Source organism: Pseudactinotalea terrae (assembly GCF_009733845.1).
Classification (GTDB): domain Bacteria; phylum Actinomycetota; class Actinomycetes; order Actinomycetales; family Beutenbergiaceae; genus Pseudactinotalea; species Pseudactinotalea terrae.
Genome location: NZ_WNXZ01000008.1, coordinates 113,358 through 205,970, shown reverse-complemented (window position 1 = coordinate 205,970; position 92,613 = coordinate 113,358). Strand labels below are relative to the sequence as shown.

The window sequence follows — 92,613 nt, the reverse complement described above, 5'->3', positions numbered from 1 at the left end:
GGGACACCTCTACCAGGCCCACCCCGAACGATTCCGAGCCCGACCCGTCATCCACACCCCGATGGCACAAGTCGCCATCAACCACCCCACCACCGACGACCGACTCCAGACAGGTTGACAGGTTCCGGGAACGCCGAGTTCGCCTGGCACACCCACCGAACTCGACGTTCCGGAGCGAACTCGGCGGGCGGGAGGCGGGCGCAGGGCGTTCAACGCCGATGCCGGGACCCGGCCACGCAATCCCCGACGGCACACCCCGGCCACCCCGCCGTCTAACCACCCACTCCGCCGACCCTGGGCTCCTTCGACCACGCGCTCGCACCACAAGACCGCCGAGTTCGCTGCAGAACGCCCAGTTCGCCTGGTGCACCCACCGAGCTCGACGGTCAGGAACGAACTCGGCGAGCGGAAGGCGGGCGCGAGGGCGCTCGGGGGCGCAGGGGTACGACTCCAGGTGGACACGGCTGCCCGACCAGGGGCTTTCCCGACCGCGTGAGAAGAGGCCTGCCGACGGACGCGGGAGGGGCGCCGTCACCGGCAACCTTCTGGGTATGACGACACGCTCTCCGCTCACAGCCCACGGGCTGACCAAGATCTACGGCGCACCGAACGCGCGCCCCGGCACCGGCCCCACCCCCCGGGTGGCGATGCCCCCGGGGGGCAGCCTGCAACCCACCCCCGGCTCGGCGATCCCGGCCGCCGGCGCGGTGGCGCTGGCCGGCGTCGACCTCACGATCGCCGCCGGTGAGTCGGTCGCGATCATGGGCCCCTCGGGCTCGGGCAAGACCACGCTGCTGCACTGCCTCGCCGGCATCCTGCCGCCCACCAGCGGACAGGTGATGTGGAACGGCCGCGACCTCGGCAGCATGTCGGAGCGCGAGCGCACCGCCCTGCGCCGCCAGGACTTCGGCTTCGTGTTCCAGTCCGGTCAGCTCCTCCCCGAGCTTCCCGCCGACGAGAACGCTGCCCTCCCGCTGCTGCTCGGCGGCGTGCCACGGCACCAGGCGGTCGCCGCCGCCCGTGAGTGGCTCGGCTACCTGGGCCTGGGCGGCATGGAGGACCGCCGCCCCGGCGAGCTGTCCGGCGGGCAGGCGCAGCGCGTCGCCATCGCCCGCGCGCTCACCTGCTCCCCCGGCGTGATCTTCGCCGACGAGCCCACCGGTGCCCTCGACCAGCAGACCGGCCAGGAGGTCCTGCGCGTGCTGCGCGAGGCGACCACCCAGACCGGGGCGAGCCTCGTCGTCGTCACCCACGACGAGCAGGTCGCCGCCTGGTGCTCCCGCACCATCCGGATGCGGGACGGGCTCATCGTCCAGCCCGACGGCGGTGCCCACCCGGCTGCTTCTCCCACCTCCGCGATGGGTCAGGTCCCGAACCTCCAGGTCGGTGCGTGATGGTCACCTCCCTTCGTATGTGGTTGCTGCTGCGCAAGCGTGACGCCGGCCGCACCGACCCGCAGCGCCTGTCCGGCGTGCTCGCGGTGGTGGCGTTCGCGGTCACCACGGCGGTCGCGCTGCTCGTCCTCGGTGGCTTCCAGGCCTTCGCCGAGCGGGCGGCGAACGCCGCGGTCGACGACTACGACGCCTCGATGTACGTGATGCTCGCGGGCACCGCCGCGGGCCTGCTGCTCATCCCGCTGGTCACCCTCGGCGGCGCTGCCTCCCGGCTCGCGGTCGCCCGGCGCGACGAGCGCCTCGCGGCGATGCGGCTCGCCGGTGCGACGACCTCCCAGGTCTCCACGCTCGCCCTGCTCGACTCGACCCTGCAGGCCGCGACCGGTGCCGTGATCGGTGCCGCCGCGTACTTCGGGCTGATCCCGCTGGTGCTGCCGGTGACGTTCCAGCAGCGACCCTTCAGCTACGCCGAGCTCGTGCTGCCGTGGTGGGTGCTGCCGCTCGCGGTGATCACGGTGGTGCTGGTGGCGCTGGTGTCAGCTGCCGCGAGCCTGCGCCGCGTCGCGATCACCCCGCTCGGGGTGGCCGCACGGCAGGCACCGCCAGGGCTGCACTGGACGCGCGTGGTCCCGATCGTGGCTGTCGGCATCGGGTTCGTGGTGCTGTGGAACACGGGTCAGGCGCCCCTGATCGTGCTGATCCTGTTCCTGTTCGGCGGTCTCGCGGTCGTCAACATCATCGGCCCGTGGCTGATGGGCGTGATCGGCAAGCGGGCCGCGAAGCGAGCCAAGACCGCGGCCTCGCTGGTGGCGGCGCGCCGCATCATCGACGCCCCCAAGACCGCGTGGCGCAGCGTCGGCGGGGTCGCCCTGGCCACCTTCATCGCCAGCATGGCGGCCGCCGCCGCGATGTTCGGGGCCAGCGGCACCGACACGATCATGATCGACATCGGCACCGGCGGCCAGCTCACGCTGGTGATCGCCGCCGTCGTGGCAGCCACCTCGACGGGCGTCATGCAGGCCGGCCGCATCATCGACCAGCGCACCGAGTACCGGGCGCTGCACCTCGCCGGCACCGACATCCGCGTGATGGACAAGGCACGCCTCCTCGAGGTCGGCATCCCGCTGATCGCCGCGGTGCTGCTCGCGACCGCAGCCGCCTCGCTCTTCCTGGTTCCGGCACTCGGGGTCGGGCTCGTCACCCAGCCCGTGGTCGTCATCCAGTACCTGCTCAGCGTGGTCGGCGCGTGCGCACTCGTGCTCGCCGGCTCCTGGGCGAGCAAGGGGGTGGTGCGCACCGTGCTGGCATGAGCCGGCCGCATCACGCACGGAGGGTGAACGGCCCGGGTCCGGAGGGGGCCCGGGCCGTCCGGCATCCTCTCAGGCCCCCTCGCCCGACGGCGGTGGGTCGCCGAGTGCGCGGACCATCCGTTCCAGGATCTCCCGGAGCTCGGACCGGTGTGGCTCGGCCAGATCGGTCTGGTAGCCGACGCCGGGCGGCACCCAGGACATCGCGTACATCATCTCGCGGACGTCGTTGCCCCCGGCAGGCCACCGTGTGCGGCCATCGGCGTCCTCGGAAGCACCGCGCGACCAGTTCCCGAACCACTGCGTCATCTCGTGCAACGACATCTCGATGACGATGTCGGCCTGCACCTTCGTGCGCACGCCGCTGGTCGAGACGAAGATGAGCTCGTCGGCCTCTTCCGGCGTGATCGGGCGCGGCTCGAACCGCATGTGCGTGTGCGCCACCTCGCTCAGCCGGTCGACGCGGAAGGTGCGCCAGTCGTCCCGGTCGAGGTCCCAGGCCAGCAGGTACCAGTGGCGGTCCGCAGGTGCCAGCACGTGCGGCTCGACCCGGCGCTCGGTCTGCTCGCCGGCGGCGGACACGTACGTGAAGCGCAGCCGCTCCCGGTCGCGGCACGCCAGCGCGAGCTCGCCCAGCACCGGGCCCGAGACCACGGAGCCGCGGTCCACAGCCGTGGGCCGGATCGCTGCCGCCAGCGCGTTGACCCGCGCGCGCAGCTGTGGCGGCAGCACCTGCTCGATCTTGGCCAGGGCCGAGAGGGTGGTGTGGGGGCCGTCCACGAGTCGTTGGGTCGCGGCCAGTCGCAGCCCGATCCCGATCGTGACCGCCTCGTCGTCGTTGAGGAGCAGCGGCGGCAGCGCGTTGCCCGGCGCCAGCCGGTACCCGCCCTCCACGCCCGGCGCGGACGTCACGCGGTAGCCGAGGCCCCGAAGGCGGTCGATGTCGCGGCGCACGGTGCGCTCGGTGACCGCGAGCCGGGCCGCGAGCTCGCGCCCGGCCCAGTGCCGGTGGGTCTGCAGGAGGTTGAGCAGCGCGAGGATCCGCTCGGTGGTGTCGGCCATGCATCCATCTTCCTCGAATTGAGGACTATAGCTGTCCGCATCGGGTTCTACCGTCGATGGCATGCCTTCCGACACCGTCATCTCCACCCAGAGCCTCACCAAGCGATTCACCGTCAAGAAGACCGAGGTCACCGCCGTCACCGACCTCAGCATCGACGTCCGCCGTGGCGAGCTCGTCGCGTTCCTCGGTCCCAACGGCGCGGGCAAGTCGACGAGCCTGCGCATGCTCACCACGCTCATCCCACCGACCTCGGGCGGCGCCAGCGTGGCCGGCTACGACATCGAGCGCGACCCTTCCGGTGTGCGCTCGCGCATCGGCTACGTGGGCCAGGGCAGCTCGGGCAGCTTCTCCCAGCGCGTCCGTGACGAGCTCCTCAGCCAAGGAGCGTTCTACGGCATGGGTCGCCGGGAACGCACCCAACGGACCGACGAGCTGATCTCCTCGCTCGAGCTGGAGTCCTTCGCCTCGCGCACCGTCCAGCAGCTCTCGGGCGGCCAGAAGCGTCGCCTCGATATCGCGCTCGGGCTCGTCCACGCACCCGCGGTGCTGTTCCTCGATGAACCATCCACCGGGCTCGACCCGCAGAGCCGCGCCAACCTGTGGGAGCACATCGTCGCGCTGCGCGCCCGCTACGGCACCACGGTCTTCCTCACCACCCACTACCTCGAGGAGGCCGATCGGTACGCCGAGCGCGTGATGGTGATGGACAGCGGCCGGGTCATCGCCGACGACACCGCCGCCACCCTCAAGGCCAACCTGGCCGGCGACGCCATCACGCTCACTCTCGACGAGGCGACGCACCTCGCCCGCGCGAGCTCCGCCGTCGAGCGCCTCGCGGGCGCCGGCGCGGAACGACGCGACGACCGCACCCTCGCCTTCACGGCACCTCAGGGCTCGGCGCTGCTGCCGCGCCTGCTGCGCGAGCTCGACCACGAGGGCATCAGGGTCACGACGGCGACGGCGGTGCCGCCCACGCTCGACGACGTCTTCCTGGCGCTCACCGGCCGCACCCTGCGCGACGCGGACAAGACCGAGCCCGACTCACCAGAGACATCCAACGACGAGACCCGCACGCTCGAAGGGAGCACCCGATGACCGCCGCACTCGAGGCGAGGACCGTCCGCCCGCAGCTCGCCCGGGACACCTGGAACGTGCTGCTCCGTGAGCTGAAGCCGATGGTCCGAGACCCGTTCTCGCTGATCTTCAGCCTGCTGCAGCCGTTGGTTTTCCTCGGGCTGTTCGGGCCGCTGCTGGTGGCCCAGTCCGGTCAGGACCTGGCAACCACGCTCGCCTGGTTCGTGCCGGGCGTGCTCGTGATGATCGTGCTGTTCGGCACCGGCGCGACCGGCTCGAACCTGCAGTACGAGATGATGACCGGCTCCCACGAGCGCACGCTCGTGGCGCCGCTGTCACGGCCCGCACTGCTGATCGGCCGGGCGCTGAAGGAGGTCGCGCCGATCGTGGTGCAGGCGCTGGTGATCGTGGGGATCGCGATGATCTTCGGGTTCCGCGCGCACCCGCTGGGGCTGCTCGCCGGGCTCGGCCTGCTCGCGGTCTTCGGGATCGGACTGGGCGCGCTGAGCTACTCGCTCGCGCTCGCCACCAAGGAGCACGAGTGGCTGTTCTGGGGTGTGCAGCAGAGCCTGATCTTCCCGCTGCTCATCCTCTCGGGCGTGCTGCTGCCGCTCGACGGCGGCCCGGGGTGGATGCGTGCCGTGGCCTCGTTCAACCCGGTCAGCCACGTGGTCGAGGCACAGCGGGCACTGCTGGGTGGCTCGTTCGGCTCGAGCGAGGTGCTGTGGGGGTGGCTGGCCGCGCTGCTGGTCGCGCTGGTCGGGCTCGCCGTCGGGGTCAGGGCGATCCGCAAGAGCAGCTAGGAAGCCGCTCGGCGAAGACCGAGCAGGATCCACCGATCGGCGGATGTCCACGCCCCGGTCGCCGCCTGAAGACTGTCCCGGGCGGCGCGGGGTGCGCCGCCGACGGGGGGAGGCCTCGCTCATGTGGATCGCCTACCTGGCGCTGGCCGGGTCGCTCGCGGCCCTGTACCTGGCGGCCGGGCTGACCAAGCTGGCCCGACCCAGAGCTGCGCTCGCCGCCGCCGGGCTGCACTACGTCGAGGACTTCACATCCGCACAGATCAAGCTGATCGGCGCTGCGGAGGTGGTCGGCGCCGTCGGCCTGATCCTCCCGGTGCTGCTCGGGATCGCGCCGCTGCTCAGCCCCGTCGCGGCGTGCGCGCTGGCGGCGCTGATGATCGGTGGCGTCGTCACGCACGCTCGCCGCGAGGAGTCCTATGCGTTCCCGCTGGTCCTGGCCGTGCTGTCGGCGGCCGCAGCCGCGCTCGGGCTGATGCTGCCGGCGGTGTGAGCAGCCGCCGCGCTGCTGAGCGGTCATCGCGAGCGCGCCCGGTGCCGCCGCACCGCGGCCCGGTTCGCGCACCTGACCGAGCAGTATCGCTGCGTGCCGTTGCGTGTGATGTCCACCACGACGGCGGTGCACGGGTCCCCGGGCTCCTCACCTGCCGCGCACCTGCCCAGGCGGTGCATGCCCCGCGTGGTCAGGTGCAGCGCCGTGCCGACGCTGATGACGGCGGCGAGCGCCGCCGGCAGCGCGCGGTTCTGGTCGCGGTAGTGCAGGTGCCAGCCCTCGCCGTCGTGATCGGTCAACCGCGGGTAGGCGGCGACTGCGGCCATCTGGTCGTTGAGGATGGCGGCCCGCTCGGCTGGATCGCTCGCATCCACCACGGTGAGCCAGTGGTCGATCACCTCACGCATCCCGGCGTGCGCGCCGGGGCCGACCGAGAAGGACATCGTCATGCCGAACTCCCGGGTCCGCTCCACGATGTCCGCGGCATCCGCGGGCCAGTCGTTCGCCAGTGATTGAGCGAGGAGCACCGCGTACTCGCCGTAAGGGTTGAGATGCATAGGACCATTACAGCATGGTGGAGGGTATGACGCTCCTCGAACCGACCGAGACCAGACCGACCGAGACTGCGACCGCGACGCACGAGCACGCCTGGCAGACCCGCTCCAGTCACCGGACCTCGACCGGCGTGGTGCGCTACGTCAGCTGCGTGAGCTGCGGCGGCAACCGCATCGACGTGCAGCAGCACGCCGACGAACCGCCTGCGGCGGTGAGCCGGGTGGTCGGCGGCGAGGACAGCGGGCCGGCCGCTACTTGACCGCGCCAGCCGTGAGTCCGGCGATCACCTGCCGCTGCAGGATCAGGAACAGGCCGATGGGCACGAGCATCACCATCGTCGCGCCGGCCAGCGCTCCGGTGATGTTGAATCCGAACTGGCTCTTGAAGCCGGCGAGTGCGAGCTGCACGTTGTGGTTGTCCGCGGAGACGGTCAAGAGGTTGGCGAAGAAGAACTCGTTCCAGATCTTGACGAAGGCGACCACGCACACGGTGGCGATCGCGGGTCTCGCCAACGGCACGACGATGCGTCGGATGATCGCGAGGTAGCCGGCGCCGTCCATGATCGCCGCCTCCTCGATCTCGCCGGGCAGCGACAGCAGGAACGACCGGAGCACGATGAACGTGAACGGGAACTCCAGGGCCGAGTAGAAGATCACCAGCCCGAGGCGGGAGTCGAACATCTCGAGCGAGCGGACGACGAAGAACAGGGGCGTGGCCAGGCCGACGAGCGGGATGGCCAGAGCCAGCGAGAAGGTCGCGACCAGCGCATTGCGGCCACGGAAGGAGTAGCGGGCCAGCGGGTAGGCCGCGAGGAACGCCGTGATGAGGGCACCGGTCGTGCCACCGACGGCGTAGAGCACCGTGTTGCCGATGTAGGCGTGCAGGTGGATCTGCGTGAAGGCGTCGACGAAGCCCTGCAGGGTCCACGGGGAGGGCAACAGCCCGGACCCGGAGTTGATCTGCGAGGCGGTCTTGAAGGCGGACGACATCACCCACACGGTGGGGAGCAGCGATGCGAGGGTCACGGCCGCCAGGAAGGCATACACCACCACGGTTGCCCAGATCGGCCGGGTGCGCCGCACCGACCGGCCCGGTGTGACCGTGCTGGTCGACCGGGTAGCCGGACGCAGTGTGGTCGCAGTCATCGGTCTCGCTCTCCGATCCGGAACACGCGCCGCACCGTGACGATGAGCGCGCCCCCGAGCAGCAGGATGACCAGGCCGACAGCGTTCGCGTGGCCCCACTCACCGTGCAGGTAGGCACGGTAGGCGTACAGGGCCAGCGTCGCGGTCGCGTCGTCGGGACCGCCCGCCGTGAGGATGAACACGAGGTCGAACATCCCGATGTCGGCGAGCAGTCGAATGAGCACACAGGTCCCGATGGCGTTGCGGAGCAGCGGCAAGGTGATCCGCGTCTGCTGCTGCCACCCGGTCGCACCGTCGACCTCGGCGGCCTCGTAGAGCTCGGCGGGGATCGAGGTGATCTCAGCCATCGTGACCACGATGACGAAGCCGAGGATGAACACAAAGGTGCCGGCGATCGCCCAGCGTGCCGTGCCGGTCTCGTACAGCCAGTCGCGCTGCGGCAGCCCGAGAGGTGCGATCAGGTTGTTCAGCAGGCCGAACCGTGGGTTGTAGAACATCGAGAAGATCAGCGCGTAGGCGGCGCCGGAGATGACGAACGGGATGAACAGCACCGTGCGCAGCGCCCGCCAGCCGGGCACCTTCATCGCGAGCACGATGCCGACGGCGACGCCGAGCGGCACCTGCACGAGGACCGACGCCGCCAGATAGAAGACCGTGTTGGTGGCGACCTTGGCGAACACCGGGTCGGCCCCCAGCCGGGCGAAGTTGTCGACCCCCACGAAGGCCATCTGTGTCCCTGACCAGTCGGTGAACGCCGTGCCGACGAGGACGACCAACGGGACGGCGAAGAAGACGCTGAACAGGACCGCGGCAGGCAGCAGCGAGATCAGGACAGGACCCCGCATGCCACGCGGAATCCGCGGCGCGGTCGTGGGCACGGCTCTCGCCCGGTTCGGGCGCGCGGCAGGCCGTGCCATCATCAGGCTCCTGCGGTGGCATCGGCCGACAGTCGCGACAGGAACGTGCTGGTGTCCATCTCGCCGTTGACGTAGGCGGGCCACAGGTTCTTCCAGGCGGGCCCGAAACCTGCAGGACCGAACACCCGCACGTGCGGGTAGGTGAACTCGGCCTCGGCGGCCGCGATCACGAGGCCCGCTGACAGCGGCTCCAGGTCGGCGGACGCCAGCTCCGCCCCCGGCACGACGACCGCGGGATTGGCACCCGTCTCGGCTGCCTGCGTCAGCGCCTCTTCGGCGGTGGTCACGAAGCGCATGAACGCGCCGACGGCCTCGAGGCTCGCCTCGTCGGTGGCGCCGGACACCCAGCCGGCACCCGAGACGACGATGACACCCTGGCCGGCGTCCCAGCCCGGTGAGAGCGCGTATCCCGTGCTGTCGTACAGGCCTGGGGCCGCGGCGTCGGTCTGGAGATTGGTCGCCACGAACCACGGACCGTTCGGCACCGCTGCTGCGTCGGTCGACAGGTACGCGGCGGCAGCGTTGGAGAACTCTCCGCTGAAAGCGTCGGAGTTGACGTAGCCGGCGGTGTGCCATCCGCGCAGCCGCTCGGTGGCGGCGACGACCGCAGGGTTGCCGCTCCAGTCGCCGCCCTCACCGATCTCGCCCTTGAGGAAGTCCACGCCGCCGGGCTGCGTCCCGATCAGGTTGGTCCAGGTCAGCATCGTGGCCCAGTCGCCGTCGAGCGCGAGCGCGAGCTTGCCTTGCTGCGCGAGCGCCTCGGCTCCCACCTCGAAGTCGTCCCACGTCGTGGGGAACGTCTCGAACCCGACCGACCCCCACGCCTCGGTGTTCCAGTAGGTACCGATCGGGTCGCGTTGCTGCGGGATGGCCCACACCTGCCCCTCGGCGCCCGTGAGGGCGTCGAACGCACCGGTCTGGAAGCTGTCGGCCCAGTCGGGTTCCGCATCGAGCTCCGTGGTGAAGTCGTGGAGCGTGCCGGTCTCCGACAGTGCCGCGATCTCGGCCGAGTTGAGCTGGAACAGGTCCGGCAGGTCGTCGGCGAGCGCGAGGCGCTGGTAATACTGCAACCGGTCCTCGCTCGAGCCGGCGTTGGCGTTGTTGAGCATCTCGATGCGGTACTGGCCGGCGTACTCCTCGTTGAACCGGGTCGCAGCCTCGAAGTTGTACTGCAGGAACGGATCGGTGGGCGACTCCTGGCATGTGGCGCACGTGATCACCGTCTCGCCGCCAGGGTCGCCCTCCGGCTCGCCACCAGCGCAGGCGGCCAGCGTGAGCGTGGCGGCCGTCAGTGCCGCGGTTGCCACAGTCGTGCGTATGCGTGCGGACATGTTCGTCTCCTTCGACGGGGGTGTGTCTGTCATTGATGCGTTGGTCAGTAGCCGGCCACTCGCGGCCAAGCGAGCTCGACCCCCGCCGCGCTCAGCTCGGCCTGGAAGTCGGTGAGCAGGTCGTCCCTGGACCGGACCTGCGAGGGTGTGCAGCCGCGCTGCTCGCAGAACGCGATCAGATGCCCGTCGACCTCCCCGACGTTCCACTCCACCAACGGCATGCGGTACGCGCCGTTGGTGATGTGCGTGGTGCCGATGTTCTTGGCGGCCGGGAGCAGGTTGCGTACCCGCACGGGTAGCAGCGCGCCGAGCGGCACCTGGAAGGGCAGGCACGGGATGTCGATGTACGGATCTGCGCCGGTCGAGGGGTGCAGGTCGATCCGGTACATGCCCACACCGACAGAGTCGCGGTGGGCGAGCGCACCGCGGTCGCCACGCACCTCCAGCGCGATCTCCTGCTCGGTGACGGTGTGCTCGGCCAGGATGCGCCGCGACTCGCGGATGTACGGCGCCAACGCCAGTCCGTCGGGGCTGTCACCGATGAGGTCGCCGCGCAGCCGCAGGCCTGGCCACCCCGTGCCGCCATCCGGGCGCGGCGCCTCGTTCTGCAGCCAGTACAGGAAGGACAACGACAGCTGCCGCGCCTGTTCGACGTGCCGATCGGCATCCGGGACATCGATGACCGGCCCCTCCCAGTAGTCGATCTGGGGCCAGTTCACCAACGTGATGTCCGAGGGGTAGGCACCCGGCTGGAAGTTGCCGCGGGCCGCGATCCGGCGGAACGTCCAGAGGTTCCTGTCCATGGTCCCGACGCGCTCGTCGGCGTAGTCGGGGCGAATCTCGCTCGGGTCGCCCGCGGGGTTCGGCTCGAAGAAGTGCTGCACCGGCGTGAGCAGCTTCGGGTGCGGCGCCACGAACGAGAGCTGGCTGCCCGGCCAGTGCTCGATACGCGCCTCCTGCACGTGCTGGTACCGCGCCGGCTTGTCGATCCGGTGGTCCTCGCCCGGCCGATGGTCGATCGCGAAGCACACGCTGACGGGCTGCATGTTCGACGGCGCTGCCGTGGCGGGCGCGTGCGGCTCACCCGTGTCGTGCGCCGACTCGGCGCCGGTGACGTGCTCGACCTGAGCCAGCGGCAGCAGGTCGCCGGTCTCGGTCGCATCGATCACCCAGTCGGCGGTGACGGTCAGGAGATCACCGCTCGGCAGGTGCTCCAGCGTCACGGCCTGGACGGCGTCCCGGTCGGCGTCGGCGGCGACCGGCGCATGCTCCAGCAGTAGCTCGACGCGGCCGGCTGCACGATGCGGCGCCAGGAGCGCCTCGAGGACCGCCAGCGTCACCCGCGGTTCGTGGCAGAGGTCGGACACCTTGGCCGCCCCGGGGTTCAGGCGGCGATCCGCGCGCGCGGTCTCCGTCAGCGGGTAGTGCTGCCGGTAGTAGTCCCGGATGGCGGTGCGCAGCTGCCGATAGGTGGCGGTGCAACCGAACTGCTCGATCCACCGATGCTCGTCCGGAGGCACGGCCTGCGACGTCAGCACACCACCGATCCAGCGGGTCGGCTCGGACATGACGACGTGGAGGCCGCGTCGGGCTGCGGTCAACGCAGCAGCGACGCCACCGAGCCCTCCGCCGACGACCAGCACCTTTGCGTGGGTGTTCCTCATGCGGACCATCGTGGCCGCTCGTGGTTACATGCCGGTATGGCCACACCGCACCGCCCTGTGTCCAGGATTGACATCGCGAGACGCGGCTTACGCCTGGTCGACTGCGTCGCGCGCACCGTGGAGCACGAACCGGGCACCACTGTCGGACCGCGCGCCCAGACCGAGATCCAGATGCTCCTCATCCACGCGGGGGCGATGAGCGTGACGATCGATCGGCGCGACCCGTATCCCGTCCCGGCCGGTCAGATGTGTCTCCTGCTACCTGGGCACGACGAGGTGATCAGCTTCGGCGAGGCGGACACGACCCGGCAGACGCTGGTGCGTGGTACCCCGGTGGACCTGAGCGACGACATGCGCACGTGGCTGGAGTCGCTGCGCCCGACACGTCGGCTCTCGGCGGCCCTGACCTACATCTCCCGTGAGGCCGTGGTCAGCGAGCAGACCCGGCTCACGGCTCATGGCGCGCTGGTCGACGCGCTGGCCACCGCGCTTCTCTGGCGATTCGTGGCGGAGTTCGAGAACTATCCGGCCGCGCTCCCTCAGCCCATCGAGGCTGCACGGCTTTACATCCACGACAACCTCGGCAGCGACATCGACCTCGCCGACATCGCGGGGTCGGCTCACGTCACGGGTCCCTACCTCATCCGGCTGTTCCGCGAGCACATGGGCACCACACCTATCAAGTACCTGTGGGACCGAAGGATCACGCTCGGCGTCGAGCTGCTGACGAGCAGCGGGCTGTCCGTCACCCGGGTCGCGGAGCGAGCAGGTTTCGCCTCGAGCTTCCACTTCGCCCGCAAGATCAAGCAGGCCACGGGTCAGACACCCACCCAGCTCCGTTCGAGCGCCTGGTCGGGCACGCGCTGAGGCACCTGCTGGTTACGCCTGTCGGCGCGAGAGCCGGCGTGCGAGCACGCTGCTCGCGATCAGCTGGAGCTGGTGGAACACGATCACCGGCACGGCGATCGGGCCGGCCAGCACCGCGGGGAACAGCGCCGCGAGCATCGGCAGCCCGGTGGCGAGCGACTTCTGCGACCCGCACATGAGCAGCACGATGCGGTCCTCGATCTGCAGGCCGAGCGCGCGCCCGCCCCACCAGGTCGCGGCGAGCACGATCGCGAGGATGACGGCGCTGATCACCACCACTGCGGCCAGCGTTCCGGGTGAGACGGTCGACCAGACGCCGGACGCCGTCGCCGTCGAGACCGCCACGAGGACCACCAGCAGCACGGTGCCGCGGTCCCAGAACGTGGTGAGCACGTTCTTCGAGCGCAGGTAGCCGCCGATCAACGGCTGCGCGAGCTGGCCGACCACGAACGGCAGCAGCAGGAGCAGCAGCACCGAGCGGATCCCGCCACCGCCGGCGCTCCCGCTGGTGTGCATCAGCGCGAGCACGAGCACCGGCGTCAGCAGCATGCCGAGGAGGTTCGAGATCGTCGCGGAGGTGATCGCGCCCGCGACGTTCCCTCGCGCCACCCCCACCAGCGCCACCGACGACTGCACGGTGGAGGGCAGCAGGCTCAGGTACAGCACGCCGCGCGCGAGGTTCTCCCCCAGCAGCGGCTCCGCGAGGGTGGCGGCGGCCAGCCCGAGCAGCGGGAACAGCACGAACGTGGCGACCAGCGCGGAGCCCTGCAGCTTCACGTGCCGCAGCCCCGCGAGCACGTCCCTGGTGGCCAGCCGCGCGCCGTACAGCAGGAACAGCACGAAGATCGCGATGTCGCTGCAGAGGTCCAACGCGGCCCGGATCTCCGCCGGGATCGGGACCAGCAGCCCGATCGCGAGCATCGCGAGCAGGCCGACGATGAAGGGATCCACGAACCGGCGCACGCGCTGACGCTACCCGCCGCCCGCACTCACCCGTCGGAGCAGCTACCAGTCGCGGGCACTGCCGTCGAGTGCGCGCAGCCGCGGGTGGCCGCCCCGTGGTGGCAGCGGCCCTGGCAGCGCGCCCTCGTCGACCGTGACGCCCAGACCCGGGCCTGCCGGGGGCAGGGCGTGACCATCCAGCACCGTGGGCCACGGATGGATGTCACCCTCGACAACCTCCCGACCCGCATACAGCGCAGCCTCCATCACCGTCAGGTTCGGGATCGCCATCGAGGCGTGCAAGGTCGCGGCACTGCCCAAGGGCCCCTGGATGTTGTGCGGCACCATGTTGATCAGATATGTCTCGGCGAACGAGGCGATCTTCATCATCTCGGTGATCCCGCCGGCCCAGCAGACGTCCGGCCGGAGGTAGTCGACGAGCCGGTTCTCGATCAGCTCGCGGAGCTCCCACTTGCTGTGACCACGCTCACCGGTTGCCAGCGGCACCGACGAGGCAGCGCGCAGCTGCCTGTAGCCGTCCGGGTGCTCGTGACGGATCGGGTCCTCGACGAACAACGGCTCGAAGCGCTCCACCGCCTTGATCAGCTTCACCGCCCAGGCCGGGTCGTAGCGGCCGTGACACTCCAGGATCAGATCGACGTCGGGACCGACCGCATCCCGGATCGCCTCCGTGAACTCGATCTGCTGCCGCACCCCGGCCGCATGATCATGCACACCCTGCTTGTCGGTGTCGATGAAGCCGCGGTATCGGATCACCTGGATGCCACGCTCGGCCATCACCCGCGCCTTCGCCGCGATCTCCTCCGCGGTGTCGGCGTGCACGTGGCCGTACACCCGCACGCGATCCCGTGCCGCACCGCCGAGCAGCTGGTAGACCGGTGCATCCAGCGCGCGACCCTTGAGGTCCCACAACGCCAGGTCGATCGCCGCCACCGCAGACCCCGTGATCGGGCCGCCACGCACGAAGGGGCGCCGGAACACCTCCTGCCAGAGGAAGTTGATCCGGCTGGCGTCCTCGCCGAGCAGGTAGGGGCGCAGCTCCTCGACGAGGCCGAGCACGGCGTGGGGCAGGAACCCTGACCCCTCCCCCCACCCGACCAGACCGTCGTCGGTCCCGATCTTGACGAGCACCCGATGCCCTGACAGCACCGGCGTGACCTCGTTGATGATCACCGATCGCCTCTCCCCCAGCTGATCGCCGGGTCGTGATGCACGACGACGTAGGGCTGGTTCGCGAGGTCCTCGTCCAGTCCCGGCCACGCCCACGCCGCATCGTCGCCGTGCACCCGGAAGTGGTACTGAAGCGGATACGGGTCACCCGGCACCTGGGCCGGGATCTGACCCACCCAGGCGTCGCCCTCCCGCGTCAGATCGATGCTCGAGTAGGCCAGGGCTTGGTTGACGGGACGCCAACGCAAGGTCACGCCGGTGACCCTCGGGTCGTCGCTGCGCCACTCGATGCGCGTGGCCTCGCCCTCGATCAGGCGCTCGGGTGCGAGGTGCTCGCCGCGCGGTGCCGAGACGGGCGTCCACTGACGTACCAGTTCCTCCGGGTCCGCGCCGCCGGCGGGACCACCGCCGCTCGCCTCACCGAGCGCCTGCTCGAGCGAAGCAAGGTCGGCCGCCAGGAACGGCCGACGCCAGGACCATGACCCGCGCGAGTACTCGGTCTGGCCGAACGGTAGGTCGTCGACGTAACCGACCTCGTCAGCGGCTGCGCAGATCTCCTCCCAGGCAGTGATCGCGGTGCGCTGCTGCTCGATCGCCCACTCGAGCATCGCAGCACCGTGGTCCCGCAGCTCGTAGCCGACCGCGGTCCGCTGGGCTGCGGCGTAGTACCGGGCCAGGTTCGCGAGGATCCGCGAGTCCGCGAGCGCAACGACCAGCTCGGGTGTCCAGTCGTCACCGGCAAGCGCAACGGCCTCGTCGACCGCCGCGAAAATGGCGTCGGCCATCCGGTCCATCCGCGCCGCGACTGCGAGTGGGTTCTCGCGCCCACTGGGACTCCCGGCTCGGATCTCCTCCGCCAGCTCGACGGCGTTGGAGAACAGCTCCGGATCGAGCGCGCTGACATTGCCGAACGAGTAGGGCGGGATCATGTCGAAATCGGAGCTGGTGGGCCAGCCCTGACCCGCGAACGGGTTCTCTGGCTGGCTCACCCGACCGGCCACCGGCACCGGTGTGACGATCTCCGGCCAGTAGACGTTGCACGCGGTCGAGGGTGCATGCGTGGCCACGGTCAGCGGCAGCACCCTGGAACCGAGCGCGAGCGCGCGCAGTGCGGGCTCCGCGGCCGGGCCGAGCGCGGCCCGCTGAGTGCGGGTCAGCACCTCGACGGCGGTGTCCGGGTCGTAGCCCGCGCGGCCCAGCAGCCGGTAGGTGTAGCGGAACTTTCGCCAGTCGCCGACCGCCGCCTGCAGCTGCGGGTCCGTGTAGATGTCGCGGTTGCGGCGCGGCCCGTTCGGGGCACCTGCGACAGCACTGTTCTTCTTGCCGAGGAAGGAGAGCGGCTCGAACCACTCGACGCCGTCGGCGCCCGCGAAGCTGGCATGCCGCCCGTACGCCGCAGCCATCGTCGGGTCTCCCCACAGGAGAACCCGCTGCGTACCCGGCCACACCCGGTGCACCAGCGGCCACTCGCGACCGTCGTAGCCGTAGTCGCCGTAGGAGTACCTCGTGAAGCTGCGCTTGGAGGTCTCTTCGGTACCGCTCGTGCCCTTGTTCGGGTGACCGGTGCCAGGCAGCCACCGCTGCGTCGTCGGTTTGGGCGGCAGGCTTGCGCGCTCGATGCCGCTCGCCTTCTGATCCAGCTCCCGCGCGCGGCGGCCACCGAGCCGTTCGTTGTCACGGATCGAGGACTGGTGATAGGGCAGCGACTGGTGCTCGGCCCAGTACTTCGACGACAGCCGGACCGGTACCTCGAGCTCGGTGACGATCTCGCGCAGCGGTTCACCGACTCCCTTCAGATGCAGGTCGAGCTCGACGCTCCGATCGATGTCGGGGAGGCAGCTGAGCACGACTCGCCAGAACTCGTGCGTCGGCTCGGGGACGCCGCCCTCGAAGTGACTGCGCAGAGTGAGCCGCACGATGTCCGGGCACTGGCGCAGCAGCTCGCGCAGGGCGTCGCGGCAGTACTCGGCGTGGTTGTCGCCGTCGAGACCCCGCACCGGCCACCGTTCGGTGTCGGCATCGGGGTCGAAGCGGTAGGAGTGGTTCCAGAGGCCCAGCCCGAACGCGATGCCGCGACGCGTCGCTACGCGCCCGATGTGCTGCAGGGTCGCCAGGTTCATCTGGCGTTCCTGCTCGGCGAGTCCGTCGACGCTGACGTCGTAGCCGCCGACCGCGAGCAGGAAGGGGTACGGGAAGTACAGGTAGTTGTCCTCGACGCGACGATCGATGAGGTAGTCGTTGCCAGCGCCGAGCGCCAGGCTGAACTGGTTGATCCGCGACGACGCCAGCTCGGTCAGGTACTCGTCCCAGAAGTCGCGGTCGTGGAACCAGTCGCGATCGACGGTCTCGGTCGTGAACGCCCGCGTGATCGCGCGTACGGGGTTCCGCGGCCGCTCCAGCTGTTCAGCGATCGTGCGGAGCGCGACGAGCGGTTCGTCAGCGTGCTCGACGATCTCGCACAGCTCGAGGAGAGCGTAGGTGTACCCCTGCTCGTCACCCGCCGCGATCTGCACAGCGCCGTCGCCGGCGGCACCCATCGCATAGGCGCCCTCGACGCCGTCGAGGTCTCGGCCGTGCCTCTCCCGCCAGCGCCCAGCGAGGCCAGCCGCACCGGCATCGGCGGGAGGAACGATCCGGACCAGGGCGTCGGTGCCGGTGCCGCTACCACCGCCGCGTGCTCGCAACCGCTCAGTGAGGAGGTCAGCGGCCCACAACGGCGCGGGCAGGTCTGGGTGACTGGAGGTGATGCACGGTGACGACATCGGATCTCTCTGGTTGAGGTTTCAGGCAGGTGGGCGGGGCGAGCGCTCCACGAGTGCGGAGCGCTCGCCCACGGGCGATCAGCTGTTGGCCACGGCGTACGACTCGCCGAGCTCGGTCTTGATCGTGTCGCCGCCGCCGGTGGCCCACCGACTGCGTAGATCGTCGAGCTCGCTGATGTCCCGCCTGCCGGTGATGATGCCGACCTGGTAGTCGTCGATGAGCTGGGCGAGCGAGGCGGCCTTGGACACCTTCTCGTCGGAGTACAGGCCTCGGGACGGATCGGTGACCGCATAGGTGTACTTGTGCTCGAGCTGCTTCTGAGCCTCCGCTGCCCGGTCGGGGTGACCCGGTACGTAGAGCGCCTGCTCGAACTGCTGCACCATCCAGTAGAGGTTGCGCTCCGTCTGGGCATCCGGGTCGTCGATGGCGATCGGCTCCCCGTCCTCGAAGTTGAACTGCCGCCCCTCGAGGCCGTATGCGATGTGGAGGTACTCCTCGCTGCCGAACGGCGCCGCCCACCAGTTCAGGACGCCGAGCAGCTCCTTGAGCCGCTCCTCGTCGGTCACCTGGCTGGAGATCGCAGTAAACGCGAAGATCGACGGCGCCTGCCAGATCGTCGGATCACCGCCATCGAAGGCGACCGGGTCGAAAGGCTTGGTGCCCTCGACGTAGAACAGGTTGTAGATGTTGGCCACATTGAGGGTGAAGCAACCGCCTCGACCACCGAGCCAGATGTCCTCGTACTCCTCGCCTGTGTGGGTGGGAGCATCCGGATGCCAGACGCCGGCCTCCCAGAGCTCGCGCCCGTAGACGAGCGCCTGCTCGTACTCCTCGGTCTCGACCTTGTGCGTGAACTGTCCGTCATCGCTCACAGCCCAGTTGTTGGGTACGTGGAACAGCTGCTGGCAGTAGTCGACGCCCTGATCGAAGGAGCTGAACCCGTAACCCTTCACACCATCCTGTCCGGGTGGTGAGTTCTCGCTGAAGGCGACCAGCAGCTCCTTGACCTCGTCGGCATCGGTCGGCGGGTCGGGGAACCCGATCGCCTCGGCCCAGTCCTGTCGGTACATCGTGACGCCGTCTGCGATCGGCATCGGCACGCCGTAGATCCGGTTCTCCACTGCCGCGTCCTTCCACGCGCGGGTGGGGATCGCGGCGAGGTTCGGGTACTCCTTGATCGCGTCGCCACCGATGACGTCGGTGAGATCGAGGAAGGCGCCCTGCTTGACCAGCTTGATCGCGCCCGGAGCCATGTTCTCGGAGACCACCGTCAGGTCGGGGATGTCACCGCCCGCGATGGTGGTCGAGAGCTTGTCGGCGTAGCTGTCGCTGGGAGCGAGCAACGCGTTGATCGTGACGCCGAGCCGCTCGTTGAGCTGCTGCCACCACGGGTTCTCGTCGAGCGGCGGTGGCGGCGGCCGGAACAGCGGCTGGAAGGTCGTGACCTCCCCACCGGAGCCAGGCGGCTCGGTGACGGACCTGTACGGGCTGCCGAACGTGGAGTACGCGACCGGCACCCCCTCCACCGAGGAGACGGTGGCTCCTTCGACCTCGGGCGGTGCCACGAAGGTCGGCAGCGTGAGCGTCGCGGGTGGCTCGCCGCCGCCACCGCCACCCCCGGCATCGCCCGGGGTAGCGCTGCGGCACGCAGCGAGGGCTCCGGCGCTGACGACTCCGACCCCGACCGTGAGCAGCGTGCGGCGGCTCAGGGTTGCGGACAGCCGCCGCCCTCCTGGCCTTTCACTGCGCGAAGGTTGCACAGACATCTGATCTCCTTGTGTAGAAGGGTGCGAGCTCGATCAGCCCTTGATCGCGCCCGTGAGCACACCCTTGGTGAAGTACTTCTGGAGGAATGGATAGACGACGAGGATCGGAAGGGTTGCCACGATCACGATCGCCATCTGGATCGTCCGGGGCGCCGTCTGGGAGTCCATCCGGCTGCCGAACGAGATCTGCTCGAGCGGGGATGCCTGCACCACGTACTGGTTCAGGACAAGTTGCACCGGCCACTTCTGCGGTGTCTGCAGATACAGCAGCGCGTTGAAGAACTCGTTCCAGTAGGACACTCCGTAGAAGAGTGCGATCACGGCAATGATCGACTTGGACAGCGGCACCACGATCTGGGACAAGATGCGCCACTCCCCTGCGCCGTCCACCCGTGCGGAGTCGAGCAGCTCGCCGGGAAGCTCCATGAAGAAGTTCCGCACGACCACGAGGTTGAAGGCGCTGATGGCCCCGGGCAGGATCAGCGCACCCAGGCTGTCGAGCAGCCCGACGCCCTTGATCAGCAGGTAGTTCGGGATGATGCCAGCGGTGAACAGCATCGTGAAGAGGATCAGGTACAGCAGCGCCCGCGACCCGGGCACATCACGCGTGCGCGTCAGCCCATAGGCCGTGAGCACCGTGAGCACGACGGCGAGCAACGTGCCGACCACGGTCACGAAGACGCTGACCAGCAGCGACTGTGTGACGATGTCTCCGGAGAGCACGGCACGGTAGGCATCGAGCGTGAACTCGGCAGGTGCGAGCAGGAATCCCGTGTGCTGGCGCAATCCTTGTGCCGTCGACAGGCTTGCCACGATGACGTACCAGAACGGGTACAGCATCACGAGAACGATGAGCCCGATGACGACACCCTTGAGCAGCGTGACAGCCGGCTTCGGCTTCTCCATCCAGGCTGGGCGCGCAGTGGCCATCAGAATGCTCCGTGTCCGGCGAACCGCTTGCAGAACTTGTTGGCGGCGATGACGAGCGCGGTGCCGATGGCGCCCTTGACGAGTCCGGCTGCTGTGGCCAGCCCCCAGTCGCCACCGACGATGCCGCGGAAGTAGGAGAAGGTGTCCAGCACCTGTGCGGCGTCAGCGCCGACGGCGGGTTGTTGAAGGAGCAGCTGCTCGAAGCCGACCGTCAGCACGGTCCCGAGTCGCAGGATGAGCAGCAGCACGATCACCGGCACGATGCCGGGGAGCGTGATGTGCCACATGCGACGCCACGGCCCGGCTCCATCGACGACTGCCGACTCGTACTGCTCGGTGGGGATCATGCTGATCGCGGCGAAGAAGATGATGGTGCCCCAGCCGATCTCCTTCCAGATCACCTGGGCCGTCACCATGGCCGGGAACAGCTGGGGGTCGGACATCAGGTTGATCGGGTCACCACCGAGCGACTCGACCACACCGGTGAACATCCCGGCACCCCCGAAGACCTGCTGCCACACGGAGATGACCACGACCCAGCTGATGAAGTGCGGCAGGTAGACGATGGCCTGCACGCTGCGCTTCACGCCCTCGGAGAGGAGGCTGTTGAGCAGGAGAGAGAGCGCGATCGGAGCAGGGAAGGCGAAGACCAGCTGCAGCAGGCTCAGGACCAGCGTGTTGCGTGTCGCGGTCGCGACCTCAGGATCCGACAACAGGGCAACGAAGTTGTCCCAGGCGACGAACGGGCTGCCCGTGATCCCCAGGAACGGCGAGTAGTCCTGCCAGGCGATGATCGTCCCGAGCAGGGGTACGTACCGGAACACGACGAAGAACACGAACCCCGGTAGCAGGAACACGTACATCCACCTGGCGCTCAGGATCCGGGCGCTCAGCCTCCGCTGCGGCCGCTGGTGCACCCTGTCCGATCTCACCTGCCTCGGTGGGTTCGCCGATGTCGCCTGTGACATGTTTCCCTGCCTCGTTGCTCAGAAACTTGCGATACTTGCTCGAAAGTATGCGGTAATCGGGAGGCTAGACCCGATGCCACGCTGTGTCAACGCTCAATCTCAGACCTTGGCAATGTCGGCAATTTCTCACCGATTGCGATGACATCTCGCTATCATTGCCGCCTGCCAGGTGATACTTCCGCCCTACGAAATTTCGAGACTGCCGTCGGCCGTGAGCGCGAATATTCGAGACCAGGGTCACGAACGTTCGACCACGAGCGCCTCGAACAGCTCGAGCGTGGGCACCGTGACCCGGGACCACCCATCAACCATCTCCATCGCCAGAGCCTCCCCGGTCGTCAGCGAGTGCACCGCGGTCGCGTCATCGGGGACTGACACGGTGATGTCGTGGATCGGGAGATGATCGGTGAACGCCTTCCCCGACAGCCGGCCCGAGTAGTTGATCAGGTGCATCAGTCGGCGCCCGGTAGCTGCCTGATCGGCGATCACGATCTCGACGTGCGGCGTCGCGTCCGTCACGACCTGCGCCGGCGACAGCGCGCGCACCGCACCCACGATGGCCTCAGCATGACCGGGGAGATTCATGTCGTAGGACAGCCATCCGATCGGCCACGGGAAGTACGCCGTCGTTCCGGCACCGTGCTGGTACCACACCAAGCCACTGATGGCGGTCTCGTGCTCAGCGGACCAGTAGATCTTCTCGGGCGGCCCGAACGGTGCGGGCGGGATGAAGCTCAACCCGCTGACCGCTCCCGGCCTGAGCTCGGTCTGCAGGAACCGTCGGTAGAGCAGGAGGAGGTCCCGAGGCGCGATCGCCTCTCGGCCCTCGACGTCGAGCACCCGCAGGTAGGCGCCTCGCAGCTCCTCCTCGGTCTCCCGCCTGCGCGACACGCGGTGCGCGCCAAGGCTGACAAGACGGAACTCGTCGACCTCCGTGCCATCGGGCGTGCGAAGCCCGGTGTCACCGGTCGCCACGAGGTTGCCGCCCTCGGCGACGAAGGCGTCGATGATGGCCGCCTCCTCGTCGCTGAGGATGGCGGCGTTGGGCAGCACGAGCAGGTCATAGCGTCGCCGCAGGCCCTCGGTCCCCAGGCGAGCGATGTTCGGCTGCGGCAGCACCACGAACGGGATGTGAGCGCGTCGCAGGGCTGCCGTGACTCCACGGGTCTCGTCGCGCACGCGGCCCAGCCCCGCGCCCTTCGTCAGCCAGTCGCCACCGAGGAACGTCTGCGTGGCGCTGGCGTGCGCCACGGCGACCCGACCGGCCGGGTGGATCCCCGCGTAGTGCTCCTCGTGCGCGGCGTGGAACCTCATCACCTGCGCCATCCCTTCGAACGACCCCTCGGGGATCGTCGTCGGGATGCCGTTCTGGTAGGTGCAGAGGTTGCCGCCATGAGCGATGGCCTGAACCGACGAGGGACCGCTGAGCCCCTGCTGGTCGATCTCGAATCGCCACCTCATGTCAACGAAGATGCCCTTGTGGTGCCAGATCTCCCGATCGTCACTGGTCTGGAACTCCAGGACGTCGTCGCCGGACTGGTGCATCCAGACCGAGTCCGTGGAGAACACGCTGTTGCCGCCCGACTCGCTCCACGCGATGTCGGAGTCCTGCCTGGCCACCAGAGCGATCGGCCAGTCTCGTCTGGAGATGGTGCGGCGGATCGCCGATGAGATCTGGTCCATCGTCTCGGCGTTGAACGCCTTGTACTCCCGGTACAGCGGATCGTTGAAGTCGCGCTCGGTCGGCAGGTCCTTGCCACCGGAGTACTCGGCGAACCGCCGCTTGCAGTTGTCGCAGTGACACACGCCGTAGGGGTGCATCGCGTAGTCCCACTCGGTGAAGTGGAACCAGTTCAGGAAGATCCCGTCGAGGCGGTATCGGTCGAGCAGCTCATCGAGCACGACGTGCAGCTGCTCCTGCTGGTACGGCGAGCTTGGGCACATCGTTCGTAGCCCGTTGAAGAGCGGGGTGTTGCCCTCTCTGTCGCGGTACTGCCAGTCGGGGTGCTGGTCGGCCAGCTCCGCCATCATCTTCGACATGTCCAGCCGGGCCACGACGTTGATCCCCGCCGCGTGGGCAGCGGTCACGGCGTCACCGATCAGGTCGCCGCTGGGTCGCTGCGCCAGCCAGGGGCTCCGGTACTGGTGCTCGAGATCGGATGGGTAGAAGGCGGCGATACCGGCTGCGTTGAGCAACCAGGTGTTCGCGCCGATGGACGTGATGAACTCGATCGTCGCGGGTACGTCGAGGACAGCATCGACCTCACGGATGTTGGACTGGTAGACGCGGAACGGTCGGTGCCACCATGGCTCCATCGGACTCTCCTGAATGATGGGATGAACGCGCCCGGTCGAGCGCGTCGCTGATCGCTCGTGCCCTCCTAGGGGCCGAGCGAGATCACGACGGCGTCGCTCGCCGGCACCGTGCATGTCAGCTCGGAGCGGGTCACCTCGAGCGCGGCACCCTCGGCTCCCCGAAGCACGCCGACCGCGCTGCTCGACGGGCCATGACGACCTCCGACGACGACCCGGCGTGGCTGGTCGGTGGCGTTCGTCAGCCACAGGAACCGAGCCGAACCGGTCGTGTGCAGGCGCGCAGTCACGAGGGCATCGCTGCAGATCGTTGCCGGGGCGACGCCGAGGCGACCCAACAAGCCTGCCAGCGGTGCGGCGGCGGACCGGCCAGCCTGACGCTCGCCGAGGGGCAGGCTGGATCCGATCAGCACGGCCCGACCCGCTCCGACAGCACGCTCCGTGAGAGCAGCTGAGCCTTCCGTGTACCGCGCCAGCACGTCGGCGTCGACCGGCTGGTAGGCCTGCCGCATCGCCGCACCTGTGCCGCCGACCGCCCCGCGCATGGTGATCTCGGCCCACAGATCGGGCATGAACTCGGTCGTCAGCTCGGTCACGCCGAACAGCGGCAGCAACGCCCCTCCGAGGGCGTCGTGCCGTACTCGGCCCTGCGCGTCGAAGTAGCCGGGCGCAGACTCGCTGATGAGGGTGCCGCCGTGCCTGACCCACCGATCCAACCGAGCGATCGAGTCGGCGCTGAGGGCGACGGGATAGGGCAGGTATGCGACCGCATGCTGATCGAGCGTGTCGAGGGTGATCCAGTCGGGTTGGAAGCCCGCCTCGAACAGGCCTTGGTACGCCGCGTCGGCAGCAGCCTCGTAGTGGCCGTCGGTGCCGAGCTGTGCGTGGTCGAACCGCTGCGCCTCAGCGAGGAACACCAGCGCGACGTCACCGCGCACGGGTGCCGCACGCCTCAGCTCAGCCTGCTCGGGTGCTGTGAACCAGCGCATCACGGCGCTCGCAGCAGTGGACCTATCGGTGCCCGTGCCATCTGGGCGGTATGGCGAGAACGCACCGAACAGGGGCCCGGAGAGCAGTGACCGCCATCGCGGGTAGAACACGCCGCGCGCCCCGGCGGCCAGGCTCTGCAGCAACCACAGCCTGACCTGACCGGCGCTGGGCGTCCGGCCGTCCGAGGCCGGCCGGCCCAGCACCTGGGGCTGCAACCAGAGCGGTCCGCCTTGAGCCTCGCTGTGCCAGAACGGCTTGCCGGCAGCCGCGGATCGGGTGAGATCGGCTGCCTGGTAGTGCCGCCACGAGCTGGAGTCGTGTCGAGCAGCGACCCAGGTGAAGCCGAACGAGTCGACCTGTGCCGCGCTACGCCAGTCGTCAGCGGCCTGCATCGCGGCGACCGACGTCATCCGACCGAGACCGTGGGCCGTGATCCGAGCATCGGGGTCCGCGGCCCTGATCGTCTCGATGCGCCAACGCAAGAGCTCCTGATGATGGTCGACGCGAAACTCGAACCAGTCGATCACCTCGGGGTAGGCACCTCGGACCCGTGGCGCGCGGACATCGCTGAAGTCGCGCAACCCGAACCTCGACCAGGACTCTTCGAGCGCCTCGACCGCGCCGTACCGACGCCGCAGCCACTCCTGGAAGCGCGCTGTGGTCGCCGGGCAGTAGCAGTGCTCGTCGGTGTAGGTCGCGCACTCGTTCCAGACGTCGTAGCCGCCGAGCCCCGGATGCCCCCGGTAGCGCGTCGCCATCCGGGTGAGGAACGCCTCGCCCAGCTCGCGCCCGGTTGGATGGTCCAGGCACAGGCCCGGCCATCCCGCGGTGCTGGTGCCACCGCTCTGGCTGCTGTCGAGCCGACGGCCGTCCCGCGTCTGCATCCGCGCCTCGGGGTGCTCGAGGTAGGCCCAGTCCGGAGCCGATGACAGCATCTCCGCGAGGATCGTCGCCATCCCGTTGCGCGCTGCCAGGTCCAGCTGGGCATCGTAGGCGTCCCAGGTGTCGGCCCCGGGGCGGCGCTCGACGGCAGACCACAGCACCCAGTGCCGGAATGCGGTGGCACCATCGGCACCCGCGTCGCGGTAGTCCCGCTCCCAGTCCGCGCGCGGGGGGGCCGATACCCGGTAGTAGACACCGCCGTAGGGAATCTCGGTAACAACCACCACAGACCTCCAGCTTCAGCGCACCGCGGATCCTCACCGTGTCCAGGCCCCGCTGGACGTCGTGGCAGATCGATCTGTCATCGTCGATGATCGAATATGCGGAACTAGTTCGGGTACGTGCGGCGCGAACGGCCGGGGTGTGGGTCGCGCTGCATCTGCCTTGAGCGGCTTAATGATCCGGTTCTTGAACACTATCGCCTGACCGACAGTTGCGGTAGCGTTTCGAATCTCGACCAGGCGACAGACCGATCGTGGTCCAGTTCTCGAGCTCGGCGACACTGCTGTCGGACGGCGCCAGATGTCGCAAGGACCAGCCGGGGCGGGCGGCGGGAGTCAGGCGACGCTACGATCACCGGCACGAACATCGAAGGGTTCCATGAGCGACACCCAGACCACGCTCGCAGCGATCGCGGCCGAGGCGGGCGTCTCGCAACCCACCGTGTCCAAGGTACTCAACGGCCGCCCCGACGTCGCCCCGGCGACCCGAGAGCGCGTCGAGCAGCTGCTGCTGAGAGCGGGCTACGTACGCCGCCGGCGACCATCGACCGGAGCCGAGACACCGCGAATCCTGGGGATCGACCTCGCCCTGCCGCTGATCGTCGGGCCCTGGGCCACGGAGATCGTCCGAGGCGTCGAGACCGCCGCGCGCGGACACGGGGCGGTGGTGTCGCTGTTCGAGCTCGGCGAGCACAACGAGCATGCCGATTCCTGGCTCGAGTCGGCGATCACGCGCAGCCCTGCCGCTGCTCTGCTGGTCTTCACGACCCTGTCTCCCCAGCGTCAGCGGCGGCTGCGCGCCCGCGGGATCCCGTGCGTCCTGATCGACCCCGCTGCGGACGAGATCGAGGAGCTGCCATCGGTGGGGTCCTCGAACTTCCAGGGTGGCCGCACGGCCGCGCGACACCTGATCGACCTCGGCCATGAGCGGATCGGTGTCATCGGCGGGCCCACCGAGCAGCTGGCCTGCCGGGCCCGGGTGGCCGGCTTCAAAGATGTGATGGGGACGAGCGGCGTTCCCATCGACCCGACGCTGTTCGGTTCCGCACCCATGAGCGTCGAAGGCGGCTACGAGCAAGCGCTCAGACTGCTGAGCCTGGAGCCCCGCCCCTCGGCGATCTTTGCCAGCAGCGACCTTCAGGCTCTCGGTGTCTACCGCGCAGCGGTCAGCCTCGGACTTGCGATCCCCGGCGATCTCTCGGTGGTCGGCTATGACGGGTTGCCCGTGTGCGACTGGGTCAGTCCTGAGCTCACCAGCGTCGCCCAGCCTCTTGCGGAGATGACCGCGCAGGCCGTGGACCTCGCGCTCGACCTGGCGTCGGGCAAGCGCTCGAACCACACGCACGTCGACCTGACGGTGCGGCTGCAGGTCCGTCGATCGACCAGCCCACCGGGACCCTCCTCCTGATAGGTATCGCTCACATCGGTGATCGGACGTGATCGATGGAGAAGGGCCTGCCGACCACCAGCCGCCCACGGGGCGCCAGAGGGCGAGCGTCTTGCCGTCGTCGCTCCGCTGTCCGTAGATTCGAGAACCACAGGCCCGGTGCGCCGTCGCTGGGTCGCTCTGCGCCAACGACCCTTCGACGATCGGACACCTGTGCCCTCCTCCCTCGACCAGCAGGCTCGGCTCGTGGACGCAGCACCGTTCCCGCTCGGTGCTGCGATCGACCAGCGTGAGACCACCGGCGCCGCCGGGCAGGCACTGGCTCACCACTTCACGCAGCTCACGGCCGAGAACCACATGAAGCCCGAGGCCTGGTACGACGACGACGGCACCTTCGCCCCGGATCCGCAGATCGACGCGCTCATGAGCTACGCGCAGGCCAAGGGCCTGCGGGTGTACGGGCATGTGCTCGTGTGGCACAACCAGACGCCGGCGTGGTTCTTCACCCACGAGGACGGCACGCCGCTGACGGACGGTGCCGCCGACCAGCAGATCCTTCGCGATCGGCTCCGCAACCACATCCACGCCGTCGCCGAGTACCTGGCGGATGGGTGGGGCGAGTTCGGGAACGGCAACCCGTTGGTGGCATGGGACGTCGTCAACGAGGTGATCGACAAGGGAACCGGCTTCGCCGACGGCATGCGGCGCAGCGAGTGGTACCGCGTGCTGGGGGAAGAGTTCATCGACCTCGCCTTCACCTACGCGGACGAGGCCTTCAACGACCGTCACGCCGGTCCCGCCGCCACCGGCAGGCCGGTAGCGCTGTTCATCAACGAGTTCGACACCGAGACCGCCGACAAGCAGGACCGGTACCACGCGCTGGTCTCCCGGCTGCTCGAGCGCGGCGTCCCGGTCGACGGCGTCGGGCACCAGATGCACGTCTCGCTCGACGTCCCGGTCGAGTCGTTGGCTGCCGCGCTCGACCGTTTCGCCGCGATGCCCGTGCAGCAGGCCGTGACGGAGATGGACGTCCCCACAGGGATGCCGGTCACCCCGTCCGCGCTCGCCGAGCAGGGCCACTACTACGAGGCCGCCTTCCGGGCCTTCCGTGAGCGTGCCGACGTTCTCTTCTCGGTGAGCCTGTGGGGCTTCCACGACGGCCGGTCGTGGCGTGACGCCTACGGTGCACCGTTGCTGCTCGACGAGCAGCTCGAGGCGAAGCCTGCCCTCGCTGGCGCGCTCGCCGGTCTCCGGGCGGCGTCGCCGTCCTGACCTGTCACCTGCCACGGCCGTCGAGCATCTCAGCGAGCAGGTCGGCGACGTGGTGCTCGGTGCCGACGGCGCCCCGAGTGCGCTGCCGCCACCACCGCTTTGCCCCCATACTGTGAAGGTCGGGACTGCTCAGCGAGGAGCGCACCATGGCGATTGACGGTTTTCTCAAGATCGACGACGTGCCCGGCGAGAGCCAGCGCGACGGCCACGAGGACGAGATCGAGATCCACGAGGTTGAGTTCGGCATGGCTGCGGCAGCCACCACCGGGCGGCGGGGCATGCCCGGAGCCGCGGCCGGGCGGGTCGAGCTCGAGCCGTTCCGCGTCGCCAAGCACTACGACAGGGCGTCGCCCCTGCTCAAGCAGGCGTTGGCACGGACGCAGCGCTTCAGCGAGGCCGTGATCTCGGTACGCCGGACCGTCGAGGGCGAGACCAGCGACTACCTCGTGGTGACGCTGAGCGAGGCGAGCGTCGTCGGCTACGACCTGCATCCCGCGTTCGAGCAGGATCTCCTCGAGGAGGATGTCTTCCTCGACTACGCCACCGCGACCTTCCGCTACCTGCCCGAGGATCTCGAGGTGGCGCTCGAGAAGCGGCTCAACCGCTGATCTCCGGTCACCAGCAGAACGGCGCCTAGAGCCGCAGGGTGTCCTGGGGCAGCACCCGGCCGAGGATGTCGGCGATCGAGACGACGCCGACCATCCGGGGACCACTGGTGACCACGGCGAGCTGCTGGCGGTCGGCGCGCATGCGAGCGAGCGCCTCGTGCACCGGGACCGCGGCGTCGAGCACGAATGCCTCACGGGTGTACGGGGCGACCGGGGTGCCGGGTTCCATGAGCAGGGTGTCCCGCACGTGGGCGATCGCCGGCGCACCGTCGGCCCGGTCCACCAGGACCCGCAGGTGACCGGTCGCACAGGCCTTCTCCTGCAGCTCACCGACGGTCGCCGTCTCCGGGACCCGCGTGATCGGCTCGTCGGTACGGACCAGCTCGCCCACCTGCAGCGTCTGCAGCTCCAGCGCGGAGTCGAGCTGGGAATGGACCTCCTGCTCGAGCACACCGACCTGGGCGGAATGCTCCACGAGCTGTCGGATCGAGGTGGCGTCGTGCCCGCCGACGGCCGCGCGGTCCACGGGCTCGAACCCGCTGCGGCGCACGAGCGCACCGGCGATGTCGTTCATCCACGTCAGCAGCGGCCGGAAGACCGTGACGAACGCTCGCGCCGGGATCCCGATCACCGTGGCCGCCAGCTCGGGGTGCGCGATCGCCCAGGATTTGGGTGCCATCTCACCGATGACCAGGTGAAGGAACGTGACCACCAGCAGCGCGAGACCGAAGGCCACCGTGTCGGCCGTCCAGTCCGGCATGCCCCACGCCTCGAAGATGTCGGACAGTGCGTAGTCGAGCGCAGGTTTGGTGATCGCCCCGAGCGCGAACGTGCAGGCGGTGATGCCGAGCTGTGCACCTGCCAGCATCACCGTGAGCTCGTTGACGCCCCGCAGCGCGGCCCGCGCAGATCGGCTGGTCTGCGCCTTCTCCTCCAGCCGGTGCGGGCGGGCGCCGAGCAGCGCGAACTCGATGACGACGAAGAACGCGCTCAGCGCGATCAGCGCGACGGTCACGGCGATGACGAGGACGGGGTTCACGAGCGCTCCCCTTCGGCCTCATCCGGCGCCGGGGCCGGCTCATCCGTCGCGAGCTCCCGCAGGGTGATCCGGATCCGGGCGGGCACGTGTCGCTCGACGGCGAGGATCTCGATGTCCGCGTAGCGGGTGGCCGGCTCGTCGCCGACGACGTCGCCGGGCACGGGCGGCAGCTCGACCGTGACGATCTCGCCCTCGGCCGGCAGCTCGCCCCGGTGGCCGATGACCAGCCCTGCGATCGTCTCGTAGTCGCCGCTGGGCAGCTCACGCCCGATGGCACGACGCACCTCGTCGACGTGCACGTCGCCGTCGATCGTCCAGGTCGCGTCGGTGTCGTGGATCAGCACCTCGCGATCGGCGTCGTCGTGCTCGTCGGCTATCGGTCCGACGATCTCCTCGGCGAGGTCCTCCAGGGTGAGCACGCCCGCGAACCCGCCGTACTCGTCGATGACGCAGGCGAGCTCGTTCTTGGTCTTGATCAGCTCGCTGAGAGCATCGGGCAGCGCCATCAGCGTGGGGAGCACGAGCGGTTCGCGCATCAGTGCCGAGATGGGTGCAGTCGCCGGCAGCGTGGTGCCGAGCACGTCGACGAGCTGAACGACGCCGAGGGCTTCCTCGTGCTCGTCGACGACCGGGTACCGGGTATGTCCCCCAGCCATCAGGGTGCGGACCTCCTCGACGGTGGCATCGGGACCGACGACATCAACGCGGGAGTGGGGGATCATGGCGTGCTCGACGTCCTGACGCGGGAAGTCCAGGATCCGGTCGAGGACCGCTGACAGCTCCGGTGGCAGGTTGCCGGCCTCGCGGGAGTCCGCGACGATCCGTTCGAGGTCGCGCGCCGTGGCGCTGGAGTCGACATCGTGCACGGGCTCGACGCGCACCAGCCTCAGCACGAGGTTCGCCGCGTGGTCGAAGACCACGATCAACCAGCCGAACATCGTCAGGTAGATCGCTGTCGGGCGTGCCAGCACCCTGGCCATCTTCTCCGGTATCGCGATCGCGAGGTTCTTGGGGTAGAGCTCGGCGAAGACCATCTGGACGATCGTCGAGACCGCCAGAGCGAGCACGGTTGCGACGCCGACGCTGACCCCGGTGGGCACGCCCACCCCGCCGAGGATCTCACCGAGTGCCTCGCCCACGAGGGGCTCGGCCACGAACCCCAGCAGCAGACCGGTCACCGTGATACCCAGCTGGGCGCCGGACAGCATGAAGGAGGTCCGGCCGGTAATCGTCAGCGCCCGCTCGGCGCTCTTGTCACCCTCGGCTGCGGCGGCCCGCAGCCGGCTGCGGTCGACCGACATGTACGCGAACTCCTGGGCGACGAAGAGCCCGTTCGCGGTGATGATGACCGCGATGACGATGATGCCCAGCGCGAGCGTCAGCCACGCCACCGGCGTATCCACTTCCTCGTGCCCGGGCACATGGCGCACCGGGCGTCGGGTCTATGGTGCGGGCCGTCTTGCGGCCCGCCTCCTTCGCGATTCGCAGGCATCGAACTCTGTCTTCCGGACACAGGGGGGCGGATGAGTCCCTCATCTTACTGGGTCACCTCATCGCCGTCGGCGAGCAGAGGCTGCCCCTCGCAGCGACACGGCCCCATGACCTCGGTGTCTGCTCGACAAGCGGCTCAGCCGCTGATCTCCAGCCACCAGCGCAGCGTGCCGTTCGGGCCGAGGTGCGCGACATCGTCCGCGCTGGCGCCCTCGAGCGTGGTGGTCGCCCCGATCATGGGCTCGATGCCGATCGACCGGTAGGGGTCACGCGCGGGCCAGCCGCGGAGGTTGCGCCAGAGGATGAACGACGTCGGGGTGCCCGGCTCGGCGCCCCAGCTGAGCCTGAGCGTGTGGTCGCCGTCATGGACCTCGACGGCGTCGCTCGCCACGACCGCGCCGGTCGCCGTCCCGTCGTCGGGACCGAGGCGGTCGAGCCGCACGCCCGCGGCATCCGGCCAGCTGCTGCGCGTCACCGCGCCCGGCTCCGGGTGGTCCTGCCGCGTGACCGCCGGTGACCCGGCGACCTCGAGGGTCGCATCCGGCGAGACATCGAGCAGGAGATGCACCGCGTGCAGGAGCCGCCCGCCCGGCCGGCCGCTGATCTCGTAGTCGGCGCGGACCACGCCGCGCTCGTGGGTCAGCCGGCGGCGCAGCGTGAGGCCGGCGTCGGTCCGCACGGCGGCGTCGCCGGGCTCGCCCACCCACGCCCGGCACCACACGTCGCCGTGGTCGTGGCCCCGCGCCGGGTCACCGTTCACCGAGGGCAGGCACTCCTCGCCACCGCCCGCGTCCACGAAGGCCGCACCGTGCCGTGCGGCCGCGCGCTCCGCCAACGACACCGCCGGGTTGCGCCAGAGCCACTCCCGCTCCCCTGCGCGCAACGAGGTCCAGCGGCCCCCGAGCGCGAGATCGGTCTGCGCCCGGAGGTCGGTCACAGACGCACCAGCTCGGCGATGTCGCAGTCGTCCCAGCTCCACGGCACCGGGAGCCCGGCCAGCAGCTCGTCCCCGGTGCGCTCCTCGACCTCCCCCGACCCCCACAGGACCCGATAGCGGCCGGCCGGGTCCGCACCGGCGACCGGCACGGCGAGCGCGCCGCCGCTGCGGCGCCATGCCAGCACGACCACCCGCTCACCGAGCGCGTACTGCAGGGCGTAGGCGGCGCCGTCGGGCGATCCGTGGCGGCGCAGCCGGCCGCCGTGCACCACATCCCGGATGCGGCGATACCGCGCCACGTGGTCGGCCGCGCAGGCGCGGGTGCGCTCGTCCCAGGCGAGGAGGTCCGAGCCGATGCCGAGCACCCCCGCGGCCGCGACCACGAATCTGAAGTCCAGGCTCGCCGGCTCGCCATCGAGGATGTCCGGCTCGTCGGTGACCCAGGAGCTCATCGTCCAGGCGGGGTAGATCCCGAGGAACCCGTGCTGGATCGCGAGCCGGTCGCGAGGCCCGGTCTCGTCGCTGGGCCACACCACGTCGGAGCGCTCGAGCACGGCGAGGTCGATCCGGCCGCCACCGCCCGCGCAGGCCTCGACCGTGACCTGCGGGAACTCCGCGCGGAGCATCTCCATCACGCGGTAGTAGGCATGCGTGTGCCGCCAGGCCCAGTCGTCGCCGCCCGGCTCGGTCTGCCCGCCGTCGGCGATCGCGCGGTTCATGTCCCACTTCAGGTACGTGATGTCGGCACTGCCGAGAACGCGGCACAGCATGCCGATGACCCAGGCCTCGACGTCGGGCCGGCCGAGGTCGAGCACGTACTGGTGACGCAGGGTGCGCAGCGGCCGGCCATCCACGTGGTGCACCCAGTCCGGGTGCTCGCGGTACAGGTCGCTGTCCGGGTTGACCGCCTCGGGCTCCACCCAGAGCCCGAACCGCATGCCGCGCTCGGCGACCGCCCCGGCGAGCGGCGCGAGCCCCTCGGGGAGCTTCGCCGGGTCGGGCTCCCAGTCGCCGAGCCCGGAGCGGTCGCTGGTGCGGCCGCGGAACCAGCCGTCGTCGACCACGAAAACCTCGACGCCCAGCCCAGCGGCGACCTCCGCGAGCTCACGCTGGTGCTCGAGCGTGACGTCGAAGGTGGTGGCGTACCACGAGTTGTAGACGACCGGGCGGTGCTCGGGCCCGCTCGAGCGGGCGAGCGTGCGCTGGTACGTGTGCCAGGCGTTCGCGACGGCGTCCCCGTCGCCGTGCGCCCACAGCCCCGCCAGCACCGGCGTGGTGAGCGAGGTCCCCGGCGCGAGGGTGAGGATGCCGGACTCGTCGTCCGGGCCACCCGCGATCCGCACCGAACCCACGAACGGCACCACGTCCACGGCGAGCCGCCACGAGCCCGACCACGCGAGCGCGACGGACCAGGCGTCGCCGTCGGGCACGCCGCGGGGCCGGGCGGTCACGGCCGGCGCGGCCGTGTGCGAGGTGATGCCCTGGCGGCTGCCGACGCTCAGCGTGCCCGCGGTCAGGTCCACCAGCGAGGGCGTGGTCTCGCGCGACCAGGCGCCGGTGCGCACCTCGATCTCGGCTCCCGCCCCGGTCGGCGCCTCGAAGGCGCCACCCCAGCCCCGGAGGAGCTCGACGGCGTGCGGCGAGCGGTTCCGGATCGTCGCCCACTTGGTGATGACGTCGTGGGACGGGTGGCTGCGCAGGTGCAGGTCGACCTCGATCTGCGCGACCGGGTCGGCGAGCGGGCACACGAGCCGGGTCCCGCCGTCGTCCTCGACGCCGTGCTCGATCTCGCCGGCGAGCGAGAGCCGCAGCCCGCGCACACCGTCGGCACGGCGGGCCACGATCTCGGCGGCGTGCACATCACGGGTGCCGAGCGCCGTCGCCTCCATCGGGAGCAGGTCGAGGTCACGCACGAACGAGGCCGCCCGCCGCGGCAGCGACGGCGCGGGCGGCTCCGCCTGCACCGGCCCGCCCCAGTGGTGCAGCACGAGGCCCTGATCGCCGGGGGCCAGACCCACCACGTAGCTGCCGGAGGCGGTCGGCAGCGTCCAGGTGCTCACTTGTTGGACCCGACCAGCAGACCGGAGACGAACTGCTTCTGGAACGCGAAGAACACGATCGCCGTCGGGATCGCGGCCACGAGCGATCCGGCGGCGATGACGTTCCAGGCGCTCGAGTAGCCGCCCATGAGGTTGAGCAGGGCGGCCGTGATCGGGAACCTCGCCTCGGTGCGCAGCACGGTCATCGCCCAGATCAGGTCGTTGAAGATCCAGGTGGTGGCCAGGGCTGCGAGCGCCGCGAGCGAGGGGCGCGAGAGCGGCAGCACGATCTTCCAGAAGATCCTTCCCGCGCCCGCGCCATCGATGCGCGCGGCCTCGAACACCTCGTTGGGCAGGCCTCGCATGAAGCCGTGCAGCACGAAGGTGTAGAAGCCGATGCCGAAGCCCACCTGCACCACGATCAGCGCGGTGAGGGTGTCGTAGATCCCCACCGACTCGGTGATAGCCGAGACCGGGACCAGCAGGATCTGCGGAGGCAGCAGGTTGCCGGCGAGCATCGCCAGCAGGATGGTCTTGCGGCCAGGGATCGCGAACCGTGACAGCGCGTACGCGGCGCACGCGCTCAGGGCCAGTGACAGCACCACGCCGACGGCTGTCACGATGATGCTGTTGCCCAGGGCGCGCATCAGCCCGCCGCCCTCGAACGCCGTCGAGAATCCCTCCCACGAGAAGGAGATCGGGAGCGCGCCGAGCCCGCGCGCGGCGAGATCGTCGAAGGGGCGGATCGCCACGAACACCACGAACACGATCGGGCTGAGCCACAGCAGCGTCAGCGGGATCATGCCCACGTGCAGCCACGGCGACCGGGCGGGCTTGGGCTTGCGCATCAGCGGGCGGGTGCCGGTAGCTGAAGCCGTCATCTCAGTCCTCCTCCGCGCGGGCCTGGCGGGCCAGGTAGGTGATGATGAAGCCGATCGCGAGCACGAAGATGACGACCGCGATCGCCGAGGCGTAGCCGAGGTTCCCCAAGGTGAAGGCCTGCTGGAACATGTAGGTGCTCAGCAGCTGCGTCATGTTGTACGGGCCGCCCCGGGTCATCGCCCAGACGATGTCGAAGGTGCGCAGCGAGTCGATCACCGTGACGGCGAAGACCACCATGTTGACGCCCTTCAGCTGCGGCATCACGATCTTCCAGAACCGCTGCCAGGCGCTCGCGCCGTCCACGGCTGCCGCTTCCTCGAGTGAGGCGTCGCAGCTCTTCAGACCGGCCAGGTACAGCACCATGATGTAGCCGCACTGGCGCCAGACGGCGGCGATCAGCACCGCGTACAGCGCGAGGTCGGGATCCGCGAGCCACTGGTTCCGCAGCGCGTCCAGTCCCACCACGCCGAGGGCCGCGTTGATCGGGCCCTCGGGGGCGTACATCACCCGCCAGAACAGACCGGTCACCGCGAGCGAGACCACCATCGGCAGGTAGATCGCGCTGCGGTACAGGCCCACCAGCGGGCCGGGCTTGTTGAGCGCGACCGCCAGGCCCAGGCCGCCGGCGACCGAGAGGCCGCCGAATCCGATCGCCCAGATCACGTTGTTCTGGAGCGCCCTGGTGAAGATCGGGTCGTCCCAGAGGTCGGCGAAGTTGCCGAGCCCCACCGGTTCGGCGGGCGTGATGCCGTCCCACCTCGTCAGCGACAACGAGAACGAGTTCGCGGCGGGCCAGAACACCCAGAAGAGCTCGACCACCAGCGGGATCAGCAGGAAGATCCACACCAGCAGCGGCACCCGCCGCAGCGCGCGCACAGCCTGCCCGGCACGGCTGGGCCGGGCAGGTGCTGCGGCGGGCGCGGTCACGAGCCCCAGACGCCCTCAGCCGCTCGCTGCCACTCGTCGAGGATCGAGGTCATCGAGTCGGGGTCGGCGAGGAACTGGGTGAGCGCGGTGTCCGCAGTGGCCTGCAGCGCGTCGGAGGAGTCGCGGTTGAAGAACTGGGTGATCTCCTCGGTGCTGTTGAGGAGCTCGACGCCCTTCTGCACCAGCGGGCTGAACTGCGAGGTGTCCACGTCGGGCGAGGTCGGCAGGTTCGCCGACTTCGACAGCTCGATGTACTCCTGCTGCTGCTCGGGCGAGGCCAGGTAGTCCAGCAGCGCGAGCGCGCCCTCGGGGTTGTCGGAGTTGGCCGCGGCGAAGTAGCCGTCGGTGGGTGCCTCCTCCGCGGTGGGGATCGCCTCGTCGATGACCGGGACCGAGAAGAAGTCGAGGTCGTCGCGCTGGTCCTCGGGCAGGTACTGGGAGACGAACGCACCGATGAGGTACATGCCGGCCTGGTCCTGCGCGAACGGCGTGGCGCCCTCCTGCGCCGAGTACGAGGCCATGTTCGGGTCGAAGTACGGGATCAGGCGCTTGTACTCCTCCATCACGGTGACGACCTCGGGGTCGTTGAAGGCGTGCTCACCGGCCAGCAGCTCACGGTGGTACTGCGCGCCGTTGATCCGCAGGTTGAGGTAGTCGAACCAGCCCGAGGACATCCACGGGGTGGAACCGATCCCGTTGGCGAGCGGGGCGACGCCCTGGCCGAGCAGGTTCTCGCAGAGCGCGTGGAACTCGTCCCAGGTGGTGGGCGGCTCCACGCCCCAGGACTCGAACGCGGACTTCTTGTAGAAGACCGACCACCAGTAGTAGCTGGTGGGCACGAAGATCTGCTTGCCCTCGGCGTCGCTCGAGAGGCTGCGCAGCGCGTCGGAGAACCCGGCGCACGCGCCGTCGCCCTCCCACAGGCTCGAGACGTCGAGCAGCAGGCCCTCGCTCGCATAGGAGCGGGCCACCGAGCCCGCGTACCAGGTGAGCACCTCGGGCGGGTCGTTGGAGCGCAGGTAGTTGGTGAGCTGGGCGCGGAACTGCTCGGTGGCCACCGAGTTCAGCGTCACGTCGGCGTCCTCGTAGGCGCCGACCACCGCCTCCAGCGCCGCCTTGGGGTCGGTGTCCTGGACCGAGGACTGCAGCACCACGGCGCCGCCGCCTGCTCCCCCGCCGTCGCCGCCGGTGTCGTCACCACCGCCGCCACCGCCTCCGGAGCCGACGCAGCTGGTGAGCAGGCCCGCAGCGCCCAGGGATGCGCCGCCGAGCAGCAGCGCCCGGCGGGTGATCGTCGTGCTGGTCATGATCGTCCTTCCTTTGCGCCGTCGTTGGCGCGGTCGGTGGGTGCCGGCAGCCCGGTGAGCCGTCGGCGGTTCAGTCCTTCGTACGGGTACGCAGGGCATGCCGCAGGTCGGCGGCATGCCGCTCAGCCAGCAGCTCGGGTCGTTCGAGCAGCTGCTGGGCGGTGTCCTTCGCGCCGGCCAGCAGCGCGAGCTGGGCGTCGAAGACCGCGACCCGTCGGTCCCGCGCCGCCACCGGATCACCGCTGAACAGCAGCAGGTCCGGCAACGAGGTGGCGAAGTAGTCGACGCTCGGCGCCGTCGCGGCGTACCGGTCCCGGAAGGACCGCAGCTCGGCGGCGAGGGCGTCGGCCGCGGCGTCGGAGCCCAGCCGGCGCAGCGCCAGCACCGACCAGAACGTCGTCTCGCTGTGCTCAGCCGTGCTCATGCCGAGGAAGTCGCCGCGCTGGCCGGCGGCGTCAGCCCAGGCCCCGTGGGCGTCCTCGGGTCGGCCGGCTGCCGCGAGCGCGTCACCGAGCTGCAGCTGCAGCGCCGCGGTGCTCGCGAGCGGGTGTCGCGCCTCGCCGAGGTTCGCCGGCGGAGCGAGCGCCGCCTGCACGTGCGCCACGCCGGCCCCGGCGTCACCGGCCGCCAGCGCGTCCGCGCCGAGCTGGGTGTGCGTGCGTTCCCAGGCTGACAGGACCTGCCCCTCGCCGCCCTCCCAGGCCTGGAACCAGCGGCCCTGGAGGATCGGCAGCGCATCGGCCGCGCGGCCCTCGCTGACGAGCAGGTGCAGGTACTCGACCGTGAGGTCGACCCGATCGGCGACCAGGTGCGGCCGTGCCTCGAGCCGGGCCAGCCGCTGCGCGGGCGACTCCCCGAGCAGAGCCGCGAGCTGGTCGCGCTCGTACAGGAGCCGGGCGTCGTCGGGTCGGTTCGCGATCGCAGCCTCGTAGTGCGCGACGGCGGCCGCCGGGTCACCGGCGTCGTTCGCGGTGAACAGTCCCAGGTTGCGCTGCACGACGGCGTCGCTCGCGTCGATCTTCGCGCTCGCCTCCCACAGCCGGGCGGCATCCGCATGCCGCCCGACGGCGTAGTGCCAGTGGCCCAGCAGCGCCCGGGCCCGGTGGTCGGCCGGTTCGGCGTCGATCGCCTCGCGGAGCGCCGTGGCGTCGGCGAGGCGCGCCGGGTAGCAGTCGGTCGGGTCGAGGGTGGCGGCGCGCGTGCGCTCGGCCCGGGCCTCGACCGCCAGCCCGGCTCGCTCGAGCGTGCGGGCGCGGTGGTAGGCGATCAGGGGTGCCGCAGCGGTCTGCCCGAGCGGGCGCTCGCGGTCCCGGGCCTCGGCGTGGTCGAGGGAGCTCAGCGCGAGGTCGGGCTCGCCCAGCTCCGCGAGCTCGATCGCGGCGTCGAGGCAGGTCTGCGCGTCGTCGCTCGGCGGCTCGCCCGCCAGCACGGCCAGCGTGGCGTCGAGCGGGTCGAGCGCGCGGGCTGCGGCCAGCCCGGCGGCGGCTTGCGCGGGGTGCCCGAGCCGGCGATGTGCGATCACCGCGAGCGCGCGCGCCTGCAGGTGCTCAGGCTCGACGCGGAGCACGTCCTCGAGCCGGTGCAGCGCATCGGCGTGACGGCCGTGGCGGGCGTCGATGCGGGCCATCCGGTAGCCGGCGGGCGCCCGCCACAGGCGCATCCACGAGGCCCGCCCGAACAAGTCGTAGGCGCCGGCATCGTCGCCGAGCGCCTCTCGGACCAGGCCGTGCAGGTACAGCCCGCGGGTGTCGCGCGGGTTGGCGTGCCGCCGGGTCAGCCGGGCGGTCGCGCGCACCAGCAGCTGGTCGGCGGACGCGGCGTCACCTGCGACGAACGCGCGGCGAGCGAGGCCGAGCAGGCTGTCGACGTGCTCGGGGTCGCGCGCCAGCGCCTCGTGCCAGTACGGCTCGGGTGAGCGGGTGGCGTGCCGGTACAGCTCGAGGTGCGTGGCGATCATCGCGAGCTCCTCGACCGCCTCGACCTCGTGCGGCAGCGGGGGCTCCTCGGCGGGTGCCGGGTCGGGTACCGGCCCGCGGGGTGCGGGCTCGGTCCAGCTGACCAGCGTGCGGCCCTCGTGCGCCACGCGCACCGTGAGCGGCCCGGCCACCGCGGGCACGGCGTGGTCGGCCTGATAGGGCTGGGCGGGATCGAGGCGAGCGGACTCCGCGACGAGGATCTCGCCGTCGGCGCTCACCTCGATGCGCACGTCCGCGAGCGGTCGGGTGACGATCACGCCCACGTGGGCGACGCCGTCGAGCCGGCGCAACGAGACCGCGGCGTCGGGGGTGGCGCGGTCGACGGGGCCGAGCGCCCGGATCGGGTACCAGCGCTGCGTGAAGACCTTCGTCTCGCCGGGGGCGAGGTAGGCGAAGTCGGGCTGGTTGTCGGTGAAGACACCGGCCATGAGCTCGATGTAGTGGGCACCGTCGTCGGAGAGGTTGGCATCCCAGGCGTGCCCGAAGGGCGCGTTGCCCCAGGTCCACTGCTTCTTGCCGACGGCGATCTGGTGATCGGCCACGTGCACGAAGCCGACGCCGGTGGCGTGGTCGTAGCCGCCGAAGAAGTCCTCGCCGGAGCCGAGCGCCATGTAGGAGGTGGGCACGGGGATGTTGCGGTACCAGTCGAGGCGGTCGCCGGCGACCTCGGTGCCGTCGGAGGCGTGCCGGATGTCGCCCGCGCGGGCGGGGTAGTCGATGCCGTAGTAGGGGCGGTCGGCTGCGGGGAACGCGGTGACCGCGCGGCGGGCGTGGTCGGCGACGTGGGTGACGTCGTGCGGGAAGAAGGACTGGTAGTCCTCGTCCACCCGCGCGGCCACGTTCGCCCACCACAGGAACGACTGGGTGAGCTCGGTGCGGTTGTACAGCCGCACGGACAGCTCGATCGCGCTGGAGTCCGGGCGCAGCCGGAAGCCGTGCATGCCCTTCATGCGAGCGAACGGGTCGTGGTCGGAGCACCAGACGACCGCTGAGCCGTCGGGCTCGGTCTCGAGGTGGTGGTCGGAGGGCAGATAGGTGGCGGGCCGGTGGTGCTGCGGCCAGTTGAGCTCGATGCCGCCTGCGACCCACGGGCCCGCGAGGCCCACGAGGGCGGGCTTGATCACCGGATTGCAGTAGACGAGGTCGACGCCGGAGGTCAGGTCGCGCGCGGCGTGCAGCCGCCCGCCGAGCTCGGGCAGCACGACGAGGCGGAGCCAGGCGTTCTCGAGGTGGACCGCGCGCCAGGTGCGCGGCGTCGGCTCGGTGGCGATCCGGTGATGGAACGGCAGCGGGTAGATGCGTCCTGAGGAGCCCTGGTAGACGCGGCGGTCGAGGTAGGAGGGGTAGTGCTCGGGAGCGAGCGGCTCGTAGGTGGGCAGCGTCATCGGCTCCTCCCAGATCGCGACCGGCAGGTCGGCGAGGTGGGCGGGCCGGGGTGGGAGCGAGAGCTCCGCCGCTGGCGTTTCCATGGCCTCCACATCGAGCATGCGCCCCACCGTACGGAGCGCGGACGCGGGTCGAGAATGCAGAGAACAACGGTCCTGCCTAGACGATTCGATGATCCGACTCCGGCTGGAAACCGCTACTGTCGCGCCCATGCGGATTCGTGAGGGCTTCCCCGGGCAGCGGTTGCGGGTGCTGCCGCCCGATGTGGTCCGCGCCGCGCTGGCCGCCGGGATGACCCGTCGGCTGCTCGTGACCGACGCCGGCCACTATCCGCATGCCCTGCATCACGGAGCCACGAGGCCGCACGGGGCCCACGGCACCATCATCATCGTGGTCTCCTCCGGCCGCGGCGCCTGCCGCACGGGTGAGCGTGTGGTCGAGGTGGGGCCGGGACAGGCGCTGGTGGTCCCGGCCCGCACACCGCACCGCTACTGGAGCGACGACAACGACCCATGGACGATCTCGTGGATGCACATCCAAGGGGCGGACGTCGTGGAGCTCGAGCGGGTCGTGACGCCGGAGGGTCACGCCGCGGTGGTGGACATGCACGAGCCGTTGCACGTGGTGGGCGAGCTGGAGCGGGCCCTGACGGCGATGGAGGTGGACGAGACGACGCCGCAGCTGCTGCGCGCCGCCGGCGCCGCATGGTCGGTGCTGGCTCAGCTCGTGGCGGACCAGGCGGCCGGGAGCCAGAACCGGACGGAACCGGTGCGCGCCGCCCAGAACTACCTGCGCGAGCACCTCGATGCACCGGTACGGGTGGGCGAGCTGGCAGCCCAGGTCGGGCTGAGCACCTCCCACTTCGCCGCGCTGTTCCGCAAGGCCACCGGTGGCGGGGTGATCGAGTACGTCAAGCGCCTGCGGATCGCACGGGCCAGCGAGCTGCTGGTGACGACCGCGATGCCGGTCGCCGAGGTCGCCCGCACGGTCGGCTACGACGACCCGTTCTACTTCTCGCGCCAGTTCCGCGGCGTCCACGACTGCAGCCCGAGCGAGTTTCGCGAGCGCGCCAACACCTGACCCACACCCCGCGTATCCCCGCCCGCCCCCGCCGAACAGGGGGTTCTCCCCGCCCGCCCCCGCCGAACAGGCGGTTCTGCGCGGTATGGGCGGTCTTTCCGGGCAGAAGGTCCTGTTCGGCAAGGTGGAGCGGGCAGAAGGACCTGTTCGGCCGGGGAGTGGCAGCCAACCACGGTTTCGTCCATGTGTTGCGGCGGAATCACCTATCCCCTTGCTGGCCGATCGGGCCATAACGTCGGATCGACCAGCATGTCGATCTGAGGAAGTGTCCCCATGACTGTCACCGACCGCACCGACGCCGTCACCGACCACTGGGAGCTCGACCTCGCGGGCACCTGGGCGTGCCGCCTGGACCCGCAGGGCGTGGGCGAGCTCGAGCAGTGGTTCCGCAGCCCGCTCGCCGCCGAGCACGCCGTCAGCCTTCCCGGCTCGATCCAGGAGCAGGGCATCGGCGACGAGATCACGCTCGACACCCCGTGGACGGGCAGCGTCGCCGACCGCTCGCTGGTCGAGGACGACCGCTACGCCCCGTACCGGGAGCCGGGCAACATCTCGATCCCGTTCTGGCTGCAGCCCCGGGTCTACTACCGGGGTGCGGCGTGGTACCAACGGGAGATCGACGTCCCGGCGGACTGGTCGGACCGTTCGGTGGTGCTCCACCTCGAGCGCGTCCACTGGGAGTCGACCGTCTGGGTGGACGAGCGGCGGGTGGGCCAGGGGCAAAGCCTCACGACACCGCACACCCACGACCTCGGTCGTCTCACCCCGGGCCGCCACCTGATCACGCTCCGGGTGGACAACCGGATGGTCGTCGACGTCGGCCCCAACGCCCACAGCGTCACCGACCACACGCAGGGGAACTGGAACGGCGTCGTCGGGAGCCTCACGCTGGCAGCGGTGCCGGCGGTCCGGATCAGCCGGGTCCGGGTCTTCCCGGACCACGCGCGGCGCCTCGTCACGGCGAAGATCGACCTGGCGGCGGGGCCCGCCGGGGCGGGCGTCGGCAGCGTGCGGGTGCACGCCCGCGGCCTCGGCGACGACGGCGCGGGCACCGACCCGGTCGTCGTCGCCTTCGACGAGGACTACGGCGAGCACCTCGACGCCCGCGGGCTGACGGCGGCCGGCGGGCACGTCGACGTCGAGGTGCCCCTCGGACCCGCCGCCCGCACCTGGGACGAGTTCTCGCCCCACCTGTACGAGCTCGAGGTCGAGATCGTCACCACCGTGGACGGTCGCGAGCACCGCGACCGCACCACCACCGTCTTCGGGCTGCGCGACATCGGCACCGACGGCCGGCACCTGCTGATCAACGGCCGCAAGAGCTTCATCCGCGGCACCCTGGAGTCGTGCGTCTTCCCGCTCACGGGATACCCGCCCACCGACGTCGCCTCCTGGCGCCGGATCATCGATGTCTGCCGCGAGCACGGGCTCAACCTGCTGCGCTTCCACTCCTGGTGCCCGCCGGAGGCGGCCTTCCGCGCCGCGGACGAGGCCGGCTTCTACTTCCAGATCGAGGGGCCGGTGTGGGCCAACCAGGGCGCCGGGCTGGGCGAGGCCCGGCCGGTCGACGACTTCGTGCACACCGAGACCGGCAGGATCCTCGACACCTTCGGCAACCACCCCTCGTTCATCATGATGGCGCACGGCAACGAGCCGGGCGGGCGTGACGCCGAGTTCCTCACCGCGTGGCTGCAGCGCTGGCGCGCGTACGACGGGCGCCGGCTCTACACCTCGGGCGCCGGCTGGCCGGTGCTCGAGGTGAACGACTTCGACAACGACTTCGAGCCGCGCGCGCACCGCTGGGGCGAGGGCCTGTCCTCGCGCCTCAACGGCACCGCCCCCGAGACCTGCACCGACTACGCAGACCGGGTGGTCCGGTCGGACCGGCCCGTGATCAGCCACGAGATCGGCCAGTGGTGCGTGTACCCCGACTTCGGCGAGGTCGACAGCTACACGGGGCTGATGCAGCCCCGCAACTTCGGCATCTTCGCGGACTTCCTGGCGCAGAACGGGATGGCGGACCAGGCCGAGGACTTTCTGCGCGCCTCCGGGCGGCTGCAGGTGCTCTGCTACAAGGAGGAGATCGAGTCCGCGCTGCGGACCGAGGGCTTCGGCGGGTTCCACCTGCTGGGGCTCAGCGACTTCCCCGGCCAGGGGACCGCGCTCGTGGGGGTGGTCGACCCGTTCTGGCGGTCGAAGGCCTACTGCTCACCCGCGGAGTTCGCTCGCTTCTGCGGGCCGACCGTGCCGCTGGCGCGGCTGCCGCGCCGGGTCCTGGCAGCGACCGGCGGCATCGAGCTCGAGGCCCAGGTCGCGCACTTCGGCGCCGAGCCCATCCGCGCCGACATCGCATGGTCGCTCAGGGACCCCTCGGGTGCCGAGGTCAGCAGCGGTGTCCTCGTGACCGACGCCGCCATCGAGATCGGCAACCACAACCGCTGGGGCACCACGACGCTGCCGGTGCCGGCAGGCGAAGGCGAAGACACCGCCCCCGCCCAGTACTCGCTCGCGCTCGCGGTGCAGACCCCCGAGGGGCAGCGCTTCGAGAACGACTGGGACATCTGGGTGATGCCCGAGGAGACCGACCCGAGCACCGCCGTCGAGCACTCGATCCACGTCACCGACGACCCACGTGAGGCGATCGAGCGAGCCGAGGCCGGTGCCGACGTGCTGCTCCAGGTCCGGCCTGCGGACATCGGCAACGATGTCGCCCTCGGCTTCACCACGGTGTTCTGGAACACGGCGTGGACGCACGGGCAGGCGCCGCACACGCTCGGGCTGCTGCATGACCCGGGTCACCCGGTCTTCGCCGGCTTCCCGACCGACGGCACCACGAACTGGCAGTGGTGGGAGCTCGTGCAGGGGGCGAAGGCGATGCTGACCGACGGCCTGCCCGAGGGCCTGCGGCCGCTGGTGCAGCCGATCGATACCTGGTTCGAGGCGCGCCCGTTGGGCGCTCTCCTCGAGGCCCGGCTCGGCAACGGCCGGATCGTGGTCTCCTCGCTCAACCTCGAGCCCGGGGCCGAGCGGCCCGCGGCGAGCCAGTTCCGCCGGTCCCTGCTCAGCTACATGAGCAGTGCCGCGTTCGCGCCGGAGCACACCCTGGAGTCGTCCCAGGTACTGAGCCTGCTCCGCTGACGCGGCAGCAGGAAGCGCTCAGATCCCGCCGGCGCGCAGCGACCCGGCCAGCGGGCACGCCCACACGTCGATGTTCCCGCGGCCCACGCGGTTGATGTACCGCGCGACCTCCACGTACGACCGGCCGAGCGACGTCTCGTGATAGTTGATCCCGAGCTTCTCGCAGTGCTCCCGGACCATGGGGGCGACCTTGCGGAGGTTGGGGCGCGACATCGAGGGGAACAGGTGGTGCTCGATCTGGTAGTTGAGGCCACCCAGCAGGGTGTCGACGAACCGGCCACCGCTGATGTTTCGGCTCATGAGCACCTGGCGGCGGAGGAAGTCGATGCGGACCTCCTTGGGCACCATCGGCATCCCGATGTGGTTGGGGGCGAAGGACATCCCCAGGTAGAACCCGAACACCAGCACCTCGACGGCGATGAACGCGAGGGCGATCGGCCAGGACATCACGAGGAATGCGAAGCCGATCAGCGTCGCCTGGCGGATGACGATGAACGCGATCTCGGTCCAGCGGCGGTCCACGGGCTCGCGGCTCAGCAGCCGCTGGAACCCGGCCACGTGCAGCTGCAGCCCGGCCAGGGTCATGATCGGGAAGAACCACACGCCCTGGTAGCTGGAGAGCCAGCGCTGGAACGCCGTCGGGCGGTCGCGGGCGTCTTCCGGCGTGTAGGCGACGGTGCCACGGCGCACGTCGGGGTCGCGGCCGGCCTGGTTCGGCGTGGCGTGGTGCTTGCTGTGCTTGACCTGCCACCAACCGAGGCCCATGCCGACGAACAGGTTGATCACGACGAGCGCGGTCCACTCGTTCAGCTTTCCGGAGGCGAAGATCTGACGGTGCGCGGCGTCGTGGCCGAGGAAGGCGATCTGCGTCATCAGCACCGCGAGCAGGAAGGCCATGCCCAGCTGCCACCAGCTGTCGCCGATCAGGATCGAGCCCACTGTCAGGCCGGCCAGCATGAGCGGGTAGGCGACCATCCGCGAGATGTACCAGGCGTGCGAGCGAGCCATCAGCCCCTCGGCCTTGACCCGCTTCGTCAGATCGGTGAAGTCGCTGAGGTGCCGCGTGTTCCGCTCCTTGCGCACGCGCGGCGCCGGTGCCGGCGCCGGTGCCGCGCTCGTGCGCTCTTCCGGCGCTTCCAAGACCATCGTCATAAAACCATGGTCGTCTGCCGATGGCGCCCTGTCGTCACCCGCACGGTTCGACCTCGAGTAGTACGCGAGAGTGATGCGGACCCTCAGGAGCCGACGGTGATCAGTCCGCTCTCGTAGGCAGCCACGACGATCTGAGTCCGGTCCCGCAGCCCGAGCTTCATCAGCACGCGGCTGACGTGCGTCTTCACCGTCTGCTCGGCGAGCACCAGCTCGGCCGCGATCTCGGCGTTCGACAGCCCCCGCGCCACCAGCTTCGCGACCGCCAGCTCACGGTCCGTCAGGTCGCTGAAGCGGGCGGCGTCCGCATGCGCGCGCGCCGGCTGCGACACGAATTCCGATATGACCGAGCGCGTGATCGAGGGGCTGAGCAGCGCGTCCCCGCCGGCCACCACGCGAACCGCGTGGATGAGGTCCGCGGCGGGCGCGTCCTTGAGGAGGAAGCCGCTCGCACCCGCCCGCAGGGCCTCGAACACGTAGGAGTCGAGATCGAACGTGGTGAGGATGATGATGCGCGGCTCGAGGTCGGGCAGCGCCGCGATCCGCCTGGTCGCCTCGATGCCGTCGACCTCGGGCATGCGGATGTCCATCAGCACCACGTCGGGTCTGGTGCGGATGACGAGATCCACGGCCTCGGCGCCGTCGGAGGCGTCCCCCACCACGGTGATGCCCTCCTGGGCGTTGAGCAGCGCACCGAACCCGGCTCGCACCATCGCCTGGTCGTCGACGATCGCTACCCGGGTCTCGTCCACGTGCGTTCCGTTCTGATGGAGGTCTCGGAGCGAGGATCTCACCTTTCGACCCCTGGACCGAACTCAGCCCTCGCTGCCCGACGGCGGAGCCAGGCTCTCGTCGTCGGGCTCGGGCTGGGGGGTCCTTCCCTCTTCCGCCTGCCGGCACGGCAGCACCGCATGCACGAGGAAGCCGCCGTCTGGGGTGGGCTCGGCGGTCAGGGTGCCCCGCACGAACCCGGCGCGTTCGTGCATGCCGCGCAGACCGAAGCCGTGGCCCTCGGTCACGCGTATCGGTGCGGTCGGCGCCGAGTTCACGACCTCCACGATCACGTGCTGCAGGGTGATCGTGATGCTGACCTCGATGTCGCTCCCGGGCGCGTGTCGCAGGGCGTTGCTCAGCGCCTCCTGCACGATCCGGTAGGCGCTGAGCGAGGTGGCCTCGGAGACGTGCGGGTCGTCGAGCTCGCCAGCGACGTGCAGCCGCACCGACTCCGCGCCTCGGCGCGTGCTCTCGATGAGGGTGGGGAGAAAGCTCAACGTCGGTTGCGGCGCGAGCAGGTTCTCGCTGTCCTCCTGCCTCAGCACGGCCAGCAGACCGCGCATCTCGACCAGTGCGCTGCGCGCGGAGTCGGTGATGTCGTCGAGCTCGGCGATCACCTCGGCGGGGACGTCCTCGATCCGGTACTGCAGCGTGGAGGCCTGGATGGAGATGACGGACAACCCGTGCGCCACCACGTCGTGGAGCTCCCGGGCGATCCGGTTGCGCTCCTCCATCAGCAGCCGCCGCTCCTGGGCGGTGGCCGCGATCTCCTGCTGCTCGAGCAGCTCGGCGCGGCTCTGCTGCCACTGGTGGATGAGGATCCCGAAGATCACCACGAGCGCGCAGACCGAGAACGCGGTGATCACGTTGGTCGCGAACCGGCCCCAGCCACCGTTGTGCCACGGCAGCCCGACCAGCGTGCCCGCCAGCACCGGGAGCACCGCCCCCGCGACCGGCAGCAGCCACTTCTCCCGCACAGCCAGGATGAACACCATCAGAGCGCACGTCACGATCGTGATCACCGGCATCGGCCAGGGCAGCTCGCCGTGCCCCACCGCTGTGAGGAGAGTGGTGGCCGCCACCGCCACCGTGGCCGCCACGACCGCGAACCACGGTCTGCCCAACGCCCACACGAGCGTTGCGGCGTGCAGCACGGCGACCACGATCGCGATCGCGACCACCGCGTCGTACAGCGACGGCATGGTCGAGGCGTTGATGATCAGCACGGCGATCATCGAGAGCCACACGAGCACACGGATCCAGCTCTGCGACAGCAACCGGACGCCGATGCGGTGCAGCAGCCGGTCGATGCGCTCGAGCACGTTCGCGGGGAACGCCGCCCGTTCCGGTGCGCTCACCGCCATCCGCCCACGCGCTCTCATGGTCGTACCGTCTCGCACATCGGGCGTGCTCGTCACCTTGGCGGCCCCACCATCGGCGCACCGGCAACCCCGACCTCGGCGCTCGCGACTCCTCGAGGGGCACCTCGACGCCGGCGCCACGCACGCCGAGGTGCCCCTGCGTCACGGCACGGGAACGGCCGCGAGCACCCGCCGCAGCGTCGTCCTCAGGGTGGTGCGGCCGGTGAGTCGCTGCGCGCTGCGGTACTGCAGCAGCCCACGCCGATCGGCGTCGTACAGGCCCGCGAGCTCGTGGGCGAGCTGATCGGGCAGCCCGGCCTCGACCATCGAGCCGACCCACCCCTCGCGGGGGATCGTGACCACCGGCACCGAGCGCCCGAGCAGCTCGGCGAGCAGGTTCGCGACGTCCTGCTCGCTGTGGTGCGGTCCCTCGAGGTCGATCACCTCGTTGCTCGACGGCGGGGCGAGCAGCCGCTCGGCTGCGATCTCACCGATGTCGTGGGTGGCGATCATCGGCGCCGGCTCGGCCGCGGTGTCGCCGAAGACCGGGTAGATCCCGGCACCGAGGACGGCGTCCAGCACGGTCTCGACCTTCTCCTGGAAGTGGCAGGCGCGCAGCGCGGTGACCACCGCGCCGGAGTCGCGGAGCTGGTTCTCGAGGTGGTGCAGCCAGCGGATCGGCCCGGTGCCCTCGGCGAGATCGGCACCCAGCGACGAGAGCGCGACGACGTGCGGGGCACCGCTGGCCGCGACCGCAGCGGCGATCGACTCGGCCATGCGGCGGTGCTCGGCGTCCGACGCGCTGGGGAGGGTGGGCAGCAGGACGAAGACGCCGTCGCTGCCGCGGAACGCATCGGCCAGCGCCAGCGGTTCGAGCAGGTCGGCGACCGCGGTGTCCGCCCCGCGCGCCGCCCAGGGCTTGCCCTTCTCGGCCGACCTCACGACGGCCCGCACGGGCGCGCCTCGCTCGAGCAGCCTCGAGGCGGTCGCTCCCCCGACGTGACCGGTGACTCCAGTGATCGTGTACATCGTTCGTCCTCTCGTTCATCAGCGTTCGTGTGCTCCAGTACAGGCGCTCCCGATGAGCCGATCCATGTCTGAACGGTGCGATCTCATGTCTGTGCGTCTACGCTTCCGGGGTGGACCCGCTCGCCGATCTCCTCGACGGCGTCCGCGCGCGCACCGCGGCGTTCTGCCAGGCGGTGCTGGACCCGCCATGGGGGCTGCGTATCGCCGACGGCGCGGCGCTCGCGTTCGCGACCGTGCTCCAGGGCGAGGCATGGGTGGTCCCGGACGACGGCGAGCCGGTCCACATGGACCGCGGCGACGTGGCGATCGTCAAGGGGCCCGCGCCGTACACGGTGGCGCATGAACCAGGCGCGGTCCCCGACCTCGTGGTGCACGCCGACAACAGGCTGACCACCACGGACGGAGCCGACGTCACGGACATGCTCAGGCTCGGCCCGCGCACGGCCGGGCGGAGCATGGACGGCTCCGCGATCGTTGCCAGCGGGACGTATCAGGTCACCAGCGAGGTGACGGGCAAGCTCCTGGACGCGCTGCCGACCGTGCTGCTCGTGCCGGCAGCCGAGGCACAGGGTCCGGTGATGGAGCTGCTGGCCGCGGAGGTCGGGCGCGACGGCCCCGGTCAGCAGGTGGTGCTGGATCGACTGCTCGACATCGCGCTGGTCGCCACGCTGCGGGCGTGGTTCGAACGCTCCGAGGCACGGACCCCGGGGTGGTACGGCGCGCACAGCGACCCCGTGGCCGGCCCCGCCCTCCGGCTGCTGCACGACGACCCCGCCCACCCCTGGACCGTCGCGACGCTGGCAGCCAAGGTCGGCTGCTCGCGGGCCGCCCTCGCGAGGCGATTCGCCGGCTCGGTCGGCGAACCCCCGATGAGCTACCTCACCGGCTGGCGGATCGCGCTGGCCGCCGACCTCCTGCGCAGCTCCGACCGGACCCTGGAGTCGATCGCCCACCAGGTCGGCTACGCCAACGCCTTCGCGCTCAGCGTCGCCTTCAAACGGGTCCGCGGGCTCTCGCCCACGCACTTCCGCACCCGGGCGCTCGACTAGGGAACGCGAACTGTCCGGCTCGGTCGCTTCGGGGTGCATCGAGGCCACGAGGTGGACCGAGATCGCCCCGACATCGTCACCCGACGCTCCTGGCCACAGGCGACCTCTCGGCACCGGACTAAACGGGCGTGTAGGATCCTATACATGCGTGTAGGCCGGGCTGATCTCAACACGCGCAGTCGCGTGCGCGAGGCTGCGATCGCGGTCTTCGGTCAGCAGGGCCTCGATGCACCGCTGCGTGCCGTGGCCGCCGAGGCGGGGCTGACCGCGGGCCGCATCGTGCAGCTGTTCGGGTCGAAAGACGGGCTGCGCCGCGCCTGCGATGACCACGTGTTCGGGGTGATCCGCACGGCCAAGCGGGACACGATGGTGAGCAGCGCGGGTGCCACGATGATCAGCCGGTTCGCCATGCTGGACGAGTTCGTGCCCTACCTGGCCTACGTCGCTCGCAGCGTGCAGGCCGGGGGCGAGCACGCGCGGGAGTTCATCGACCACATGGTCGAGGACGCCCTGGATTACATGGCTGACGCGGTCGCCGCCGGAACGGTGCTGCCGAGCCGAGACGAGCGCGCCCGGGTCCGCTACCTCACCGAGATCTCCCTCGGCCACCTCGCGCTGCGGCTCTCGCTCGACGCGCCTCAGGACGCCGAGGAGCTCGCCTCGTGCCTGCGCACGCACCTCGACGCCATGGCGCTGCCGGCGCTGGAGCTCTACACGCAAGGCTTCCTGAGCGATCGCAGGATGCTCGATTCCTACCTGCTGTACGTGGGCGACCCGCCGGGTCAGGAGCAGGCCGCCTCGGCCTGATCCGGATCCGACCACTCCCCACTCTCGAAGGAATCACATGTCCGCACCTGTGCGGCGCACTGACGTGCCCGCCATCGATATTCATGACCTCCGCAAGTCCTACGGCTCGGTCACCGCGCTCGACGGCCTCGACCTCCAGGTCGGCGCAGGCGAGGTGCACGGCTTCCTCGGCCCCAACGGCGCCGGGAAGTCCACGACGATCCGGATCCTGCTCGGGCTGCTGCGCTCCGACGGCGGGACCGTGCGCCTGCTGGGCGCCGACCCCTGGGCCGATGCGGTCGAGCTGCACCGCCGGCTCGCCTACGTACCGGGCGACGTCGAGCTCTGGCCGAATCTCTCCGGAGGGGAGGCCATCGACCTGCTCAGCCGGCTGCGCGGCGGCAGCGACTCCGCCCGCCGGGACGAGCTGTGCGAGCGCTTCGACCTGGACCCGACGAAGAAGGGCCGGACCTACTCCAAGGGCAATCGGCAGAAGGTGGCTCTCGTGGCCGCCCTGGCTAGCGACGTCGACGTGCTGCTGCTCGACGAGCCGACAGCCGGCCTCGACCCGCTCATGGAGGCAGCGTTCCAGGCCTGCATCCGCGAGGCCAAGGACGCCGGCCGCACCGTGCTGCTCTCCAGCCACATCCTCGCGCAGGTCGAGGTGCTCGCCGACCGCATCTCGATCATCCGCCAGGGGCGGATCGTGGAGAGCGGGTCGCTCACCGAGCTGCGCCACCTGACGCGCACGTCGATCACGATTCTCACCGATCGCCCGACCGATCGACTCGGCGGGCTCGCGGGCGTGCACAACGTGCAGGTCGATGGCGCTCAGGTCACTTTCGAGGTCGACGGCGCTCACGTTCGCGAGGTCGTCAAGGCGCTGGCCGAGCTCGACGTCCAGGGCCTGACCGCCCACCCGCCGACCCTCGAGCAGCTGCTGCTGCGGCACTACGGCGACGAGCTCGCCCACAGCGCGCAGGGGGCGCGATGACCGCCGCCGTCGCCACGCCCACCCGGCGGACCAGCGCGGGTACGGGCCCGCTGACCGGCACGGGCACGTTGCTGCGGTTCATGCTCCGCCGCGACCGCGTCCGCTTCCCGGCGTGGACGCTGGGCCTCGCGGCGTTCATGTCCTACTTCGTGACCGCGCTGCCACAGATCTACGCCACCCCGGCGGATATCCGGGCGGTGGCACCACTGCTGCAGGGCCCGATGGGTGCTCTCTTCGGCGGACCCGGGTACGGCATGGACGACCCGCGCCTGGAGCACCTGCTCGCCGGCCTCTACGGGGTGTACGTGCTGCTCGGAGCCGGGCTGATGAGCCTGCTCACCGTGGTGCGGCACACCCGCACGGAGGAGCACGCCGGCCGATCCGAGCTCGTTCGCTCCAACGTGGTCGGTCGGCACGCCCAGCTGACCGCCGCTCTGGTGATGACCGCAGCCATGAACGTCGTCGTGGTCGTGCTGGTCGGCGCCTTGATGACCGGGCAGGGTTTCGCGACCACCGGCTCGTGGCTGTTCGCCGTCAGCGCCGGCGCTATGGGCATGTCCTTCGCCGGCGTCGCGGCGACCACGGTCCAGCTCTCGGAGTACCCCCGAGCCGCCGCCGGCGCGGCGGGGGGTGCGCTCGGTGGGGCGTTCGCGCTGCGGGCGCTCGGCGACATGACCTCCGAGCACGGCAACGCCCTGTCCTGGTTGTCTCCGATCGGCTGGGCTCAGCAGACCGCTCCCTACGTCCTGGACCGGTGGTGGCCGCTCGGGATCTCCGTCGCGTTCGCCGTCGCGACGGCGACACTTGGTTACGCGCTGTCGTCTCGCCGTGATCTCGCGGCGGGGCTGGTGCCGCCACGCCCCGGGCCCGCTCGAGCGGCGCCGTGGCTGCGCAGCCCGCTCGCGCTCGCGTGGCGGTTGCACCGCGCCCAGATCGTGGGCTGGGCGCTGGCGCTCGTCGTCGCAGGCGGTGCGTACGGGGCCTTCACCGGTCCGGCACTGGACGTCTTCGAGGACGCCCCCGAGGAGCTGCTGGTGGTCATGGGCGGCACCGAGGACATCGGCAACGGCTTCCTCACGGTCCTGGCCCTCACCTTCGGGATCACCGTGGCCGTGTACGCGGTGCTGGCCGCGCAGACGATCCGCACCGAGGAGACCAGCGGGCGTGCCGAGCCGGTGCTCGGCACCGCCGTCAGCCGGGCGGGGTGGCTCGGCAGCCACCTGCTCGTGACGGCGATCGGCAGCCTGGTGCTGCTGCTCGCCTCCGGACTGGCCACCGGCGTCGGAGCCGCGATCAGCGTCGGCGAGGCCGGGCTGGTCGCCGACATGGTCCTGGCCACGGTCAGCTTCGCGCCTGCCGTGTGGGTGGTGCTGGCGCTGGCGGCGCTGCTGTACGGCGCGGCGCCACGGGCGCTCGCCGCCGTGTGGGCGCTCGTCGTGTACGGGATGATCGTGGGCTTCTTCGCGCCGCTCCTCGATCTGCCTGACGCCGCACTGTGGCCGTCACCGTTCGAGCACGTCGGCGGGTACCCGCTCGAACCGGTCTCGGTCGTCGGCCTCGTCGTGCTGACGCTGGTCGCTGCGGGCCTTGCAGCCGCCGGGATCACCGCGTTCAGGCGCCGCGACGTCCTCGGCACGGGGTAGGCACCACTGGGCTCGCGCGTGTCCACCTGGCTCCTCGATCCGACCTAGACTGGTCGAGGAGAGCCGGGAAGCCTGGTCGGCAGCACCCTTCGGCGACCCCGCCGAGCGGGTACGCCAGCCAGGGAGTCCCCGATGCCTGATCACGTCCGCTCCGACCTGCCCGCGCGTCTCGCACGCTGGGCCTCACGGGAGACCACCGCCGGTGCGTTGCTGCTCGCGGCCGCGGCGATCGCGCTGCTGTGGTCGAACTCGCCGTGGCGCGGCGGCTACGCCGCTCTCTCCGAGATCACCGTGGGGCCCGCGGCGTGGCATCTGGACCTGTCCCTGTCGGGATGGGCTGCCGACGGTCTGCTGGCGATCTTCTTCTTCGTGGTCGGCGTCGAGCTGAAGCAGGAGTTCGTCACGGGCAGCCTGCGCCGCCCCAAGGAGGCGGCCGTGCCGGTGCTCGCGGCCGTGGGCGGCATGGCGCTCCCGGCCGGGATCTTCGTCGCCGTGGTGCTGCTGCTCGGCGACCCGAGCGCACTGGGCGGCTGGGCGATCCCGACGGCGACCGACATCGCCTTCGCCCTCGGGGTGCTGGCGATCTTCGGGCGCGGACTCCCGGTCGCGTTGCGTGTCTTCTTGCTGACACTGGCGGTGGTAGACGATCTGCTCGCCATCACCGTGATCGCGGTCTTCTACACCGATTCCATCTCGTGGGGACCGTTGCTGGCGGCGCTCGCCGTGATCGGTGCTTTCGCCCTGGTGGCGCGTGCCCGCTGGGCTCGCTGGTGGCTGCTGCTTCCGCTGGCACTGATCGCGTGGGCGCTCATGCACGCCTCCGGGGTGCACGCGACCATCGCCGGGGTGCTGCTCGGCATGTGTGTCGCCGCCCGGCCGCTGCACGGCGAGGACACCTCCCGGGCGCTGCAGTACGAGCACACCGTCCGGCCGATCTCGTCGGTGATCGCGCTGCCGGTCTTCGCCCTGTTCTCGGCCGGCGTCAACCTCGTGGACGGCGAGGGCATCGCCGCGCTCCTGTCCGAGCCCGTGCTGCCCGCGATCGCGATCGCCTTGGTGCTGGGCAAGATCGTCGGGGTGCTGGGGGTCACTGCGGCGGTCACGAAGCTCACGCCGCTGCGCTTGGCGGACGCCCTGGGGATCCGCGATCTGCTCCCGGTGGCGCTCCTCACCGGAATCGGGTTCACGGTCTCGCTGCTGATCGCCGAGCTCTCGTTCCCTGACTCGGGGCACACCGATGCAGCGACGCTGGGCGTGCTGGCGGGCACCGCCGTGGCGGCGACGCTGGCGGCCGTGAGCCTGCGTTGGGACGCGCACAAGGTGCGCAAGGCCGACATGAACGAGGACGGCCTGCCCGACGCGGACGACCGGACGATCGGCACCGACGGCGAATGGCCGGAGACGAGCGATGACCGTTGACCACACCCCCGTGCTCACCCTGGCGGGCGTGCTGCAGCGGTACCGCAACGGCGCGGGTGTGGGTCCGATCGATCTCTCGGTCCAGCCCGGGCAGGTGCACGCGATCGTCGGGCTGAACGGGGCCGGCAAGTCCACCCTCATGCGGCTGGTCCTGCGGATGATCGACGCTCAGGCAGGTCAGGTCCGGGTGCTCGGGACGCCCGTGCAGGACGCGGGGCCGGCCGAGTGGGCGAGGGTGGGCCACGCCGTCGAGGGTGCGGAGAGCTACCCCGAGCTCACCGTGGCGCAGAACCTGCTCATCGCGGGTCGGCTGCACGGCCTGGCGCCGCACCGCGCGCGTATGGCCGCTCGCGAGCTGATGGCGGAGATGGACATCACCGACCTGGCCCGCCGACGCGTGCGCGCGCTGTCATCGGGCAACCGCCAACGGACCCGGATCGCTGCCGCACTGCTGCACGACCCGGAGCTCGTCGTGCTCGACGAGCCGACAGCCTTTCTCGACCCGGCCGGGGTGCTGCTGCTGCGCCGAGCGATCCGCGAGCGCGCGGCGCGCGGGGTGGGGTTCCTGGTCTCCAGCCACCATCTCGACGAGATCGCTCGCACGGGCGACACCATCACGGTGCTCAACCAGGGCCGAGTGATCGGTTCGATCGATCCCGAAGGTGCAGACATCGAGCGAGCGTTCTTCGCCCTCGTGCACGCCGACACCACCCGAGCGTCATGACTCCCGCACTGTGGGTCGAGGCCGTGAAGGCCATGCGTGGCACCGCCACGTGGGTCATCACCGCCGCCGTGGCGATCGGACCTGCGTCCATCAGCGTCGCGTTGCTCCTCGCGGCCCGGAACGAGAGCGCCGTGGCCGCGGCGCAGCTGGAGCCGTTCACACGTGGGGACCCCTGGGCCGACCTCGCGACCCTGATGGGCGTGATCGGCGCGGCGGGCGGGCTGCTCGCCTTCGGCACCTACCTGGGCTGGTCGTTCGGCCGCGAGTTCACCGACCGCACCATCGGGTCCATGTTCGCGATCCCGACCTCGCTCAGGCAGATCGCGACGGCGAAGCTGGCCGTGTACGCAGCGGTGGTGTCGGTGACGACCGCGATCTGCGTCGCGGCCTACCTGGTCGCCGGGCTGGCCATGCACTACCCCAGCGCCGACTGGGCGGCCGCGCTCAAGCTCGCCGCCGTGCTGGCGCTCACGGGTCTGCTCGCCACCCCGTGCGCGTGGGCAGCGACTGCCAGCAAGGGCGTGCTGGGCGCCGTCGGGCTCGCCGTCGCACTCCTGGCCCTCTCGCAGATCGCCATCTTCACGGTCGGAGCATGGTTCCCGTTCGCCGTCGCTGGCGCCTGGGCCGGTCTGGCTGGCACGGGTCCCCTCACCCCGAACGCCGCCCAGGTGCTGCTCGCGGTGGTGACCGGGGCGGGCTTCGCTGTCCTCACCGTCCACCGCTGGGGACAGCTACGCCTCCGTTGACGGCAAGGGTGGCCGGGAACACCAGGTCGTCGTAGGTCCCGCCACGTCGGGTCATCAGCACGTCGGCGAGCCAAGGCGTAGTGTCACCCCCCGTGAGTAGCCGTCGGCGACCGTCGTTGGTCCGCTCGCGTACCCGGATCCTGCAGCGCCCGGGTCAGGTGCTGGTGGCCGGCTTCGCCGCCGCGATCGCCATCGGCACGCTGCTGCTGATGCTGCCGATCGCGGTCGTCGACGCCCCGCCGGCCGGGGCCTTGCCGGCCCCGCTCAACGCCGCCGGCGGTGCACCGGCGGTGGTGGCACTGTTCACGGCCACCTCAGCCGTGTGCGTCACCGGCCTGGTCGTCGTCGACACCCCGACGTACTGGAGCGCGTTCGGCGAGGTCGTCATCCTCGTGCTGATCCAGTTCGGGGGCCTCGGCATCATGACCTTCGCGTCCCTGCTGTCGATCCTGCTGGCGCGGCGCCTCGGACTGCGGTCGCGGCTCGTCGCGAGCGCGTCCGTGCGCACGCTCGGCGTCGCCGACATGAAGAGCGTGCTGCTCGGGGTCGCCAAGGTGAGCTTCGGGGTGGAGGCGGCCGTCGCGCTCATCCTGACCGCCCGGCGCATCGTCGGCGACGACGCCGGCATGGGCGAGGCCGCCTGGTTCGGGGTCTTCCACGCCGTGTCAGCCTTCAACAACGCCGGCTTCGCGCTGTTCTCGGACAGCCTGATGGGCTTCGTGAGCGACCCGTGGGTGTGCGTGCCGATCATGACCGCGATCGTCATCGGCGGACTCGGCTTCCCCGTGCTGTTCGAGCTCCGGCGGCAGGTCCGGTTCCCGCGGCGTTGGTCGATGCACACCAAGCTGGTCGTGATCGGGACCGTGGTGCTTCTCGTCGTCGGCACCGTGACGATCACCGCGCAGGAGTGGACCAATCCCGACACGCTCGGCCCGCTCTCGGTGGGCCAGAAGCTGCTCGCCGGCGGGTTCGCCGCGGTCTCGGCACGGACTGCGGGCTTCAACACGCTCGACATCGCCGCGATGCACACGCAGACGTGGTTCACGCACGACGTGCTGATGTTCATCGGGGGTGGGCCCGCGGGAACCGCAGGAGGACTCAAGATCACGACGTTCGCCGTCCTGCTCTTCATCATCGTCACCGAGGTGCGCGGCGGCACCGCCGTCAACATCCTCGGCCGCAGGATCGGGCGGTCGGTGCACCGGGAGGCGACCACGGTGGCGCTGCTCGCCGTGGCCGCAGTGCTGGCCTGCACGTGGCTCCTGCTCGTGGGGACCCCGTTCAGCCTGGACCAGATCCTGTTCGAGTCGATCTCCGCGTTCGCGACGGTCGGCCTGTCCACCGGCATCACCCACCTGCTGCCGCCCACCGCGCAGCTGCTGCTCGTCGTCATGATGTTCATCGGACGACTCGGGCCGTTGGCGCTGGCCTCCGCGCTGGCGCTGCGCGCCCGAGCTGCGATGATCGAGCTCCCGAAGGAGAGGCCTCTCATTGGCTAGCATCCCCCGCCCCAAGCATGGATCGATCGCACTCAGCGACGGCGACTCGGTCGTCGTCGTCGGGCTCGGGAGGTTCGGCAGCGCACTCGCGAACGAGCTCGCCCAGGCCGGCGTCGAGGTGCTGGGGATCGACACCGACCCCGAGATCGTGCAGACGATGAGCGAGACCCTCACGCAGGTGGTGCGTGCCGACGCGACCAAGCGCGAGGTGCTGGAACAGCTCTCGGTGCCCGACTTCACGCACGCCGTCGTGGCCATCGGCTCCGACATCGAGGCCTCGATCCTGGTGACGTCGTGGCTGCTGCGCTTCGAGATCGAGCACCTCTGGGCGAAGGCCATCAGCGAGGCTCACGGCCAGATCCTCACGCAGCTCGGTGTGCGCAACGTGGTGTATCCCGAGGCGGACATGGGTCGCCGGGTCGCGCACCTGCTGCGCGGCTCGATCGCCGACTACCAGGACCTGGGCGGCGGGTTCGCCGCCGTGACGGCGAAGGCTCCGCCGTCGGTGGTCGGCCGGCCGCTGGAGGAGGTCGGGATGCGCAAGAAGCACGACCTCAACATCGCGGCCGTGCTCCGCGCGGACGGCACCTGGGCGCACGCGACCGGACAGACCATCCTCAACTGGGACGACACGGTCATCGTCATCGGTCCCTCCGAGCTCGCGGAGCGCTTCATCGACATGGCGTGACGTCGGAGCGCCGCCCGCGCCGGATGGGCGTGCGATCGGGGACGACCCCGGCGGGATGTCGCGGGACGTTGGTCACTTGTGCCTGCCCGCCTGCGGAGGAGAGTGGGAGCAACCGAAGGAATCCAGGTGACCGCCTCCCGCACGCCCCTGCTCATAGAGCCACCGGGCTACCGACACCACATGACGCTCGACCTCAAGGAGGACCGGCGCGCCGCGGGGCGGGTGCAGGTCATCTTCGCGTCGATCGCCGCTGGCTTCGTCGCCGCGGCCGTCCTGCTCGATCTGCCGCTGGAGAGCGGGTGGAGCACCGTGACGATTCTCGCCGTCACGCTCGTCGCATGCGTGACGTACATGTGGCTGCACGAGGCGACGCACGGCCTGCTCATCACCGCGCTCTCGGGCGCACGCTCCCACTACGCGGTGCGGCTGCCCTACCTGACCACCGGCAACCAGGCGTTCGTCAGCCGCCGCGCCTTCGTGGTCGCCGCGCTAGGACCGCTCGCCCTCTGGGGCATGGTACTCCTCGCAGCGTTCACGGTGGCGCCCAGCGACGCATTCCTCACCCTGTACGTCCTCAGTGCCCTGAACGTGGCCGGCTCCGCCGGAGATCTCTACCAGGCCGCGCAGGTGAGGCGGCTACCGGGGACCGCGCTGATCAGGGATGACGGCAGCACCACCACGGTGCTGGTACCCATGCACGAGAGGAGCACACCGACCATGGATGTCACCATCGTCTACGAGTCCGCCTGGGGGAACACCAAGGCCGTCGCTGAAGCGGTCGCCGCAGGCGCGGCGACGCGTGCCGGCGTCGATGTCACGGTCCTCGACGTCGACGCGGCACCCCAGGCCGACACCCTGGACACGCAGCTGCTCGTCGTCGGCGCCCCGACGCACGCATTCGGGCTGAGCCGGCCGCAGACGCGCGAGGACGCCGCCCGGCGCGGCGGTCACGCCAGCGACTCAGGGTTGCGGGAGTGGATCGAGGCGGCGGCTGAGATCCAGTCGCCGGTGGCGGCCTTCGACACCCACGTACGCCACCCGAACCTGCCAGGCGCCGCCAGCAAGAAGGCCGCCAAGTTGCTCCGCAGACACGGCGCCACGCTCCTCGTCGAGCCCGAGAGCTTCTACGTCGAGGGTACGAGGGCCCGTTGCTCCCCGATGAGCTCGACCGTGCACGGTCGTGGGGCGCCGACCTCGCCGACCGGCTGCCGAAGGAGACATCGCAGGTGCACTGACCTCAGCTTCTACCTCTCCTGCCGAAGCCGTGGGCCCACGCCCTCGGGGATCTCGCCGTGGAGGTGCGGAGCGTAGACCAGCTTCACGGTGCGCCCGTCGAGCACGGTGCACTCGACGAGGTCGAGATCGAGCTCCGCGCCGCCGTGGAGCAGCGGCGCCTGCCCGGCGCGTCCTGTCACGGCCGGGAACATCATGATCTCGAGCCGGTCGACGAGGCCTGCGGCGAGCAGGGCGCGGTTCAGCGAGATGCTGCCGTGGGCTCGCATCGGGACGTCGGTCGTGCGCTTGAGCCGGTCGATCGCGGCGACGGCGTCCTCGTTGAGGACGGTGGTGTTCTGCCACCCGGGGTTCTCCGGGTCGAGCGTGCTGGAGAACACGAGCTTCGGCAGCTCGTTGAGCCGGTCGTAGTACGGCTCGTCGTACATCGTGACGAACTGGGAGAACTCGCGGAACGTCGTCGCGCCGAAGACCAGCACCTGGTCCTGCTGGAAGGTGTGGACTCGGTCCTCGACGATCTCCGGGCCCTCCTTGCCCCAGTAGCCCGGCCACCCCTCGGCCGAGCCGTAGCCGTCCACGCTGCTGAAGAAGTCGACCGTCAGGGTCGTGCTCATGGTGATCCCGCCTCTCGTGCTCGCACCCTCTGCTGGGCGCGGCTTCACACCTTCCACGAACGCGGCCGGCTCGATACGACACCGCGGCCGAGATAATTCCTGGGAGCCTCGAGGGAACGTCGGTGGCGTACCTGTCCAGCACGATGCCGGTCCATGGGCTGGCTAGGGTGGCGGTCATGGCAGCCTTGCGAGTCCTCTTCATCGGTGGCAATGGCACGATCAGCGCGGCGTCGAGCCGCCTGGCGATCGAACGGGGGCACGACCTCACGCTCCTGAACCGGGGCATCTCGGCGTCCTCCGACAGCCCGGACGCCCGGCCTCCGATCGAGGGCGCCCGGTCGCTGATCGGCGATGCCGGGGACCCGGACTCCATCCGCGCCGCCGTCGCTGGCCACGAGTGGGACGTCGTGGTGAACTTCCGGTCGTTCTCGCCCGAGCAGGCGGCAGCCGATGTCGAGATCTTCGACGGCGCGGTCGGCCAGTACGTCTACATCTCCTCGGCGTCGGCGTACGCCAAGCCGGTGGAGCACCTGCCGATCACCGAGTCCACGCCGCTGAAGAACCCGTTCTGGCAGTACTCGCGCAACAAGATCGCCAGCGAAGAGGTGCTGGTGCGGGCGTGGCGCGAGCGCGACTTCCCGGTGACGATCGTGCGGCCCAGCCACACCTACGACGAGCGCAGCATCCCGATCCCGGGAGGCTGGACGGCGATCGACCGGATGCGTCGCGGCGTCCCCGTGCCGGTGATCGGTGACGGCACCTCGCTGTGGACGCTGACCCACGCGCGCGACTTCGCCGTCGCGTTCGTCGGCCTCCTCGGCGACCGCCGCGCGGTGGGAGACAGCTTCCACATCACCTCCGACGAGGTGCTCACCTGGGCTCAGATCACCCGGATCCTGGCCCGCGCCGCCGGCGCCGGCGAGCCGGAGCTCATCCCGGTGACGGGGCGGGCCATCGGCGCAGAGCTGCCGGGCGAGCTCGACGGGCTGGTCGGGGACAAGGTGCACTCGGTGGTCTTCGACAACAGCAAGGTCAAGGCGCTGGTGCCCGAGTACACCGCCGGCACCCGGTACTGGCAGGGCGCCGCCGAGGTCCTTGCCTGGTACGACGCCGACGAGCGCCGCCGCGTGGTCGATCCCGACGTCGACACCGCGCTGGACCGACTCGTGAGCCGCTTCGGTTCCTAGCGGTGGGGGCGTCTCAGTCCTCGGGGACGTTCGGCCAGCCGTCATCCCACTGCAGCTCGCAGATCTGCATGCGGATCTGCAGCGGATCCCACTCGTAGTAGTGGTTGACCATGTAGTAGCGCCCGCGGTCCTCGAGGATGTCCTGGCCGCCGGCCCCACCGTCGGGCTCGAGCACGGCGGTTCCGCCGCCGTCGAGCAGCGGCACGCCGTCGCGATCGAGGTACGGGCCGGTGAGGTCGCGGGAGCGGCCGACCTGGACGTGGTAGCTGTCGCTGACGATGAAGCCGCGTGAGGTGAACAGGTAGTAGTGGCCCTGGCGGTAGATGATGGTGGGCGCCTCCAGCGACGGGGCTCCGGTCACCTCCGCCAGCTGCACCGGCTCACCGGAGACCGACGTCATGTCCTCCAGCTCGACGAGGTGGATGCCCTCCCACCACGATCCGAAGGCGAGGTACCAGGTGCCCCGATCCTTGAACACGTACGGGTCGATCGCGTTGTAGGGGTCGCCGGGCTGCGACATGAGCACCGGCCCGTGGTCCTGCCAGCTGCCGAGGTCGCCGGGCGTCGTCGTCGACATCGCACCGATCGCCGAGTTCTGCGTCCCGAGCTGGGAGACCCCGTAGTACAGCCAGAACGTGTCGCCGACGCGGACGACGTCCGGCGCCCAGAGGTGGTTGGGCCCGTACGCGAGCGTCCACTCAGGCACCGGCAACGCGCCCAACGACTCCCAGGGTCCCTCGAGGGAACCTGTAGAACGTCGCAGGAAGATGCCGCCGGGGTCGTCAGCGGTCTGCTGGACCCCTGTCGAGGCGACGTAGTAGGTCTGCTCGGAGGGGTCCGTGAAGATGGCGGGGTCGTGCACAGGGTCGTCCACCGGCGTCGTGGAGCCGGTGTCGCCCGTCAGGTCCAGACATCCCGACGGCGGTGGCCCCTGCCCGGTGGCGGTGGCACTCGTGACGATCATGCTGGCGAGGAGAGAGATCACCAGCAGGAGCGCTCGGCTCACCGTCCAGCGGTGCACCTGCTTCGCCGTCGACATCCTGACCCCTTCGTCCGCAGATCGGGGGTCCGTCCGGATCGGTCAGCCCCTTCGCTGTGCGTCGCCCACCCATCCTGAATCGGTCCATAGGAGGTGTCAAGAGCAGTGGATGAGTCGCTCTGGGACATTCGGTGGGATCACGGGTCGCGCAGGCCTAGCGGCCGCCCTGCCTAAGCTCGGCACGCTGCTTGTGCTCGCTCAGGCCCTGCCGGACGCTCCGGCTGAGCTCGGCAAGCTGCTGCTTCTCGGCCTCGTCGAAGTCTTGGTCGGCGACGGTCTCGTCGAGTCGTCGGATGTGGTCGAGGACGGGCCCGCGCTGATCGTCGTGGACGTGCCAGGTGAGGTCGGCCAGGAGCTGGTAGAGCCGTCCGAGCACCTGGGGATCGGACTTGCCGTAGGCGCGGGGCTGCGCGATGGCGAGCTCAAGAAGCTCTGGGAACCCAGGGCGGTGGAGGAGTACCCGCGGGTCGCCGTCGGGGTCGTCGACAACCAGCGGCCCAAGGTGGTAGGCCGTCAGCTTGGCCAGCAGGGACGCGGTTTGTCCGAGACCGTGGATGGCGGTGGTGGGGTCGTTGATGCCGGGCGAGAGTGCTCTGTTGACGATGTCGGTGATCTGTCGCAGGCCGTACGCGACGTCTTGGGCGGCTGTACGTTCCGGGCCGAGGTGGACCGCAGCCGTCACGCGGTCGCGGAGCCGATCGATGTCCTCCGGATCCAGCGGTCTGTTGTCTCGAGGCCAGATGTGGCCGAGCGGGGTGCCCTGGACGACGAAGCTGCCGGGGTCGCGATCGATGGACACGATGGTGTCGGTATCGGTGGCGGTCTTGACCAGCTTCTCCTGGTCGAGGCTGGTCAAGAATCCGGACCCGGACGCCAGCAGCACGGTGGCGGTGGTCGGCTGCTCGGGCACCGGTCGCGCCGCGTCGGGGTCATGGCGGCGGATCAAGTTGGTCTTCATGGTTCCGACGGCATCGTCGTGGACCTGCAGCAGCATCGTCTCGACCCGGATCTGTCGGGCGAGATGGGCCAGGAAAAGGACCAGGGAGACCACGCTGGTGAGCGCGAGCAAGAACGCCATCGTCACGGCGAGGCGGGGAACGAACGCGGTACCGCCCTCCTCGGCGGAGCGAACCGATCTGAGCACGGTCAGCGAGAAGGTGAAGGTGGCCAGGAAGATGGAGAGGGTGGCCTGGACGAAGAGGTCCTGGGTGAAGGTGCGTAGCAGTCGCGGGGAGAACTGACTGCTCGCCAGCTGCAGCGTCACCACGGTCAGGGAGAAGGTCAGCGAGGTGACCGTGATCAGTGAGCTCGCCACCGCGCTCAGGACCGTTCGCGCGGCTCCCGGGTCGCCGTTGAAGATGAGGGCGTCGAGCGCCGCCGGCAGCTGGTCGTCGGCGGTCACGTCCAGCAACGGCACCAGGATGCCCAGGGCGACAGCCAGGGCGACGCCGAGGATGGGCAGGGGCCAGAGCTGGCTGCGGACGGCGTCCTGCACCGTCTGGACGGCGCGGCGGGCGGGGGACGTCACGACGTCTCAGCTCTGGTGGGTCCGGGCGGCGATCTCGTCGGCGAACTCGATCTCGGAGTCGTCCTGAGGTTCGTAGCCGATGACCCGACGCGCGTTGGCGATCGACCAGAAGGTGCGGGCGTTGCCCGAGACGCCGTAGAAGATCTGGAACGGGACCCCGTGCTCGTCGTCGATCGAGGACGCCTCGATCGAGCGGACGTAGAGCTGCTGAAGGTCGCGCTCGGAGACCCAGCCGGTGATGTCGCGCAGGTAGTCCACGGTCGGACGATCGGCGAAGTCCTCCGCACGGATCGGGCGGGGGCAGACGATTCGCACGTGGACGTTCTCCACCACCGGACCGGCGCCGCCGCTGGCGTAGAGGAACCCGAGCGACTCGTAGGCGGCCTTGGCCCAGCCGTACAACGTGTCGGGCCGCGGGTAGTCGTAGGGGTCGACCCGGTCGATCCGGCCGGCCTTCCATGGCTGCTCGTACCACTTGGAGGCCTGGTTGGTGCTGGTGACCACGACCCGCCCCACCCCGGCCTGCTGGGCAGCCTCGAACACGCGGGCCGTCATGTCGAGATTGCGTCGCTCGGCGGCGTAGCTCGGAGCGCCTTCCGGAGGTGCGTACCCGGCGTGCACGATCACGTCGACGCCCTCGCACAGCCGGCGTAGCACGGCGTCGTCCTCGGCCAGCAGGTCGACCAGCTGCACTCCCTCGACCGGCCGCCCGTCCCGGTCGGTGTCGCGGACGTCGATCATCGTCAGGTCATATCGCTCGCGCAGCACCGGCAGCAGCTGGCCGGCGATGTAGCCGGTGGCGCCGGTCAGGAGGACACGTGTGCGGCTCATCGGCCCAGTGTGGCAGCCGCAGTTGGTGACACCCTATTGATGGTCGTCCTGGCGTGTGTTTCACTTGCCGCACGAAGGGGAGTAATCCTCGCATCACATCGTCAGTACGGTGCCGTGGCGGCACCCGGTGTGGTGGGCGACAACGCTGATGAGACCTTCACGAGGCCGTGGAGGTTCGTGATGTCTGTCCCGTTGTGGGTGTGGTTCGCCGTGCTCGCGGTGATCCTGCTGATGCTCGCCGTCGACCTCTTCGCGCATCGCAGGGCGCACGTGATCGGTGTGCGTGAAGCGGCTGCGTGGTCGGCGGTATGGGTGGTGCTGGGGGTCGGGTTCGGTGTGCTCGTGTGGAGGGTCTGGGGAGCCGAGTACGGCCAGCAGTACTTCGCCGGTTACCTCATCGAGAAATCCCTCGCCGTCGACAACGTGTTCGTGTGGGCGATCATCTTCGCCGCCTTCGCCGTGCCTCGCGAGCTGCAGCACCGGGTGCTGTTCCTCGGAGTCCTCGGCGCCCTGGTCTTCCGTGGCCTGTTCATCGCCGCTGGCGCCGCCCTGATCGAGAACTTCTCGTGGATCCTGTACGTGTTCGCCGCGTTCCTCATCCTCACCGGCATCCGCATGTTCGTCTCCCGCAACGAGCACGTCCACCCGGAACGCTCACGGGTCCTGTCGCTGTTCCGCCGGCTGGTTCCGATGACCAACGCCTACCACGGCCAGCGTCTCCTCATCCGGAAGGCCGGCGTCGTGGTGGCCACCCCGCTGCTGGCGGTGCTGGTCCTGGTCGAGGTCACCGACATCATCTTCGCGGTCGACTCGATCCCGGCGATCTTCGCCGTCACCAGCGAGCCGTTCCTGGTCTTCACGGCCAACGCGTTCGCGATCCTGGGGCTGCGGGCGATGTACTTCCTGCTCGCCGACCTCATGCACCGCTTCGTCTATCTGAAGATCGGACTCGCGGCGGTCCTCGTGTGGGTCGGTATCAAGATGATGCTCCTGGAGATCTACTACATCCCGACCCCGGTGAGCCTGGCCGTCGTCGCGACCATCATCGCCGTCTCGATCATCGCGAGCCTGGTCGCCACGCAGGGACAAGGGCGCCGCGACATCAGCACCGACGTAGCAGGCTCCTTCCGCAGCGCCACGCCGGCGGAGATCGCCGAGGTGGGGCCGCTGTGGCGACGGCGCGCCCGTGCGGGGTCTCCACGCTGAGGCGTGGCTGCGCGCACCGCTCAGCACTCGCTCGGCCGCGTCGGAGAGTCCGCGCGGCGCCTGTCGGCGACGAAGGTCCCGTCCGCGTCGCGTGCCTGGATAAAGTGCGTGCAACGACGGTGATGACGCCGGCGGAGGTCACCGTCGAGGCTGAGGGCTCGGCTCAGGGGGAAAGGTCGTGCGGGGATGAGACGCAACCGAGCGGGCGCTGTCAGGTCGCGGTCGGGCAAGGACCGGCCTACCGCCCCGGCCCGGTGGCTCCGCCTGAGTGCGGTGCTGGTCGCGCTCGGCATCAGCGGCGTCGGCTCCCTCGCCATGATCCCGGCAGCGTCCGCGAGCCCCGATGACGGACTCTCGGAGACCACCCACACTCGGTATGAGCTCGACGGCGACGGGCCCGTCGAGGTCACCGTGACGGCCACGCTGGTGAACAACAAGCCCGACAGCGGCGGCTACTACTACTTCTGGGACTCCTACGGCGTCCCGGTGCCGGCGGGTGCCGATGACGTCGTCGCCTCCAGCCGGGGGGCCACCCTGCCGGTGTCGCTCGAGTCGACGGAGGATCCGGCGACCTCGATCGCCCTCGTGAGCTTCAGCGCTCTCATGTACGGCCAGGAGCGGGAGGTCGTCTGGTCCTACACGATCCCCGGCGATGCGATCCGGTCGGAAAGCTACACCCGCGTGGGTCCTGGCTACGCGACGTTCGCTGTCGTCGCCGCCGGCGACAGGGGTCAGGTCACGATCGAGATCGTCACCCCGACGGCAATGACGTTCGACTCCACCTGGGACGGCTTCACGTCGTCCGACGACGGCGCGTTCCGCACGCACCGCTCGACGGAGAGCCAGGACGAGTACGGGACATCGGCCTACGTCTCGGTCCGCGACCCAGAACGTGCCGACACGAGCGACGTGACCGTGGGCGAGATGACCCTGACGCTGAGCAGCTTTCCGGGCGACGTCGAGTGGAGCGACTTCGTCGCCGAGCAGGTGACGACCGGGCTGCCGATGCTCGAGGAGACCATCGGCCAACCCTGGCCGGGCGGGGTCGAGGTCATCCGCGAGGACGTCTCGCCCGGGATCCTCGGCTACGCATGGTTCGACCCCGGCCGAGGTGAGATCGTCGTTCCCGAGGACCTCGACGCGGCCGTGCTGATGCACGAGCTCAGCCACGCGTGGCTGAACCATTCCACCTTCGAGGGTCGCTGGCTGTATGAGGGCCTGAGCGAGTTCGTCGGGCAACGCGTGGCTGCCGAGACCTCTGGCGCTCAGACGTCCCTCAAGGCCCCGGATCGCGACGAACCCGACGCCCTCGCGCTGACGGCGTGGGACGAGGTCGACATCAGCAACGGCGACCACGAGGTCGACACCTATGGTTACGCCGCCTCTTACACGGCGATGTTCGCGCTGATGGGTGAGCTCGACGACGAGGCGCTGGCCGATGTGATCGGCGCCGCCTACGCGGGTGAGAGCGCCTACTCCGGGCCCGATGGCGACGACGTCGAGAGCCGACGCACGGACTGGCGGCGCTTCTTGGACTTGGTGGAGGCCCGTGCCGGCGTCTCCGGCGCCGACGTGTACCGCACCTGGGTGGTCGATCCCGATCAGCAGGCTCTGCTCGACGCGCGGGAGCCAGCACGCGAGTCGTACGTCGCGATCGACGAGGCCGACGGCGACTGGCTTCCGCCGCTAGGCCTGCGGACGGCGATGACCGAGTGGACCTTCGAGGAAGCGACGTCGATCAGCACCGCACTGGGATCGGTGGGCGCGACGCTCTCTCCCGACGCCCTCGCGAGCAGCGCCGGCGCCGTGCAGATCGCAGCCGAACAGGCTGGCCTTCCGGAGCCGGCCAGTGTGCGACAGAGCTACGAGGAGGTCGACTCCGCGAACGACTACGTCACGCTGGAGACGCTCCTGCCGCAGGCCGTCGAGGTGGTGGGCAACGTCGGCCTGGCGTCGGAGGCAGCAGCGGACGACGGCAATCTGTTGGGCGAGCTGGGCCAGCTGCTGCTGTCCGTGGATGCGTCAGCGGCCGACTCGCGAGCATCCCTCGCCGACGGGGATCTCGACGAGGCCGATGCTGCAGCCGTGACGGCGATCGACCGCGCCGCGATCGCGCCCTGGCTTGGCGGTGCCGTGATGGTCATCATCCTCGCCGCCATCACAGGAGCGGTGTTGCTGATCGTGCGAGCCCGACGGCGGCCGGCGCCTGCCGGCGCCAGCGGTGCGTGGGTCGCGCCGCCGGTCGGTTTCTCGGCTCCCAGCTCGATGATCCAGCACCCTGGACCCGCGACATCCCCGGAGCCGACGACCGCTGGCACATCACCGCCGGGCTGGCCAGCGCAGCCGGGAACCGCACCGCCACCTTGGACGACGGACGGCGCAGCTTGGCCACCAGCGGGCTACACGCCACCGCATGCGTGGCCGAGCGGCGCTGACGTATCGACGGCAGCGCCCGAGGACAACTCCTGAGGACGTCGCGGCAGCGCAAGTTCACCGCCCCTGCGTCGCATCGTCGCAGTCCGACCTGCTGAGGTACTACTGCGCTCGCAGACGGACCGCCATGTAGGGCCGACCAGGCAGGTCTACCCGAAACGTGCCCCGTTGCGGCTCTGGCAGGGTCTCCACGGTCATCCCCCAGGTGTCGATGACATCGACAAGGTAGGCCACCGCCGGGTCGAGCGAGAACGTCCGGAACCGAGGGCGGTTGAACCCGTAGTAGCTGAGGTAGTACTGGCCCTCGATCCCGGCGCGCGGCGCGTCCCAGTCGCCCGGGACCGGCTCGAGCGGCCCTGGGGCATCCTCCAGGACCTGCCGCAGGAAGGCGAACCTGTCGGGGCTGGTGCCTTTCAGCTCGCCGCCCTTGGACCACCAGAGGACCTCGTTCTCGGCGAGGTAGGTCTCGCCGTGGCCGACGTACCCTCCGCGCACGGTCCCTTCCCAGGTGCGGCGGATCAGCTCCTCGCCGGTGAGGTTGCCCCATCCCTGATCGATGTCGCCCTCGTAGCCGCACTCGTCGACGACGACCGGCTTGCTCCAGCGTTCCCGCCACTCGGTCACCATCTCGGCGGTCTTGTACAGGTCGATGCGCTGGATGCTGACGTGTGTGACCCACGGACGGTCGTGGTCGTAGGTCTCCAGGCAGTTGTGGATCGACATCAGGTGCCCGGTGGGGTCGTCGCGCTGCAGGATGGCAGCGAATCGCTCCCAGTCGTCAGGGGACTTCGCCTTCATGAGGTCGAACTCGTTGGCGAGGGACCACCACACGTGCGGGAAGGCGGACAGCCGCGCGGCCGCATAGCTGAGGTAGGCGTCGTCGACGTCGGCGTCCATCGAGGCCATGCCCCAGCGGTCGTAAGGGTGGAACAGGATGAGATCGGCCTGCACGCCGATCTCATCCAGCTGGTCGAGCCGGCGCTCGAGCTGCTGCCAGTAGCTGACGTCGAACCTGCCGAAGTCGATGGTGCCGTGCTCGTCCCGCTCGAACGGCAGCCGGTCCGGCTCGTTGTGGTTGAACTGGTAGTGCTTGGGGAACAGGCACATCCGGATCTTGGTGAAGGGGGCCGACCGCAGGGACTCGAGTGTGTCGCGCTGCAAAGCGTCGGGCTGGTGCGTCCACGCGTAGGCGGTGGTCCCGATCGGGTGGTGGGTGGTGCCGTCGGCGTGCCGGAAGTGAAACCCGCCGTCCGTGCGGACCGGGCCATGATCGGTGGCCGCCGCCGGGCCTACCTCGAACGCTCCCTTGTGACCGTCGAGCGCGGCCACAGAGCTGAAGGTGCGGAACGCGTAGCGTCCGGCGGACTCGGGCAGGTAGCGCACCCGGAACACGCCGCCGCCGTCGTAGAAGCCCGGCACCCGCACGAGCCCGTGCGGTCCCTCGATCTCGGCGTGCAGCGTCACGCGGAACGGCTCGCGGACCGCCACCCCGCCCAGGGTGATCTCGGCACGCCGGTAGGCGGTCGCACCCTGAGGGAGCGTGCACACCGCGGTCGGGGGATGCTGTGGGGTGGTAGTCAACCGGATCAGCCTTTCACAGCGCCGGCGAAGGCGCCTTGGACGAAGTAGCGCTGGAACATCAGGTAGACGACCAGCACGGGGATGACGGACATCAACGTGAAGGCGTTGATCGGACCGTACGACGTGGTGAACTGCGACTGGAACCCCTGCACGGCCAACGGGATCGTCCATGACTCCTGCCGCTGCAGGAGCACCAGCGCGATACCGAACTCGTTCCAGGTCGCCACGAAGTCGAGGATGAACAGGGCGGCGAGAGCGGGCTTGGACAGCGGCAGGATGATCTGGAAGAACAGCCGCCGGTTCGGTGCGCCGTCAAGCATGGCCGACTCATCGAGCTCGGCCGGGATCTGCCGATTTCGACGCCCTGGGTCGCGGTGCGTTCGCTGCCCTCATGAGTACGGTAGCGACCGGCCAGGAGAGTCCGCCGTGGGTCGTCGCCCCCGAGGTCGTGCCACGACGGTCGACAGCATCCGCTTGACGCCTCGGCCATCCAGACCGCTTGGATGCCGCCGACCCACCGATTCGCGGCACAGGAGTCTCCCCGGTCGCAGCCCGCCAGTGAGATACCAAGCGGGCGGAGGGGCCACGACACCACACGCGCTCCTGCAGTGACCGCACATGGTGATCGACGTTTCGTCTGCGGTCAGTTCGAGATATGCCTGCCAGCATCCGCGCTGCTTTCGCTCGCGCGCTCAGGACCGCAGGGTACGTGCCGTGGTGTCGTCGGCGGGGTAGAACGACTCGATACGCAGTTCGTCGATGGTGACGTCGAGTGCCGACTCGACGGCTGCGGATACGCTGAAGAAGCGCAGGTTCTCGCCCGCGAGATCGAGCTCGAGCGCGATGACGACATCCGTGACCGCCGGTCGTCCGACGTCATCGCCAGGGTAGGCCGCGGCCTCCTCAGCCAGGCAAAGTAGGCGGGGGTCGCCGGTGCGTTCGGCGCGAGCGCGGACCTGACCGATCAGGTGGGTCCGCCATTGGCCGAGGTTGCGGATCTGGGGCGCGAGCCCCTCCGGGTGCAGCGACACCCGTACGGCGTTGACCGGAGGCTCGAGCAGGTGGGGTGCGCACCCTTCGAGCAGCACATCGGTCGCGGCGTTGCGGTCCACGATGTCCCACCAGCGGTCGAGCACCAGCGCTGGGTACGGCGAATGGGCGTCGAGAATCTGACGCAAGGCCGAGCTCACGGAACGGAGCTCCGGTGCGTTCATCGCGTGCTCTGGATGCGCTGCCGCGAACCCGGCGGTCAGGAGCAACTGGTTGCGCTCGCGCAGCGGTATGTCGAGGTGCGTCGAGAGCCGATCGATCATTTCTCGGGTCGGCTTCGACCTGCCGGTCTCGACGAAGCTGAGGTGGCGGGTCGAGACGTTCGCGCGTGCTGAGAGCTCGAGCTGGCTCAGCCGTCTCCGCTCGCGCCAGCCGCGCAACAGTGCCCCGACGTCGCCAGCGTGGATCACGGTCATGACTCGCGACCCTAGCCAACAGCCTTGTTGTGACCCATGACCTCCGAGGTAATCGACGCGACTACCCCTCCGTGTCCAACATTGCACATCCGCGGCGGCTCCGCTGCGGCCGATACCGAAAGGCCTCGATATGACCACCATCGCCGAGACGTACCTGCAGACCTGGAACGCCGCCGACGCGACCACCCGGGCCGGTCTCCTCACCGAGCATTGGACGGAAGCCGCCACGTACACGGACCCTATGGCCGACGTCGCGGGGCGCGACCAGATCTCGGCCACGATCGACGCCGTGCGAGAGCAGTTCCCGGGGTTCGTGTTCACGCTCGTGGGCGAACCCGACGCACATCACGGCCTCACCCGTTTTCACTGGGGCCTTGGCCCCGCGGGGGCCGAGCCGCTTGTGATCGGATTCGACGTCGTCATCAGCGATGAGCAGGGTCGAATCCAACAGGTTCTCGGATTCCTCGACAAGGTGCCCGCCTAGATCATCGCCGCACACGCGGAACGCTGAGACGGTTCCGCGTGTGCGGCCCAGCGTGGAAACGCATGTGGCGCGAGTCGGATGCAGAGCTCGCGCCGGAGCCGGCACACCTCGCAGCGAGCACTCGACGATCGAGTGCCTAGGAGATCGAAGGCGGCAGTGGGAATGACGTTGAGACGGAAGTACTGGCGCTTCTGGACGGCGACCGTAGCGGTCAATCTCGGCGACGGGATCCGTGTGGCGGCGTTCCCGTTGGTGGCGGCATCTCTCACGGACGATGCGTTGCTGGTCGCCGCTGTGGCGGCTGCAGCAGCGCTTCCGTGGCTAGTCACCGGACTGGTCGCCGGAGCATGGGCGGACCGCTACAACGCGCGCCGTCTGCTTGTGGGGGCCGACGCACTCAGGGTCGCTGTGCTCGGCGCGCTGGTCGTCGCGTTCACCTTCGACGTGGCCAGTATCGGGATACTCGCTGTCAGCGCCTTCTTCCTGGGAGTGGGGGAAACGGTGAGGGATATCACCGCTCAGAGCGTCGTCCCGCGTCTGGTGCCGACCACTCTCTTGGAGCGTGCGAACGGCCGGTTGGTGGCGGGCGAGGTGGTCGCGAATGAGTTCGTCGGCCCTTTGATCGGTGGGGTGCTGTTCGCCGCGGGTGCAATGCTGCCGTTTCTCGCCAACAGCGCCGCGTCGGTGTTCGCGATCCTGCTGGTTCTCGGTCTGCCGATCCTCAGCGTGCGAGCTGCACCTTCACCCTCGGCAGCGAGCGCCGGCGCAGGAGTCGTCAGGGGTCTGCGTTGGCTGGTCAGGCACCACACCCTGCGTGCGCTCGTCCTGGTCGGGGCTCTGGTGGCTCTGGCGGACAGCGCCTGGTTCGCGATCTTCGTCATCTACGCCAAGGACCGTCTTGGGCTTGGACCCACCGGATTCGGCGCGCTGCTCGCGGTCGGCGCGGCAGGCGGACTGCTCGGATCGCTCCTCGCTGAGCAACTCATCCGACGGTTCCGATACCGCATCGTGATCGTCGGGGCGATCGCTGCCGCCGCAGTTACCCCGGCGCTCTTTCTCGTTGCATCGTCGAGGTGGGTCGCTGCGGCCGTCGTGCTGGTCACCAGCGCCGGGTTCGGAACCTTCAACGTCGCGACTGTGTCGCTCCGCCACCGGTTGACACCGGACGATCTCCTCGGCCGCGTGATCGCCGCATCGCGGATGGTCATCCTCGGAGCCGGTGCCATCGGCGCGCTGGCCGGCGGAGCGGCAGGGTCCGTCTTAGGGCTGGAAGCACCGTTCGCCCTGGCTGCATCGATCGGCCTCCTCGGCCTCGTCCTCTGGGGCTGTGCTTCCCACCGGCCTCTCCCTCCGGAACTCACCTGAGCAGGCAGCAGACGACCGCCGCCCGAATGGGCATGCGTTGTCCTGGCCGCCGGACTACCCCCACTCGAGACAAGGCCAGCAGCAGGCCTGGTCAGCGACTGGATCGCCCTGGGTCTGATGGAGGCTCTGGTGCGTCCTGGGTTCCACGGGCGACTCGCCCGCTGACCACACCGAGTCCTGAGCCGTGACACCGTATCAACGATGTCGCGACTCAGAACAACTGCGGAGACGGTGGTGTGCTGGTTCAGGACATCCCGGACACATGTCTCAAGACATCCCGGACAGATGTCTCAGGTGATCGCGGACGGGGCGCCACCGTCTGGGCATGTCGAAAGCACGTCTGGTCATCACTGCCGTGACGGTTCAGGGACGCAGCGTCGCGCAGGTCGCGCGTGATTACGGCGTCTCGCGGTCCTGGATCTATGAGCTGCTGGCGCGCTACCGCGCTGAGGGCGATGCTGCTTTCGAGGCCCGCTCACGCCGTCCGCATAGCAGCCCGACCGCGACCACACCCGCCCGGGTCGAGCTGGTGGTCACAATCCGGGCCCGGCTGACCGGGCAGGGCCTGGACGCCGGAGCAGACTCGATCCGCTGGCACCTGCACCACACCCACGGCATCGAGATCTCCCGGGCCAGCGTGCACCGCATCCTGGTCCGGCAAGGGCTCGTGACCCCGGAACCGAAGAAGCGCCCGAAATCCTCCTAGATCCGCTTCGCCGCCGAGCTGCCGAACCAGTGCTGGCAGGCCGACTTCACCCACTACCGCCTCACCGACGGCACCGACGCCGAGATCTTGTGCTTCATCGATGACTGCACCCGCTACGCGATCAGCCTGAGCGCCCACCCCCGGGTGGTCCACCCCGATCGTGATCACCACCTTCCAGAGAGCCTGTGACCTGCACGGACGCCCCGCCTCGACGTTGACCGACAACGGCATGGTCTTCACCACCCGGTTCAGTGGCCACCCCGGCCGCAACGGCTTCGAAGCCCTCCTCGCGACCTGGCACATCCGTCAGATCAACGGCCGCGGCGGCCACCCCCAGACCCAAGGCAAAGTGGAACGCTTCCAACAAACCCTCAAGAACTGGCTCCGCGCCCAGCCCGACCAACCCCAGACCATCGAGCAGCTGCAGGCCCTGCTGGACAGGTTCGCCCAGATCTACAACCACGAACGCGGACACCGCTCGCTGCCCCATCAGGCCGTGCCCGCAGCTCTCTACGACACCCTTCCCAAAGCCGCCCCCGAGGCCACCACCCCCGCCACGACACACGAACGCGTCCGCGAGGACATCGTCGATACCGGCGGCACCGTGACCCTGCGCGTCAACGGCCGCCTGCACCACATCGGCATCGGCCGAACCCACAAGGGAACCCGCGTCCTGCTCCTGGCCCAAGACCTCCACGTCCGCGTCATCAACGCGAGCACCGGCGAGATCCTGCGCGAACTCACCATCAACCCCGACCGCGACTACCAGCCACAACCCCCCAAATGACGAACGCCCGAACCCACGATCCGTGGGTTCGGGCGTCCGGGATGTCTTGCGACATCACAACTGCGGAGACGGTGGGAGTCTCGGCCGTGTCACTCTGACCTGGCCTTTTGCGCGTCAACAAACTTACGTGTCAGCCTCGTGGCAAGTCTCCACTCCGAAGCACCGAGACCCCGCGCAGCAGTGATCACTTCTGCCACCACGTAGCCAGTTCCATGCGCGGTCTGCCGCATCGGCGTCCCAGGGTGACCGGCGTGAAGCCCATCGGCCCTTGGGCGCGGATCCCTTTCTTGGTCGAATGCATCGAATCCTCGGGGGACCGACGACTCTGACTCTGCGTCGCCATGCTCTGCGCTCCGCGCAAGTGGAGGTGGTCCAGACCCGGCAGGGACAGCCTCCCGTGCCACGCGCTGGAGAGCGCGCAACTGTGCGCGAGGCGGCGGCTGCCGGATACTGGCGTGGTGACACTTCTGGACGACATCGTTCGAGGCGCGAGCGGGAGCGCTCCACTCGCCGTCCTTCTCCGGCAGATGAAGGTGCTCGCCGCAAGGACGGAAGCGGCACCACTCGCCGAGTGGGTGGAGCACGAACTAAACGGCTACGGCGACGGTGTGGAGCTGCCGCCCTACCGAGGACCGCACCGCGCTCCGGTGTACGGGCACTACATGGGCATCATGGGCGCGGAAATAAGGAACGTCATCATTGAGCCCTTTAACCTCCCGGAGGAGTATCGCGACGGTCCGCTCTTCAATCGATGGTTCCGGGAGCCGATCGCCAATATCGAGGCTTGGGCTGTTCGCGACACGCCTGCGAGTTTTGGTTGGCCCGACGGTGGAATGCAGCTGTACGGCATGCTCATCCAGTCCGGCGAGGCAACGACCGGCCTCCGTGAGGACTTCGCGCTTGCGCAGGTAAAGGTCGTGGTCGACCAGAGCGTCACAGCGCGAGTGTGCGAGGTGGTTCGAAACAGGGTGCTCGACCTGGCGCTCGCCATCGAAAAGGTCGCCCCAGGTGCTGGCGAGTCGAGCGCGCCAGTGGAACAGAAGGCGGACGCGGTCATCGCGATCAACAACTACTTCTATGGACAAGGGAATGTGGCCGTCGCGGGCAAGAACGCCACGCAGACTGTCGGTGCAGTTGCGCCAAGCCGTGACGATACCGCGGGATTAATCAGGTACCTCGCGGCAGCCGGGTTGGCTGTCGAGGATCAGCGCGCCCTAGCGGCCGCAATCGCGCAAGACGAGTGCGATGCAAGCGCGGCCGGGCGATGGCCGCGCGTTCGTTCCTGGCTCGCTGAGACCGGAACTGCAGTGGGTGCCAACGCGCTCGGCAGTGCGATAGCCACGGCGGCCACGGGATTTCTCGGGCTATGAAACACGCCGCAGACATCTCTGGCTCACCACGTCCCGCCCGAGGAGCAACCGAATGACTACTCCGTCGACGCGGGACGACACCCGGTGAGACCAGGGTCGGGAGCGATCTCCCGTAAAGAGCCCCCTGACCCCGACAGCGGCCAGCCGCTCATACCTGCACGGTCAGGTTGCAGGGCGTGAAGATATGCCGAGGTTCTGGGCCCTCATCACGCAGGGAGAATCGGCAATCCGTCGAACGGGCTCTTCGGACATTCGGTGGGGATCCGGGTTAGGACCTCCAGCGACGAGGATCATGCGGAGGCGATGGTTGTCGCGGTTGCGGAAGGCGCGTGCGAGTCGTCGGTGGGGCTCGATGATGCCGTTCATGGCTTCGGTGCCGCCGTTAGATGATCGGCCGGTGCTGAAGTGTGCCAGGAACGCCTCCATCGACGTAGCGACTTGCCCAGGCGGGGATCTCGGGAATCGGGCAGGTCCTGGGCGCAGCGGCGGGCCCAGTACCTCTTCGCGGCGGTCGTCGGCGCTGATGTCCTCGACGAACCGTTCGACCTGCCGTTCAGTGGGGTTCTCCGCGCCGGCGCGCAGGATGGTCTGGATCCCGAAGAGCGGGTCGCCGTTGCGGCCTCGGTGCCCGGTGCTCTGCTGCTGACGCGGCGGCGGACCGCGTCCACGCCCTTGGTGCCCAAGGTGACCACGTGGAAGGCGTCCAGCACCAGCGCTGGGTCCTGGACAGAACGCCGTCCGGACGGTTCGAACGCGGCGACCCCGAACGTGACTTGGCAAGCAGGCGTCGACCGCCGATCGGCTCGCGGAGGCTCCTCAGATCGCGGCCCTTCGCCCGCGAGCGAGTGGCCTACGCATGGCTTGGAGCTGAGCCCTGGCCTAGAAGGGTGCCGCGCTAGGAACTTCGGCGCCGGGTAGATCTTCTATTGTGGGTTGCTGCCATTCGGACCTGATGGCAATGATGAGTTCGCGGTTCGTTCCGAGATTCTCCATTACCTTCTGGAAGGACTTAGATCTCGCGCCGGCGGTGCCGATAAATGCACGAGATAGGAGTTGAATAAAGCTACTTCTGCCGAGATACTTGGTGTTGCTGAAAGTCAGGCGGAACCCGCCCCGCGGTCCCGCCTGCAACGCTGAGTCGTCTATTGCGAGGCGCAGCCAGTCCGCTGGCACGTACATTCCTTTCAACACCTTGCCGTCAAGCTTGCGCGCAGCGTCCCCGCGAACAAACTTGAACCAAAATGGCGTGTCGAAGGCACGCCAGTCTGCGGCAGTCTTGGGCAGTCCGCGCCCCTTTGGCATGAGTGCGAGTTGCTTCTTTAGTTCGGCCTTCCGGCGGTAGGCCCACTCAGGCCCACCATCACTTGCGGGACTTTCGATTCGTTCCAGACGCTTGTACTGGAGGAAAGTGAATGCGTCATGGAGCTCATCCCAGTAGAGGAGGTCCACGCCGAGCTCTTCTTCGAGTGGCTTCTTGTTGACTGACATTACTAAAAGCCTTTGGTCGCTCGCTGGATCCTCAAAGACTGCCAAGCTTGCCCCTCGCTGGCGGACGGACAGTTTTCCGTCGAAACGCTGAAGGTCGAGGGGGAGGAGTTCCTCCTCTAGGTCTCTCTCATAGCCCGCATTGAGGACCGTGTCGAGAAGGGTCTCGTTCTCCCTGGCAACGGGGGAGTCTGTGAAGGCGTCTGCCGGAAGTTGAAAGCCCGCCACTTGCGAGGCAAGCTGAACGGCATCTCGCGCCTCCGCCCTTGATTGCTGAACCCTGTCATTGAACACTCTCCGGTCGGCCAATATCGAGTCCAGCCACGGACCGACCACTGGGTCACCATTCCTAAGGTGGCCCAGAAGACCTTCAGCTGTGGCGGGTTCAAGACGATCGGCGTAGAAGTAGGGCGGTATCGGGATCGGTACGCCGTCAGCTCGAAGGGTCTCAAGTTCGTCGGCTGCGGACAGACGGAGGATCGGCGACAGCATCGCGCGGAGCGTTCCGCTTGCTACCCCTGCCACGCCCTTCGTGACCGCCAGTGCGATCAGATATTCACCAGGGCCGAGTTCTTCGTCGTCTTGCCCGACGATGGCACAAAGCGATCCCGGCGTTGGCGTCGATGCCTTGTCGAACACTTCGCTGATCCTGTCCGCGTTCGCCAGAATAATCCGCCTCGCGCCCTTCGCGCGGACGACGTACATCGGCCGAGGTATCAACCGCGTCGTATCGTGTCCCATTTCCACAGCCTAGTGAGGATCGCCCCACATCTTAGGACGAACGTCGGCGCGCGCGGGACCCGCGTCAGGAGCTGGTCCGGCGTCACTGCCCGACAGACCTGCCGCTCGGGATCCGGGCATCATGCGCTCGGGCTCCCGACGTAGACGTCGGCGTGGCCGCCGCGGTGAAGCAGCTCGGCGAGCGCCGGGCAATGCTGGGCGTCATAACCGCGGCCACCAATCCGCCGCGGCTGTCGTGGTCAGTGTTGTCGTTGGTCACGAGACTTCCTCTTCGTCGGCGTCGGGCGAGGAACGTCCAGGACAGGTGCTGCAATCTCGACCCCGCCGACCGATGCTGATGCTGCTCGCTCCGCTAGTTCGACTTCAACCTGGTATCTATCGCGACTTGCTGCGAATGGTCGGCGATTGTCGTGGTCGGTCCACTCGTCAGGTGCGAACCAGGCGCACAAATAGATGCCACGGTGCGAGCCGAGCGCCGGGAGATAGTCCTCGACGAGTTGCGCTTGGAGATCCTCAATCAGGCCGCGGTTCCAGTTTCCCTTTACCTCGATGGGTACAGCCATCGTGTGTTCCGAAGGGAGCCCCGTCGCACCAGAGACCAGGACATCGACAGCCAGCCCGTGACCTTTGCTGGTTGTCGGTCGGACGAGAACCTCGCGGTTGACGACGAGCGCGCTGGCGAGTTCGCTGCGCAGATGGTCTTCGAGGAAGTCCGACAAGGCGGCCTCGAACTTGGGTGACCACACCTTCGGGGCAGTCGTTCCAACTGCGGGCTGCGACTGGGGCCGGCTCTCGTTCCACAGGAGCTGACCGACACGTTGGAGACGCTCACCGAGTCGCTCAACGATGTCGATGACGAGGCGATACAGGCTGTCTTCATCGGTCACGAAGCCGAGACGCTTGTCCTGAACGAGGCGCGCGAGCTCGTTAGGTGTGGGCCCCCGCCAGGCTTCGTCCCGGTGCCGCGCCTCGGTCTCGTCGAACAACTCCTGCAACCGGTAGGACTCGGGGTAGAGCGTGCGGAATCGATCGAGCGCGGTGAGTGCTGTCGCGGACGATCTGCCGGCAAGCTCATTCAGGACGCCGTCGCGCCAGTTTCTGACTCGGTCGTCGGGCGAGGGTCGCTCAATGTTGACCGGTCCCGCTCCCCAGCTGCTGAGGAGCCACGACGCGACTTCCGCGACCTCGGCCTCTGTGAGGCGACTCATCCAACCACTCGACCCGGGGGCCAGCGACGCTTCGGCTGCCAGCGCCTGACCGAAGGACTGATCGGAGCGAATGAGATCAAACACCTCGGTCCACGACGCAATGCCCACACTAAGCTCAGCGACGGCCACGATTGCTCGGGTCTGCGCCTCCGCCCCTGGAGCGCCGACTGTTTTCCAGCTGTCGGCCAGCAGACGGCCGGTGCCCGCGAGGAAGCAAGTAAGCGAGCGAAGTGCCGCGGCGCCGGAGGCGAGGCGACCTGCCGCTTCGCTGTCGTCGGCCTCCCTCGCGCAGAGCCGTGCGGACTCGTCAACGATCCTCGCGAGCACGGGCCAGAACTCGAAGAGTTCGTTGTCGCTCTCGCCGAGCGCCATGCCGGCAATGCGGCCCAGGCTGGGTGCGGGCTCTCCGGACTGGGCGGCGAGCTTGAACCACTGCGCATAGGCCGCTACATACTCTGTACGGGCTCGGCTGGCTAGCTGGTCCTCAAGCTTGGCGTGCAGTTCGTCGTTCTCCGGAAGGCCGACATAGGGGCAACGGACGACGACTACGGCCCAGCTCCGGAGGGCGGCCACGTTGGGCGACGGGACGTCGCCGCCACTGGCATTGTGTCGGAGGATCTCGCGAAGTGCCACGTAACCGGCGAGAGCTGTGCGCGAGGTCGTGCCGACGGTGCGGGTCCACGATTCCGCGGACGGGTCGTATGAGTGTAGGAACGCGACAGACTCCCGAAGCAGTCGGTCCACGTTGAGGTCGATGGTTCCGGACCCTGGCCACGTCGACGGGTCACCTGCAGGAAAGTCCCAGGCGCCCGTCTCCGGCTCGGTCCATAGCAGTAGGTAAAGGTGCGGAATGAGTGCGTGGTCGCCGGTCATGCACCGTTGCCAGACGTCACGAAGCTCCCGTACGTGGCTTGCTGCTTCTGGCCAGGCAGTGGATTCGGTCGCGAGTCGGTAGTGATCTTGCAACTGCTCTGCGCGCTCGCTCCCGAACTCGACGGCGGCGAACCACCGGCCCACGGTCGTCTCGAACAGAATGTGGTCTCGGTGTTCCCACGCAACTTCAACGTGTGCTGGATCGTCGGGGTCGAAGACGGCCGTGATCAGGGCCGCGGTCGCGTCCCGCGGGAGCTTGGACTGGTCGAGTTCGAGTAGCCATTGGAAGTCGTTGTGGCCGAGTAGCCCGTTCCGCCGTGAGCCTGTTGCGGCTTGCCAGCGCCAGTTGAGCAGGGGCGCCTCCCGTTCGGGGATGTGGCGCATTGCCTCGATGAGGAGCGACCGACGGAGGTCGCGTGTCTCGTCGTGGTCGCTGGGTGCGGCGGGGAGGAAGCGGCTCGGTAGTTGAAGAGGCTCGTGGAGCCTGATGCACTGGGCGAGGAGCCATCCCGCCTCCGGGAGCGCTTCGGGCAGTTCATCGGAGTCCAGCAGGCGTGCGAGTAAGGCCGTTGCGAGCCTCCGGGACCTGCGGGATCCGGTGTCGAGTCCCATTAGTCGGTTGGCGCCTTCGAGGTGTTCGGCTGCTCGTGCGTCACCGGCGACGCCGAGTTGAGGGAGTGGATTTCCCTCACGAGGTCGAGTACCTGGCGGTCGGTCGGCCTCTCCGCCAGCCGGGTGAGAAACATGGCGTACGACCCCACGAGGTTGTCGCGGCTCGGTTTCTTGAGCGCGGCGACGAGTTCGCGTGCGGTGAGTTCGCCCGGCCAGCACGTGTCGAGGGCTACGCCCAGCAGCTCATCGTCTGGGTCGTGGTCGGGGGATGCGACGAGCTCGGGGAGGACCTGTTTCAGGGTCCGCTGCGCTGTACGGGGGTCGATGTCCTGGAGTACGTACGCGGCGCTTGCGCGGAGTACCGGATTCAGGCCGGCGGTCTCGATAAGCGCTTGGATATCGGGGACGGCCTCGACCAGTCTCGATGCGCGGGCAATCTCGAGCGCTGTGTGGGCGCGACGCGCGATCGGGTGTCCCAGGTGGGGCCCGGTGTACTGAAGCAGTGGTTGGGTCAACGGTCCGTGGAGCTGGGTTGGCAGCCCGTCGTGACGCAGGTGCCAGCGTCGGCGCACGGCACGTCGCTCGATGTCCGGATGGTCGAGGAGGAAGTCGACTAGCACAGCCCGAAGGCCTTCGTCGGTCACCAAGGTGGCGTGCGCGGAAACGGCTTCGGGGTCCACGGCGACGATCCAGCCGTGTCGAGCGGGGTCGATCGCGGCGAGCCAGGCGGCCATCTCCCGGAGACGCGTCGGGATGCTCGTCCTGCCGAGCGTGCTGGTGCGTGTCACGAGCGAACGCATCTGGTGCTCGGTGAGTTCGTGTGCGTTCAGGTATCGGGCGCAGAGGTAACCGCTCAGGCTTGCATGTCGGAGTCCCAGTCTGCCGGGACCTCGACCAGTGAACAGTGCTGTCGACAGGGAAGCCTCCACGAGGTCACTACTAACTGCGACCTGCCCGCTCGGCAGGGGTTCAACGCCGCCGACCAATGCCCCTACCGAGACGGACTGAGGGCCTGGATCGCCCCGCAAGCAGACGGAACCATGGCCACCCAGCACCATGACGGCCGCGATGCGTGCAGCGACCGCCAGCCGCTCCTCCCAGGTAGCCGAAGGTGAGTAGTCGCGACCGCGACCGCTGTCGGGGTCCTCGGCGAGGGCACGCAGTCCCTGCTCGTAGAGCTCATGTGGCCGTTGCGGAAGGCCCTGGTCGCGGATGTAGCTTCGCAGGAGCAGGTCCAGGGTAAGAGGAAGACCGGCGAGCGGGCCAACGGCAGTCTCACGGACCGCTTGGATGAAGGCTTCGCCGTCGCAGCCGCGCTCTTCCGCGATTGCCTTGATGTCGCCGATCGTAAGTGGCAGGAGCTCGTAGGTGGCGCAGCCGCCGAGCGCGGCGCCAAGACTGTCTCCGAACGGCTCGTACCAGTCGGCCGATCGAGAACTGACGATGATCCGCAGGTCCTGGACCCCGCTCACAACCGCGGTGACGTGTCGCGCGAGGGCCTTGCCCGGGAGTGGGCATTCGTCGAAGCCGTCCAGGACAACCGTGTGCATCTCGGTGCCTGCTCGGCTCAGGCACGGCGCCATGAGCTCGTGCAAGCGCCCCACATCACCTACCTCGTCGAGGTGGATGTAGGTCACGGTGGGACCCTCGCCGACAAATCGCCGAATCGAGGTGGTCTTGCCGATGCCGGGCTCACCCAGCAGGACGAACGACTCGGTGCCATCGATATCCGATAGGGCGACGCGACCGGGCGCCGACCCCCACCAGATGGCAGCAGTATGCAGCCCGTCCTCGTCGAGATCGTAGGAGGCGCCTTGAGCGACGACGAACCGACTAGCCTCCAGAGCGAACAGCATCTCGCCATCATCTCGAACCCTGGCGCGACGGTGAGCGGATTAGCGGCTTCCCAAGCCATGGCCAGGTCTGCAAGTCGCCGCGCTGCGTCCCAGCACCTCCCACAGCCGCAGCGAGCACCACGGCGCCATCGGGGTCGCGATCCACAGATGTTCCGGCGTCGGCTGCGTCATCGCCTCGATATCCGCCGGCGTCGCCACTCCGCCCTCGGGATCCCGCCGGCAGCACGCGGCGAGCCAGCGCCTTCGACAGTACAAGCGACATCGAGAACACCCTCGTCTGACCGCACGTTCGGGCACGCCCGCGGCGTCCGCAGCACGTTCGAGGCCACCTCGTTCGCCCTGGCCTTCGGGTTCCGCTTCGGCGGCCGCGCTCGCACGCTCGCGATCAGCTCGTCGGTGTCGGAGTGCGCGATGTCGACCAGGCGCGCCTCGCCGAGCCCGTGGCAAGTGCGCGCACCCTAGCAAAGCGAGCCTGCGATGGACTGGTTCTGTCGAGAGTCGAATGGCAACGCGGACAGCGATGACCTGTCCCTGTTCAGTGCCGCCTGCCGACGCTGCGTGCCTCAGGCGCGAACCTGCTGGCCGCCCCGGTCCGACTCACCTGTTTCGAATCCGAGCGCGCCTGTGTGCAGACTTGGGTTGGGCCGCGCCGCGCTGCTCGCCGTCTGCACTCGGCTCGAACCCAGCGTCGTCGGCGGCTGTGCTGGCGCCACGCTTGCATCGGCTGCGGGTGATGATGCGCAACTGCCAGCGCGGTGCGCGAGAATCGAGACGTGGATGGCGAAGGAGCGACGACAAGAGCGGGGCCAGCTGGACCGCCGGTAACACCGGGGCGTGGGCTTGATCCGATGACTGCGCTGGCAACCGGAGTGCACGCATGTCCTGGCGTATACGCGCTGCTGCTCGGTTCGGGTGTTTCCACGGCGGCGGCCATCCCCACAGGCTGGCAAGTCGTGGTTGACCTGATACGCCGCGCTGCTGTCGCCACCAGCCCCGATGACGATGCCGCGGTCGAGGCGGCCACCACCGACCCGGACGCGTGGTGGGCCGAGCACGGCGACGGGAAGCCACTGGGCTACTCGAATCTCCTTGGCGCGCTGGCACGCACGTCGGCCGCTCGCCAGGCTCTCCTAGCGGGCTACTTTGAGCCCTCGGAGGAGGACCGCGAGGAGGGAGCGAAGACCCCGACCGTGGCACATCGCGCGGTCGCTGAGTTGGTGGCGCGCGGGTCGGTGCGGGTGATCCTCACGACCAACTTCGACCGGCTCATGGAACGAGCGCTAGAGGATGTCGGTGTCTCGCCCCAAGTGGTGCACCGGCCGGAGCAGGTTCGGGCGGCTACTCCGTTGGCTCACTCGAGGGTCACCATCGTGAAGCTGCATGGCGATTACCTCGACTTGGAACAGCGCAATACGGTCGATGAACTGTCGACCTACCCTGGGCCTTACGACGCCCTGCTGGACAGAATCTTCGACGAGTACGGGCTGATCGTGTCCGGCTGGTCAGCCGACTGGGACCACGCTCTCGTCGCCGCGTTGGAGCGCCGTGCAACCCGCCGTTATCCACTGTTCTGGGGCGCCTACTTAACACCTTCGGAGCAGGCTGCGCGCCTGATCGCGCAGCACGACGGAGCTCTCGTCGAGAGTGTGACTGCCGACGACTTATTTGCAGGCCTCATGGCCCGCCTGGAAGCCTTGGACAACCTCGCTGCTCCGCGCTTGACCCGGGACATGGCCGTCGCTCGGCTGAAGCGCGTCCTGCATGACCCGGTGCGACGAATCGAGGTGACGGACCTGCTCCAGAGCGAGGCGGACCGGGTCGTTGGCCACGTCGCGGACACCGACCTGTTCCCAAACTACCTCCCCGGCTTCACGGCCGCCGACTACGACAACCGGCTGGCGTCGATGCGGACTGAGAGTGACGCGCTGCTGCATCTGCTGGCGACCGGAGTGTTCCATGACGACGGGACCCACGATCGGCTCTGGTTTCGTACCGTCAGTCGGCTGCTGTCGGCCCGCGATCAGCCCGGAGGCACCTACACGGACGGCCTGGAGTCTTACCGTCACTACCCGGCGCTGCTGGCCGTATGGGTCGGCGGAGTCGCGGCCATCACCGCCGACCGTGAGGACTTCCTAGCCCGACTCCTCACGGAGCCGACCTGGCGCCCATGGGTCAACGACCGCACACCGCGGCCGGTCGCCGACGTGCTGCGGCCGGTCTGGCTACTCGAACACGACTGGCTCAACAAGATGCCGCGGTGGGGTGAGCCGACCAAGTGGATCTACCCCGCCAGCCACCTGTTGCGACTGGACGGCCGGGAGCCGGTCAGGTCGCTGATCCCAGACGACGAGTCATACAACGCAGCATGTGACCGTTTGGAGTGTCTCGCATCGTACGTCGCGGTCGATAGGGCCCGCGAACCCAGCCGCCACGTGCCATGGATGGGCGAGTTCATTCTGAATGACCGATTCGACCGAAGTGGTGACGGGCTCGCGACGCAGATCGCAACTGAGATCGACGATGAGTGGCCTTTTCTCGCCGCCTTCGACGGCGACGTGGCGCGCGCACGCGAGGCAAGCGACGACACGTCTGAGTTCATTCGTCAGCACGGACGGACCTGGTAGTCGCGACGGAAGCGCTCGCTCCACCACCAGGTGACGGAACCCTGAGCGGATCTCTACGACGCGATCGATCCGGTCTCGCCGAATTCATCCGCGCCAGTACGACACGACCGACAGACGGCGCACATCGACGCGTGGAGAGGCGCACACCTGGTGCACCACAGGTGAGTGGCCCCGTATCGATATCGGTGCCTCGTCGCGCGAGCGTGCGTGGAGTAGGCATGATGACGCTCCATCCACTGCACGCCGGGAACGGGTACGAGTACCTGACTCGCCAGGTCGCGAGCGGCGACGTGGTGCGCCGCGGGCTGTCCCTGACCGACTATTACAACGCGCACGGGAACCCGCCCGGGAGGTGGGTCGGCAGCGGCACCCGGGCGATGCAGATCGAGGGGCTCGTCGACGCCGAACAGATGCGCAGCCTGTTCGCGTTCGGCGCGCACCCCAACGACGAGGCGACGATGCTCGGCCGACCCTTCCTGCGCCGTCGGGAGCCGGACGACAACCCCTTCCTGGTGGCCCTCGAGGACGCGTTCGCGGCCTTCGCGACTGAGCACGACCGTGCGCCGCGGGCCGGTGCTGAGCGGGAGCGGATCCGGTGGCAGGTGGCCACCGAGGTGGTGCGTCAGAGCCTCGACGGCGCCGAGCCATCGGAGCCGGAAGTCGCCCGCTACCTCGCGCAGCGACCGGCAGTTGAGCGCGAGGGCGTGTCCGGTTTCGACCTCGTCTTCACGCCTGTCAAGTCGGTGTCGGTGCTGTGGGCGCTGGCCGATGACGACGTGCGCGAGCAGGTCAGCCAGGCACACGCGCAGGCGTGGCAGCGCACGCGCGCTTGGATCGAGCAGGAGGCTGCCGTCACCCGAACCGGGCGCGGCGGGCTGAAGCAGATCAACACCCGAGGGCTCACCGCGGCCGCGTTCGACCACCTCGACTCACGCGCCGGCGACCCGAACCTGCACACCCACGTGGCCGTCTCCTCGAAGGTGCTCGGCGTCGACGGCCAGTGGCGCAGCCTTGACGCGCGCGTGCTGTTCCGCCTCAAGGTCGCCGCCTCCGAGCGGTATAACGCGCTCGTCGAGGAGCAGCTCGTGCAGCGCCTTGGGGTGCGGTTCGTCGCCACCACGCGACCCGACCGCAAGGTCCCCGTGCGCGAGATCGACGGCATCGGATCCGACCTCGTCACCCTGTTCTCCCAGCGCCGCGCAGCGATCGCCACGTCCTACGAGCAGATGGTCGCCGCGTACCGCGCCAAGCACGGCCACGAGCCGCCCCGCAGCGAGCAGTACCAGCTCGCGCAGGCCGCCACCCTCGCGACCCGCACCGCCAAGGAACCCGGCCGGCCGCTCACCGAACGCGTCCGCGACTGGCGAGCCCGCGCCGTCGAGCTGCTCGGCTCGACCGACGCCATGCAGCAACGCCTCGCCGCCGCCCTACATCGCCCACCGACCCAGCCCACCCTGCTGCTCGACGACCGCGCGATCACACGCGACGCCGTCGACCGGGTGCTTGTGCTGCTCGGCGAGCGCCGCGCCACCTGGACCGTGTTCCACGTGCTCGCCGAGGCCACGCGCGTGGTCCGCACCCTCCCCGCCGTGCAGGACGGGACGTGGTCGGCCACCGACGCCGCGCAGGCCGTCGCCACCGCGACCCTGCGGGCATCGCTGCGGCTCACGCCGACCGATCCCTTGCCCGTCCCGGCAGCACTGGCGCGCGCCGACGGGGCGTCCATCTACTCGCAGCACGGGACCACGACCTACACCTCCCAGCAGGTGCTCGACGCCGAGGCCGACCTCCTCCGCGCCGCCGAGGCCCGTGGCAGCTTGATCGTGCCGGCGGGCGGCTTCGAGGCTGCCGTCGCCGACGTCCAGATCGACTCCCGGCGCCGCATGGACGCCCACCAGATCGCGATGGCGCGGCGGTTCGCGTGCAATGGCGAGCAGCTCGCCGTCGGCATCGGGCCGGCTGGCGCGGGCAAGACGACGGCGATGCGCGCCCTCGCCGCGGCCGTCGGCGGCGCGGGTGGGAAGGTCGTCGCGCTCGGCCCCTCGGCCGTCGCGGCGCAGGTGCTCGGCGACGACCTCAGCGTGCCCGCCGAGACCCTGCACCGGTTCATCGCCAGCCACGACCGCGGCACAGTCCCGGAACACCTGCAGGTCGACGAGCGCACCGTGCTGCTGGTCGACGAGGCCGGGATGGCCGGCACGGTCGAGCTGCAGCGCGTGCTCCACATCGCCCAGCGCGCGGGCGCCTCAATCCGGCTGCTCGGCGACCCCAGGCAGCTCGGCGCCGTCGGAGCCGGGGGCGCGCTGCGGCTCATCGCAGACACCGTCGGTGCCGCCGAGCTCCGCGACGTCCACCGCTTCACCACCCCTGGCTAGGACGCCGCCGGCCTTCTCGTCCGCAACGGCCGCAGCGCCGGCCTCGACTTCTACGTCGACCACGGCCGCGTCCACTCCGGCATCCGCGAAGCCGCGCTCGAGGACTTGCACGCCGCCTGGACCGAGGACCTCGCCCAGGGCCGCACCTCGATCATGGTCGCCGCCACGAACGACGACGTCGCCTACCTCAACGAGCGCGCTCGCCTTCATCGTGTGGTCGCCCAGGAGGTGGCCGACGACGGCGTCCGGCTCGCCGACGGCACCACCGCCGGGGTCGGCGACATCGTCGTGACCCGGCAGAACGACCGGCTGCTGCGGCACGGCAGCACCGACTACGTCAAGAACGGCGACCTCTGGACCGTCACCGGGATCCACGGCGACGGCGCACTCGACGTGCGGCACCGCGAGCACCGCACCCGCACCGTGCTGCCGGCCGCGTACGTGGGCGAGCACGTCCAGCTCGGGTACGCCACCACCGTGCACCGCTGCCAGGGCATGACCGTCGACGTCGCCCGAGTGCTCGTCGACGACTCGATGGAGCGTGAGCACCTCTACACCGGCATCACCCGTGGGCGGGAGAGCAACCATCTTTACGTCGTCACCGAGGAGCTGCTCGACGTCTCGCTGCACCACCAGCCGCGGCCTGACGCCGCGGCGCGCTCGGTCTTGGAGGCGGTGCTCGGGCGTGGTGACTCCGAGGCGGCTGCGTTGACGACGGCGGTCGCCGAGCGCGACGCGGCGGCGTCTCTGGCCGCGCTCGTGCCCGCCTACGAGGACGCCTACGCCACCGCGCTCGACCCTGCGGCGGTGGGGCGGATGGGCGACGTGGTCCGTGCGGTCTACCCGCCGGAGCACGCCGAGCGGGTAGTCAGTGACGACGCCTGGCCGCACCTGGCCGGCCTGCTCTATCGGCACCAACGGACGGGTGCCGACCTGGCGGAGCTCCTGGTCGCGCACCTCGACGGCCTCGCTGGAGCACGCTCCCCCGCGGCGTTGCTCGCCTGGCAGCTGGACGAACCCGTGCTCGCGGGCAGACGTGACGGGCTCCCGGTCTGGATCACGCCACCACCGCCCGACGGGAGCGGGCATGCCAACGGCAGGGACGCCGTCGGGCATCAGCCTCCTACGGAGGATCCGGCGGTGGCCGACTGGCTGCGCGCACAAGCGCAGCGGATCAGCGATCGCCTCGACGAGCTCACGCGACGAACCGCCGAGCACCCGCCTGTGTGGGCTGCGGCGCTACCCGCGGCGCCGGACATCGAGTCACCGGAGCGCCTCGTCTGGGATCACCATGTGCGCGAGATCGTCGCCTACCGCGACCGCTACAGCGTGGATGCCGACTCACCCCTCGGGAAGCCGGTGCCCACGGACAGCCCAATGGGCCGCGCGAGGGCGGCCGCGGAAGCCGCGCTCACCGCGCTCGACGCCCTCAACGACGCGCCCGGAGGCGCGGAACATGACCGACTGCGGGAGATCGAACGGGAGCAAGCCTTGGAGCAGACGGAGCGCAGCCTCGAAGAGCTGCAGCAAGGCTTCATCGATCCGCTCGGCCCGATGCATCAGCACTTGGGCATCCTTGGCGACGGTGCGGGGCCGGGTCTGGGCTAGACATCTAAGCGATATCAACGTGTTCGCGGACGAACACGTCGATATTGAGCCGCTGAGGCGCAGGAGCAGTGCGCTGACCGCTCGGCCTCGTCGGAGGTGCCACCATCTCACTCGACCACTCGTCGAGCCCGGACGCTCGCGAAGCCCCCTCAGCCGAAGGGCCGGACCTGGATGAACGCCGCCAGCGGCGCCGGGTCGCGGGTCACCTGATGCTCGCGAAGCAGACGGATGTACTCGGCCTTGTCGATCACCCAGTCGTACTCCTCGATCGGGGCGTCCTCGGGTTGTGCGGCGAAGAACACGAGATCGGCCAGGAGCCGGGTAGCGCGTCCGTTGCCGTCTACGAATGGATGGATCCGCACGGTCTCGGCGTGGACCGCGATGCCGAGGACGCGCGCCGTCCAGTCCGCCGTGTGATCCCAGCGCCAGCGGATCGTGTCGAGTCCGGAGCGCAGTTCGACGGCGATCTGCTCGGGTGCCACTCCGAGGTTGAGTTCCCTGGTGCGGAAGCGGCCAGCCCACGTCCAGATGTCTCCGAAAAGCCTGCCGTGGAGGTCGCGGAGAAAATGATCGGCCAGCAGATCGTCGAGACCGAGCAAGCCGTCGATGATCTGCTCGATGAGTGCGTCGCGCACCTCGATGAGGATCGCCTGCTCGTAGTCGTACAGCTCGGCCTTCGTCGGGACATCGCCGAGCTCAGCACGAGCGGCCGTCGTCAGGGCGTCGAGGTCCTCCGGTTCGACCGGCGTCTCGCCGTATCCCGGAGTCAGAGTCATCTGGTGGTCTGTTTGCGGGCCGCGAGCAGACGCTCGACCCGCTCGGTGCGCACGTATCCGACCGGCACGGTCCGGTTCTCGATGGCGACGGACGCGGCTGCGGCTCGCACGGAGGAACGACGAATCGCCTCGCGCGTGATGTCCTTGCGCTTCATCGTGGTCACCTCCCGGATCGGTCCGCTCATGCCATTCTACCGACGACCGCGCCCACGGGCAGCGGTGAACATTGTTTCAGGTCGACGGCGTGGCGGTGCCCTGACAGGGTTGGGATCATGCCACCCGAGCTTGTTCCCGCCGGACTCCTCAGGGGCTTGAGCCTGAGTGGTTCGACGGTCATCGACCTTCAGGTGTCTCCAATGGGCGCGAGCACCGGGGCCGCGACGGCCAGCGTCGATCGGCTCAGCCTGCGGATGCGAACCCCGAGCGGTGAGTATGTGCAGCGCCACGTGGTGCGCAAGCGGCTCCAGCCCCTCACCAGCGGCAGGCATGCCGAGGCGTCGCGGGTTCCGGACCACTGGGCGTACTGGCGGCGTGAAGCGTTGGCGAACGCGAGTGGTCTCCTCCCAGCAGGCCCCGGCCTTGCCGCGCCCAGACTTCTTGACGTCGACGGCGACACGATCTACACCGGCGAGCCAGAACAAGCGGAAGTCGCCGCAGAGCGCCTGGGACAGTGGCAGGCGCGCGCTCCGGTGCCCGACGAGCCGTGGCTGGCTCGGCACCAACTCGCCCAACGTATTGCTGTCACGCGCCTCGACTGGACCGGCCTCGACGCGGATCCGCGGCTGATCGCGCTCTGGGATCGTCGCCACGAGTTGCTGGAGGAGCTGGAGGAGCTTCCCGTCACGGTGGTGCACGGCGACTATTCCGCGGGCAACCTGTATGCCGTCGGCGAGGACACGACGTTCGCGATCGACTGGGCGACCTTCGGAGTTGGGCCGATCGGCGCCGACCTCGCCTCACTCACCCTCAGCACGGGTGCCGACCATCTCGACGATTACATCAGCGGGCTCGACGGCGCGTACTCACGGGACGTCGTCGGGCATGGCTACCGCGTCGCGCTGGGATTGACGCATGCGAGCCGAACGCATTGGGCACTCGCGCAGGGGCGGCCGGTCGACTCCGCGATGACCGATCTCGTCCTGGGGATCACGTCGTGAGCGAGGTCCCCTTCCAGCCGCTCCCGCCGGACGTGGATGGCGTTCGTTATGCCTTCGGCCCCGAGTCGATCGTGCGCGACGACGTACCGCACGGCAGAACGATCGTGTTGGATGGGGTAGGCAGCAGCAGGTACCCCGCCACCGGGCGGACGGTGTGGGTGCATGTGCCGGCCGCATGCACCGGGCCCGTGTCAAATCGCGTCATGGTCTTCCTGGACGGCTGGTGGTACCTCGACCCGAGTGGTGCCGTCCGCGGGGGCATCGTGCTCGACAATCTCACTCATGCTGGCGCCATCCCGCCGGTAGTCGGGGTCTTTGTCGATCCTGGTCTGCGTACCGGTGAAGCCGACCCAGGTGCTCGCAAGAACCGCAACATCGAGTACGACGCGTTCGACGACACCTACGCCTGCTACCTCGCCGAGGAGGTGATGCCGCTGGTCGCTGACCACGCGTCGATCAGCGACGATCCCCAGCGGTGGGGGATCTGCGGCGGGAGCAGCGG

General features: G+C 69.4%; 71 protein-coding genes and 1 pseudogene (1 of these 72 cut by a window edge). 34 read left to right on the top strand and 38 right to left on the bottom strand.

Going from position 1 to position 92,613, the window contains the following annotated elements:
* Positions 1-551: 551 nt before the first annotated feature.
* Both GPA03_RS20725 and GPA03_RS20720 read left to right on the top strand, forming a co-directional pair.
* The gene (locus GPA03_RS20725; protein ID WP_241681423.1) at positions 552-1,394 is read left to right on the top strand and encodes an ABC transporter ATP-binding protein; all 843 of its coding nucleotides are present in this window, start codon (positions 552-554) and stop codon (positions 1,392-1,394) included.
* A complete protein-coding gene (locus GPA03_RS20720) occupies positions 1,394-2,704 on the top strand; it encodes an FtsX-like permease family protein (protein ID WP_156253974.1) in 1,311 nt (436 codons plus the stop codon). Before GPA03_RS20725 ends, GPA03_RS20720 begins: the two co-directional genes overlap by 1 nt.
* Before the next feature lie 69 nt (positions 2,705-2,773).
* Here GPA03_RS20720 and GPA03_RS20715 read toward each other — a convergent pair whose 3' ends face one another.
* Entirely contained in the window at positions 2,774-3,763 is a 990-nt protein-coding gene (locus GPA03_RS20715; protein ID WP_156253949.1) for a helix-turn-helix transcriptional regulator, read from the bottom strand.
* A 61-nt stretch (positions 3,764-3,824) separates the two neighbouring features.
* On the opposite strand from GPA03_RS20715, the gene GPA03_RS20710 reads away from it, so the two are divergent.
* From GPA03_RS20710 to GPA03_RS20700, 3 genes are all read left to right on the top strand, one after another.
* Positions 3,825-4,859, top strand: a complete 1,035-nt coding sequence (locus GPA03_RS20710) for an ATP-binding cassette domain-containing protein (RefSeq protein ID WP_156253948.1) — start codon at positions 3,825-3,827, stop codon at positions 4,857-4,859.
* Positions 4,856-5,641, top strand: coding sequence for an ABC transporter permease (locus GPA03_RS20705; protein WP_156253947.1), 786 nt, complete (start codon positions 4,856-4,858; stop codon positions 5,639-5,641). The genes GPA03_RS20710 and GPA03_RS20705 overlap by 4 nt, the downstream gene beginning before the upstream one ends.
* Positions 5,642-5,762: 121 nt before the next feature.
* Entirely contained in the window at positions 5,763-6,131 is a 369-nt protein-coding gene (locus tag GPA03_RS20700; RefSeq protein ID WP_156253946.1) for a DoxX family protein, read from the top strand.
* A gap of 23 nt (positions 6,132-6,154) precedes the next feature.
* Here GPA03_RS20700 and GPA03_RS20695 read toward each other — a convergent pair whose 3' ends face one another.
* Positions 6,155-6,688 carry a CGNR zinc finger domain-containing protein gene (locus GPA03_RS20695; RefSeq protein WP_156253945.1) on the bottom strand — a complete coding sequence of 178 codons (534 nt, stop codon included), beginning with the start codon at positions 6,686-6,688 and terminating at the stop codon, positions 6,155-6,157.
* A gap of 26 nt (positions 6,689-6,714) precedes the next feature.
* Here GPA03_RS20695 and GPA03_RS20690 point away from each other — a divergent pair, with 26 nt between their 5' ends.
* The gene (locus tag GPA03_RS20690; RefSeq protein WP_156253944.1) at positions 6,715-6,945 is read left to right on the top strand and encodes a hypothetical protein; all 231 of its coding nucleotides are present in this window, start codon (positions 6,715-6,717) and stop codon (positions 6,943-6,945) included.
* Here the strand turns inward: GPA03_RS20690 and GPA03_RS20685 are convergent.
* The 4 genes from GPA03_RS20685 to GPA03_RS20670 all read right to left on the bottom strand — a co-directional run bounded on the left by GPA03_RS20685 (position 6,938) and on the right by GPA03_RS20670 (position 11,743).
* Positions 6,938-7,831, bottom strand: coding sequence for a carbohydrate ABC transporter permease (locus GPA03_RS20685; protein ID WP_156253943.1), 894 nt, complete (start codon positions 7,829-7,831; stop codon positions 6,938-6,940). The genes GPA03_RS20690 and GPA03_RS20685 overlap by 8 nt on opposite strands.
* Entirely contained in the window at positions 7,828-8,676 is an 849-nt protein-coding gene (locus tag GPA03_RS20680; protein ID WP_162458458.1) for a carbohydrate ABC transporter permease, read from the bottom strand. The genes GPA03_RS20685 and GPA03_RS20680 overlap by 4 nt, the downstream gene beginning before the upstream one ends.
* 74 nt (positions 8,677-8,750) lie before the next feature.
* Positions 8,751-10,079, bottom strand: a complete 1,329-nt coding sequence (locus tag GPA03_RS20675) for an ABC transporter substrate-binding protein (RefSeq protein WP_162458457.1) — start codon at positions 10,077-10,079, stop codon at positions 8,751-8,753.
* Positions 10,080-10,123: 44 nt separating this feature from the next.
* On the bottom strand, positions 10,124-11,743 hold the full coding sequence (locus tag GPA03_RS20670) for an FAD-dependent oxidoreductase (RefSeq protein ID WP_206673671.1): 1,620 nt from the start codon (positions 11,741-11,743) through the stop codon (positions 10,124-10,126).
* Between the two features lie 171 nt (positions 11,744-11,914).
* On the opposite strand from GPA03_RS20670, the gene GPA03_RS20665 reads away from it, so the two are divergent.
* Complete coding sequence (locus GPA03_RS20665) at positions 11,915-12,610, top strand: helix-turn-helix transcriptional regulator (protein ID WP_206673670.1); 696 nt, start codon at positions 11,915-11,917, stop codon at positions 12,608-12,610.
* A gap of 12 nt (positions 12,611-12,622) precedes the next feature.
* On the opposite strand, the gene GPA03_RS20660 is transcribed toward GPA03_RS20665, so the two are convergent.
* From GPA03_RS20660 to GPA03_RS20625, 8 genes are all read right to left on the bottom strand, one after another.
* Positions 12,623-13,573, bottom strand: a complete 951-nt coding sequence (locus GPA03_RS20660) for a bile acid:sodium symporter family protein (RefSeq protein ID WP_241681422.1) — start codon at positions 13,571-13,573, stop codon at positions 12,623-12,625.
* Positions 13,574-13,615: 42 nt separating this feature from the next.
* Positions 13,616-14,746, bottom strand: coding sequence for a mandelate racemase/muconate lactonizing enzyme family protein (locus GPA03_RS20655; protein WP_162458455.1), 1,131 nt, complete (start codon positions 14,744-14,746; stop codon positions 13,616-13,618).
* On the bottom strand, positions 14,743-17,505 hold the full coding sequence (locus GPA03_RS20650; RefSeq protein ID WP_156253937.1) for a hypothetical protein: 2,763 nt from the start codon (positions 17,503-17,505) through the stop codon (positions 14,743-14,745). The genes GPA03_RS20655 and GPA03_RS20650 overlap by 4 nt, the downstream gene beginning before the upstream one ends.
* 78 nt (positions 17,506-17,583) lie before the next feature.
* Positions 17,584-19,272 carry an extracellular solute-binding protein gene (locus GPA03_RS20645; RefSeq protein WP_156253936.1) on the bottom strand — a complete coding sequence of 563 codons (1,689 nt, stop codon included), beginning with the start codon at positions 19,270-19,272 and terminating at the stop codon, positions 17,584-17,586.
* Between the two features lie 33 nt (positions 19,273-19,305).
* Positions 19,306-20,202: a carbohydrate ABC transporter permease gene (locus GPA03_RS20640; protein WP_156253935.1), complete on the bottom strand. Its 897-nt coding sequence runs from the start codon at positions 20,200-20,202 to the stop codon at positions 19,306-19,308.
* Positions 20,202-21,134 carry an ABC transporter permease gene (locus tag GPA03_RS20635; protein WP_241681421.1) on the bottom strand — a complete coding sequence of 311 codons (933 nt, stop codon included), beginning with the start codon at positions 21,132-21,134 and terminating at the stop codon, positions 20,202-20,204. Before GPA03_RS20635 ends, GPA03_RS20640 begins: the two co-directional genes overlap by 1 nt.
* 273 nt (positions 21,135-21,407) lie before the next feature.
* The gene (locus tag GPA03_RS20630; protein WP_162458454.1) at positions 21,408-23,486 is read right to left on the bottom strand and encodes an alpha-amylase family protein; all 2,079 of its coding nucleotides are present in this window, start codon (positions 23,484-23,486) and stop codon (positions 21,408-21,410) included.
* 65 nt (positions 23,487-23,551) lie between these two features.
* Positions 23,552-25,642, bottom strand: a complete 2,091-nt coding sequence (locus GPA03_RS20625) for a beta-galactosidase (RefSeq protein ID WP_156253933.1) — start codon at positions 25,640-25,642, stop codon at positions 23,552-23,554.
* A gap of 373 nt (positions 25,643-26,015) precedes the next feature.
* Here GPA03_RS20625 and GPA03_RS20620 point away from each other — a divergent pair, with 373 nt between their 5' ends.
* From GPA03_RS20620 to GPA03_RS20610, 3 genes are all read left to right on the top strand, one after another.
* Positions 26,016-27,044, top strand: coding sequence for a LacI family DNA-binding transcriptional regulator (locus tag GPA03_RS20620; RefSeq protein ID WP_156253932.1), 1,029 nt, complete (start codon positions 26,016-26,018; stop codon positions 27,042-27,044).
* 225 nt (positions 27,045-27,269) lie between these two features.
* The gene (locus tag GPA03_RS20615; RefSeq protein ID WP_162458453.1) at positions 27,270-28,295 is read left to right on the top strand and encodes an endo-1,4-beta-xylanase; all 1,026 of its coding nucleotides are present in this window, start codon (positions 27,270-27,272) and stop codon (positions 28,293-28,295) included.
* 146 nt (positions 28,296-28,441) lie between these two features.
* On the top strand, positions 28,442-28,903 hold the full coding sequence (locus GPA03_RS20610; protein ID WP_156253930.1) for an Hcp family type VI secretion system effector: 462 nt from the start codon (positions 28,442-28,444) through the stop codon (positions 28,901-28,903).
* A 25-nt stretch (positions 28,904-28,928) separates the two neighbouring features.
* Here GPA03_RS20610 and GPA03_RS20605 read toward each other — a convergent pair whose 3' ends face one another.
* From GPA03_RS20605 to GPA03_RS20570, 8 genes are all read right to left on the bottom strand, one after another.
* On the bottom strand, positions 28,929-29,942 hold the full coding sequence (locus GPA03_RS20605) for a CNNM domain-containing protein (protein WP_156253929.1): 1,014 nt from the start codon (positions 29,940-29,942) through the stop codon (positions 28,929-28,931).
* The gene (locus GPA03_RS20600) at positions 29,939-31,333 is read right to left on the bottom strand and encodes a hemolysin family protein (protein ID WP_156253928.1); all 1,395 of its coding nucleotides are present in this window, start codon (positions 31,331-31,333) and stop codon (positions 29,939-29,941) included. The genes GPA03_RS20605 and GPA03_RS20600 overlap by 4 nt, the downstream gene beginning before the upstream one ends.
* Positions 31,334-31,569: 236 nt before the next feature.
* Positions 31,570-32,370 (bottom strand): hypothetical protein, encoded by an 801-nt coding sequence (locus GPA03_RS20595; protein ID WP_156253927.1) that lies wholly within the window; start codon positions 32,368-32,370, stop codon positions 31,570-31,572.
* The gene (locus GPA03_RS20590) at positions 32,367-34,430 is read right to left on the bottom strand and encodes an alpha-galactosidase (RefSeq protein WP_162458452.1); all 2,064 of its coding nucleotides are present in this window, start codon (positions 34,428-34,430) and stop codon (positions 32,367-32,369) included. The genes GPA03_RS20595 and GPA03_RS20590 overlap by 4 nt, the downstream gene beginning before the upstream one ends.
* Positions 34,427-35,290: a carbohydrate ABC transporter permease gene (locus tag GPA03_RS20585; protein ID WP_194239545.1), complete on the bottom strand. Its 864-nt coding sequence runs from the start codon at positions 35,288-35,290 to the stop codon at positions 34,427-34,429. The genes GPA03_RS20590 and GPA03_RS20585 overlap by 4 nt, the downstream gene beginning before the upstream one ends.
* A 1-nt stretch (position 35,291) precedes the next feature.
* The gene (locus GPA03_RS20580; protein ID WP_206673668.1) at positions 35,292-36,218 is read right to left on the bottom strand and encodes a carbohydrate ABC transporter permease; all 927 of its coding nucleotides are present in this window, start codon (positions 36,216-36,218) and stop codon (positions 35,292-35,294) included.
* Positions 36,215-37,525 carry an ABC transporter substrate-binding protein gene (locus GPA03_RS20575; RefSeq protein ID WP_156253924.1) on the bottom strand — a complete coding sequence of 437 codons (1,311 nt, stop codon included), beginning with the start codon at positions 37,523-37,525 and terminating at the stop codon, positions 36,215-36,217. Before GPA03_RS20575 ends, GPA03_RS20580 begins: the two co-directional genes overlap by 4 nt.
* 70 nt (positions 37,526-37,595) lie before the next feature.
* Positions 37,596-40,988 (bottom strand): DUF5107 domain-containing protein, encoded by a 3,393-nt coding sequence (locus GPA03_RS20570; RefSeq protein ID WP_241681420.1) that lies wholly within the window; start codon positions 40,986-40,988, stop codon positions 37,596-37,598.
* A 109-nt stretch (positions 40,989-41,097) separates the two neighbouring features.
* Here GPA03_RS20570 and GPA03_RS20565 point away from each other — a divergent pair, with 109 nt between their 5' ends.
* Together GPA03_RS20565 and GPA03_RS20560 are read left to right on the top strand one after the other, a co-directional pair.
* The gene (locus tag GPA03_RS20565; RefSeq protein ID WP_241681419.1) at positions 41,098-41,967 is read left to right on the top strand and encodes a helix-turn-helix domain-containing protein; all 870 of its coding nucleotides are present in this window, start codon (positions 41,098-41,100) and stop codon (positions 41,965-41,967) included.
* A 273-nt stretch (positions 41,968-42,240) separates the two neighbouring features.
* Complete coding sequence (locus GPA03_RS20560) at positions 42,241-45,105, top strand: sugar-binding domain-containing protein (RefSeq protein WP_156253922.1); 2,865 nt, start codon at positions 42,241-42,243, stop codon at positions 45,103-45,105.
* Positions 45,106-45,123: 18 nt separating this feature from the next.
* Here GPA03_RS20560 and GPA03_RS20555 read toward each other — a convergent pair whose 3' ends face one another.
* The 4 genes from GPA03_RS20555 to GPA03_RS20540 all read right to left on the bottom strand — a co-directional run bounded on the left by GPA03_RS20555 (position 45,124) and on the right by GPA03_RS20540 (position 49,418).
* On the bottom strand, positions 45,124-46,257 hold the full coding sequence (locus GPA03_RS20555; protein ID WP_241681418.1) for a fatty acid desaturase family protein: 1,134 nt from the start codon (positions 46,255-46,257) through the stop codon (positions 45,124-45,126).
* 83 nt (positions 46,258-46,340) lie between these two features.
* Positions 46,341-47,006 (bottom strand): response regulator transcription factor, encoded by a 666-nt coding sequence (locus GPA03_RS20550; protein ID WP_277755262.1) that lies wholly within the window; start codon positions 47,004-47,006, stop codon positions 46,341-46,343.
* A gap of 63 nt (positions 47,007-47,069) precedes the next feature.
* The gene (locus GPA03_RS20545) at positions 47,070-48,410 is read right to left on the bottom strand and encodes a sensor histidine kinase (RefSeq protein ID WP_156253921.1); all 1,341 of its coding nucleotides are present in this window, start codon (positions 48,408-48,410) and stop codon (positions 47,070-47,072) included.
* A gap of 141 nt (positions 48,411-48,551) precedes the next feature.
* A complete protein-coding gene (locus GPA03_RS20540; protein WP_156253920.1) occupies positions 48,552-49,418 on the bottom strand; it encodes an NAD(P)H-binding protein in 867 nt (288 codons plus the stop codon).
* A gap of 110 nt (positions 49,419-49,528) precedes the next feature.
* Here GPA03_RS20540 and GPA03_RS20535 point away from each other — a divergent pair, with 110 nt between their 5' ends.
* From GPA03_RS20535 to GPA03_RS22725, 10 genes are all read left to right on the top strand, one after another.
* A complete protein-coding gene (locus GPA03_RS20535) occupies positions 49,529-50,467 on the top strand; it encodes an AraC family transcriptional regulator (RefSeq protein ID WP_156253919.1) in 939 nt (312 codons plus the stop codon).
* Between the two features lie 144 nt (positions 50,468-50,611).
* On the top strand, positions 50,612-51,274 hold the full coding sequence (locus GPA03_RS20530) for a TetR/AcrR family transcriptional regulator (RefSeq protein WP_156253918.1): 663 nt from the start codon (positions 50,612-50,614) through the stop codon (positions 51,272-51,274).
* A gap of 37 nt (positions 51,275-51,311) precedes the next feature.
* Positions 51,312-52,247: an ABC transporter ATP-binding protein gene (locus tag GPA03_RS20525; protein ID WP_156253917.1), complete on the top strand. Its 936-nt coding sequence runs from the start codon at positions 51,312-51,314 to the stop codon at positions 52,245-52,247.
* The gene (locus GPA03_RS20520; RefSeq protein ID WP_156253916.1) at positions 52,244-53,890 is read left to right on the top strand and encodes an ABC transporter permease; all 1,647 of its coding nucleotides are present in this window, start codon (positions 52,244-52,246) and stop codon (positions 53,888-53,890) included. Before GPA03_RS20525 ends, GPA03_RS20520 begins: the two co-directional genes overlap by 4 nt.
* A gap of 132 nt (positions 53,891-54,022) precedes the next feature.
* Positions 54,023-55,309, top strand: coding sequence for a Na+/H+ antiporter NhaA (gene nhaA / locus GPA03_RS20515; RefSeq protein WP_156253915.1), 1,287 nt, complete (start codon positions 54,023-54,025; stop codon positions 55,307-55,309).
* Entirely contained in the window at positions 55,299-56,033 is a 735-nt protein-coding gene (locus GPA03_RS20510; RefSeq protein ID WP_156253914.1) for an ABC transporter ATP-binding protein, read from the top strand. The genes nhaA and GPA03_RS20510 overlap by 11 nt, the downstream gene beginning before the upstream one ends.
* Complete coding sequence (locus GPA03_RS20505; protein WP_156253913.1) at positions 56,030-56,779, top strand: ABC transporter permease; 750 nt, start codon at positions 56,030-56,032, stop codon at positions 56,777-56,779. The genes GPA03_RS20510 and GPA03_RS20505 overlap by 4 nt, the downstream gene beginning before the upstream one ends.
* 92 nt (positions 56,780-56,871) lie before the next feature.
* Positions 56,872-58,278, top strand: a complete 1,407-nt coding sequence (locus GPA03_RS20500; RefSeq protein ID WP_241681417.1) for a TrkH family potassium uptake protein — start codon at positions 56,872-56,874, stop codon at positions 58,276-58,278.
* Entirely contained in the window at positions 58,271-58,966 is a 696-nt protein-coding gene (locus tag GPA03_RS20495) for a potassium channel family protein (RefSeq protein WP_241681416.1), read from the top strand. The genes GPA03_RS20500 and GPA03_RS20495 overlap by 8 nt, the downstream gene beginning before the upstream one ends.
* Before the next feature lie 180 nt (positions 58,967-59,146).
* On the top strand, positions 59,147-60,277 hold the full coding sequence (locus tag GPA03_RS22725; protein WP_206673667.1) for a DUF3267 domain-containing protein: 1,131 nt from the start codon (positions 59,147-59,149) through the stop codon (positions 60,275-60,277).
* Here GPA03_RS22725 and GPA03_RS20480 read toward each other — a convergent pair.
* A complete protein-coding gene (locus tag GPA03_RS20480; RefSeq protein ID WP_156253912.1) occupies positions 60,211-60,813 on the bottom strand; it encodes a dihydrofolate reductase family protein in 603 nt (200 codons plus the stop codon). The two genes, GPA03_RS22725 and GPA03_RS20480, sit on opposite strands and share 67 nt — an antisense overlap.
* Before the next feature lie 176 nt (positions 60,814-60,989).
* Here GPA03_RS20480 and GPA03_RS20475 point away from each other — a divergent pair, with 176 nt between their 5' ends.
* A complete protein-coding gene (locus GPA03_RS20475; RefSeq protein ID WP_156253911.1) occupies positions 60,990-62,000 on the top strand; it encodes an NAD-dependent epimerase/dehydratase family protein in 1,011 nt (336 codons plus the stop codon).
* A 13-nt stretch (positions 62,001-62,013) separates the two neighbouring features.
* Here GPA03_RS20475 and GPA03_RS20470 read toward each other — a convergent pair whose 3' ends face one another.
* From GPA03_RS20470 to GPA03_RS20460, 3 genes are all read right to left on the bottom strand, one after another.
* On the bottom strand, positions 62,014-63,039 hold the full coding sequence (locus GPA03_RS20470; RefSeq protein ID WP_206673666.1) for an arabinan endo-1,5-alpha-L-arabinosidase: 1,026 nt from the start codon (positions 63,037-63,039) through the stop codon (positions 62,014-62,016).
* Between the two features lie 154 nt (positions 63,040-63,193).
* Entirely contained in the window at positions 63,194-64,567 is a 1,374-nt protein-coding gene (locus tag GPA03_RS20465; protein WP_206673665.1) for a DUF2254 domain-containing protein, read from the bottom strand.
* A gap of 6 nt (positions 64,568-64,573) precedes the next feature.
* On the bottom strand, positions 64,574-65,398 hold the full coding sequence (locus tag GPA03_RS20460) for an NAD-dependent epimerase/dehydratase family protein (RefSeq protein ID WP_156253910.1): 825 nt from the start codon (positions 65,396-65,398) through the stop codon (positions 64,574-64,576).
* Between the two features lie 180 nt (positions 65,399-65,578).
* Here GPA03_RS20460 and GPA03_RS20455 point away from each other — a divergent pair, with 180 nt between their 5' ends.
* Positions 65,579-66,604 (top strand): TerC family protein, encoded by a 1,026-nt coding sequence (locus GPA03_RS20455; RefSeq protein ID WP_156253909.1) that lies wholly within the window; start codon positions 65,579-65,581, stop codon positions 66,602-66,604.
* 186 nt (positions 66,605-66,790) lie between these two features.
* On the top strand, positions 66,791-69,073 hold the full coding sequence (locus tag GPA03_RS20450) for a hypothetical protein (RefSeq protein WP_156253908.1): 2,283 nt from the start codon (positions 66,791-66,793) through the stop codon (positions 69,071-69,073).
* Positions 69,074-69,139: 66 nt separating this feature from the next.
* On the opposite strand, the gene GPA03_RS20445 is transcribed toward GPA03_RS20450, so the two are convergent.
* From GPA03_RS20445 to GPA03_RS20435, 3 genes are all read right to left on the bottom strand, one after another.
* A complete protein-coding gene (locus GPA03_RS20445; protein ID WP_162458451.1) occupies positions 69,140-70,618 on the bottom strand; it encodes a DUF5605 domain-containing protein in 1,479 nt (492 codons plus the stop codon).
* 5 nt (positions 70,619-70,623) lie between these two features.
* On the bottom strand, positions 70,624-70,965 hold the full coding sequence (locus GPA03_RS20440) for a carbohydrate ABC transporter permease (RefSeq protein ID WP_277755263.1): 342 nt from the start codon (positions 70,963-70,965) through the stop codon (positions 70,624-70,626).
* A gap of 345 nt (positions 70,966-71,310) precedes the next feature.
* Positions 71,311-72,084 carry a helix-turn-helix domain-containing protein gene (locus GPA03_RS20435; protein ID WP_156253905.1) on the bottom strand — a complete coding sequence of 258 codons (774 nt, stop codon included), beginning with the start codon at positions 72,082-72,084 and terminating at the stop codon, positions 71,311-71,313.
* Between the two features lie 130 nt (positions 72,085-72,214).
* On the opposite strand from GPA03_RS20435, the gene GPA03_RS20430 reads away from it, so the two are divergent.
* The 4 genes and pseudogenes from GPA03_RS20430 (at position 72,215) to GPA03_RS20415 (ending at position 76,796) form a co-directional block, all read left to right on the top strand.
* Complete coding sequence (locus GPA03_RS20430) at positions 72,215-72,568, top strand: nuclear transport factor 2 family protein (RefSeq protein WP_156253904.1); 354 nt, start codon at positions 72,215-72,217, stop codon at positions 72,566-72,568.
* A gap of 78 nt (positions 72,569-72,646) precedes the next feature.
* The gene (locus GPA03_RS20425) at positions 72,647-73,933 is read left to right on the top strand and encodes an MFS transporter (protein ID WP_156253903.1); all 1,287 of its coding nucleotides are present in this window, start codon (positions 72,647-72,649) and stop codon (positions 73,931-73,933) included.
* A gap of 325 nt (positions 73,934-74,258) precedes the next feature.
* Positions 74,259-75,414: pseudogene (locus tag GPA03_RS23160) on the top strand (IS481 family transposase); the annotation flags it as partial.
* Positions 75,415-75,884: 470 nt separating this feature from the next.
* Complete coding sequence (locus tag GPA03_RS20415; RefSeq protein ID WP_156253902.1) at positions 75,885-76,796, top strand: AbiTii domain-containing protein; 912 nt, start codon at positions 75,885-75,887, stop codon at positions 76,794-76,796.
* Positions 76,797-77,675: 879 nt separating this feature from the next.
* Here the strand turns inward: GPA03_RS20415 and GPA03_RS20405 are convergent.
* From GPA03_RS20405 to GPA03_RS20395, 3 genes are all read right to left on the bottom strand, one after another.
* Positions 77,676-79,022, bottom strand: coding sequence for a hypothetical protein (locus GPA03_RS20405; RefSeq protein ID WP_156253901.1), 1,347 nt, complete (start codon positions 79,020-79,022; stop codon positions 77,676-77,678).
* Between the two features lie 239 nt (positions 79,023-79,261).
* Complete coding sequence (locus GPA03_RS20400; protein ID WP_156253900.1) at positions 79,262-81,715, bottom strand: hypothetical protein; 2,454 nt, start codon at positions 81,713-81,715, stop codon at positions 79,262-79,264.
* Positions 81,715-83,571 carry an NACHT domain-containing protein gene (locus GPA03_RS20395; protein WP_156253899.1) on the bottom strand — a complete coding sequence of 619 codons (1,857 nt, stop codon included), beginning with the start codon at positions 83,569-83,571 and terminating at the stop codon, positions 81,715-81,717. Before GPA03_RS20395 ends, GPA03_RS20400 begins: the two co-directional genes overlap by 1 nt.
* An 848-nt stretch (positions 83,572-84,419) precedes the next feature.
* Between GPA03_RS20395 and GPA03_RS20390 the strand changes: the two genes are divergently transcribed.
* The 3 genes from GPA03_RS20390 to GPA03_RS20380 all read left to right on the top strand — a co-directional run bounded on the left by GPA03_RS20390 (position 84,420) and on the right by GPA03_RS20380 (position 90,178).
* On the top strand, positions 84,420-86,195 hold the full coding sequence (locus GPA03_RS20390) for an SIR2 family protein (protein ID WP_156253898.1): 1,776 nt from the start codon (positions 84,420-84,422) through the stop codon (positions 86,193-86,195).
* A 218-nt stretch (positions 86,196-86,413) separates the two neighbouring features.
* Positions 86,414-88,570, top strand: a complete 2,157-nt coding sequence (gene mobF, locus GPA03_RS20385) for a MobF family relaxase (RefSeq protein WP_156253897.1) — start codon at positions 86,414-86,416, stop codon at positions 88,568-88,570.
* A 105-nt stretch (positions 88,571-88,675) separates the two neighbouring features.
* On the top strand, positions 88,676-90,178 hold the full coding sequence (locus GPA03_RS20380; RefSeq protein WP_156253896.1) for an ATP-binding domain-containing protein: 1,503 nt from the start codon (positions 88,676-88,678) through the stop codon (positions 90,176-90,178).
* Between the two features lie 149 nt (positions 90,179-90,327).
* On the opposite strand, the gene GPA03_RS20375 is transcribed toward GPA03_RS20380, so the two are convergent.
* Together GPA03_RS20375 and GPA03_RS20370 are read right to left on the bottom strand one after the other, a co-directional pair.
* A complete protein-coding gene (locus GPA03_RS20375; protein ID WP_156253895.1) occupies positions 90,328-90,954 on the bottom strand; it encodes a Fic family protein in 627 nt (208 codons plus the stop codon).
* A complete protein-coding gene (locus tag GPA03_RS20370) occupies positions 90,951-91,109 on the bottom strand; it encodes a hypothetical protein (protein ID WP_156253894.1) in 159 nt (52 codons plus the stop codon). Before GPA03_RS20370 ends, GPA03_RS20375 begins: the two co-directional genes overlap by 4 nt.
* Before the next feature lie 201 nt (positions 91,110-91,310).
* On the opposite strand from GPA03_RS20370, the gene GPA03_RS20365 reads away from it, so the two are divergent.
* Both GPA03_RS20365 and GPA03_RS20360 read left to right on the top strand, forming a co-directional pair.
* Positions 91,311-92,111 (top strand): phosphotransferase, encoded by an 801-nt coding sequence (locus GPA03_RS20365; protein WP_206673664.1) that lies wholly within the window; start codon positions 91,311-91,313, stop codon positions 92,109-92,111.
* A protein-coding gene (locus tag GPA03_RS20360) for an alpha/beta hydrolase (RefSeq protein ID WP_156253892.1) crosses the window boundary here: on the top strand, positions 92,108-92,613 show its 5' portion. It continues 340 nt past the right edge of the window; only the first 506 of its 846 coding nucleotides appear in the window; the start codon lies at positions 92,108-92,110; the stop codon falls past the right edge of the window. Before GPA03_RS20365 ends, GPA03_RS20360 begins: the two co-directional genes overlap by 4 nt.

Excerpts from the sequence above, each read along its gene's own strand:
- GPA03_RS20725 (WP_241681423.1), top strand. The coding sequence starts at position 552 with ATGACGACACGCTCTCCGCTCACAGCCCACGGGCTGACCAAGATCTAC.
- GPA03_RS20720 (WP_156253974.1), top strand. The coding sequence starts at position 1,394 with ATGGTCACCTCCCTTCGTATGTGGTTGCTGCTGCGCAAGCGTGACGCC.
- GPA03_RS20715 (WP_156253949.1), bottom strand. The coding sequence starts at position 3,763 with ATGGCCGACACCACCGAGCGGATCCTCGCGCTGCTCAACCTCCTGCAG.
- GPA03_RS20710 (WP_156253948.1), top strand. The coding sequence starts at position 3,825 with ATGCCTTCCGACACCGTCATCTCCACCCAGAGCCTCACCAAGCGATTC.
- GPA03_RS20705 (WP_156253947.1), top strand. The coding sequence starts at position 4,856 with ATGACCGCCGCACTCGAGGCGAGGACCGTCCGCCCGCAGCTCGCCCGG.
- GPA03_RS20700 (WP_156253946.1), top strand. The coding sequence starts at position 5,763 with ATGTGGATCGCCTACCTGGCGCTGGCCGGGTCGCTCGCGGCCCTGTAC.
- GPA03_RS20695 (WP_156253945.1), bottom strand. The coding sequence starts at position 6,688 with ATGCATCTCAACCCTTACGGCGAGTACGCGGTGCTCCTCGCTCAATCA.
- GPA03_RS20690 (WP_156253944.1), top strand. The coding sequence starts at position 6,715 with ATGACGCTCCTCGAACCGACCGAGACCAGACCGACCGAGACTGCGACC.
- GPA03_RS20685 (WP_156253943.1), bottom strand. The coding sequence starts at position 7,831 with ATGACTGCGACCACACTGCGTCCGGCTACCCGGTCGACCAGCACGGTC.
- GPA03_RS20680 (WP_162458458.1), bottom strand. The coding sequence starts at position 8,676 with ATGCGGGGTCCTGTCCTGATCTCGCTGCTGCCTGCCGCGGTCCTGTTC.
- GPA03_RS20675 (WP_162458457.1), bottom strand. The coding sequence starts at position 10,079 with ATGTCCGCACGCATACGCACGACTGTGGCAACCGCGGCACTGACGGCC.
- GPA03_RS20670 (WP_206673671.1), bottom strand. The coding sequence starts at position 11,743 with ATGAGGAACACCCACGCAAAGGTGCTGGTCGTCGGCGGAGGGCTCGGT.
- GPA03_RS20665 (WP_206673670.1), top strand. The coding sequence starts at position 11,915 with ATGCTCCTCATCCACGCGGGGGCGATGAGCGTGACGATCGATCGGCGC.
- GPA03_RS20650 (WP_156253937.1), bottom strand. The coding sequence starts at position 17,505 with ATGTCGTCACCGTGCATCACCTCCAGTCACCCAGACCTGCCCGCGCCG.
- GPA03_RS20645 (WP_156253936.1), bottom strand. The coding sequence starts at position 19,272 with ATGTCTGTGCAACCTTCGCGCAGTGAAAGGCCAGGAGGGCGGCGGCTG.
- GPA03_RS20640 (WP_156253935.1), bottom strand. The coding sequence starts at position 20,202 with ATGGCCACTGCGCGCCCAGCCTGGATGGAGAAGCCGAAGCCGGCTGTC.
- GPA03_RS20630 (WP_162458454.1), bottom strand. The coding sequence starts at position 23,486 with ATGGAGCCATGGTGGCACCGACCGTTCCGCGTCTACCAGTCCAACATC.
- GPA03_RS20620 (WP_156253932.1), top strand. The coding sequence starts at position 26,016 with ATGAGCGACACCCAGACCACGCTCGCAGCGATCGCGGCCGAGGCGGGC.
- GPA03_RS20610 (WP_156253930.1), top strand. The coding sequence starts at position 28,442 with ATGGCGATTGACGGTTTTCTCAAGATCGACGACGTGCCCGGCGAGAGC.
- GPA03_RS20585 (WP_194239545.1), bottom strand. The coding sequence starts at position 35,290 with ATGACGGCTTCAGCTACCGGCACCCGCCCGCTGATGCGCAAGCCCAAG.
- GPA03_RS20575 (WP_156253924.1), bottom strand. The coding sequence starts at position 37,525 with ATGACCAGCACGACGATCACCCGCCGGGCGCTGCTGCTCGGCGGCGCA.
- GPA03_RS20570 (WP_241681420.1), bottom strand. The coding sequence starts at position 40,988 with ATGCTCGATGTGGAGGCCATGGAAACGCCAGCGGCGGAGCTCTCGCTC.
- GPA03_RS20565 (WP_241681419.1), top strand. The coding sequence starts at position 41,098 with ATGCGGATTCGTGAGGGCTTCCCCGGGCAGCGGTTGCGGGTGCTGCCG.
- GPA03_RS20560 (WP_156253922.1), top strand. The coding sequence starts at position 42,241 with ATGACTGTCACCGACCGCACCGACGCCGTCACCGACCACTGGGAGCTC.
- GPA03_RS20555 (WP_241681418.1), bottom strand. The coding sequence starts at position 46,257 with ATGACGATGGTCTTGGAAGCGCCGGAAGAGCGCACGAGCGCGGCACCG.
- GPA03_RS20545 (WP_156253921.1), bottom strand. The coding sequence starts at position 48,410 with ATGAGAGCGCGTGGGCGGATGGCGGTGAGCGCACCGGAACGGGCGGCG.
- GPA03_RS20540 (WP_156253920.1), bottom strand. The coding sequence starts at position 49,418 with ATGTACACGATCACTGGAGTCACCGGTCACGTCGGGGGAGCGACCGCC.
- GPA03_RS20530 (WP_156253918.1), top strand. The coding sequence starts at position 50,612 with ATGCGTGTAGGCCGGGCTGATCTCAACACGCGCAGTCGCGTGCGCGAG.
- GPA03_RS20525 (WP_156253917.1), top strand. The coding sequence starts at position 51,312 with ATGTCCGCACCTGTGCGGCGCACTGACGTGCCCGCCATCGATATTCAT.
- GPA03_RS20520 (WP_156253916.1), top strand. The coding sequence starts at position 52,244 with ATGACCGCCGCCGTCGCCACGCCCACCCGGCGGACCAGCGCGGGTACG.
- nhaA (WP_156253915.1), top strand. The coding sequence starts at position 54,023 with ATGCCTGATCACGTCCGCTCCGACCTGCCCGCGCGTCTCGCACGCTGG.
- GPA03_RS20510 (WP_156253914.1), top strand. The coding sequence starts at position 55,299 with ATGACCGTTGACCACACCCCCGTGCTCACCCTGGCGGGCGTGCTGCAG.
- GPA03_RS20505 (WP_156253913.1), top strand. The coding sequence starts at position 56,030 with ATGACTCCCGCACTGTGGGTCGAGGCCGTGAAGGCCATGCGTGGCACC.
- GPA03_RS22725 (WP_206673667.1), top strand. The coding sequence starts at position 59,147 with ATGACGCTCGACCTCAAGGAGGACCGGCGCGCCGCGGGGCGGGTGCAG.
- GPA03_RS20480 (WP_156253912.1), bottom strand. The coding sequence starts at position 60,813 with ATGAGCACGACCCTGACGGTCGACTTCTTCAGCAGCGTGGACGGCTAC.
- GPA03_RS20475 (WP_156253911.1), top strand. The coding sequence starts at position 60,990 with ATGGCAGCCTTGCGAGTCCTCTTCATCGGTGGCAATGGCACGATCAGC.
- GPA03_RS20470 (WP_206673666.1), bottom strand. The coding sequence starts at position 63,039 with ATGTCGACGGCGAAGCAGGTGCACCGCTGGACGGTGAGCCGAGCGCTC.
- GPA03_RS20460 (WP_156253910.1), bottom strand. The coding sequence starts at position 65,398 with ATGAGCCGCACACGTGTCCTCCTGACCGGCGCCACCGGCTACATCGCC.
- GPA03_RS20455 (WP_156253909.1), top strand. The coding sequence starts at position 65,579 with ATGTCTGTCCCGTTGTGGGTGTGGTTCGCCGTGCTCGCGGTGATCCTG.
- GPA03_RS20450 (WP_156253908.1), top strand. The coding sequence starts at position 66,791 with ATGAGACGCAACCGAGCGGGCGCTGTCAGGTCGCGGTCGGGCAAGGAC.
- GPA03_RS20435 (WP_156253905.1), bottom strand. The coding sequence starts at position 72,084 with ATGACCGTGATCCACGCTGGCGACGTCGGGGCACTGTTGCGCGGCTGG.
- GPA03_RS20430 (WP_156253904.1), top strand. The coding sequence starts at position 72,215 with ATGACCACCATCGCCGAGACGTACCTGCAGACCTGGAACGCCGCCGAC.
- GPA03_RS20425 (WP_156253903.1), top strand. The coding sequence starts at position 72,647 with ATGCAGAGCTCGCGCCGGAGCCGGCACACCTCGCAGCGAGCACTCGAC.
- GPA03_RS20405 (WP_156253901.1), bottom strand. The coding sequence starts at position 79,022 with ATGGGACACGATACGACGCGGTTGATACCTCGGCCGATGTACGTCGTC.
- GPA03_RS20400 (WP_156253900.1), bottom strand. The coding sequence starts at position 81,715 with ATGGGACTCGACACCGGATCCCGCAGGTCCCGGAGGCTCGCAACGGCC.
- GPA03_RS20395 (WP_156253899.1), bottom strand. The coding sequence starts at position 83,571 with ATGCTGTTCGCTCTGGAGGCTAGTCGGTTCGTCGTCGCTCAAGGCGCC.
- GPA03_RS20390 (WP_156253898.1), top strand. The coding sequence starts at position 84,420 with ATGACTGCGCTGGCAACCGGAGTGCACGCATGTCCTGGCGTATACGCG.
- mobF (WP_156253897.1), top strand. The coding sequence starts at position 86,414 with ATGATGACGCTCCATCCACTGCACGCCGGGAACGGGTACGAGTACCTG.
- GPA03_RS20375 (WP_156253895.1), bottom strand. The coding sequence starts at position 90,954 with ATGACTCTGACTCCGGGATACGGCGAGACGCCGGTCGAACCGGAGGAC.
- GPA03_RS20370 (WP_156253894.1), bottom strand. The coding sequence starts at position 91,109 with ATGAAGCGCAAGGACATCACGCGCGAGGCGATTCGTCGTTCCTCCGTG.
- GPA03_RS20365 (WP_206673664.1), top strand. The coding sequence starts at position 91,311 with ATGGGCGCGAGCACCGGGGCCGCGACGGCCAGCGTCGATCGGCTCAGC.